General features: G+C 61.2%; 103 protein-coding genes and 1 other RNA gene (2 of these 104 running past the window's edge). 65 read left to right on the top strand and 39 right to left on the bottom strand.

What is annotated here, in order from left to right; all coding sequences use genetic code 11:
* A protein-coding gene (locus KUV45_RS01970; protein ID WP_308126690.1) for a peptidoglycan DD-metalloendopeptidase family protein crosses the window boundary here: on the top strand, positions 1 to 72 show its 3' end. Its footprint begins 1,155 nt before the window's first position; only the last 72 of its 1,227 coding nucleotides appear in the window; the start codon falls outside the window, past its left edge; its stop codon occupies positions 70 to 72.
* Positions 73 to 142: 70 nt separating this feature from the next.
* Complete coding sequence (locus tag KUV45_RS01965) at positions 143 to 1,453, top strand: S41 family peptidase (RefSeq protein ID WP_206942130.1); 1,311 nt, start codon at positions 143 to 145, stop codon at positions 1,451 to 1,453.
* A gap of 98 nt (positions 1,454 to 1,551) precedes the next feature.
* On the opposite strand, the gene KUV45_RS01960 is transcribed toward KUV45_RS01965, so the two are convergent.
* From KUV45_RS01960 to KUV45_RS01950, 3 genes are all read right to left on the bottom strand, one after another.
* On the bottom strand, positions 1,552 to 2,739 hold the full coding sequence (locus KUV45_RS01960; RefSeq protein ID WP_374107011.1) for a UbiH/UbiF/VisC/COQ6 family ubiquinone biosynthesis hydroxylase: 1,188 nt from the start codon (positions 2,737 to 2,739) through the stop codon (positions 1,552 to 1,554).
* A 298-nt stretch (positions 2,740 to 3,037) separates the two neighbouring features.
* Positions 3,038 to 4,294 (bottom strand): 2-octaprenyl-6-methoxyphenyl hydroxylase, encoded by a 1,257-nt coding sequence (gene ubiH, locus KUV45_RS01955; RefSeq protein ID WP_222162511.1) that lies wholly within the window; start codon positions 4,292 to 4,294, stop codon positions 3,038 to 3,040.
* A 902-nt stretch (positions 4,295 to 5,196) separates the two neighbouring features.
* Positions 5,197 to 5,781, bottom strand: a complete 585-nt coding sequence (locus KUV45_RS01950) for a UPF0149 family protein (protein WP_222162254.1) — start codon at positions 5,779 to 5,781, stop codon at positions 5,197 to 5,199.
* Between the two features lie 221 nt (positions 5,782 to 6,002).
* On the opposite strand from KUV45_RS01950, the gene KUV45_RS01945 reads away from it, so the two are divergent.
* From KUV45_RS01945 to KUV45_RS01935, 3 genes are all read left to right on the top strand, one after another.
* Positions 6,003 to 6,314 carry a cell division protein ZapA gene (locus KUV45_RS01945; RefSeq protein ID WP_206942127.1) on the top strand — a complete coding sequence of 104 codons (312 nt, stop codon included), beginning with the start codon at positions 6,003 to 6,005 and terminating at the stop codon, positions 6,312 to 6,314.
* A 127-nt stretch (positions 6,315 to 6,441) separates the two neighbouring features.
* Positions 6,442 to 6,626, top strand: a non-coding RNA gene (gene ssrS, locus KUV45_RS01940) — 6S RNA.
* Positions 6,627 to 6,632: 6 nt separating this feature from the next.
* Positions 6,633 to 7,286 carry a 5-formyltetrahydrofolate cyclo-ligase gene (locus tag KUV45_RS01935; protein ID WP_222162255.1) on the top strand — a complete coding sequence of 218 codons (654 nt, stop codon included), beginning with the start codon at positions 6,633 to 6,635 and terminating at the stop codon, positions 7,284 to 7,286.
* Between the two features lie 743 nt (positions 7,287 to 8,029).
* Here KUV45_RS01935 and ilvA read toward each other — a convergent pair.
* The gene (ilvA, locus tag KUV45_RS01930) at positions 8,030 to 9,544 is read right to left on the bottom strand and encodes a threonine ammonia-lyase, biosynthetic (protein WP_222162256.1); all 1,515 of its coding nucleotides are present in this window, start codon (positions 9,542 to 9,544) and stop codon (positions 8,030 to 8,032) included.
* Between the two features lie 155 nt (positions 9,545 to 9,699).
* Here ilvA and rpiA point away from each other — a divergent pair, with 155 nt between their 5' ends.
* Entirely contained in the window at positions 9,700 to 10,374 is a 675-nt protein-coding gene (rpiA, locus tag KUV45_RS01925; RefSeq protein WP_222162257.1) for a ribose-5-phosphate isomerase RpiA, read from the top strand.
* On the opposite strand, the gene waaA is transcribed toward rpiA, so the two are convergent.
* Genes waaA through KUV45_RS01910 form a run of 3 tightly spaced genes read right to left on the bottom strand, consistent with a single transcriptional unit; the run spans position 10,352 to position 14,215 of the window.
* Positions 10,352 to 11,683 (bottom strand): lipid IV(A) 3-deoxy-D-manno-octulosonic acid transferase, encoded by a 1,332-nt coding sequence (gene waaA / locus KUV45_RS01920; protein ID WP_222162258.1) that lies wholly within the window; start codon positions 11,681 to 11,683, stop codon positions 10,352 to 10,354. The genes rpiA and waaA overlap by 23 nt on opposite strands.
* Before the next feature lie 2 nt (positions 11,684 to 11,685).
* Positions 11,686 to 13,116: a bifunctional D-glycero-beta-D-manno-heptose-7-phosphate kinase/D-glycero-beta-D-manno-heptose 1-phosphate adenylyltransferase HldE gene (hldE, locus tag KUV45_RS01915; RefSeq protein ID WP_206942119.1), complete on the bottom strand. Its 1,431-nt coding sequence runs from the start codon at positions 13,114 to 13,116 to the stop codon at positions 11,686 to 11,688.
* Positions 13,106 to 14,215, bottom strand: coding sequence for a glycosyltransferase family 9 protein (locus tag KUV45_RS01910; RefSeq protein ID WP_222162259.1), 1,110 nt, complete (start codon positions 14,213 to 14,215; stop codon positions 13,106 to 13,108). The genes hldE and KUV45_RS01910 overlap by 11 nt, the downstream gene beginning before the upstream one ends.
* 94 nt (positions 14,216 to 14,309) lie before the next feature.
* Here KUV45_RS01910 and KUV45_RS01905 point away from each other — a divergent pair, with 94 nt between their 5' ends.
* A complete protein-coding gene (locus tag KUV45_RS01905; RefSeq protein ID WP_308126689.1) occupies positions 14,310 to 14,954 on the top strand; it encodes a 3-deoxy-D-manno-octulosonic acid kinase in 645 nt (214 codons plus the stop codon).
* Here the strand turns inward: KUV45_RS01905 and KUV45_RS01900 are convergent.
* Positions 14,951 to 16,084, bottom strand: a complete 1,134-nt coding sequence (locus KUV45_RS01900; protein WP_224851918.1) for a glycosyltransferase family 4 protein — start codon at positions 16,082 to 16,084, stop codon at positions 14,951 to 14,953. The two genes, KUV45_RS01905 and KUV45_RS01900, sit on opposite strands and share 4 nt — an antisense overlap.
* Positions 16,085 to 16,121: 37 nt before the next feature.
* Here KUV45_RS01900 and KUV45_RS01895 point away from each other — a divergent pair, with 37 nt between their 5' ends.
* The 3 genes from KUV45_RS01895 (at position 16,122) to KUV45_RS01885 (ending at position 19,980) form a co-directional block, all read left to right on the top strand.
* The gene (locus tag KUV45_RS01895; protein ID WP_222162261.1) at positions 16,122 to 17,219 is read left to right on the top strand and encodes a glycosyltransferase family 9 protein; all 1,098 of its coding nucleotides are present in this window, start codon (positions 16,122 to 16,124) and stop codon (positions 17,217 to 17,219) included.
* 214 nt (positions 17,220 to 17,433) lie between these two features.
* Positions 17,434 to 18,246 (top strand): glycosyltransferase family 2 protein, encoded by an 813-nt coding sequence (locus KUV45_RS01890; RefSeq protein ID WP_222162262.1) that lies wholly within the window; start codon positions 17,434 to 17,436, stop codon positions 18,244 to 18,246.
* Positions 18,247 to 18,345: 99 nt separating this feature from the next.
* The gene (locus tag KUV45_RS01885) at positions 18,346 to 19,980 is read left to right on the top strand and encodes a sulfatase-like hydrolase/transferase (protein ID WP_222162263.1); all 1,635 of its coding nucleotides are present in this window, start codon (positions 18,346 to 18,348) and stop codon (positions 19,978 to 19,980) included.
* Between the two features lie 20 nt (positions 19,981 to 20,000).
* Here the strand turns inward: KUV45_RS01885 and waaF are convergent, their stop codons facing one another.
* Together waaF and rfaD are read right to left on the bottom strand one after the other, a co-directional pair.
* Positions 20,001 to 21,089 carry a lipopolysaccharide heptosyltransferase II gene (gene waaF / locus KUV45_RS01880; RefSeq protein ID WP_206942107.1) on the bottom strand — a complete coding sequence of 363 codons (1,089 nt, stop codon included), beginning with the start codon at positions 21,087 to 21,089 and terminating at the stop codon, positions 20,001 to 20,003.
* Positions 21,082 to 22,038, bottom strand: a complete 957-nt coding sequence (gene rfaD / locus KUV45_RS01875; RefSeq protein ID WP_206942106.1) for an ADP-glyceromanno-heptose 6-epimerase — start codon at positions 22,036 to 22,038, stop codon at positions 21,082 to 21,084. Before rfaD ends, waaF begins: the two co-directional genes overlap by 8 nt.
* 92 nt (positions 22,039 to 22,130) lie before the next feature.
* On the opposite strand from rfaD, the gene glyQ reads away from it, so the two are divergent.
* Both glyQ and glyS read left to right on the top strand, forming a co-directional pair.
* The gene (glyQ, locus tag KUV45_RS01870; RefSeq protein ID WP_206942105.1) at positions 22,131 to 23,093 is read left to right on the top strand and encodes a glycine--tRNA ligase subunit alpha; all 963 of its coding nucleotides are present in this window, start codon (positions 22,131 to 22,133) and stop codon (positions 23,091 to 23,093) included.
* A 2-nt stretch (positions 23,094 to 23,095) separates the two neighbouring features.
* Positions 23,096 to 25,162: a glycine--tRNA ligase subunit beta gene (gene glyS, locus KUV45_RS01865; protein WP_222162264.1), complete on the top strand. Its 2,067-nt coding sequence runs from the start codon at positions 23,096 to 23,098 to the stop codon at positions 25,160 to 25,162.
* Positions 25,163 to 25,475: 313 nt separating this feature from the next.
* Here glyS and KUV45_RS01860 read toward each other — a convergent pair whose 3' ends face one another.
* A complete protein-coding gene (locus tag KUV45_RS01860; protein ID WP_222162265.1) occupies positions 25,476 to 26,453 on the bottom strand; it encodes a zinc-binding dehydrogenase in 978 nt (325 codons plus the stop codon).
* A gap of 272 nt (positions 26,454 to 26,725) precedes the next feature.
* Between KUV45_RS01860 and KUV45_RS01855 the strand changes: the two genes are divergently transcribed.
* Positions 26,726 to 27,652, top strand: coding sequence for a LysR family transcriptional regulator (locus tag KUV45_RS01855; protein WP_222162266.1), 927 nt, complete (start codon positions 26,726 to 26,728; stop codon positions 27,650 to 27,652).
* Positions 27,653 to 27,771: 119 nt separating this feature from the next.
* Positions 27,772 to 28,344, top strand: coding sequence for a D-glycero-beta-D-manno-heptose 1,7-bisphosphate 7-phosphatase (gene gmhB, locus KUV45_RS01850; protein WP_222162267.1), 573 nt, complete (start codon positions 27,772 to 27,774; stop codon positions 28,342 to 28,344).
* Between the two features lie 852 nt (positions 28,345 to 29,196).
* Here gmhB and gyrB read toward each other — a convergent pair.
* The 4 genes from gyrB to dnaA all read right to left on the bottom strand — a co-directional run bounded on the left by gyrB (position 29,197) and on the right by dnaA (position 35,542).
* Positions 29,197 to 31,617, bottom strand: coding sequence for a DNA topoisomerase (ATP-hydrolyzing) subunit B (gene gyrB / locus KUV45_RS01845; protein ID WP_206942100.1), 2,421 nt, complete (start codon positions 31,615 to 31,617; stop codon positions 29,197 to 29,199).
* 11 nt (positions 31,618 to 31,628) lie between these two features.
* Positions 31,629 to 32,744 (bottom strand): DNA replication/repair protein RecF, encoded by a 1,116-nt coding sequence (recF, locus tag KUV45_RS01840; protein ID WP_222162268.1) that lies wholly within the window; start codon positions 32,742 to 32,744, stop codon positions 31,629 to 31,631.
* Positions 32,745 to 32,772: 28 nt separating this feature from the next.
* Positions 32,773 to 33,876, bottom strand: a complete 1,104-nt coding sequence (gene dnaN / locus KUV45_RS01835; protein ID WP_206942097.1) for a DNA polymerase III subunit beta — start codon at positions 33,874 to 33,876, stop codon at positions 32,773 to 32,775.
* Between the two features lie 193 nt (positions 33,877 to 34,069).
* The gene (dnaA, locus tag KUV45_RS01830; RefSeq protein WP_222162269.1) at positions 34,070 to 35,542 is read right to left on the bottom strand and encodes a chromosomal replication initiator protein DnaA; all 1,473 of its coding nucleotides are present in this window, start codon (positions 35,540 to 35,542) and stop codon (positions 34,070 to 34,072) included.
* A gap of 547 nt (positions 35,543 to 36,089) precedes the next feature.
* Between dnaA and rpmH the strand changes: the two genes are divergently transcribed.
* The 5 genes from rpmH to KUV45_RS01805 all read left to right on the top strand — a co-directional run bounded on the left by rpmH (position 36,090) and on the right by KUV45_RS01805 (position 40,752).
* Entirely contained in the window at positions 36,090 to 36,224 is a 135-nt protein-coding gene (gene rpmH, locus KUV45_RS01825) for a 50S ribosomal protein L34 (RefSeq protein WP_008959105.1), read from the top strand.
* A gap of 11 nt (positions 36,225 to 36,235) precedes the next feature.
* Complete coding sequence (rnpA, locus tag KUV45_RS01820; protein ID WP_206942095.1) at positions 36,236 to 36,661, top strand: ribonuclease P protein component; 426 nt, start codon at positions 36,236 to 36,238, stop codon at positions 36,659 to 36,661.
* A 200-nt stretch (positions 36,662 to 36,861) separates the two neighbouring features.
* Entirely contained in the window at positions 36,862 to 38,538 is a 1,677-nt protein-coding gene (gene yidC, locus KUV45_RS01815) for a membrane protein insertase YidC (protein WP_206942094.1), read from the top strand.
* 142 nt (positions 38,539 to 38,680) lie between these two features.
* On the top strand, positions 38,681 to 40,051 hold the full coding sequence (gene mnmE, locus KUV45_RS01810) for a tRNA uridine-5-carboxymethylaminomethyl(34) synthesis GTPase MnmE (RefSeq protein ID WP_222162270.1): 1,371 nt from the start codon (positions 38,681 to 38,683) through the stop codon (positions 40,049 to 40,051).
* Positions 40,052 to 40,179: 128 nt separating this feature from the next.
* Entirely contained in the window at positions 40,180 to 40,752 is a 573-nt protein-coding gene (locus tag KUV45_RS01805; protein ID WP_222162271.1) for a DUF3046 domain-containing protein, read from the top strand.
* 82 nt (positions 40,753 to 40,834) lie between these two features.
* On the opposite strand, the gene KUV45_RS01800 is transcribed toward KUV45_RS01805, so the two are convergent.
* From KUV45_RS01800 to rdgB, 4 genes are all read right to left on the bottom strand, one after another.
* Positions 40,835 to 41,704, bottom strand: coding sequence for a 23S rRNA (adenine(2030)-N(6))-methyltransferase RlmJ (locus KUV45_RS01800; RefSeq protein ID WP_206942091.1), 870 nt, complete (start codon positions 41,702 to 41,704; stop codon positions 40,835 to 40,837).
* Between the two features lie 201 nt (positions 41,705 to 41,905).
* Positions 41,906 to 42,580, bottom strand: a complete 675-nt coding sequence (locus tag KUV45_RS01795) for an OmpA family protein (RefSeq protein ID WP_206942090.1) — start codon at positions 42,578 to 42,580, stop codon at positions 41,906 to 41,908.
* A 38-nt stretch (positions 42,581 to 42,618) separates the two neighbouring features.
* Complete coding sequence (gene hemW, locus KUV45_RS01790) at positions 42,619 to 43,785, bottom strand: radical SAM family heme chaperone HemW (RefSeq protein ID WP_222162513.1); 1,167 nt, start codon at positions 43,783 to 43,785, stop codon at positions 42,619 to 42,621.
* Positions 43,786 to 43,787: 2 nt separating this feature from the next.
* A complete protein-coding gene (gene rdgB / locus KUV45_RS01785) occupies positions 43,788 to 44,396 on the bottom strand; it encodes an RdgB/HAM1 family non-canonical purine NTP pyrophosphatase (protein WP_222162272.1) in 609 nt (202 codons plus the stop codon).
* A 329-nt stretch (positions 44,397 to 44,725) separates the two neighbouring features.
* Between rdgB and KUV45_RS01780 the strand changes: the two genes are divergently transcribed.
* On the top strand, positions 44,726 to 45,397 hold the full coding sequence (locus KUV45_RS01780) for a LuxR C-terminal-related transcriptional regulator (protein WP_206942087.1): 672 nt from the start codon (positions 44,726 to 44,728) through the stop codon (positions 45,395 to 45,397).
* A gap of 198 nt (positions 45,398 to 45,595) precedes the next feature.
* Here the strand turns inward: KUV45_RS01780 and KUV45_RS01775 are convergent, their stop codons facing one another.
* From KUV45_RS01775 to KUV45_RS01755, 5 genes are all read right to left on the bottom strand, one after another.
* A complete protein-coding gene (locus tag KUV45_RS01775) occupies positions 45,596 to 46,837 on the bottom strand; it encodes a bifunctional aminoglycoside phosphotransferase/ATP-binding protein (protein ID WP_206942086.1) in 1,242 nt (413 codons plus the stop codon).
* Between the two features lie 12 nt (positions 46,838 to 46,849).
* The gene (gene hemL / locus KUV45_RS01770; protein ID WP_206942084.1) at positions 46,850 to 48,142 is read right to left on the bottom strand and encodes a glutamate-1-semialdehyde 2,1-aminomutase; all 1,293 of its coding nucleotides are present in this window, start codon (positions 48,140 to 48,142) and stop codon (positions 46,850 to 46,852) included.
* A gap of 165 nt (positions 48,143 to 48,307) precedes the next feature.
* Positions 48,308 to 49,159: a hydroxymethylpyrimidine/phosphomethylpyrimidine kinase gene (locus KUV45_RS01765; RefSeq protein ID WP_224851922.1), complete on the bottom strand. Its 852-nt coding sequence runs from the start codon at positions 49,157 to 49,159 to the stop codon at positions 48,308 to 48,310.
* Positions 49,156 to 49,587: a protoporphyrinogen oxidase HemJ gene (gene hemJ / locus KUV45_RS01760; RefSeq protein WP_206942082.1), complete on the bottom strand. Its 432-nt coding sequence runs from the start codon at positions 49,585 to 49,587 to the stop codon at positions 49,156 to 49,158. The genes KUV45_RS01765 and hemJ overlap by 4 nt, the downstream gene beginning before the upstream one ends.
* Positions 49,588 to 49,596: 9 nt before the next feature.
* Positions 49,597 to 51,498: a chloride channel protein gene (locus KUV45_RS01755; protein WP_222162273.1), complete on the bottom strand. Its 1,902-nt coding sequence runs from the start codon at positions 51,496 to 51,498 to the stop codon at positions 49,597 to 49,599.
* Between the two features lie 256 nt (positions 51,499 to 51,754).
* Between KUV45_RS01755 and argC the strand changes: the two genes are divergently transcribed.
* From argC to KUV45_RS01625, 26 genes are all read left to right on the top strand, one after another.
* Complete coding sequence (gene argC, locus KUV45_RS01750; protein ID WP_222162274.1) at positions 51,755 to 52,789, top strand: N-acetyl-gamma-glutamyl-phosphate reductase; 1,035 nt, start codon at positions 51,755 to 51,757, stop codon at positions 52,787 to 52,789.
* A gap of 244 nt (positions 52,790 to 53,033) precedes the next feature.
* Positions 53,034 to 53,387 (top strand): iron-sulfur cluster insertion protein ErpA, encoded by a 354-nt coding sequence (gene erpA, locus KUV45_RS01745; protein ID WP_206942076.1) that lies wholly within the window; start codon positions 53,034 to 53,036, stop codon positions 53,385 to 53,387.
* 242 nt (positions 53,388 to 53,629) lie between these two features.
* Positions 53,630 to 54,385, top strand: coding sequence for a transporter substrate-binding domain-containing protein (locus tag KUV45_RS01740; protein ID WP_222162275.1), 756 nt, complete (start codon positions 53,630 to 53,632; stop codon positions 54,383 to 54,385).
* A gap of 224 nt (positions 54,386 to 54,609) precedes the next feature.
* Positions 54,610 to 55,281 carry an amino acid ABC transporter permease gene (locus KUV45_RS01735; protein WP_222162276.1) on the top strand — a complete coding sequence of 224 codons (672 nt, stop codon included), beginning with the start codon at positions 54,610 to 54,612 and terminating at the stop codon, positions 55,279 to 55,281.
* Positions 55,282 to 55,292: 11 nt separating this feature from the next.
* Complete coding sequence (locus KUV45_RS01730) at positions 55,293 to 56,093, top strand: amino acid ABC transporter ATP-binding protein (protein WP_261315769.1); 801 nt, start codon at positions 55,293 to 55,295, stop codon at positions 56,091 to 56,093.
* A gap of 528 nt (positions 56,094 to 56,621) precedes the next feature.
* Positions 56,622 to 58,517, top strand: a complete 1,896-nt coding sequence (gene mnmG, locus KUV45_RS01725; RefSeq protein WP_206942070.1) for a tRNA uridine-5-carboxymethylaminomethyl(34) synthesis enzyme MnmG — start codon at positions 56,622 to 56,624, stop codon at positions 58,515 to 58,517.
* Positions 58,514 to 59,182: a 16S rRNA (guanine(527)-N(7))-methyltransferase RsmG gene (gene rsmG, locus KUV45_RS01720; protein WP_206942069.1), complete on the top strand. Its 669-nt coding sequence runs from the start codon at positions 58,514 to 58,516 to the stop codon at positions 59,180 to 59,182. The genes mnmG and rsmG overlap by 4 nt, the downstream gene beginning before the upstream one ends.
* Before the next feature lie 76 nt (positions 59,183 to 59,258).
* Positions 59,259 to 60,029, top strand: coding sequence for a ParA family protein (locus KUV45_RS01715; RefSeq protein ID WP_206942068.1), 771 nt, complete (start codon positions 59,259 to 59,261; stop codon positions 60,027 to 60,029).
* 53 nt (positions 60,030 to 60,082) lie between these two features.
* Complete coding sequence (locus KUV45_RS01710; RefSeq protein ID WP_206942067.1) at positions 60,083 to 61,006, top strand: ParB/RepB/Spo0J family partition protein; 924 nt, start codon at positions 60,083 to 60,085, stop codon at positions 61,004 to 61,006.
* Between the two features lie 275 nt (positions 61,007 to 61,281).
* Positions 61,282 to 61,641 carry an ATP synthase subunit I gene (locus KUV45_RS01705; RefSeq protein ID WP_224851924.1) on the top strand — a complete coding sequence of 120 codons (360 nt, stop codon included), beginning with the start codon at positions 61,282 to 61,284 and terminating at the stop codon, positions 61,639 to 61,641.
* Positions 61,642 to 61,654: 13 nt separating this feature from the next.
* Complete coding sequence (atpB, locus tag KUV45_RS01700; RefSeq protein ID WP_206942065.1) at positions 61,655 to 62,518, top strand: F0F1 ATP synthase subunit A; 864 nt, start codon at positions 61,655 to 61,657, stop codon at positions 62,516 to 62,518.
* A gap of 78 nt (positions 62,519 to 62,596) precedes the next feature.
* Complete coding sequence (gene atpE, locus KUV45_RS01695) at positions 62,597 to 62,845, top strand: F0F1 ATP synthase subunit C (protein WP_045992712.1); 249 nt, start codon at positions 62,597 to 62,599, stop codon at positions 62,843 to 62,845.
* Between the two features lie 66 nt (positions 62,846 to 62,911).
* On the top strand, positions 62,912 to 63,382 hold the full coding sequence (locus tag KUV45_RS01690; protein ID WP_045992711.1) for a F0F1 ATP synthase subunit B: 471 nt from the start codon (positions 62,912 to 62,914) through the stop codon (positions 63,380 to 63,382).
* A gap of 11 nt (positions 63,383 to 63,393) precedes the next feature.
* Entirely contained in the window at positions 63,394 to 63,933 is a 540-nt protein-coding gene (locus KUV45_RS01685; RefSeq protein WP_206942064.1) for a F0F1 ATP synthase subunit delta, read from the top strand.
* A 16-nt stretch (positions 63,934 to 63,949) separates the two neighbouring features.
* On the top strand, positions 63,950 to 65,494 hold the full coding sequence (gene atpA / locus KUV45_RS01680) for a F0F1 ATP synthase subunit alpha (RefSeq protein ID WP_206942062.1): 1,545 nt from the start codon (positions 63,950 to 63,952) through the stop codon (positions 65,492 to 65,494).
* 77 nt (positions 65,495 to 65,571) lie between these two features.
* Complete coding sequence (atpG, locus tag KUV45_RS01675; RefSeq protein ID WP_206942061.1) at positions 65,572 to 66,453, top strand: F0F1 ATP synthase subunit gamma; 882 nt, start codon at positions 65,572 to 65,574, stop codon at positions 66,451 to 66,453.
* Between the two features lie 42 nt (positions 66,454 to 66,495).
* Complete coding sequence (gene atpD / locus KUV45_RS01670; protein ID WP_206942060.1) at positions 66,496 to 67,872, top strand: F0F1 ATP synthase subunit beta; 1,377 nt, start codon at positions 66,496 to 66,498, stop codon at positions 67,870 to 67,872.
* 24 nt (positions 67,873 to 67,896) lie between these two features.
* Complete coding sequence (locus tag KUV45_RS01665) at positions 67,897 to 68,322, top strand: F0F1 ATP synthase subunit epsilon (RefSeq protein WP_206942059.1); 426 nt, start codon at positions 67,897 to 67,899, stop codon at positions 68,320 to 68,322.
* Between the two features lie 452 nt (positions 68,323 to 68,774).
* Positions 68,775 to 70,148 carry a magnesium transporter gene (mgtE, locus tag KUV45_RS01660; RefSeq protein ID WP_222162277.1) on the top strand — a complete coding sequence of 458 codons (1,374 nt, stop codon included), beginning with the start codon at positions 68,775 to 68,777 and terminating at the stop codon, positions 70,146 to 70,148.
* A 210-nt stretch (positions 70,149 to 70,358) separates the two neighbouring features.
* Positions 70,359 to 71,156: an undecaprenyl-diphosphate phosphatase gene (locus tag KUV45_RS01655; RefSeq protein WP_222162278.1), complete on the top strand. Its 798-nt coding sequence runs from the start codon at positions 70,359 to 70,361 to the stop codon at positions 71,154 to 71,156.
* Between the two features lie 17 nt (positions 71,157 to 71,173).
* Positions 71,174 to 72,271, top strand: a complete 1,098-nt coding sequence (locus KUV45_RS01650; RefSeq protein WP_206942056.1) for an FAD:protein FMN transferase — start codon at positions 71,174 to 71,176, stop codon at positions 72,269 to 72,271.
* Positions 72,272 to 72,409: 138 nt separating this feature from the next.
* Positions 72,410 to 73,774: a bifunctional UDP-N-acetylglucosamine diphosphorylase/glucosamine-1-phosphate N-acetyltransferase GlmU gene (glmU, locus tag KUV45_RS01645; RefSeq protein ID WP_222162279.1), complete on the top strand. Its 1,365-nt coding sequence runs from the start codon at positions 72,410 to 72,412 to the stop codon at positions 73,772 to 73,774.
* A gap of 62 nt (positions 73,775 to 73,836) precedes the next feature.
* A complete protein-coding gene (gene glmS, locus KUV45_RS01640) occupies positions 73,837 to 75,675 on the top strand; it encodes a glutamine--fructose-6-phosphate transaminase (isomerizing) (protein ID WP_222162280.1) in 1,839 nt (612 codons plus the stop codon).
* A gap of 394 nt (positions 75,676 to 76,069) precedes the next feature.
* The gene (locus KUV45_RS01635; protein WP_222162281.1) at positions 76,070 to 77,419 is read left to right on the top strand and encodes a DcaP family trimeric outer membrane transporter; all 1,350 of its coding nucleotides are present in this window, start codon (positions 76,070 to 76,072) and stop codon (positions 77,417 to 77,419) included.
* A 406-nt stretch (positions 77,420 to 77,825) separates the two neighbouring features.
* On the top strand, positions 77,826 to 78,656 hold the full coding sequence (locus KUV45_RS01630) for a DUF72 domain-containing protein (RefSeq protein WP_222162516.1): 831 nt from the start codon (positions 77,826 to 77,828) through the stop codon (positions 78,654 to 78,656).
* A gap of 304 nt (positions 78,657 to 78,960) precedes the next feature.
* Complete coding sequence (locus KUV45_RS01625) at positions 78,961 to 80,301, top strand: sodium-dependent transporter (RefSeq protein ID WP_206942050.1); 1,341 nt, start codon at positions 78,961 to 78,963, stop codon at positions 80,299 to 80,301.
* A 372-nt stretch (positions 80,302 to 80,673) separates the two neighbouring features.
* Here KUV45_RS01625 and KUV45_RS01620 read toward each other — a convergent pair whose 3' ends face one another.
* Complete coding sequence (locus KUV45_RS01620; protein WP_206942048.1) at positions 80,674 to 80,886, bottom strand: PA3496 family putative envelope integrity protein; 213 nt, start codon at positions 80,884 to 80,886, stop codon at positions 80,674 to 80,676.
* A 336-nt stretch (positions 80,887 to 81,222) separates the two neighbouring features.
* Here KUV45_RS01620 and hexR point away from each other — a divergent pair, with 336 nt between their 5' ends.
* The 3 genes from hexR to KUV45_RS01605 all read left to right on the top strand — a co-directional run bounded on the left by hexR (position 81,223) and on the right by KUV45_RS01605 (position 85,664).
* Complete coding sequence (gene hexR / locus KUV45_RS01615; RefSeq protein ID WP_206942046.1) at positions 81,223 to 82,083, top strand: transcriptional regulator HexR; 861 nt, start codon at positions 81,223 to 81,225, stop codon at positions 82,081 to 82,083.
* Between the two features lie 115 nt (positions 82,084 to 82,198).
* Positions 82,199 to 84,403 (top strand): DNA helicase II, encoded by a 2,205-nt coding sequence (uvrD, locus tag KUV45_RS01610; protein ID WP_222162517.1) that lies wholly within the window; start codon positions 82,199 to 82,201, stop codon positions 84,401 to 84,403.
* 172 nt (positions 84,404 to 84,575) lie between these two features.
* Positions 84,576 to 85,664 carry a TRAP transporter substrate-binding protein gene (locus KUV45_RS01605; RefSeq protein WP_222162282.1) on the top strand — a complete coding sequence of 363 codons (1,089 nt, stop codon included), beginning with the start codon at positions 84,576 to 84,578 and terminating at the stop codon, positions 85,662 to 85,664.
* A gap of 58 nt (positions 85,665 to 85,722) precedes the next feature.
* Here KUV45_RS01605 and KUV45_RS01600 read toward each other — a convergent pair whose 3' ends face one another.
* Positions 85,723 to 86,121, bottom strand: coding sequence for an acyl-CoA thioesterase (locus KUV45_RS01600; RefSeq protein ID WP_206942570.1), 399 nt, complete (start codon positions 86,119 to 86,121; stop codon positions 85,723 to 85,725).
* Positions 86,122 to 86,419: 298 nt separating this feature from the next.
* Here KUV45_RS01600 and KUV45_RS01595 point away from each other — a divergent pair, with 298 nt between their 5' ends.
* From KUV45_RS01595 to KUV45_RS01565, 7 genes are all read left to right on the top strand, one after another.
* The gene (locus KUV45_RS01595) at positions 86,420 to 87,391 is read left to right on the top strand and encodes a phosphate ABC transporter substrate-binding protein (protein ID WP_224851929.1); all 972 of its coding nucleotides are present in this window, start codon (positions 86,420 to 86,422) and stop codon (positions 87,389 to 87,391) included.
* A gap of 73 nt (positions 87,392 to 87,464) precedes the next feature.
* On the top strand, positions 87,465 to 88,673 hold the full coding sequence (locus KUV45_RS01590) for an ABC transporter permease subunit (protein WP_222162283.1): 1,209 nt from the start codon (positions 87,465 to 87,467) through the stop codon (positions 88,671 to 88,673).
* Entirely contained in the window at positions 88,670 to 90,250 is a 1,581-nt protein-coding gene (gene pstA / locus KUV45_RS01585) for a phosphate ABC transporter permease PstA (RefSeq protein WP_222162284.1), read from the top strand. The genes KUV45_RS01590 and pstA overlap by 4 nt, the downstream gene beginning before the upstream one ends.
* A gap of 86 nt (positions 90,251 to 90,336) precedes the next feature.
* Positions 90,337 to 91,110: a phosphate ABC transporter ATP-binding protein PstB gene (pstB, locus tag KUV45_RS01580; protein WP_222162519.1), complete on the top strand. Its 774-nt coding sequence runs from the start codon at positions 90,337 to 90,339 to the stop codon at positions 91,108 to 91,110.
* A 32-nt stretch (positions 91,111 to 91,142) separates the two neighbouring features.
* Positions 91,143 to 91,877, top strand: a complete 735-nt coding sequence (gene phoU, locus KUV45_RS01575) for a phosphate signaling complex protein PhoU (RefSeq protein WP_206942038.1) — start codon at positions 91,143 to 91,145, stop codon at positions 91,875 to 91,877.
* 135 nt (positions 91,878 to 92,012) lie between these two features.
* Entirely contained in the window at positions 92,013 to 92,741 is a 729-nt protein-coding gene (gene cysZ / locus KUV45_RS01570; protein WP_206942036.1) for a sulfate transporter CysZ, read from the top strand.
* A 37-nt stretch (positions 92,742 to 92,778) separates the two neighbouring features.
* Entirely contained in the window at positions 92,779 to 93,114 is a 336-nt protein-coding gene (locus KUV45_RS01565) for a YnfA family protein (protein WP_206942033.1), read from the top strand.
* 58 nt (positions 93,115 to 93,172) lie between these two features.
* Here KUV45_RS01565 and phoR read toward each other — a convergent pair whose 3' ends face one another.
* From phoR to KUV45_RS01545, 4 genes are all read right to left on the bottom strand, one after another.
* The gene (gene phoR / locus KUV45_RS01560; RefSeq protein WP_206942032.1) at positions 93,173 to 94,486 is read right to left on the bottom strand and encodes a phosphate regulon sensor histidine kinase PhoR; all 1,314 of its coding nucleotides are present in this window, start codon (positions 94,484 to 94,486) and stop codon (positions 93,173 to 93,175) included.
* Between the two features lie 89 nt (positions 94,487 to 94,575).
* Positions 94,576 to 95,265 (bottom strand): phosphate regulon transcriptional regulator PhoB, encoded by a 690-nt coding sequence (gene phoB, locus KUV45_RS01555; protein WP_206942029.1) that lies wholly within the window; start codon positions 95,263 to 95,265, stop codon positions 94,576 to 94,578.
* Between the two features lie 111 nt (positions 95,266 to 95,376).
* A complete protein-coding gene (ubiA, locus tag KUV45_RS01550; protein WP_222162285.1) occupies positions 95,377 to 96,270 on the bottom strand; it encodes a 4-hydroxybenzoate octaprenyltransferase in 894 nt (297 codons plus the stop codon).
* A gap of 234 nt (positions 96,271 to 96,504) precedes the next feature.
* Complete coding sequence (locus KUV45_RS01545; RefSeq protein WP_222162286.1) at positions 96,505 to 97,089, bottom strand: chorismate lyase; 585 nt, start codon at positions 97,087 to 97,089, stop codon at positions 96,505 to 96,507.
* Between the two features lie 155 nt (positions 97,090 to 97,244).
* Between KUV45_RS01545 and KUV45_RS01540 the strand changes: the two genes are divergently transcribed.
* The 3 genes from KUV45_RS01540 (at position 97,245) to KUV45_RS01530 (ending at position 99,434) form a co-directional block, all read left to right on the top strand.
* The gene (locus tag KUV45_RS01540; protein WP_222162287.1) at positions 97,245 to 98,417 is read left to right on the top strand and encodes an FAD-dependent oxidoreductase; all 1,173 of its coding nucleotides are present in this window, start codon (positions 97,245 to 97,247) and stop codon (positions 98,415 to 98,417) included.
* Between the two features lie 292 nt (positions 98,418 to 98,709).
* A complete protein-coding gene (locus KUV45_RS01535; RefSeq protein WP_045991652.1) occupies positions 98,710 to 98,985 on the top strand; it encodes an HU family DNA-binding protein in 276 nt (91 codons plus the stop codon).
* Positions 98,986 to 99,077: 92 nt separating this feature from the next.
* The gene (locus KUV45_RS01530) at positions 99,078 to 99,434 is read left to right on the top strand and encodes a hypothetical protein (RefSeq protein WP_206942024.1); all 357 of its coding nucleotides are present in this window, start codon (positions 99,078 to 99,080) and stop codon (positions 99,432 to 99,434) included.
* A 206-nt stretch (positions 99,435 to 99,640) separates the two neighbouring features.
* Here the strand turns inward: KUV45_RS01530 and recG are convergent, their stop codons facing one another.
* Together recG and KUV45_RS01520 are read right to left on the bottom strand one after the other, a co-directional pair.
* Positions 99,641 to 101,722, bottom strand: coding sequence for an ATP-dependent DNA helicase RecG (gene recG / locus KUV45_RS01525; RefSeq protein WP_222162288.1), 2,082 nt, complete (start codon positions 101,720 to 101,722; stop codon positions 99,641 to 99,643).
* Entirely contained in the window at positions 101,719 to 102,636 is a 918-nt protein-coding gene (locus tag KUV45_RS01520) for a hydrogen peroxide-inducible genes activator (protein WP_222162289.1), read from the bottom strand. Before KUV45_RS01520 ends, recG begins: the two co-directional genes overlap by 4 nt.
* Positions 102,637 to 102,751: 115 nt before the next feature.
* Between KUV45_RS01520 and KUV45_RS01515 the strand changes: the two genes are divergently transcribed.
* Entirely contained in the window at positions 102,752 to 103,630 is an 879-nt protein-coding gene (locus KUV45_RS01515) for an SDR family oxidoreductase (RefSeq protein ID WP_222162290.1), read from the top strand.
* Positions 103,631 to 103,740: 110 nt separating this feature from the next.
* On the opposite strand, the gene KUV45_RS01510 is transcribed toward KUV45_RS01515, so the two are convergent.
* The 6 genes from KUV45_RS01510 to gmk all read right to left on the bottom strand — a co-directional run bounded on the left by KUV45_RS01510 (position 103,741) and on the right by gmk (position 108,834).
* Entirely contained in the window at positions 103,741 to 104,235 is a 495-nt protein-coding gene (locus tag KUV45_RS01510) for an acyloxyacyl hydrolase (RefSeq protein WP_222162291.1), read from the bottom strand.
* A gap of 237 nt (positions 104,236 to 104,472) precedes the next feature.
* The gene (gene thpR / locus KUV45_RS01505; protein ID WP_222162292.1) at positions 104,473 to 104,985 is read right to left on the bottom strand and encodes an RNA 2',3'-cyclic phosphodiesterase; all 513 of its coding nucleotides are present in this window, start codon (positions 104,983 to 104,985) and stop codon (positions 104,473 to 104,475) included.
* A gap of 72 nt (positions 104,986 to 105,057) precedes the next feature.
* A complete protein-coding gene (locus KUV45_RS01500; RefSeq protein ID WP_206942017.1) occupies positions 105,058 to 105,447 on the bottom strand; it encodes a RidA family protein in 390 nt (129 codons plus the stop codon).
* Between the two features lie 82 nt (positions 105,448 to 105,529).
* Complete coding sequence (locus KUV45_RS01495; RefSeq protein ID WP_206942015.1) at positions 105,530 to 107,662, bottom strand: bifunctional (p)ppGpp synthetase/guanosine-3',5'-bis(diphosphate) 3'-pyrophosphohydrolase; 2,133 nt, start codon at positions 107,660 to 107,662, stop codon at positions 105,530 to 105,532.
* Positions 107,663 to 107,725: 63 nt separating this feature from the next.
* Positions 107,726 to 107,986, bottom strand: a complete 261-nt coding sequence (gene rpoZ, locus KUV45_RS01490) for a DNA-directed RNA polymerase subunit omega (RefSeq protein WP_206942013.1) — start codon at positions 107,984 to 107,986, stop codon at positions 107,726 to 107,728.
* Positions 107,987 to 108,201: 215 nt separating this feature from the next.
* Positions 108,202 to 108,834: a guanylate kinase gene (gene gmk / locus KUV45_RS01485; RefSeq protein WP_206942011.1), complete on the bottom strand. Its 633-nt coding sequence runs from the start codon at positions 108,832 to 108,834 to the stop codon at positions 108,202 to 108,204.
* A gap of 150 nt (positions 108,835 to 108,984) precedes the next feature.
* On the opposite strand from gmk, the gene KUV45_RS01480 reads away from it, so the two are divergent.
* Positions 108,985 to 109,674 carry a 1-acyl-sn-glycerol-3-phosphate acyltransferase gene (locus KUV45_RS01480; protein WP_222162293.1) on the top strand — a complete coding sequence of 230 codons (690 nt, stop codon included), beginning with the start codon at positions 108,985 to 108,987 and terminating at the stop codon, positions 109,672 to 109,674.
* On the top strand, positions 109,667 to 110,623 hold the full coding sequence (locus KUV45_RS01475; RefSeq protein WP_222162294.1) for a phosphatidate cytidylyltransferase: 957 nt from the start codon (positions 109,667 to 109,669) through the stop codon (positions 110,621 to 110,623). The genes KUV45_RS01480 and KUV45_RS01475 overlap by 8 nt, the downstream gene beginning before the upstream one ends.
* Before the next feature lie 134 nt (positions 110,624 to 110,757).
* Here the strand turns inward: KUV45_RS01475 and KUV45_RS01470 are convergent, their stop codons facing one another.
* Positions 110,758 to 111,981, bottom strand: coding sequence for an MFS transporter (locus KUV45_RS01470; RefSeq protein WP_206942010.1), 1,224 nt, complete (start codon positions 111,979 to 111,981; stop codon positions 110,758 to 110,760).
* 593 nt (positions 111,982 to 112,574) lie between these two features.
* On the opposite strand from KUV45_RS01470, the gene KUV45_RS01465 reads away from it, so the two are divergent.
* The 3 genes from KUV45_RS01465 to KUV45_RS01455 form a co-directional block, all read left to right on the top strand.
* Entirely contained in the window at positions 112,575 to 114,086 is a 1,512-nt protein-coding gene (locus tag KUV45_RS01465) for a M28 family metallopeptidase (protein ID WP_222162295.1), read from the top strand.
* A gap of 41 nt (positions 114,087 to 114,127) precedes the next feature.
* The gene (locus KUV45_RS01460; protein ID WP_206942007.1) at positions 114,128 to 114,433 is read left to right on the top strand and encodes a hypothetical protein; all 306 of its coding nucleotides are present in this window, start codon (positions 114,128 to 114,130) and stop codon (positions 114,431 to 114,433) included.
* 124 nt (positions 114,434 to 114,557) lie between these two features.
* A protein-coding gene (locus tag KUV45_RS01455; RefSeq protein WP_222162296.1) for a zinc metalloprotease crosses the window boundary here: on the top strand, positions 114,558 to 114,703 show its 5' end (the start). The gene runs 1,468 nt beyond the window's last position; the window shows 146 of its 1,614 coding nt (coding positions 1-146); its start codon is at positions 114,558 to 114,560; its stop codon lies beyond the right edge, outside the window.

Genomic DNA, 114,703 nt, shown 5'->3' with positions numbered 1-114,703 from the left:
CCCGGACTGTACTTCGAGGTCCGCCGACGCGGCAGCCCGATTGACCCCAGCGGCTGGATCGCGCGGCGCTGATCCCTGCCATTTCCATACCACCTGCCTGGGGCTATGCTTGAACCTTTCCCCTACGTCGAGCGGAGACCGCATGTTCCAACACCGAGCCGCACATCGCCCCTCGCGCCCTGCGACCGTCACCGGGCTCGGCCTGGCGTGGTGCCTCACCGCCCTACTGGCCTGGCCCGGCACCAGTCTGGCCCAGACCAGCAGCGCCGACGATGCGCTGCCGATCAACGAAATACAGGCCTTCTCGGAGGTCTTCGAGCGGATCAAGCGTGGCTATGTCGAGGAAGTCGACGATGCCACCCTGCTCAAGAATGCCATGCGCGGCATGTTATCCGAGCTCGACCCGCATTCCAGTTATCTGGACGAGGACGCCTTCCGCAATCTGCGCGAGACCACCCAGGGCGAATTCGGCGGCATCGGCATCGAGGTCGGGCTCGACGACGGCCAGCTCACGGTCATCACACCGATCGATGATACGCCGGCCCAGCGGGCTGGCCTGGAGGCACGCGATGCCATCCTGCGCATTGATGACACCCCGACAGACCGCCTGACGCTGCAGGAAGCCGTGGACATGATGCGCGGTGACCCAGGTACCGACATCCGCCTCACCGTGGTGGGTGCCGGCGACGGAGCCCCAAGGGAAGTCACCCTGTCTCGCGAGATCATCCGCACCGACAGCGTGAAGAGCGACGTGCTGGAGCCCGGATATGGCTATCTGCGCATCAGCCAGTTCCAGTCGCGCACCGGTGAGCAGGTCGAAGATGCCCTGGCCGAGCTGCGGGACGAGGGCGCCCAGTCGGGTATCGTGCTGGACCTGCGCAATAACCCTGGAGGCGTACTGCAATCAGCGGTGGACGTGGCCGACGCCTTCCTCGACAGAGGCCTGATCGTCTATACCGAAGGGCGCTTGGCCGACAGCGACATGAGCTTCTCCGCCACTCGTCGCACCGTGGCGCCCGACGTGCCTCTGGTCATCCTGATCAACGGTGGCAGCGCATCCGCCGCCGAGATCGTGGCAGGCGCGCTGCAGGACCAGCGTCGCGGCGTGGTAATGGGCACCGAGAGCTTCGGCAAGGGATCGGTGCAGCAGATCCTGCCCCTCGGCAATGGAGAAGGGCTGAAGCTGACCACGGCGCTCTACTACACCCCCAACGGGCGCTCGATTCAGGCCCAGGGCATCGAGCCCGATGTGGAAGTCGTGCGGGGCCGACTCGAGGTCGCGGAAAGCAGCGGCTTGAGGATTCGTGAAGCCGACCTGCAAGGGCACCTGGGCGAGGATAGCCAGCGTGACAGGAGCGACCAGAGCGACAGACTGGCTGGAGACTATCAGCTCGGCGAGGCCCTGAACCTGCTCAAGGCGCTGAATGTCATCAGCCAGCGCACTCCTCAGTAAGACGCAGGTGGCCAGGTCATCCTGGCCACCGTCTCCTGGGCCATCTCACCAGGGCCATCACCTAGGCAATAACGCCTGCCGACCGGTGCGGACTGTCATCAGCGACACGACGCCGGCAGGCGCCCGCGCGACCCGGTTGCCTGCTGCATGATCAGTCGCTTGAGCAGTGACACTCGATCGACGCCAGACAAGCCCAGGTTGCGCAGCAGGGTAATACCGGGGTGGCGGCTTCCGAAGAGCCGTCTGAAGCCATCCATCATCACCAGCATCATGCTGTTGTCACCGCGCCTGCGGCGCTCGTAGCGCGCCAGCAGGCGAATGTTGCCCGGAGACACGCCTCGGCGGCGGCCCTCCAGCAACTCCTCGGCCAGCACTGCCGCATCCAGAAAGCCCAGATTGACCCCCTGACCGGCCAACGGGTGAATGCTATGGGCAGCATCACCGACCAGCGCCAGGCCTGGCTGGTGGTAGCGCTCAGCGTGACGCTGGCTCAGCGGAAAACGGATCGCCTGGTCGAGGACCTCGACCGCGCCGAGGCAGTGATCCACGGCAGCCCCCATGGCCTGTCCCAACGCCTCGGACGGCATCTCACACAGCTGCTGCGCATGCTCAGGCGAGGTCGACCAGACGATCGAGCAATAGTGGCTGTCGCCGTCGACCGTCAGCGGCAGAAAGGCCAAGGGTCCGCTGGGCAGAAACGCCTGGCGCGCTACCGCGCCATGCTGACGCTCGATCCTGACGGTGGTGACCACTGCCTGATGCCCTGTGTCATGTTGGCTGACCTCGATCCCCGCCAACTCGCGTAGTGGTGATCGCGCCCCATCCGCACCAACCACCAGTGGCGCCGACAGCGTTCTGCCATCCTCCAGGCCCACCTCACGCATATCATCACTACCGGCCAGACTGACGATTCGCTGGCCATAAAAGCGCCTGATCTGCGGCAGCGCGTCCAGGCAAGCTTCCAGTGAGGCCAGCACCAGGTCGTTCTCGACGATGTGGCCCAGTACCGAAACCCCGGCCTGGTCGGCGCGAAAACGAATCTCGCCGGAGCCCTCGGCATCCCACACCTGCATGCCGGTGTAGGGCGTTACGCGCCGTGATGTAATATCCGTCCACGCACCAATCCCCTGAAGCAGCCGCTGGGATACAGGCGTCAAGGCGCTTACCCGAGGGGCAGGCGACGCCAGCGGCAGCCTCTGCCGGTCAAGAGGGCCAGGGCGTGGGTCGACCATCGCTACCGACCAGCCGGCGCGTCCCAGCAGTACGGCTAGAACCGCACCGACCATGCCGATGCCCGACACCACGACATCATAGGCTTCTGGCGCCGTCGCACTGGCCGCGTGTTGATCTTGCTCGCTCACCTTAGCCCCCGCCTGTTGTCGAATGCTGAACCATTGCCTGACGCCATCGCGCTGGCAGGCACAGTGTACCGCCATGCCCCTGGCTTCGCTCGCCGCCTTGCTGTCTCATCCTCCTGATGGAGATGCCGCGCTTCCCTGAGGGAGCGCCAAATACATCAGCCGAGCGCCGCTAGGCACCCGCAGCGCAGCGAATCATTGGCGCAGGCAGTTATCCCGTGTTGCCCTAACGCTCTATCCCCATCGCTCGCCTGGTCAAGGTCCCGCGCAGCGGGCCACTCAGGTTGAGCCCGATCAGGCCCGCTGCACGAGCATGGGACAGCAGCGGCTGGTCGATGCCAAACAGTCGGATCAGTCCGTCACTGAAGCGCACCACATTACGCTGGTCCGCCTGGCGCCTCCGTTCGAAGGCCGACAAGGTGTCACTGCTTCCCGGGGCATGGCCATCTTCCAGCCCTTGGTCAATCGCCTCGACCAGGTCCATCACGCCTCGCAGGGCGAGATTGAAGCCCTGCCCCGCGACCGGGTGGAGGGCATGGGCGGCATTTCCCATCACCGCCAGGCCAGGCCGAGTCGTCTCACGTGCGGTCACCAGTGACAGCGGGTAGACGTGTCGCTTGCCCACCTTGACGAAGGCACCAGCGCGGTCGCCGAAAGCCCGCTGCAGCTCGTCGAGAAAACCCCGGTCAGACAGCGCCAGACGACGCTGCTCGCTTTCCCTGGCATGGGTCCACACCAGCTCCATCGACTGCCCGGGCAAAGGCAGCAGCGCCATCGGCCCTTCGCGGGTGAAGCGCTCATAGGCGACGCCTCCATGGGGCCGGGATACCGCCACATTGGCGATCAGCGCAACCTGCTCGTAGGGGGTGGCATCACTTTCGATGCCCAGCGCCTCTTTCAAGCCTGATCGACCGCCGTCAGCCATGACCGTAAGGCCTGCCTGCAAGGTACGACCTGATGACAGCACCAGTCGGTGTCCGCCAGCACAGGCAGAGATGTGCTCGACCGTTGCGGGACAGTGCCAGTCCAACGGCAGCTCAGCGAGGCGGTGATGCAACACCTGCCCCATCCACGCATTAGGGATCACATAGCCCAAGGCATCGACGCCCATTTCCTGCGCACGCAGCCGTGTCGCCCCCAATCGCCCTTTCTCACTGACATGAATCAATGAGATGGGGCTCGCCTGGGGGGCCATGGCCGACCACACACCCAAGGTCTCGAAGTGCGCAGCGGTCCCTGCCGCGATAGCGCTTGCCCGGGCATCGAAGCTGGGCTGCCAGTCACTGGCTGGGGCCGTCGCAGCGGCCATTGGCGAGGCTTCGATGACAGCTACCCGCAAGCCACGATCGTGGATCAACCGCGACAGTGCGACGCCCAGGCTGGCGCCGACCAGTCCGCCACCAATAATCGCGACATCAACCTGCTCAACGCCGGCCGACGCCTCCTCGCGTGCCACCCCCAAAGGCGCACTGGCGCTCGCCATTTGGCCGGGGGCATCACCTCCGGTATCCGCACCAGCCTGGGCATTGTCTTGCGCATCGGCAGCCGCTACCGCCTGTGGTGCCGCCTGATCCTGGGGACGACCTTCGGTCATACTGTAATCCTGTAAATATTTTACGTAACAAGCTTTCTGAACATGATGAGGCGATCAGAAAATAACCACATTGTGTAACAATAAAGCCAGCAGCAAGTAGCCAAAAAATCGCTCCTGGCATCGCTGAGTCCTCCTGCCGGACACAAGGTCCTGCCGGGTCACCTTGCCGGCCAAGCGCCCTCAGCGTCCTTTCCGGTCGATCTCGATCAACTGCCTTGGCCACCTGACGTGACCCTCTACGTTGGCTGCCAGCAATAAACAGCAGCATTGCCTGACCGTCACACCAGCAAATGGCGACAGTGACAGCATCGACCAGTGGCGTCTCGGTGCTGTCGACAGCAGCAGAGAGCGACCGCTGACGACGTCGTATGTCACGCGGGCGCGCTAGGACACGAGATCCAAGCTGTCGGCGGTTTTCTCTATTTTCGATACCGTTAGCACCACGATCACAACAAAATAACCAGCAATACGCAGCATAGCAGGCTCTGCGTCAGAGTGAAGGTTGCGTATCGAGAAGGGGCTCACTGGACGGCAGAGGGCATGACCAGGTAAGAGCGCAGCAGGGCAAGGCGCTCAACCAGGGAGCGGACGAGCAAGGCGACGTAAAGACAACGGCAACGACAACGAGCAAGGGGAGAGCGGAGAGATCTGGCCGCCGCGGCTATCGCTTGGGCGCTCAGGGCAAAGGCCGCGGCGAGGGGGGAAACGGACGGTGCAGGCGACACCCGCTGACACCTGGTCCGTGGCAGGGCGTGCCCAGGCAGCGGTAGAACGCCACCTGGGAGCGCGCCTCAATGGGTGGTCGGCGGCTCTTCGTCGACCTTTTCCACTTGCGGCGTGCCCGGATGCTGTTCGGTATAGAGCAACATCGCCGCCATGCGCGCATGCTCGGTCAAGGCGAACAGGTCGTTTTCGTTTTCCGCGCTGTCATCGATATCGGTGTCGATGGCCGCCAGGCCTGCCAGGTCGTCGATGGCTTCCGCCAGCGCCGCCGACCATGCCTTGCGCGGCTCTTCACCGGCATCCTCAACGACCTCAAGAAAACCGAGCGTCCACTCCTTCAGGCCCTGCGCGCGCTCGGCCAGGGAAAACAGCTCGTCAGGCAGCAGCGGCTCAAAATTCAGCTCGCTGCCTGACAGCGCATCCAGGGTCTGGCGGCGCCAACCCAGCAGACGTTCAGCGCTGGCTTCATCCTTGGGCTGGTCGACCCCCAGGGTTAAACAGACCTGCTGCAACCAGCCTTCCGCCGTCAGATCGTGGAGCCCCAGCTCGGCACACAGACGGCCATCCAGAAAGGCCGGCGACTGCATGCTGCCGTGCAGCAGGAAGGTATCGGCAATGGTGGAAAAATCCTGGCGTTCGTTAATCAGTGACATAGCAATTTCCGCTGAAAGAGACGGCATCGGGGAGGGGACTGGGAGGACCGCAGCAACGCCTGGCACCCCCACGCTATCGACGAAGGTCCCGCGGTCATGATGCCTCGCGTTGACCCCCCGCTGACGGCTCTCTTATAGTGACTCGCAATCGATACCCCTGATGGTAACGCATTCTGCCCCTTCGGCGCTGCGTTGACCGAGGCCCTTCCGGAGCCAGGCCCATGACAGATACCACGCGGCATACCACCGACATTACGCTGCTGGAGCGCCCCTATACCATTGCCTGCGCCCCAGAGGAGCAAGAGGGCCTTGAGCGCGCTGCGCGCTACCTGGACCAGGCTATGCAGGGTATTCACGCACGCGGCAAGATGGTGGATCGCGAGAAGATCGCGATCATGGCGGCACTCAACCTGGCCCATGAGCTACTTGGCTTGCGTGACGAGAAGCGCGCCAGTGAGGCCAGTCTCAGTGAGCTGAACACCCGACTGGAGCAGGCCTTGGCCACCGCCCCAGCCCGCGAATCACGTGACTGAGACGCCACGACGCACGTGACTCAGACACACTAAAGGACCACACCCGCCAGCGACGGTTTGCACTGGGCGCTTGTCCCTCATTGGCATCTTCGCTTTGGAGCAGCCTCGCTGTCTGTTAGCATGTAGCTGTTCCCTGGGGTGTGCGCCAGTCGTTATAGTCCCTCGAGCCTATGAGCAGTACCCAGGGGGCCAATAGCTAGCCGGGCCCGTGTGCATGTCCGTGCGACGGAAAGCCTGACGGCTCGGCTGCGGCCACCCACCTTGAACCTATGGGTTCAAGGGCCAGAACGACAGCGGCATTCTGGGGAACCTTGAACGATGAATCTGTGCTCCAACCACGAAGCTCAGACAGCGCTCGGGCACTTGTCACGCACCGAGCTGCGACGCGAGCTGCGTCGCCGACGCCGCGACTTGAGTCAGCAGCAGCAACAGACGGCGAGCCTGGCATTGGTCGCGACACTGCGTCGCCTGCCGGAGCTGTTGACCGCTCGACACGTGGCGCTCTACCTGCCCAACGACGGGGAAATCGATCCTCGGCCCCTCATTCGCTGGCTGCATCGCCGCCGTGCCCAGGCCTATCTCCCGGTACTGCGCCCCTTGGCGGCCAACTGCCTGTGGTTCGTTCGCTACGACGCCCGCACCCCCATGGTGACCAATCGCTTCGGCATATCCGAGCCGGACAGCCGTTTCGGGGCGCATCCGTCACACCGTATGCCTGCCTGGGCTCTCGATGCCATCCTGCTGCCTCTGGTCGGCTTTGACTCGGCAGGGCAGCGCATGGGCATGGGAGGGGGCTTCTACGACCGCACCCTGGCCTTTGCCCATCCTGCGCAATACAACGGCGGCCCCAGGCCTCGCCTGATTGGGCTCGCCCATGATGTACAGCGAGTGGACCACCTACCGATCGCCTCCTGGGATGTCCCCCTGGATGCCATCGTCAGCGATGCAGGCGTCATTCGTCCTGCGCACTGAAACAGCCGCGGCTCAGGGCCTGAAACGCATCCGGCCGCCCATGGTGGGCGGCCGGATCGCGATATCTGCCGATGTCGTGCTCAATGGCGCGGGAGATCTCTCCCTCTGGTCGGTTTCAGCCGCCGACCAGCGCCTGGGCATAGCCGGTGGCGACGACTCCCAGACCGAAAACCAGCACCAGTGACATGATCAGATCGGGCTTGCGTCTCATTCCTGACTCCGTATATACGGCCGCCTGCCGTATTGTCTTGATGTTATAGGTCGAAGCAACTAAGGAAACACTGCATAAATGCCTGTGCAGACGATTCGCCGCGTTGCGCGCTGCTCGAACTCCTCACCTATACCGCATAGGCTCCGGGTTCTGCGCTGCGGGCGCCTTGCGCCTCATTCCGCTCGGCTGATTTATTCAGCGCTTCCCAAGCTCAGACTATAGGCTGGGCACTTATGCATGGCAATTACCACTCTAGTGGCATGACGCACGTCTACAGACCAGCTCTGGCCCAGCAAGTAAGTCAGCGCTCGCGCGCAGGATACGCCGCTTGATCCCAACTGCCAAGATGTCTTGGCACGCTATTCACTGTCCTCCGTCATGACATGCGCGGATGACGGCATTCCCCTTCGACAAGGCCCTGCTGGCCACCGTTACTCATTCCGTGTCGGTGGCGCTGACAGGGCCGATACAGTGCTGTACTCGGGGCTCTTGGCGATGCCCTGAAGCGATGCCAAGAAGCCATGCCCCAACGCTATGCCATGAACAGTTGGTAGGCGGGATTGTCGCTTTCCTTCCAATAGCGATAGCCAATGGCATCGAAATGCTCTTCCACATGACTGCGATCGCCATTGGGAATCTGCATACCGACCAGCACTCGACCATAGGCCGCGCCATGATTGCGATAGTGGAACAGCGAAATGTTCCAGTCCTGGGGGAGGTGGGTCAGGAAATTCATCAGCGCCCCGGGACGTTCGGGGAACTCGAAGCGATAGGCTTCTTCAACAAACTCGGTGCGGGGTCGACCTCCGCCAAGATGGCGAATATGCAACTTCGCCAGCTCGTTGTCGGTGAGGTCCTCGACCGGATAACCCGCCTCGAACAGACGGCCGATCAACGCCTGGCGATCTTCGCCACCGGGCTTGACCTGCACACCGACAAAGATATGGGCCTGATCGGCATCAGCGTAGCGATAATTGAATTCGGTCACCATACGCTTGCCGATGGTACGGCAGAACTTCTTGAAGCTGCCTGGGCGCTCAGGAATCGTCACCGCCAGGATCGCCTCACGCTGCTCACCCAGCTCGGTCCGTTCGGCAATATGCTGTAGGCGGTCAAAGTTGGTGTTGGCGCCAGAGTTGATGCATACCAGCGTCTGATCCTGGGCGCCGCTCTCCTGGATATACTTCTTCAGTCCGGCCAGCGACAGCGCCCCCGAGGTCTCTGACACGGCACGGGTATCCTCGAAGATATCCTTGACCGCCGCACACATCTCATCGGTGTTGACGGTAATCACGTCATCGACCAGGTCACGCATCAGTGAAAAAGGCACCTTGCCGATCTGCGCTACGGCGACGCCCTCGGCGAATACCCCCACCTGGTCCAGCACCACCCGTTCACCCGCCTCAAGGGCAGCCTTGAGACAGGCACTGTCCTCGGACTCGACCCCGATGACCTTGATCTCAGGGCGCAGGTACTTGATGTAGGCCGCCATGCCGGCGATCAATCCGCCGCCGCCCACCGGAATGAAGACGGCGTCAATGGGGCCGCTATGCTGGCGCAGAATCTCCATGGCGACGGTCCCCTGACCGGCGACCACGTCGATGTCGTCAAACGGCGGGATGTAGGTATAGCCGTGCTGCTCCACCAACTCGTGAGCATGCTCTGCAGCAGCGGCGAAGGCATCGCCCTTGAGGATGACCTTGGCGCCCCAGCCTCGCACGGCGGCGACCTTGATTTCAGGGGTGATGCGCGGCATTACGATCACCGCCTTGACGCCCATCAACTTGGCGGCAAGCGCCAGTCCCTGAGCGTGATTTCCCGCAGAGGCCGCGATCACGCCCTTGGCCTTCTGCTCGTCGCTGAGGTGGGCCATACGGTTATAGGCGCCGCGAATCTTGAACGAGTGCACCGGCTGCAGATCTTCACGCTTGATCAGAATCTGGTTGTTGAACCGTCGAGACAGCATGGGAGCCGGGGAAATCGGCGTTTCACGGGCCGCTTCATAAACCCGGGCCTGGAGGATCTTCTTGACGGTAGCTTCGAGCATTCTGGTATCCAGCGTGAGGGGGCAAGCAAAGCCCCTATTGTTAGCATCGCGCTGCACCTGGCGTCCAGCGCCAGTCGCCTCGGCTGCTGTCTGTGCACGTTTACCCTATAATGATCGCCGCCCACCCATTTTGAAGACCCCTGCGCAGGTATCTCATGACCCAGGACGAACTCAAGGACGCTGTCGCGGCAGCCGCCATCGATGAAGTGCGCCCGATGCTTGGCAAAGACATCGTGATCGGCGTCGGCACCGGCTCGACCGCGAACTTCTTCATCGATCGACTCGCAGCGCTGCGCGGCGACTTCCGCGGTGCCGTCGCCAGTAGCGAGGCCAGCGCCAAGCGCTTGAAGGACCATGGCATCGATCTGTATGAACTGAACGAAGTTGGCACACTCCCAGTCTATGTGGACGGCGCAGACGAAGTGAATGCTCACTTGCATATGATCAAGGGCGGGGGTGCCGCACTGACCCGCGAGAAGATCGTGGCCGCCTGTTCGACCACCTTCATCTGTATCGCCGATGCGTCCAAGCGAGTGGCACGACTTGGCGACTTCCCGCTGCCGATCGAGGTGATCCCGATGGCCAGGTCCTACGTGGCGCGTGAAATGGTCAAGCTGGGTGCGGACCCGGTCTACCGCGAGGGCGTGGTGACTGACAACGGCAACCAGATCATCGATTGCTATGGTCTCGAGATCGACGATGCCGTCGCCCTCGAGCGCCAGATCAATGCCATCGTCGGCGTTGTCACCAATGGGCTGTTTGCGGCTCGTCCCGCCGACGTGCTGCTGCTCGGCAGTGCTGAAGGCGTCAGTCGTCAACTGCCGGCGTAAGCTCCCGTGCGCGCTCACTGCATCGTGCATCGATAAGCGCATCCAGCCCATCGAGGGTCGCGTCCAACGCACCTCGATGGGTATCAAGCACGTGCTGCCCAGCCTCACTGAGCCGCTGACGCTGTTCACCATCTTCCAGTAACGCCGCCACTCGCTCACTCAGTTCCTCGGCATCGGCAACCTCGACCAGCGCTGCGGCATCTCGCAACGCCTGGGCGACGTCCGCGAAGTTCTCCAGGTGAGGTCCGGTAACCACCGGCACCCCCATCATGGCGGGCTCCAGCAGGTTGTGTCCTCCGATCGGTACGAGGCTGCCCCCCACAAACGCAAGGTCGGCACACCCGTAGAGGGCCTGCAGCTCGCCCATGCTGTCACCGAGATACACATGGACCCGAGCGCTGGGCACACGTCCGCGGGAACGGCGGACGATGTCGAAACCGGCCTCACGGCACAGTTCGGCGACGTCATCAAAGCGCTGCGGATGCCTCGGTACCAGCACCAGCAACGCATCCGGGAAGCGCTCCAGCAGCCGTCGATGCACCTCCAGCAACTGCTCGTCTTCACCCGGATGGGTCGATCCTGCGACCCAGACCGGGCGATGACCAATGGCTGCGTGCAAGCGCTCACTCACCACCTGAGAGGCGGGATCCACCGTCATGTCGAACTTCATCGAGCCGACGACCTGAATATTCTGGGGCGCCATGCCTAGCGCGATGAAGCGCTCAGCGTCGTCTCTGGACTTGGCCGCCAGCCAATCGACACAGGACAGCGCCTGGGCCATCAGCGGGCGCAGCCGGCGATAGCCGCGAAAGGCGCGTGGCGACAGTCGTCCATTGACCACCGCAACGGGAATGCTCTGCTGGACACAGGCGTTGAGCAGGTTAGGCCACAGCTCGGTCTCGAAGAAGATGGCCTGCTGCGGTGCCAGGCGCTGGACGAAACGGCGCGCCGCGCCAGGAAAGTCCAGCGCCACGAAAACGTGGCTCAAGGGGGCCGCAGCCTCCGCCTCAGGCACGTCCTCGGCCAACGAGGCCACGCGCTCGGCGCCGGTGGCGGTCATGGTGCTGACCACCAGCCGATGATCAGGGTGCCGCAAGCGCAGCGCTCGAATCAGCGGGCGGGCGGCGACGACCTCTCCTACCGATGCGCAATGGAGCCAGAGCCTTGGACGCTCATCGGCGAAGGGCAGCAAACAGCCAAGGCGCTCTGCTCGAGGTCGTCCCACCAATTGTTCCCGCCACACTCGTCGCCAGATCACCGGCGAGAGCAGGCAAAGCGCGCCTGAATAGGCAAGCCGCGGCCAGCGCATGCTCAGCCCTCGCGGTCGAGGATGGTCGATATCATGGCGGTGGTGGAGACACCGTCCTCAAAGCCCAGCACCTTGACCTCGCCACCGGCAGCGCGGACCGCCTCGCCGCCCGCGATGTCCTCGGGCCGATAGTCACCACCCTTGACCAGTACATCCGGCAGCACGGCTTCGATCAGCCGTGCCGGAGTCTCTTCGGCGAAGGGCACCACCCAGTCGACGGCCCCCAGGCCCGCCAGCACTTGCATCCGACGGTGAAGCGGGTTGATCGGTCGCTTGGGTCCCTTGAGCCGACGGATAGACTCGTCATCGTTGACCGCCACGATCAGGCGATCACCCAGCTGTCGAGCGTGCTCCAGGTAGGCCACATGGCCTGCGTGCAGAATGTCGAAGCAGCCGTTGGTCATGACGACCCGTTCACCGCGCGCCTGAGCTGCGCGCACCGCAAGCACCAGCGGACATTCTTCGATGACGCCGAATTCGGCCAACTTATCGCCATGCAGAGCGGTATAAAGCTCGGCAATCGACAGGGTCGCGGTGCCGGGCTTGGCCACCACCAGGCCCGCCGCCAGGTTGGACAAGGTCATGGCCTCGGCAAAGCCATGCCCGGCGGCAAGAGCCAGCCCAAGCACGGCAATCACGGTATCGCCGGCGCCGGTCACATCGTAGACCTCACGTGCTCGGGTCGGCAGGTGCAAGGGATCCTGCCCTTCGCGAATCAGCGTCATGCCCTTTTCGCTGCGGGTGATCAGCAGCGCTTCCAGGTCCAGCTCCTGGCGCAGCGCTTCTCCCTTGCTGGCCAGGATGTCATCGCTCGGGCAAGGCCCGACCACCGCCTCGAACTCGGCCAGATTGGGGGTAATCACGCTGGCACCGCGGTAGCGGCGAAAATCGCTGCCCTTGGGATCCACCAGCACGCGCTTGCCGGCACGGCGCATCTCGGGAATGACCGCTTCGACATTGGCCAGGGTGCCCTTGCCATAGTCGGACAGGATCACCAGGTCGAAACTGTCGGTGGCCTCTACCAGTCGCGGGGCCAGTTCGCTGGTATCGATCTTGTCGAGCCCGTCCTCGAAATCCAGGCGGATCAGCTGCTGGTTGCGGCTCATTACCCTAAGCTTGGTAATCGTGGGTACACCAGGAGTACGGTGGAAGTGAGTACTTACTCCCACCTCCTCCAGGCGAGTCGTCAGGCGGTCGGCATTGTCATCGTCCCCGACCAACCCAGCCAGCGCCGCATGAGCGCCCAGCGAGGCAATGTTCAGCGCGACGTTGGCGGCGCCCCCGGGACGATCTTCGCACTCTTCCACCCGCACCACCGGCACCGGCGCCTCGGGCGAGATCCGCGAGGTTCCCCCATGCCAGTAGCGGTCCAGCATGACGTCGCCCACCACCAGTACGCGGGAGCGCTCAAGCGCGGTCAAATCAAGCTTCATCGGGGGACTCCCTATCGAGGTCGGAGCGGGAAGAGGCGGCAGTATCGGCCAGCAGTCGGTCTAACTGCGCAATGACGTCGTCAGCGCTGATCAGGGACATCGCGTCCGGGTGACGCACCCGCTGCCCCCAGGTGATAGTGTCAGCGTCCTCGTGCAGAAACTGGCGCACGGCGTCGGGGTAGCGATTGACCACATAGTCTCGCCACAGGTATGGGGCGGCACGATCCGGATTGGTCGTCGCAAACAGGCCCACCACCGGTGTGTTCAGGGCATTGGCCATATGCACGGGTCCTGAATCCGGAGCGATGACCGCACGGGCCCGATCGATCAGCGCCAGCAGGCCCTTGAGCGACGTGCCACCGATGGCGTCGATCACCGCATCACTCTGGCACAGGCCCTGGATGCGCGAGCCCATCTCTCTTTCCTGGGTGCTGCCACCACCGGTCATGACGGTCTTCAGGCCATATTGGGTCCAGGCATGCTCGACCACGGCGGCGTAGCCTTCTGCCGACCAGTTGCGGAAATTGCGCAGACGCGGGTTTGCACAGGGGCTGATCAACACGTAGCCCGCCTCCCCGGTCAGCTCACGGGCTTCCTGGTAAGCCGCCTCGGGTATCGGCAGGCGCCACTCCAGGCTGTCATCCTCGACGCCCATCAAGCGAGCAAAGTCCATGAAGGACTCGAGGACGTGAGCACGATCACGCGGGGCCAGCTGACGATGGGTAAACCAGTACTGACGATCCTTGGCGCGAGCCGGATCAAAACCCACCCGAACATCGGCCCTGAGTCCCAGTGACAGCACACTGGCCCGCAGCGCTTGCTGCATGTGCAGCAGCACATCAAACCGGGTATCGGCCAGTTCTCGCCACAGCGCGCGCATGCCCTTGAGGCCAGTGGACTTGTCGTAGACGATGAACTCGACCCCTGACAAGCCCGTCAGTAGACTGTGTTCGCCCTTGCCGATGATCCAGGTGATCCGCGCTTCGGGCCATTGGCGCTGCAGGGCTCGAACCGTGGGCACCAGGTTGCAGACATCTCCCAGGGCGGAGAGACGCAGCACGCCGATGTGGGCTGGACGAGCGGGCAGAGGATGCTTCATGCGGTTGGCAACGTATCAATCAGGAAAGGTGGGCATTTTATACGATGCCACTAGTTTATGTGACGCTGGTCTAACGCCACAAATCGGAGCGTCCTTGCTGGACCCGGAATACTGGCGAGACAGTGGTCATGTCGTCGGCCAGGCGCCTGGTCGAGGCCAGAGTCTGTTTCTCGATCTGGGCGAGCAGCAATGGGTGCTGAGACCCTATCGGCGTGGCGGTATGGTGGCACGCCTGTCTCGCAGTCACTACCTGTGGACCGGCATCGAACGCACCCGCGCCTTCCGCGAGGTAGAACTGACCGCTGCGCTGTTTGACGCCGGGCTGCCGGTGCCACGGCCGATCCTGGGGGGCGTCATACGTCAGGGGGCCACCTATCAGGCCGCGCTGATCACCCAGCGCCTGCCCCAGACTCGTGCTCTGGCCGAGGCACTGGCCAGCCACGAGGTCGATGCCGAGCTGCTGGCCGACGTCGGACGCGTGATCCGGCGGTGCCACGACCAGGGCCTGGATCATGTCGACCTCAACGCACGTAACCTGCTCATCGACACCACAAGGCAGGTCTGGCTGATCGACCTTGATCGCTGTCGCCTGCGCCGCCCCGGGCGCTGGCAGGACGCCAACCTGGCACGTCTGGGTCGCTCCCTTGAGCGCTTCTGTGCAACCTCAACAGCCGCCGCCCAGGCACTGGCAGAGATCCAGCGAGGCTACCGTTCTGAGGAAGGCTCTGGCTCCCACTAAACGTCGATGACGTCAGCGTAGACATCGATCAGTCCCTCGACGTGGCGTGACAGCAGGAAATGCTGTTTCACCCTGAGCCTTGCCTCGCTGCCCAGACGCGCTCGCAGCTCACTGTCGGCCGACAGCTCGGCCATCGCAGATGCCCATTCCTGGGGCGCCTGGGGATCTGCCAGGCGGCCACTGTGGCTATCGATAAGTTCAGGAATGGCACCACTGCGTGAGCCGATCACCGCCTTGCCTGCCGCCATCGCTTCGATCACTGTCAGTCCGAAGGCTTCATTGCGTGACGGCACGCACACCACGTCGAGCACTTCGAATAACCGCGCGAGATCCCGTCGAAACCCGGTGAAGGTCACCCTCGATGACAGTCCCAACTCCTCGACTCGCGCCTGGAGCTCCGCCACGTACTCCTCGCGGCTACCCTCTTCTGCTGCCAGACCGCCAACGATGACCCCGTGCACGTCGAGTGCCGGATGTTCGCGCAGCAGCAGAGCCAGCGCTTCGATGAACACCTGCTGTCCCTTGCCGGGTGTCAGCCGACCCGCCACCCCGATGGTCACCGCCTTGGCCGGCAGGCCCAGGCTACTTCGAAGGGCGCGCCGCTCACCCGCATCCAGGCGCGGTGCCAACGCCGCCGGATCGATCCCCAGATACAGCCGCTGGATACGTTCGGCGGGCAGTGGAAAGGCCTTGAGGTTACGACGACGGGTCGCGTCACTGATCGACAGCAATCGATCGACCTTGCCGTAGGCCCAGCGGTGGTAGAGGTCCTTCTTCGGCCGCGTGACGCCCATATGGTCGGTAAAGATCACGCCCAGACTCGGCCTCAGCGTCGCCAGCAGTGCAGCGAGTCGCAGATCGCTGGACTTGTGGCAATGCAGCAGACGAATGTCGTGCTCGCGCAGATACGCCAGCCAACGCCCCACGGCAAACAGCGCGGACGTGCGCGAGGCAGCGGTCAGAGGGACGACACCAGCGCCTTCGAGGCTTTGCGCTACCCGTGAGTCCGCCAGTGCCAGAGCGTGCGTCTCCCACCCACGGGCGGCCAGCTCCGGTATAATCCTCGCCGGATACATTTCCAGTCCGCCCCAGCCGTCCGACAGGCAGATATGCATGACCTTGTGACTCAAGGTGGTCTCCTTTCCGATGGCGGGCTCGGGAGCCCTGATGACATCAACGACGGCCACGGCCGACGCAAGCACCCCTCGACTGTTGGTGGTGCGCAACGACAAGCTTGGCGACTTCATGCTTGCCTGGCCAGCCCTGGCCACGCTGAAGGCAGCACGCCCGGCACCACATATTACCGCGCTGGTGCCATCCTACACGGCGCCCGTCGCCAGGCTATGCCCGTGGATCGACGAAGTGATCCTGGACCCAGGCGACGAGGCGCCGAAAGCGCAGCAGCGCCAGCTGCTCGCATCTCTGCGCCAGGGGCACTTCACCGCACTGCTGACGCTGTTTTCCACCACGCGGATCGGTTGGCTAGGGTTGCGTGCCGGGATTCCGCTGCGCATGGCCCCCGCGACCAAGTGGGCGCAGCTATTCTACAACCGCAGGATCACTCAGCGCAGATCCCGTTCTGACCGGCCCGAATACGTCTACAACCAGCAATTGGCAGAGGCGATGGTCGAGGCCTTGGCGCTGTCGCCGGGCGAAGCCGTCCGCCCACCCTTCTGGCCTCAACCCGAGGGAGACAGGGAGCAACGGCGCCTGGCGCTGGCCAGCCAACTTGGTCTTGCCTCCACCGGGAGCTGGATCTATCTGCATCCTGGCAGCGGGGGGTCAGCGGTCAACCTCAGCCCCGACGCCTACGCCCAGCTGGCACAGGACGTCGATCGCCGCATGCGGCAGCAGGGCGCCACTCAGCCCCACTGGATCGTCACCGCTGGGCCCGGGGAAGACGCGGTAGCGAATACTCTCGTCGCCCGCCTGAAAAGCGCTGGCCTAAGCGCCCGGCGTCTGCCCCCTGCCGCAGGGCTCGCTGACTTTGCCTGCAGTATCGCCGCCGCTGACGCCTTCGTTGCCGGCTCCACCGGCCCGCTGCATATCGCGGGCTGTCTCGACGTGATCACGGTAGGCTTCTATCCGTCCCACCGTTCAGCGACACCGCTGCGCTGGCAAACCTGCAATGCCCCTGAACATCGGCTGGCCTTTCACCCGCCCCCAGGGGACCAGGCTCGCGACATGTCCGCGGTAGACCTGGACGAGGCCGCAGCAGCCATCGCGGCGACACTGGTCGACGCCGACAGGCGAGCCACGTCATGAGTCGTGTCTTGCCAACCCAGTGTCGCTAGGCCTGATTTGCCAAGCCCGATTTGCCAAAACTGAATTGCCAAACCCACGACCAACGGCACCCATCGACTTTTGTTGTGCACACCCGCATAGTCCTGACACGCTGATGCACACTGGACACCGCGTCTACTGTCCGTCAGCGGGTCGTTCGCTTCATCTTTCGCATCACCACAGCAGGCATGTCGCCATGACTCCGATTACCGGCATCATCATTACCCTCAACGAACAGGACAATGTCGAAGGGGCCATCGCGTCGCTGCAACCCGTGTGCGATGAAATCATCGTGGTGGACTCCGGCAGCGACGATGACACCGTAGCGCTGGCCGAGGCGGCGGGTGCGAAGGTGATTCATCAACCCTATCTGGGTGATGGGCCGCAGAAAGCCTTTGCCGTCCCCCAGGCACGACATGACTGGATCCTGGCGCTGGATGCCGATGAACGGCTCGATGACGACGCTGTCGCCGCCATTCGCGAGCTGACCTTGGAAGACCCACAGACGGCCTATCGCTTTCGTCGACGCAACTTCGCAGGTCGACACTGGATACGTGCCGCGGGCTTCTATCCTGATCCGGTAACGCGGTTGTACAACCGCACGACCTCGGGCTATCTGCCCAAGAAGGCGCACTCATCCGTCAAGGCGCCAACGGTGGTCGATGTCGATGCTCACCTGAGCCATTTCACCTACCGTGACCTGTCACACTGGATGCAGCGGATCGATCAGCTGTCGACCCGGGATGCCTGGGCGATGAGGGAACGGGGTGTCACCCCCTCTGCGCTTCGCCCCAGCCTGCATGCGCTCACCGCCATGCTGCGCAAGCTGGTGCTGAAGGGAGGTCTGCTGCAGGGTCAGGATGGTATGACCGTCGCGATCACGACGGCATTCCATGCGTACATGAAGTATGCAAAGCTGAACGAACTGTACGAAAACGAGCGAGCCGAGCGCCAGGGAAGCCGTCCAACCGGGTCGTCAGGTAACGACGACTCGACGTCGACGCGCTAGTGCGTCAAGCGAAGGATTCGCACCTCCGCGGTCAGCACTGCTGATTCGCGACTCCCGGGCGACAATGGCTTCATGGATTGACCTTTGGGCGCCTCGAACATGCCTGTACCTTTCCCTATCACGTCTCCCTGGCTGCGCTGGGCCGTCCACCTGCTGCTGGGCCTGGCCATAGGTCATGCCGTGGTCATGGTCACGCGCCTGCCCGGTTGGTGCCTGCCGATACCGGCGATCATCTGGTGCCTGGTGGCTGGCTGGAAGCGCTGGGGCGATCCGCCACCGCCTCGCTTGCGTATCCGGGTCATCCCCTGGGCGTTGGTTCCACTGGCGTTCTGGGGGATCTATGTCTATCTGGCCAGCAGCTTCGGACAGGTGGATATGGGTGCTGTCTACTTTCACCTCCAGGCGGGCATCTCGCAGCATGGGGGCAGCGAGCGGACGATTGCCGCCATAATCTATACCTTGGCCATGGTGCTGATCCTTGCCGGCTATACCTGGCTGGTGCGGGCCGATTACCGCTGGCAACGCTGGGACCACTGGCTGGCCTTCGTGCTGCTGCTGGGCAATCCCATGTTCTACTCCATGGGCCAGCGCGGCGCCGCGGTGGTCACAGACCCAGGGACCTGGCTCGATCGTCGCTACGTGGATCCAGTCATTCTCAAGGCGCCCCAGCGCCCGCCCAACCTGCTGCTGATCTATCTTGAAAGCCTGGAGCGCACCTACTCGGACACGGCGCGCTTTGGCGACGCCTACGCCGACCTCGCGGCACTGGAGCCCCAGGCCGTCGTCTTTGATAACGTACGCCAGATCGATAATACGGGCTGGACCATGGCCGGCATGATTGCCAGCCAGTGTGGCACGCCGCTGATGCCAGCGGGGCTGCTGCATGACAGTCAGTTCGATCCCCTGCACCACGTGGTTCCTGGAGTCGACTGCCTGGGGGATTTGCTCGCACGCCTCGGCTACCGCCAGACCTTCATGGGCGGAGCCAGCACCGAGTTCGCCGGCAAGGGGTTGTTCTACACCGACCACGCCTACCAGCGCGTACTGGGCCGAGAACAGCTGGTGGAGCGCCTGGATGACAGCCGATACCTCAACAGCTGGGGGCTCTACGACGATAGCCTCTACGAGATGGCGGTGGACGAGATACGCCGCCTGGACCGCCAGCAGGGGCCATGGAACATGACGCTGCTGAACCTGTCCGCCCATGCCCCGGCGGGCTATCCGTCCCAGGCGTGCGAGGCCGAACGGGGTGTGCACGACGGTGTCGATATCCTGTACGCGGTGAAGTGCTCAGGCTGGCTCACCCGGCGTCTGCTTGAGCAGCTGGAAGACGAGCAACTGCTGGATAACACCCTGGTCGTCATTGCCAGTGACCACCTGACTATGCGCGTGTCCGCCTGGGACCAACTGATCCAGACCCCCAGGACCAACACCTTGATGATGATGGGCAACGCGTTGACACCTGCCCGTATCTCGACCCAAGCGACGACCATGGATACCCTGCCGACGCTGCTGGAAGCCATGGGTTTTACCATCGACTGGCACCGAGCAGGCCTTGGCGTCTCCCTGTTTTCAGGCGAGCCAACGCTGGCAGAGCAGGTAGGGCTGGAAGCCCTCAACGGCTATATGCGTGAAGAAACCGCGCTGCAGGAGCGTCTCTGGGAAGGCCTTGCGCCCGCCTATCGCACCAGCGGACAGCCGGATGCGCCTCCGGAAGCTCCGCACCAACCTTGATGGCGATCCCCGTACGGCGATCAGGCGTTGATACGAGACGGTGTATCGAGAAGCTGCTGATCCGCCGTGATCGCTTCCAGCAGGGTGTCAGGGGTAATCTGCTTGAGGCAGTTGGTGTGGCCCAACGGACACTGCCGTTCGAAGCAGGGCGAGCAGGACAGTGCCAGGTAGTGAATCCGCGCATTGCTGGTCAGGGGCGGCGTGTACGCGGGTGACGAGGATCCATAGATGGCCTGGATGCGAGTCCCTACCGCCGCGGCCACATGCATCAGCCCGGAGTCGTTGGTCACGACCTGACGACAGTCGCCCAGCAGGTCGACAGCATCTTCCAGGCGCGTCGCACCACACAGGTTGTGGGCGTGCTCGAGGCCGCTGACAATCTCTTCTCCTGCGGCGCGATCCTTGGGCCCACCCAGCACCCTGACCTCAAAGCCTTGCGTGATCAGCTCAGCGGCCAGCCGATGAAAGTAGGCCAGGGGCCACTGTTTGGCGGGGCCGTACTCTGCACCAGGCATCATGCCGATGGCCGGCCGCACGCCAAGGCCGTGTTCACGATGCAGGCGGGCCAGGTTGTCGGCGTCCTGCCGCAGTAACGGCCTGGGTATCTCAAAGTCACCCGCCGTGGCAGTGGCCGCCGGCAGACCCAGCGAGACAAAACGCTTGACGGTCTGGTCGAGAACGCGACGATTCAAGGTCCTGCGCTCGGTCAAAAGCCCGTAGCGATGTTCACCGGTGAACCCCACCCGCCTTGGCACCCGGGCCAGAAACGGCACCAGCGCTGACTTCCACGAGCGCGGCAACACCAGGGCCAGGTCGAAGCGGCCCTTCAGCGACTGTGCCAGACGATGGCGCGGCGCAAGGCCAAAGACGCCATGACCGACGCCCAGCTCCACCACTTCGTCAATCTCATCCATGCGCTCGAGGATGGGCCGGGACCAGGACGGCGCCACCACCGCCAGGCTGGCAGCCCCCTGCTGCTTGAGCGTCATGAACAGGCTCTGGGCCATGACCATATCGCCCACCCAGCTCGGACCAACGACCAACAGACGCTGACCGGACAGGCGCGTCCCTGCCCGGTGCAGTGGAGCAGCGTGGGCTGCATCAGCCATTCAGCCACTCCAGATAGCGTGTCACGCCTTGTGCCACCGTATGGAACTCCTTGTCATAGCCGACCTCGCGCAGACGAGAAATATCGGCGCGGGTGTAGCTCTGATAGCGTCCCTTGAGTTCATCCGGAAAGTCGATGTACTCGATCTTGCCCTTGCCGTAGAAGTCGATCACCGTCTCGCCGATGGCCTTGAATGGCTCCGCCCGGCCACTGCCGAGGTTGAAGATGCCAGACACCTCGGGGTTGTCCAGGAACCACAGGTTGACGTCGACCACATCCCCGACGTAGACGAAGTCGCGGCTCTGCATGCCCGCTTCATAGCCGTCCCATGCGCCAAACAAGCGCAGGTCTTCACCGGCACTGATCTGGGTGTGGTGATGGTACGCCACGCTGGACATCTTGCCCTTGTGCTGTTCGCGCGGGCCGTAGACGTTGAAGTAGCGGAAGCCGACTACCTGCGTCGTGAGGGTGTCCTGACGCGAGCGTACGTACTGGTCGAACAGCAGCTTGGAGTAGCCGTAGACGTTGAGCGGTTTTTCGTGTTCCGGCGACTCCACGAACACCTCGCTTCCACCGTAGGTGGCCGCCGAGGACGCGTAGAGGAACGGAATGCCTTCCTGCTCGCAGAAATGCAGCAGCTCCTTGGAGTAGGTAAAGTTATTTTCCAGCATGAAGCGGCCATCCCACTCGGTGGTATCCGAGCAAGCGCCCTCATGGAAGATCGCCTCGATGGGCGGCAGCTGATTCAGCTCTCCGCGCATGTGGGCCTGCACCCTGGCGAGAAACTCGTCCTTGTCCATGTAGTCGCCCAGCGTCAGGTCCGCCAGGTTGACGAACTTGGTGCCATCCCTCAGGTCATCGACCACCAGGATGTCTGTGCGTCCACGGTCATTGAATGCCTTGACCAGATTTGAGCCGATGAAGCCGGCTCCGCCTGTCACTACGATCATGGGGAAACCTCTGTTGGCGCTGTGCCTATAACCGAATTGCCTGTGATTGTATACTTGACGGCTCGTGAATTCATGGCCAACGGTGCTTCCCAATGACACAGTCGACGCCAGACGTGGCAACCTTCCAGGGCCTGATCCTTGCCCTGCAACAGTACTGGGCCGAACAGGGCTGCGTGATCATGCAGCCGCTGGACATGGAAGTCGGTGCGGGCACCTTTCACCCGGCGACCTTCCTGCGCTCCATCGGACCCGAAACCTGGAACTCCGCGTACGTTCAACCGTCACGCCGACCCACCGATGGCCGCTACGGCGAAAACCCCAATCGCCTGCAGCACTACTACCAGTTTCAGGTGGTCATGAAGCCGTCCCCGGCCAATCTTCAGGAGCTCTACCTGGGTTCGCTGGAGCGACTTGGCATCGACCCCCTGGTGCATGACATTCGCTTCGTCGAAGACAACTGGGAGTCCCCCACCCTGGGTGCCTGGGGCCTCGGCTGGGAAGTCTGGCTCAATGGCATGGAAGTGACCCAGTTCACCTACTTCCAACAGGCTGGTGGCATCGAGTGCTTCCCGGTTACCGGTGAGCTGACCTACGGTCTCGAACGTATCGCCATGTACCTGCAGGACGTGGACAGCGTCTACGACCTGGTATGGGCCATTGCCCCGGACGGCACACGCGTCAGCTATGGCGACGTCTATCTGCAGAACGAGCGCGAACAGTCGACCTACAATTTCGAGCACGCCGACGTGCCCGCCCTGTTCGGCAACTTCGACCATCAGGAAAGCGAGTGCCAGAAGCTGCTGGCAGCCAACCTTCCGCTGCCGGCCTACGAGCAAGTGCTGAAGGCCTCTCATACCTTCAACCTGCTCGACGCCCGTCACGCCATCTCGGTCACCGAACGCCAGCGCTATATCCTGCGCGTGCGCACCATGGCCCGTGACGTGGCCCACGCTTACTACGCCTCACGCAAGGCAGCCGGCTTCCCGCTGGCGCCGGAAGCACTACGGCGTGAACTTCTCGACGACGAACCCCTTGCCGCCCAGGGAGACGCATAAGCATGGCTGCCCATACCCTCCTGGTTGAACTCGGTGTGGAAGAACTTCCGCCCGGAGCCATCGACACCCTTTCCGATGCCTTCGCCGAAGGCATCCGCCGCGGCCTGGTCGATGCCGACGTCGACTTTCAGGCGATCGCCGCCTACGCCTCACCACGACGGCTGGCCGTGACGGTGGAAGCCCTGGCCGACAAGCAGCCCGACCGTGAGATCGAGAAGCGCGGCCCCGCTCTCGCTGCAGCGTTCAAGGACGGTGAGCCGACCAAGGCTGCTCAGGGCTTCGCACGTTCCTGTGGGGTCGAGGTGGACCAGCTGATTCATCTTGAAACCGACAAGGGCACCTGGCTCGGCTTTCGTGAACAGCAGCAGGGGGAAAGCACGGTTGCCCTGCTGCCCGCCATCATCGACAAGGCCGTGTCGGCGTTGCCGGTTCCCAAGAACATGCGCTGGGGCGCTTCTCGCGTAGAATTTTCCCGCCCGGTGCACTGGCTGGTGGCGCTGTACGGTGACGAGGTCGTACCGGCTACCGTACTTGGACTTGAAGCAGGTCGCGACACTCGTGGACACCGTTTTCATGCCCCGGAAGCCATCAGCCTGGGGCATGCTGACGACTATCTGCAGGCACTCGAGGATGCCTGGGTGCTCGCCGATCGGACCCGGCGCCGCGAACGCATCCGCGAACAGGTGCTGGCCGAAGCCGAGTTGCTCGAAGCCACCGCGGTGATTGACGAAGACCTGCTCGAAGAAGTCAGCGGCCTGGTGGAATGGCCAGTGGCGTTGACCGGCAGCTTCGATGAGCGCTTCCTCGACGTCCCTGCCGAGTGCCTGATTTCCTCCATGAAGGCCAACCAGAAGTACTTCCACCTGCTTGATGATGAAGGCAAGCTGAAGCCCGCCTTCATCACGGTGTCCAACATTGACAGCCGCGAGCCGGACAAGGTCATCGCGGGCAATGAGAAGGTCATTCGTCCGCGCCTGGCGGATGCCGCCTTCTTCTACGACACCGATCGCAAGCAGCCCCTGGCCAACCGGATCGATGGCCTGGCCAACGTGGTCTTCCAGAAGCAGCTGGGCACCCTGGCCGACAAGGCCGCCCGCAGCGCCGAGGTCGCCGCTCACATTGCCGGCCAGATTGGCGGCGATGCCTCACGTGCACGCCGAGCCACCACCCTTGCCAAGTGTGACCTGGTCACCGAGATGGTCCTCGAGTTTCCGGAGCTCCAGGGCATCATGGGCCGCTACTATGCGCAAAATGATGGGGAAGACCCGGAGGTCGCCCAGGCTCTTGAGGAGCAGTACCTGCCCCGCTTCGCATCGGATGCCATTCCTGCCACTCTGACCGGCAAGGCGCTGGCGATCGCTGATCGACTGGATACCATCACCGGCATCTTTGGCATTGGGCAGCGTCCCAGTGGCACCAAGGATCCTTTCGCGCTTCGCCGTGCCTCCATCGGCGTGCTGAACATCATGGTCAAGGGCGAGCTCAATCTTGATCTACGCGAGCTGCTGGAACTGGCGGTGGCACAGCACGCTTCGCTGCCCAAGGCCGAGGGTCTGGTAGAGGACGTGCTGGGCTATATGCTCGACCGTTTCCGTGCCTGGGCCCAGGACGAAGGCATTGGTGCAGAAGTGTACCTGGCCGTGCGTGCCCGCCCGGTGACTCGTCCCCTGGACTTTGCCCGCCGTCTGCGCGCCGTGGCGCATTTTGCCGGCCGTGACGAGGCCGCGGCACTGGCCGCAGCCAACAAGCGCGTCAGCAATATCCTGAGCAAGCAGCAGCACGATGGTAGCGTGTCAGTGGACGAGAGCCTTCTCAGCGAAGACGCAGAGAAGGCACTGCAGCGTGCTGTCAGTACCTGTGATAGTGAAGTCACCCCGCTGTTCCAGCAGGCGCGCTACAGCGATGCCCTTGATGTGCTGGCAAGCCTAAGAGCCCCGGTGGATGCCTTCTTTGATCAGGTGATGGTCATGGCCGACGACGAAGCCGTTCGCGCCAATCGCCTGGCTCTGCTTGCGAGCCTGCAGGCGCTGTTCCTGGAAGTTGCCGACATCGCGGAGCTTCAGCAATAGCAGGACGCTGTTCTCGCTTGATAGTTTCGGCAAAGGCCGACCCACCAAGGGTCGGCCTTTTTCATGTCCTTCACCAGCGGAAGGGTATCACTCTGGGGCTGGACAGGAACTGAACACAGGAGCTGAACAGGTGACATAAGGGCTGGCGATGTTTCACGTGAAACCTCATCGGCGAATTAACATGGGTGGTGTCAGCAGGATGTTTCACGTGAAACATTGCCCATGTGCCAGAGGTGGTGCCCCTGGGCAGAGGTCAGATGCTCACCGAGAAAGGTTGTCCTGGGCAACTCTGGCCGCCAAGCCAGAGGTTACTTCAGCACACGGTCCATGAGGCCAGCCCTTGATCGACGATCACCACGTGCTTGCCAAGCGATCCCCGAAAATCGGTACCATCGCTCCTCTCAGCCCCTCGAAACACCTCCGACCAGCGACTCCAAGGTGTACGTCGCCCAATTCTAGGACGCAAGTGATGGCGTTGCATGTGATCCAGTAGGCGCTCGAAATCCAACCGGCTACCCACACTGATGCCTTCAAACTGGAGCAGCTTTCGGATAGCAGGACCAACAACGTCACCGCGAACGTTGCTGCCCTCAAGGAAACCCAGCAAGGCAACGCGGCCATTGGTCGCCATCGATGGCAAGATAATGTCTACCAGAAACTGGCCGCCCACCGTATCCAACGCGACGTCCACACCCTGACCATCCGAGGCTGACAGGATACTCTCCACCAGATCGTCGCTGTCCTGGTGACGATGGATCACAGCAGCCGCTCCCATGGCCATAAGTTGTGGGGATAGCTCCGGTCTCGAGGTGACGACCAACGCTCGCGCCCCGCCGGACGCAGCAAGTTCAAGCGCCTGCAGTGAGACATTGCCAGTTCCGGGCAACAGTACATGCTGCCCTTCCAGCCCAACGAGCCCTCGTAACGCTCTCCAGGCAGTGACGCCAGAGATGGCCAGTGCCGCCGCCTGCTCCAGGCGCCACCCCACCGGTACGCGCAGCAGCGCGCGACGCGGCATCACCACTTCCTCCGCCAGCCAACCGTCACTTGGCCCACCCACCTTGGAGTCGTGAAAAGCGGGACGGAAGGACCCTGACTGCCAGTCCACCACATAGTGCCCAAGCACGGCATCGCCATCCTTCAAGTCATCGACCTCGGCTCCGGTCTCGATGACGACGCCCGCCCCTTCTGACAGAGGAATATAGGGGCGGCGCATATTTGGCAGGTAGTTCCCTGCCTGAAGCGCCACATCACGAAAGTTGACCCCTGCCGCAGCGACTCGAATTCGCACCTCATCCGGCCTCAGTACTGCACGAGCGTAATATTGCGCCTTTACCCCCTCGGGCCCCGTGCGTACTGAGCGAAGTGCTTTGACGGAAACTCCTGCTCCCCCACTCTCTGTCATGGTCATCACCTTACTCCCCTCATTCCTGGAAGCGTTAAGCATCAGGGACAACATTGACCAGCACCATCGAAGCATCCGCAAACGCGTGTTGCGCTACACTCAAGAATCAGAGAATACCTCGTCGGTCGACGAAGGCCCCCTGTCCCAGGAAGACTCCGATGCCGTCTCACCATGACACCCAACTGTCTGGCCTTATCGCACTTCTCGAGGTGGCACGGCATGGTTCGCTCAGAGCTGCAGGAGAGCACCTCAACCTCACCAGTGGAGCGATCAGCCGTCGACTAGATGCCTTGGAAGATCGCCTTGGTGTCCCGCTGCTGCTAAGGACAACTCGGCGCGTGACCCTGACCGACGCGGGCCATGCCTACCTGGAGCAGGCGGTACCGGCCCTCGGCATACTGGAAAACGCCGAACAGTCCCTCAAGGGCCAGCAAGATCATCCTGCGGGAACGCTGAGAGTCTCACTCCCCGTCAACTTCGGTCGCCTGCACATTGCGCCGATCCTTCCCGACTTTCTCATCAGATCCCCGGATATCCGTCTGGAAGCAGACTTCGATGATCGTTTTGTCGATATTCTGGAATCAGGTCATGACCTGGCCGTTCGGGTTGGATCTCTCGAGGATTCAAGACTCGTCGCCTTCCCCCTCGCCTCTGACGAACGGCTTCTGGTGGCATCGCCCCATTACCTGCAGCGCTATCGAACACCCTTGCATCCGCTTGATCTGCTCGAGCACAACTGCCTTCACTACACGCGGTTCCAGGGCATTCAGCGATGGCGCATGCGTAGGGGGGAGGACGTCCACAGCCTCCCTATTCGAGGAAGCTTCCGTTCCAACTATGGACATGCACTCGTTATCGCTGCCGAAGCTGGCCTCGGTATCCTGCACACGTCCAGAGCGATCGTTCAGAACCAGATGGAACAGGGACGCCTGACGAGGGTTCTTGCTGACTGGTCGCTACCGGATATCAGCGTGCATGCTCTCACGCCAAATCGTCATCCTCCCCTCCGTGCCCGCCTGTTCATTGAGTTCTTGCGCACGGCGCTGAATCACTCAACGTATCGTCCCCTGCAGCATGACAGCTAGTGAGAAGCCACCCGACGACAACGGCATTGCGGTGATTGTTTCACGTGAAACATCGCTCTACACTGCTGTGATCCTGCTCAGCACTCGCCATCCACACACTACTTCCAGCAGACTCCGATATGCCCCAGGGACTCGTCATTCTCGATCGTGACGGAGTGATCAACCGTGACTCCGACAACTACATCAAATCACTGGATGAGTGGGTGGCTTATCCAACGGCCATTTCGGCTATCGCACGTCTGACACAGGCGGGCTGGCAAGTTGCCGTTGCTACCAACCAGTCAGGCATCGGCAGAGGATATTATGATGTCGCGACTCTCGAGCTGATGCATGCGCGGATGACCTCTCTGGTTGAAGCTCAGGGCGGCAACATTGACCATATTGCCTACTGCCCCCACGTCGACACCGACCAGTGCGACTGCCGCAAGCCACTACCGGGTCTGCTCCTGCAAATCCAGTCGGCATTAGGCTTGGAAACCCTGAGAGGGTGCTGGATGGTAGGTGATAGCCTGCGTGATCTTCAGGCGGGTGACGCGGTGGGCTGTCGCCAGGCCTTGGTTCGCACCGGTAAGGGTGAGCGGACGCTTGCTAAGCACCCGGAGCTTCAGGCAGCGACGAGTCACGTTACGGTCTATGACGACCTCGCCCACTTCGTCGACGTGTTGCTATCTGCGACCCATCACGCCGACTGAGCCACAGAACATATAAAGGAGGCCGGACAGTTTGTGCATACTCTACACGGCTGCTCGGTTCTCGGCATGTGCGGTATCAGACTAGCTGGCATTCGATCATATCGATGTTTCACGTGAAACATGTCGGCGTAGAACGGACCCTGATGTCGCTCTGGTGCACCCTTCACATTCCTGCAAAAGTACGCGCAGTAGATTGGCGTCACCTTTGTGAATTCAATGAGTTATGAAACATCATCGTGGCAAAGCCAGCGCAGCCCACGTTACCTTTTAACGTTGCCAGGTCCATCTTCTCAGGGTTTTCACCCCATCTCTTCTGTTAGCGTAAACAGCTTGCTACTCCCCTTGGCGGCTTGCCATCAACGCGCTCCGCTATTCTTTTCTCCTCTCCTCTCCTCTCCTCTCCTCTCCTCTTCCCTTCCCTTCCCTTCCCTTCCCTTCCCTTCCCTTCCCTTCCCTTCCCTTGAAGAGGGTGCCACCGCCAAATCGGGACACAACCCACAGAAGGCATACGCTATCTAGAAATATTATTCACAGGCGCGTTCCGAAAAAGGCATCAACAGACGTTTTACGCGCAACGTTATCCACAGCTGGGATCCAGGAAACACTATGTATATCAATTGGCTTCAATCGCGCCTCCAGACGCTGTCCACAGGGAAATTGATCTGGGAGGCTTGATCTAAAATGTCCGGTCAAGGGTTCGTCATCCGGGCTCTTCACCGCGACGCTTCAACATGCATCCCGGCAAGTTTTATCCATCGCTCACGAAAAAGCCCGACCTGAGAACAGATCGGGCTCTTCCTGGGACGATGTTTCACGTGAAACATCGAAGCCACCATGCTCCAACTGGACTATCTACACGTCCAGGTTGGCCACCAGTGCATTGCGCTCGATGAAGTCACGGCGTGGCTCGACTTCATCGCCCATCAGGGTGTTGAACATCATGTCCGCCGCCACGGCATCCTCGATCGACACACGCAACATGCGGCGGGTGTTGGGATCCATCGTGGTTTCCCAAAGCTGTTCCGGGTTCATCTCCCCCAGACCCTTGTAGCGCTGAATAGAAAGGCCACGCTGGGATTCATGCATCAGCCAGTCCAGCGCCTCATAGAAGGTCTTCACGGGCTTCTTGCGCTCACCCCGTGCCACGTACGCCCCCTCTTCAAGCAGCCCTTCCAGAGTCTCACCCAGGCCTGCAATGGCCTTGTAGTCAGCGCTGGTGAAGAAGTCGAGTCCCCACACATAGTCGGTGGTTACACCGTGAGCGATCAGCGTCACGGCAGGCAGGAAGACTCCCCTTTCGTCATCTTCCTGGAGCGAGAAGGTATAACGCGGGCCACCTTCATAGGCGACCAGGTCATCCATTTCCTTCTGCAGGTGCTCGATCCAGTTCTGCATGGTAACTCTGTCACGCAGACTGTTTTCACCGTCGAGCTTGGCCGCGTGCACAATCTTGCGCAGCACCTCGCTGGGATAGACCCTGGACAGACGATCGATCCGCTTCATCACGTCACGATACTGATTCACCAGAGTTTCAAGTTGGGCGCCAGTAATGCCCGGGGCATCCTCGCTGACACACAGACGCGCACCATCCAGCGCTGTCGTGGTCAGGTAGTCAGTCATCGCCTGCTCATCCTTGAGGTAGAGCTCTTGCTTGCCGCGCTTGATCTTGTACAGCGGCGGCTGAGCAATAAAGACATGACCACGCTCGATCAGCTCGGCCATCTGCCGGAAGAAGAACGTCAACAGCAGCGTACGGATGTGCGATCCATCCACATCGGCGTCGGTCATGATGATGATCGAGTGATAACGCAGCTTATCTGGGTTGAACTCCTCACGCCCGATACCGCAGCCAAGCGCGGTGATCAGCGTACCCACCTCGGCGGAGGACAACATCTTGTCGAAACGTGCTTTCTCGACGTTAAGAATCTTGCCCTTCAGCGGCAGGATGGCCTGGGTGCGTCGATCACGCCCTTGCTTGGCGCTGCCACCGGCAGAGTCACCCTCTACCAGGTAGAGTTCAGACAGGCCGGGATCCTTCTCCTGGCAGTCTGCCAACTTGCCGGGTAGGCCAGCGATATCCAGCGCGCCCTTGCGGCGAGTCATATCGCGGGCCTTACGTGCAGCCTCTCGGGCCCGGGCAGCGTCAAGCATCTTGTTGACGATAGCCTTGGCCTCATTCGGCCGCTCTACCAGATATTCCGAGAATGATCTTCCAAGCTCCTGTTCCACCGCCGTTTTTACTTCGGAGGAAACCAGCTTGTCCTTTGTCTGGGAAGAGAACTTCGGGTCAGGTACCTTGACCGAGATGATCGCCGTCAAACCCTCCCGGGCATCATCGCCGGAAGTGCTGACCTTCATCTTCTTCAACAAGCCTTCAGACTCGATGTAATGATTAAGTGTGCGAGTCAAAGAAGCACGGAAGCCCGCTAGGTGCGTACCACCATCCCGCTGCGGGATGTTATTGGTATAGCAGAAGATATTCTCGGCAAAGGTGTCATTCCACTGCATCGCCACCTCGACCGCGACACCATCTTCCCGCTCCACATTGAAGTGGAAGACGGGATTCAGCACGGTCTTGTTCGTATTGAGGTGATCGACGAAAGCCTTGAGCCCGCCTTCGTAGTGAAACAGTTCTTCCTTGCCGCTCCGTTCATCAAGCAGGCGGATGGCAACCCCAGAGTTCAGGAAGGACAGCTCGCGCAGACGCTTGGCCAGGATATCGTAATGGAATTCGATATTACCGAATGTCTCAGGCGACGGGCGGAAGTGGACACGTGACCCGGTCTTCTCGGTCTGTCCCACGACGCTAAGCGGAGCATCAGGCACACCGTGACGATACACCTGCTCGTGCACCTGCCCAGCGCGCCAGATGGTGAGCTTGAGCTCTTCTGACAACGCGTTGACAACAGACACGCCTACGCCGTGAAGGCCGCCGGAGACCTTATAGGAGTTGTCATCGAACTTACCGCCAGCGTGCAGGACCGTCATAATGACCTCTGCAGCGGACACGCCTTCCTCTTCGTGGATATCCGTCGGAATGCCGCGGCCGTTATCGCTCACGGTGATGGATTCATCCGGATGGATGATCACCTTGATTTCGCTACAGTGTCCGGCCAGCGCCTCGTCGATGGAGTTGTCCACCAGCTCGAACACCATGTGATGCAGGCCAGTACCATCATCGGTATCGCCGATGTACATCCCGGGCCGCTTGCGTACGGCATCCAGGCCTTTCAGTACCTTGATGCTCGATGAGTCGTAAGCTTGTTCGCTCATTGACCACTCCGTCATGAAGTCTGTCTGTCTATGGCCTGCAGCTGGCCTCGTCCATCGGCGAGATGTTTCACGTGAAACATTGCCAAGGGTGTATCGGGCTGCCACAGGTCGGCCAGCACCTCGTGATCCACGCTGGTAATAAAGGCCTGGCACCGCATCCGCTCCAGCCACTGGCAAAAGACCTTGCGATGGTCATGGTCCAGTTCGGCGGGCAGATCGTCGATCAGGTAAAGACAGGTTCTCCCCGTCAACCTTTCCAGCATCCTTCCTTGTGCAAGCTTGAGTGCGCTCACGACGAGTTTCTGCTGTCCTCGTGAAAGCACTTCTACAGCCGGACGCTTGCCGAGCCTGATGGAGAGGTCAGCTCTCTGCGGACCCTGCTGGGTAAATCCCATCTGACGATCAGTGTCCCTGGCACCTTCCAATACCTCGGACAGCGAGCGCTGACGATCCCACCCACGGGTGTAGCGCAAACGTAATTCCGGCAGGCTAATCAAGCCTTCGAGGGTTTCGTGGAAGATGGGGGAAAAGGCATCGACCCACTCATCGCGCAGTGCGTCCATCCTCTCCCCTGAAACTGCCAGCTCATGCTCCCAGACTGCCAGCGTCTGGGCGTCCATTCTACCATGCCTGAGCAGGGCATTCCGATGTTTCAAGGCCCGTCTAAAGCGCTGCCAGGCTCCCAGGAAGTCATGTTTCACGTGAAACACTCCCCAATCGAGAAACTCGCGACGGCCGGCTGGAGGACCTTCCAACAAACGGAATGCATCCGGATTGATCAACTGGAGGGGGAGCGTTTCGACAAGCTGTGACAGGCGCTCGACGCGCTCACCGCCAATACGCAAGGTGAGCTCACTCTCATGACGGCACCGACGCAGTCCGATGGCCACCGGAGGATCTCCAGCCAGGCGCCCATGCAGGACGAGCGTATCAACCTCGTGATGCAGCACCTGGGCGAGCTTGCGGGCACGGAAGGAGCGCCCCATGCCCAGCAGGTGAATCCCTTCAAGCAGGCTGGTCTTGCCACTGCCATTCCGGCCAGTGATCAAGTTGATTCCTGGCGAAGGCAAAACATCAAGGGCCTGCAGATTACGCAGGCCCTGAAACACCAAACGGTCTAACGGCATGTATCAGCCTTGAGCACGGCACATGACATCAAAGGCGCATCGGCATCACGACGTAGAGCGCATCACCACCACCCGGCTCTTCCATCAATGCACTGCTGTTAGGGTCGCCCAAGGTCATCTGCACCCGGTCTTCACCGACAGCATTGAGAACATCGATCAGATAGCCGACGTTAAAGCCGATCTCCATGGCAGGTCCGCTGTACTCGATAGCAATGTTCTCTTCGGCTTCTTCCTGCTCAGGGTTGTTGGCCATCACCCTCAAGTTGCCTTCCTCAAGGTTCAGACGAACGCCACGATACTTCTCGTTGGAAAGAATCGCGGTGCGCGACAGGACCTGACGAAGCTCGGCTCGCTCGGCAATGAAGACCTTGTCACCGCCCTTCGGGACCACTCGCTCATAGTCCGGAAACTTCCCGTCTACCAGCTTGGAGGTGAAGGTAAAGTCACCGGTGTGGGCGCGAATATGGGTCGAGCCGAGGGTCAGACTGACGGGCTCTTCCGAGTCATCCAGTAGACGCACCAGTTCCAGGACGCCCTTGCGAGGCACGATCAGCTTCTGGGAAGCACTGACCTGGATGTCGGCGGGCCGAGAGCACACCGCCAGACGGTGGCCGTCGGTCGCGACGGAGCGAACCAGGTTAGGGGCGAACTCCAGCAGCAGACCATTCAAGTAATAGCGCACATCCTGCTGTGCCATGGCGAATGAGGTCGCATCGATAAGCTGCTTGAGCGTCCCCCGCGGAAGCGCCAACTCTACGCTGCTCTGGCCATCTTCGATATTCGGAAACTCAGCCACCGGAAGCGTCGACAAGGTAAATCTCGAACGCCCACTTCGCAGAACGGCACGACCATCCTCAATGGACAGCTCAAGTTCAGACTGATCCGGTAATGACTTGCAGATATCCATCAGCTTGCGCGCCGGAACTGTGATCGCGCCGGGCTCGTCGACCTGGCTAGCGACAGTGCGACCGACCAGCTCAACCTCTAGATCGGTACCGGTCAGCGCGACTTCGTCTTGCTCGACCTGGATCAGCACATTGGAAAGCACCGGCAAGGTCTGCCGACGCTCGACCACGCCGGCGACCAGCGTCAACGGCCGCAGTAGCGCTTCGCGGGAGATGGAAAATTTCATGTCGGCTCCACTTCTTGTCCGAGAGAGTGAGACGGGGTATCTGTCAGTGACATATGTACAGCGCCACAGGCGCTGCGTGTCTTGGTGGCATAGTATCGCCCAGGGTCAGACGTAATCGATACATCCATGGCCCCCGGCAACCCCTCTGGGGTGTGATGACACAGCATTGAATGCCGTGGTTGGCCACTCAGCCTCAGCTTGTCAGCAACCGCAGCAGGTTCTTGTAGTCTTCACGGATGTCGGCATTTTCTTCCTGCAGCGCCTGCACCTTTCGGCAAGCATGCAGCACGGTGGTGTGGTCACGGCCCCCAAAGGCATCCCCGATTTCGGGCAGGCTATGGTTCGTCAGCTCCTTGGCCAATGCCATGGCGACCTGGCGCGGGCGAGCCACTGAACGCGAACGTCGCTTCGACAGAAGGTCGGCCAGCTTGATCTTGTAATACTCAGCGACAGTGCGCTGAATATTGTCCACGCCTACCTGCTTGTCCTGGAGGGCCAGCAAATCCTTGAGCGACTCCCGAATAAAGTCCTGGGTAATCGGCTTGCCCATGAAGTGCGAGTCAGCGATGACTTTCTTCAGGGCACCTTCCAGCTCGCGCACATTCGAACGGATCTTCTGGGCAATGAAGAACGCCGCATCGTGGGGCAAGTCGACCTTTGCCTGATCTGCCTTCTTCATCAAGATCGCGACTCGCGTCTCGAGCTCGGGGGGCTCGATGGCAACCGTCAGGCCCCAGCCAAAGCGAGACTTGAGGCGTTCCTCGACCCCACTGATCTCCTTGGGATAGCGGTCAGACGTCAGAATCATCTGCTGACCGCCTTCAAGCAGCGCATTGAAGGTATGGAAAAATTCTTCCTGGGAGCGTTCCTTGCCGGCAAAGAACTGGATGTCATCGATCAACAGCGCATCGACACTACGATAGAAACGCTTGAAATCGTTGATGGCATTCAGCTGCAGCGCCTTGACCATATCGGCAACGAACCGCTCGGAATGGAGATACACCACTCTGGCGTTCTCACGGCGCCCAGCCAGCGCGTTACCGACCGCGTGCATCAAGTGTGTCTTACCAAGACCCACCCCACCGTACAGGAACAAGGGATTGTAGGCACCGCCGGGGTTTTCCGACACCTGGCGAGACGCGGCTCGAGCCAGCTGGTTTGACTTGCCCTCGACGAAGGTCTCGAAGGTGAAATTGGGGTTCAGGCCGCTGGAGTGCTTGAGGCTACCCTCTACCTGTACCTGACGCTCCCCTCCAGCGGAGCGCGCCACCGGGTCGTTGCCCTCGTCCCGCAGCCGATCGACTTCCCTTTCATCGCCGACATCGCCACGGGGTGGGGTCTGCACCGCTGGGGCACGTGGCGCGCTGGCGGAGACCGGATCACCCAGATCCCGCGTCTGGGGAGCGGGCGACGCTGCCCGTCGGCTACCCACAGTGAGCATCACTTTGGGCGGCTTTGCCGGCGCAAGCTCCCGCATCAACTCACTGATTCGCTTTGCATACTTGTCACTGACCCAATCGCGCACAAAGCGATTGGGTGCCAGCAGCCGAAGCTGATTGGACTCCCCTTCTTCCGCCTGCAATGGGCGAATCCAGGTGTTGAACTGCTGGGAACTCAGTTCATCCTGAAGGGTTTGTAGACACTGTTGCCAGAGAGCGAGCGACACGCGAGCTACCTTGGTTGAAGAACGACCGCATATTGTAGCTGCGTCTGAACGAGTTATCCACACGACTTGAGGACCTGAAAAACATTGTGGACAACACATGTTTGCTACCCATGATGAGTCGGGGACAAGCTGAACGCATCATCCGGGCTGTGGATAATTTCGCATCCTGTCCACCTTCCTTGCACCGGCTGCCCTCAACTGCTCAACGTCTTCTCCACATTCTTATTTGCAACGCAACATGATGATATGTTGATAGTTATATGGCTTATCCACAATCTTTATCCCCAGTAATAATCACAACATCAGTCAAGAACTTCCTTTAGTAATAGTGTTAAGGAAGCGCTGCTCCGTGAAGTCACAAGCCCCCACATCGCCAGCGACCAGCGCGCACTCCTCGATGTCGGGCGCTCAGTGAAAAGATTGCACCCGGGGCTTGAAATCACTAAAATGTCCGGTCTTGAGCCGAATACCCCCGGAGGCCCGAGCGGATTCCGGGCGCCTCTGGATGTCTATCCGTTCCAAAAAACCACTGTGGGATTAACGAGTTATGAAGCGCACATTCCAACCGAGCGTTCTCAAGCGCAAGCGCGCGCACGGCTTCCGTGCTCGCATGGCTACCAAGAACGGCCGCGCCGTTCTGGCACGTCGCCGTGCCAAAGGCCGCAAGCGCCTGAGCGCCTAAGCAGGTCCTGCGTGACCTGTCTGACCTTTCCCCGGCACTGCCGCTTGCTGACTGCCGGGGACTACCGCCGTGTGTTTGATGGGGCGGTGTACAAGGTTCACGGCAAAGGCCTGATGGCGCTGGCTGTTCCCAATGAACTGGGGCACCCGCGCCTTGGCCTTGTCTTCAGCAAGAAGAACGTACGCCGAGCGGTAGATCGCAACCGACTGAAGCGACTGGCTCGAGAGTCCGTTCGCCATGCCCAGCACCGACTTCCCTCTGTGGATATCGTCCTGCTGGCCAGACGTGGCATCAACGAGGCCGACAACGATACCGTGCAGCGACAATTGTTCGGTATGTGGCGTCGCCTTGAACGAGAGGCTGAAAAGTCACGACTCTCGAAAGATCCTCGCCAGGCCGGTGCTGCCCAGCCAGAGCCGCAGCGACGCCGCAGCTAGGTAGTGAGAGACTGTGCAATGCCGACCACACTCCGTCTGAGCATGAGCGAGTCCCTCTCCTGGCCCCTTGACGTCACCTCTCGCGACGCGGAACGTCTTCGTACGAATCTTGGCCTGCCTCTGGCAGGCTTTCGTGTATTTCACGCAGGCGTCTCGCGTGACGCCATCGGCATGTTCACTTCCCTTCGGGCAGACCCCTCATGGACGTAAAACGACTACTCCTGCTGATACCCCTGGCGGTGCTCGCCTATCTGATCATGGTGCAGTGGAACCAGGATTATGGTCAGCCGCCGAGCACTCCCGATGCTCCGGCTATCACCAGCAACGCAGCAGATGCCAGCGACGCTTCTTCTTCTCAAGGCCTCGCGGCACCCAGTTCCGCCAACGATGTTGGCAGTGAACTGCCGGGCAGCAGCGAGCCCGCCGCCAATAGTCGAGATCTCGTCGCGGTCATCACCGACGTGCTCGACGTACGCATTGATCCTCAAGGTGGCGATATCGTCTACGCCGCCTTGCCGCAGCACCTGATGAGCCAGGACGGAGATCGTCCTTACGTGCTGCTGTCCAACAACAGCACGCTGAGCTACGTCGCACGTTCAGGGCTTCAGCTTGATGGCAACAGCGGCCGCATCGCCTTTGCCCCGGAGAAGACCGAATATCGCATGGTCGATGGCCAGGACAGCCTGCAAGTCGACATGACCGCCACCGTCAACGGCATCGATATCATCAAGCGCTTTACCTTCAAGCGTGACGACTATGCGGTCAATGTGTCCTACCTGCTGGCCAATGGTGGCGAGTCCGCCGTCAGTGCACGCTTCATCGGGCAACTGGCACGGGACAACAACCCCGATCCTTCAACGGGTCCCAAGATGGGCATGCGTTCCTTCCTGGGTGCTGCCTATTCGTCACCGGACAACCGCTACGAAAAGATCGATTTCGAGGACATCCAGGCCGGGAACTTCCAGAATCGTGAAGTCGAGGGCGGCTGGGTCGCCATCATTCAGCACTACTTCACCTCTGCCTGGGTGCCGCCGCAGCAGCAGGACAATCTTTTCTACGCTGCCACCGATAGTCAGGACCGTAACGTCGCCGCCTTCGCTGGTCAGTCTCAGACGCTGGAACCGGGGGCAGAAGCCAGCCTTGGCGCGACCCTGTACATGGGCCCCAAGGTCCAGGAGCGCCTCGAGGCCGTTGCCCCCAACCTGGAGCTGACGGTCGATTTCGGCTGGCTGTGGTTTATCGCCAACCCGTTGTTCTGGCTGCTGGATCATATCCACAGCCTGATCGGCAACTGGGGCTGGTCCATCGTGATCCTGACCATCATGGTCAAGGCTGCCCTGTGGCCGCTGTCTGCCAAGGCCTACAAGTCCATGGCACGCATGCGCAAGCTGGGTCCGGAAATGCAGCGTCTCAAGGAGCGCTTCGGCGATGATCGCCAGAAGATGTCTCAGGAGATGATGAAGTTCTACCAGAAGGAAAAGATCAATCCTCTGGGTGGCTGTTTGCCGATCCTCATCCAGATGCCGGTGTTCATCGCGCTTTACTGGATGCTGCTGGAATCCGTCGAGCTGCGCCATGCACCGTTCATGCTGTGGATTCAGGATCTGTCGGTGAAGGACCCGTACTTTGTGCTGCCGATCCTGATGGGGGCATCAATGTTCGTGCAGCAGCTGCTCAACCCGACTCCTCCGGACCCGATGCAGGCGAAGATCATGAAGATGCTGCCGATCGTCTTCACCTTCTTCTTCCTGTGGTTCCCTGCAGGTCTGGTCATCTACTGGGTGTGCAACAACTGCATCTCGATCGTTCAGCAGTATGTGATCACCCGCAAGATCGAGGACGACCCCGAGGTCGGCAAGGGCTTGAAGACCAAGTAAGCCCCGTGTGATCAGCAAGTGAACCCCCGCCTCGGCGGGGGTTTGTCGTTTCAGGCCGGCGAGCCTGACAGGCGTGTCCCGCCAGGCTGGCAATGCGCTGTCAGGCACCCGACAATAGGCCCAATCCTTCAGGAGCTTGGATATGACCGCCCCGCTATATACCCAGGACAGCATTTGCGCACTTGCTACCCCGCCCGGGCGTGGAGGCGTCGGCATCATTCGCGTGTCAGGCCCTGCCTGTCGGGACATCGCCAAGGCGATGCTGGGCCATCAACCTGAGCCACGCCAAGCGTTCTATGGCCCTTTCAGGGGCGCTGACAGCATCATCGATGAGGGTATTGCGCTGTTCTTCCAGGGCCCCCACTCCTTCACCGGAGAAGACGTGCTGGAACTGCAGGGGCATGGCGGTCCGATGATCATGGATATGCTGCTGGAGCGCTGTGTCTCCCTCGGCGCCCGGCTGGCAAGGCCAGGCGAATTCTCTGAACGCGCCTTCCTCAACGACAAGCTTGACCTGGCCCAGGCAGAAGCCATCGCCGACCTGATCGACGCCAGCTCTCGGACAGCGGCAGAGAACGCTCTGCGCTCCCTGCAGGGTGAGTTTTCCAGCCGCGTCCAATCCCTGGTTCAGCGACTGATCGAGCTGCGCATGTACGTCGAGGCGGCCATCGACTTCCCTGAGGAGGAAATCGACTTTCTTGCCGATGGCCACGTCGCCGCCAAGCTTCAGCAATTGATGGACCAGCTGGCCGATGTGCGAGCCAGCGCCGGCCAAGGTGCCTTGATGCGCGAAGGCATGAGCGTGGTCATTGCCGGACGCCCCAATGCCGGCAAGTCGAGCCTGCTCAACGCGCTGACAGAGCAGGATACGGCGATCGTCACCGACATCGAAGGCACCACCAGAGACGTCCTGCGTGAGCATATCCACCTGGACGGGATGCCGCTGCATATCATCGATACGGCGGGCTTGCGGGACACCCCGGATGCGGTGGAGAAGATCGGGGTTGCACGGGCCTGGAGCGAAATAGAGAAGGCCGACCGCGTGCTGCTGCTGGTGGATGCCACGACCACCAGTGCCACCGACCCTATGCAGATATGGCCAGAGTTTGTCGAACGACTGCCAGACCCTGCTCGCCTCACCCTGGTACGCAACAAGGTTGACCAGAGTGGTGAAGCAGCAGGGCTCGATCTATCCACAACCCCACCTACCCTCCGGCTGTCAGCCCGCTCTGGCGAGGGTGTGGATAACCTGAAGTCCCATCTCAAGAGCATCATGGGCTTCCAAGCCACCACCGAAGGCCGGTTCTCCGCACGACGGCGACACCTGGATGCACTCGACAGGGCCAAGGAGGCCATGGATAACGGCAATGCCCAGCTCATGGGCCATGGTGCCGGCGAGCTGCTGGCCGAGGACCTGCGAGACGCGCAGCAAGCCCTGGGAGAGATCACGGGTGAATTCAGCGCCGATGACCTGCTGGGCGAGATCTTCGGCAGCTTCTGCATCGGGAAGTGACAGCGCTCATCAGACCGCATACGCCCTTCTCAAGCCGCTACGGCACAATGCCGGGGGTCGCTGCGTACAGAAGATAGTGAGCGACTCTCTACACTGGAGGGACATGCTGCCCCCTTCAGGAGTCGCTCATGAAAGCGCTAGTCATGTCAGCCGCCCTCGGACTTGCCTGCCTATCGGCCAACGCCTCGGCAGACTGGAACCTGATGGATGACGAATCACGCCTGTGGTTCGGTTCAGTGAAGAATGAAAGCGTCGGTGAAACGCATGTCCTTGGCTCGCTAACGGGCCATATCGACGACGACGGCAAGGTGGCTATCGAGGCCACCACCGCCTCTCTCGATAGCGGTATCGATATTCGCGATGAGCGCATGCAAGAGCACCTGTTCCCGACTCCTAGCCTGGCGATCAGCAGCAACCTGGACCCCACGCAGTTTGCGTCGCTGATGCCCGGCAACACGCTCTTGGCCCGGGTACCCGTTAGCGTCACTCTAGGCGCTGCTGGCAGCGACTATGACGCCACAGTGATGGTCGTTCGACTTTCCGAATCGCGCTGGCTGGTCGTCTCCGATCAGCCGATCTGGGTCGGCGCCTCCTCACTGGGGCTCGTCCAGGGTATCGCCACCCTTCAAGATATCGCCGGCCTGTCTTCCATCGCGCGGACGTCGCCGGTGGGTTTTCGGCTGCTGTTCGAATCGCCCTAGGCGCGGTTCGCATCCGTCCGGGAGCTGCTGGTGTGGCGCCAGGTAGCAACTCTATGGTGGCTCAGAACCTGGGCCTGGCGCCCTACTCTTCTACCCACCAGTGCTGTTCATGACGAGCCTGAGGTCCCAGCAATGGAAGCCAGGTGTCGATGGCAGCGCCCATGCGCTGGTCGACGCCCCAGGGAGGATTAGCGATCAACATGCCGCTGCCGTACATGCCGTGACGGGATTCGCCAGGAGGGGCCAGGCTGACCTCGCTGCGCCACAGTTTGCGCACACCGCTTGAGCGCAGCTCCTCCAGCATGTCCTGATGACGTCCAGCCGGCAGCAGTGGGTACCACAGCATGATCACGGCATGCCGAACCTTGCCGAGCACATGTACCAGGGTCCTGGCCACCTCCTGGTACTCGGACTTCTGCTCGAAGCTGGGATCCATCAACACACAAAGCCTTGGTGTTTTCACCGGCACCAGGGATTTCAATCCCGCCAGTCCATCACCATGGATGCGTTGGATAAGCGGCAGCGTGTCAGCATCCACCAGCGATTGCTGGGTCAAATGGCCGTGCTCACCCGGGTGCAGCTCAAACAAGCGAAGGCGGTCCTGCTTGCGCAGACGATGCCCCAGCCACCAGGGCGAACCAGGATAGTGGGACAATCCTGTCGACCCTGATTGCAACGAGGCGACAGCATCGAGCCAGGCACTCAACAGCTCCTGCTCTTTCACGTCGCCTTGGTGACGAGATACCCACAGCCGCTGAACACCGGTTTCGTACTCTTTGAGACGTGCCGTTTCAGCGGCAGCGAGAGGATAGCTACCTCGTCCCGCATGCGTATCTACAAACGTAATAGCACTATCTTTACGTAATAAGTGTTCGGTAACACTGTAAAGCCATAAATGCTTGTGAACATCGGCGAAATTGCCGGCATGGTAAGCGTGTTGATAAGAGAGCATGGCATTCCGCCTGGTGTGCATCGCGATGGGGAATCCGCGGTCATCCATCGCAGGATAAAGAGGACTATGATAGCGGGACAATCGCCCAGAGGTCGCGGAAGGCATCTGCCGAATGCCTGACCGCTCCAGCCAACACAAAGGCCCGCGTCCTTTCGGAGCGCGGGCCTTGATGTCGACGGGCCTGGAATCAGGCGTGTCGTCTTATCCCTGCTGGCCGGTCGGCGTCAGGGTGATCTCGACGCGACGGTTCTGCGCGCGACCTTCCTCGGTATTGTTGCTGGCCACCGGCTGGTTTTCACCATAGCCGCTGACATAAAGGCGGTTGGACGCCACGCCCTGGCCTTGCAGGTAACTGCCGACGGACTGCGCGCGTCGCTCGGACAGGCGCTGGTTGTAGCTGGCGTCACCGGTAGAGTCGGTGTGGCCAGCGATGTTGATGCGGGTTTCCGGATACTGGGTCAGGACATTCGCCACATCATTCAATGCGCTGGTGGCACTGCCGGTGAGATCGGCGGAATCGAAGCCGAAGGTCACGCTACTCGGCATATTGAGCACGATGTTGTCGCCTTGGCGCTCTACACCGATACCGGTGCCCTGCATGCTCTGGCGCAACTGCTCTTCCTGGCGGTCCATGTAAACGCCAATCCCGCCACCAACAGCAGCACCGGCGGCGGCACCGATCAGCGCACGGTCACGCTTGCTGGTGCTACCGTCACCACTGATGGCACCTGCCGCTGCGCCCACTGCGGCGCCCACGGCAGCGCCGATACCGGTGTTGTTACGATCGGTCTGGCCAGTGTAAGGGTCCGTTGTGGAGCAACCAGCCAGAATCACGGCGGCAGCCAGTGGGGCAATCAGTCGAATCTTGCGGCTCATAGCGTCAACGTCTCCTTCCATGTATTACATCGTCCCTTTCAGTCATCGCTGAACAGGGTCAAAAGGTCGTTCAAGAATAATAGACCTTGGGCAGAAGCTTGAACCCTGGCGGCATCTTGCACAATAAGTCCCTTTTCACGCGCCCTGTCGATCTTCGGCGACAGTTCATCAAACGGACGTCCTGTGCACGCCTGCCAGGTCTCAACCGGTACGCCCTCCACCAGACGCAGTGCGTTCATGGCGAATTCCAGCGCCACCTCATCATCTGTGACACGTCGATGTCCAGCAATGAAGCCCCGGGGATCGTTCAAGCGGCGCAGATACGCCTCTGGCTGGCGGGTCTTCCAGCGCCGCTCGATGGCGAACCCGGTCGCGCCGGGTTGGCTGATCTTGGCGTGAGCCCCGGCACCGATGCCGAGATAATCCCCAAAGCGCCAGTAGTTGAGGTTATGTCTCGCGCGTCTGCCTGACTGGGCATAGGCTGAAATTTCATAGCGTTGAAAGCCAGCGGCCTCCAGGCGCTCATGACCTTCATCCTGGATATCCCAGAGCACTTCTTCCTCGGGCAGCGTCGGCGGATGAGCATGAAACTCGGTGTTGGGTTCCAGCGTCAGCTGGTACCAGGAGAGATGCTCCGGCGCCAGGGCAATGGCCTGCTCGAGATCTGCCAGAGCCAGCTGCGGCGTCTGCCCGGGCAGACCATGCATCAGATCCAGATTGAGATTATCAAAGCCCGCCTCGCGCGCCTCGGTCACCGCGTGAAGCGCATCTTCACCGCTGTGGATGCGCCCCAAGGCCTTGAGCTGTTCCGGATGAAAGCTCTGGACCCCCAGCGAAAGACGATTGATACCCGCCTCTCGGTAGGCCGCGAAGCGCCCCCTCTCGAGGGTCCCTGGATTGGCCTCGAGGGTGATTTCAATGTCAGCGGCAAAGGGCAGCCGCTTGCGCGCTTCATCGAGCAGACGCTGATAAAAGTGGCCGGACATCAAGCTCGGCGTCCCTCCACCAATAAAGATACTGGTGAGCTCACGCCCCTGGGCCAGACCAGCGTCGTTGTCGAGATCGGCCAACAAGGCAGACAGGTACGCCTCTTCCGGCAACTCTGCCTGTCGGCCAACGCCGTGTGAGTTGAAATCACAGTACGGACATTTGCGCACGCACCAGGGTACGTGCACGTACATCGACAGTGGGGGCAGGGTAGCCATCGTCACTGCTTGGTCCGTTCGAGTTCGGCCAGCAGCTGAGACAAGGCACGACCGCGGTGGCTGAGCCGGTTCTTTTCGGCAGCGCTCAGCTCTGCCGCCGTTGCGCCCTGATCAGGAAGCCAGAACAGCGGATCATAGCCGAATCCGCCCTGCCCGCGCGGATGGGCAAGAATTTCGCCGCGCCAGTGAGACTGCACGATCAACGGCACGGGATCCTCGGGATGCTCGAGCAATACCAGTACGCACCAGTAGCTGGCACCACGGCTGCCTTCAGGCACGTCGGCCAGCGCCTCAAGCAATGTATCGTTGTTGCGGCCATCATCCTTGGGCTCGCCAGCAAAGCGCGCCGAATAGATCCCCGGACGCCCGGCCAGGGCATCCACTGCCAGTCCTGAATCGTCAGCCAGGGCTGGACGGCCACTCACTCGGCTGGCTTCTCGCGCCTTGAGCAAGGCGTTCTCGACAAACGTCAGCCCCGTCTCCTCGACCTCTTTCACGTCGAAATCCGATTGGGCCTGCACCTTGATACCCAAGGGGGCCAACATCTCGCCCAGCTCCCTTAGTTTGCCGGCATTGCCGCTTGCCAGCACGAGTTCTGTCAGGTGGCTCATGGTCTCGCTCATTGGTGGAAAGTATCTTGAAATCCCCGGCGATACGCCGGAATGTTTGCCTATACTCTAGCATGGGCAAGATGAGTTCCGATTCAGCACAAATACTGATACGTGAACCAGGAAAATGCCGCCATATCATGCCGTCAAAGGCGGATAGAGCCCCTCGTCCGGTCGTTGTTTTGTTCGCGGGAGCCGTTTTTTGGCAAACTTTACTGTGCAGGTGTTACAGAATCTTACAAAAGATATAAAATAGGCGCATAATGACCAACACGACTTAGTCATGCCCATCCGCCGAGGGCAGGCGGCAGCGGATGCACGGAGACACGACGATGAGCCACGCCACAGGACAGATAGTGCTGGTGACTGACCACAACCCTCAGTCGCTGCTCTTTATCAATTACATCAAGGATCAGTTCCACTGCCCTGTATCCATCGCTGCACCTGCCGACACCATTGATGTCGATGACTCCCAGCCGGTGCTGGTGTTGATGGATGCCGACCATGTGGACGACACCGCCATGCAGCACTGGCAGGATGTCAGCTCTCACCATCATGGGCTGTTGCTCACTGCCTTCAACCTGCGAGATGAAGAACATGCGCTGGAGGTGCTCTCCTTCATGCATCTACGTGGTGTCTTCTATCGTCAAGACAGCCTGGAGAGCATCTGCAAGGGGATCGCCAAGCTGTTCGAGTCCGACGACCTGTGGATGTCGCGGTCGCTGATGACCCGGCTCATCGAGTTTTCGCGACGCCAGCAGCTCAATGCCTATCGTCCTGCCTGTGGACTGACCCAGCGGGAAATGGAAATCATCGGCCTGCTGGGGTCGGGGGCATCCAACATGGAAATCGCCGAGCGTCTTTGCGTCAGCGAACACACGGTAAAGTCCCACCTCTATAACGTGTTCAAGAAGATTCGGGTCAGCAACCGCCTGCAAGCCGTCAACTGGGCTCGCCAGAACCTCGGCGCCCCGCCCCCCAGACGTAGCACTGCCATGCGCTGATCACTGCCCTGCGCTGATCAAAAGAAAAACGGACGCCGGCCATTGCCGGCGTCCGTGCTCTGCACTCATGCCATAGTCAATGATGTGATCGTCAAGCCTTGGGTAGACACTCACGGCCTCTGCTGGCTCGCTACCATCGTCGCGCCGACCACTCGCTACCATCAACGCGCCGACCACTCGCTACCACCATCGCGCCGACTAGAGGACGCGAATGTGCTCTTCAATCAGGCTTGCCAAGGTCTCTGCAGCGTTGTCTGCTGTACTATCGAGGCGCACCAGATGCAGCCTTTCCTCGTCAGTGAAGTCCTCGAACGCATCCTGCTGCGCTGCCAGCACGGCAAGACTCAGTGATTCGTCCCGTTCATTGCGAACCGCCCGCTTGCTGATACGACGTCGCAGGGTCTCGTCATCGGCTTCAAAGCTGACCAGCAGTACCGGCAGGCCTCTGGCTTCCGCCTGCCATCGCAACAGCTCACGCTGACCGCGCTCGAGGAAGGTCCCGTCGACGCACACCATATAGCCGGCATCCAGCAGGATACCCGCACAGGTCGCCAGCCGCTGATAGGTCTTGTCTGTTGCCTCTCGGGTGTAGATATCCACAGGCAGACCATCGCCCTCGGCCTGTGGACTAAAACCATGCAGCAACATGCGCTGCACGTCTGAACTCAGTCTTACCGCTCCGAGGCGACCCACCAGTGTCTTGGTGAAGCGGCTCTTGCCACTGCCGGAGACGCCTACACCGATCACCAACGGAGGGAACCGGAACTCGGCATGTCGCTCCGCCAACGTCAGATAGCGACGGAAGGCATTCATGGTCTCGGCCATCAGCGCGGGTCGCTCATGACCCGACGTGAAGCGACGTTGCAGCACACGACGCATGCCCGCCATTGCCTCGATGACCTGCAGCAGCGACAGAATCCGCGCCAGCTCGTAGTCGCCGCTGCGGCGCAGGTAACCGTCCAGAGCCTGATGCGACAGCGTCATCTCTCCGCGCAGCTCCAGCTCAACCCTGAGGCTTGCCAGATCATGGCCTGGGTCGGCCATCTCAGGATAGTCAAAGGGCTGCGGGTCCTGGGCAGCACTCTGGGCCACCACCAGGCGGCCGTTATCGCAAAGCCGTACATCGGAATATTCCATGTACCAGCGGCTCGGGCGCAAACGGTCCTGGCGAACTTCGATGATCGGGGCCAGTCGATCGAACTCCTGGTCCAGCCACACCTTGAGTGACGCCAGACGTTGCACGTCCTCGTCACCGGACAGCAGGGCCTTGCAGGCGCTGTGTTCTGCCTCGCTGCGTTGTTTCAGCACGCTTAGCGCATCGGGCAGTGCCACCTCGGGCGGCAACGGCTCGGCGTGAAACTCTGCCAGCACATCCAGCAGTTCTTCCAGGGTAAAGGGCTCCAGCGCGGTGTCCGGCGAAGCGGCGTCATTGCCAGTCATGGTCGGCTCCTTTCAGGCCTGGGTCGTCATCTGTGCAAAGGCGTGTTCTGCGGCGTCCAGAGTACGCTGAATATCTTCCGGCGTGTGAGCGCTGGACATGAAACCGGCCTCATAAGCGGAGGGCGCCAGATAGACCCCTTGATCCAGCATGGCGGCAAAGAAACGGCGGAAGGCATCCGCATCACAGGCAGTGGCCTGTGCAAAGTTCTCCACGCTGCTCTGGGCGGTGAAGAACAGGCCGAACATGCCCCCCGCACGCTGCGTGATGAGATCCACACCCGCCGCTCTTGCCCGGCTTTCCAAGCCGTTGCAGAGGGTCTCGACGCGCTGTGCCAGCGCATTATGGAAACCAGGCTCACGCAATTTCTTCAGCAGGGCCACCCCCGCTGCCATCGCCAAAGGGTTACCCGCGAGGGTGCCCGCCTGGTAAACCGGCCCTAACGGAGACAGTTCGCTCATGATCTCGCGGCTGCCGCCAAAGGCGCCTACCGGCATGCCCCCACCGACGATCTTGCCCAGGCAGGTCAGGTCAGGCGTCACCCCGTAGTGGGCCTGGGCGCCACCCAGGGCCACCCGGAACCCGGTCATCACCTCGTCAAAGATCAACACGCTCTGGTGGCGGTCGCACACCTGGCGCAGTGTCTTGAGGAAGTCCGCGTTGGGCGGAATGCAGTTCATGTTGCCGGCCACCGGCTCGACGATGATGCAGGCAATCTGGCTACCGATTTCCTCGAAGCAGCGTTCCACCTCGTCGCTGTCATTGTAGGACAAGGTAATAGTGTGCTCAGCCAACGCAGCGGGTACCCCAGGGGAACTCGGCTCGCCATGGGTCAAGGCGCCGGACCCTGCCTTCACCAGCAGCGAATCACTGTGACCGTGATAGTTACCCTCAAACTTCACGATCTTGTCACGCCCGGTGTAGCCGCGAGCCAGGCGAATCGCCGACATGGTCGCCTCGGTACCGGAATTGGTCATGCGCACCATCTCGATGCTCGGGATGATCTCGCAGATCAGGTCCGCCATGGTCGTTTCGACCGCGGTGGGGGTACCGAAGGACAGCCCCTTGTCCAGACGCTCACGCACGGCGCCAAGCACATCAGGATCGGCGTGACCGGTGATCATCGGGCCCCAGGAGCCGACATAGTCGACATAGCGCTTGCCTTCGACGTCAACGAGATAGGCGCCTTGCGCACTCTCCATGAACACTGGCGGACGATGCAGCCCCTTGAACGCGCGCACCGGTGAATTGACGCCACCGGGGATGTGCCGACAGGCCTGTTCGAAGAGCTCAGCGGATGTGGTCATGGAAACCTCTTTGCCCAAGTGTAAGTTCTGTCGTCGGTGCTAGGCACCGATACGGTGAATGAAGGCCTGTGGATAACCCTGTGGAGGGCATGGGATAACCCGGTGAATGTGGCCCAAATGTCTCGCAAGTTGCCCGATTCTGTGACATATGACGCAGGCTACCCATCATACCTTGACCTCGTCTGGCGAAAAGCGTGGCGTCGGCATTTTCCACAGCCTGCGAGGCAGCGACTGGCCGTGGCCGGGATCCCAGCCGTGGGCCAGCGCCTGCCAGGCGAAGACCTGGGCCTGTTCGCAAGCCTGTACCAGAGTTTCACCTGCCGCCAGCCGCGCTGCCAAGGCGGAAGCCAAGGTGCAGCCGGACCCATGATAGCTCGCGGGTAGTCGTGGCCACGTCCACTGACGATCGCTATCGGGCGTGTGCAAGGTGTGGGACACCGTGTCGCGCGCCTTGCCGGGTTCAGGGTCATCGGTGCCGGTCACCAGCACGGCCTGACACCCCTGGTGCATCAGGCTGACACAGCGTTCCGTGTCATCCTGATAGTCGGCTCCGGCCAGCCGTGCCAGTTCACCACGGTTCGGCGTCAGGATATCGATCATCGGGAGCAATTGCTGCCGATAGGCATCGATCAACTCCTGGGTCGCCAGGGATGCTCCGCCTCCCGCTCTCAACACAGGATCTGCCACCACGGGAATTCCCGGTCGCCGCTTGATCACGTCAACCACTGCATCGAGCCCTTCCAGATCCGCAATCAAGCCAATCTTGATCGCCGCAATCGGCAGCGAGGCCAGTGCCTTGGCCGCCTCTCTGATGCCAGACGCCGGCAGCGGATGCAGCGAGTGCACATCACGCAGATCCTGTACCGTCAGTGCGGTAGGAATGGTCATCGCCCAACCGCCGCAAGCCGCCACGCTCTCGGCATCAGCGACCAGCCCAGCACCTCCGGTAGGGTCATGGCCCGACAGCACCAGCACTATCGGCAGATGGGGTGAATATTCCGCGTTCAAGCTATTCAAAAGGGTTTCACCACAGCCAGGATGATGATCGCTACCAGCGCCAGCACCGGCAGCTCATTGAAGACACGGAAAAACGTGGCACTGCGTCGGCAGCGGTCTGCTGCCAGCTGCTTCAGGTAGATCAGGCAAACATGGTGATAGGCCACCAGCGCCACCACCAATGCCAGCTTGGCATGCAGCCAGCCCTGACTCATCCAGCCAGGGTTGAGCCATACCAGCAGGGCACCAAACAACAGCACAGCCACCATGGAGGGGGTCATGATGCCGCGATACAGCTTGCGCTCCATGACCATGAAGGTGTCCATGGTTGCGTACTCACCCTTGTCTCTGGCCTGGGCGTGGTACACGTACAGGCGGGGGAGATAGAACATCGCCGCAAACCAGGTCACGATGGACATCAGGTGAAAGGCTTTTATCCACAGGTACATGTCAACTCCTCAGGCTGTGGATGAATCAGACAGGCGGTAGTACCGCTCGATGGCGTCACGGGTGATGATACCGGAAATTCGTTTCTGCTTCGGTCGATAACCATGTTCTACATAGAGTCCATCGACCTTGCTTTCGTTCAGCACGTTCAATGCTTCCGTCAGTGTTGCCTGTAGGTGGATGGGCACCAGGTCGAGTCGCTGACCGGGTATTTCCAGCAGGTCGAGCAACGCCTGCTTGTCCTCGGCCTGCTCGGTTTCCGGTGGAGGCGAGCGCAGGGGGGAGCGATCCACGTTCTTGCCAGCAATGCTCTCCGCTGGCGATTCTGCCTCTATCAACGCTTCCATCATGCTGTCGTCCGGATCACTGACCTTATCCTTGGCCGCTGCCTCCCGCTCATCTTGCTCGATCAGGTAGCGCGCCAGATCCGCGGCCTTAAGGGCAAGGGTCGGTTTGTCATCCGTGGATCGCTCGATAATGATCCAGACAGGCTTGGCCTCCAGCAAGGCGCGAGCTTGCCCCTCGGAGACACGCCGCTTGGTTCTCACCAGGCTGCGTTCCATGACCGCTGGCACCGACACCCGGGACAGTGCTTGCATCAACGGTTGCTGGAGCGGATGCAGGCCGTGCAGCTTGACGCTGATAAAGAAGCCATCGCAACGACACAATTGCCGGGTGGTAAGGCCCGCAACGACCACTGCCAGCATGCCCGGTAGCAGGATGTGCGGAATATGGGTCAGTTCCAGCAGTGCCATCAACGCAGCGAGAGGCGCCTGCAGCACCGCTCCCATCATTGCCGCCATGCCAATCATGGCGAACAGACCGGGATCGGCCGCCTTCTCAGGCCACAGCCAGGTCCCGGCCAGACCGAACATGGCTCCCGCTGCTGCGCCAATCACCAGCACCGGGCCAATGATGCTGACCGGCACACCGCAACCTACCGCGAACGCCGTCAGCAGCAGCTTGCCAAGCACCAGGGCCAACAGAATGTCGAGTGCCAGCCGATTGAACAGGGCATCTGACAGGCTGTCATAGCCGATGCCTTGTACCTGGGGATAGCACCAGGCCAGTAACGCCGCCAGGGCACCGACCATCGTCAACCGCCACCACAGCGGCAGGCGTGCCAATCTCTCGGAACGGGACACGTGAATGAACAACCCCGCCAGCAATCCGATGCCAAAGGCCATGACGGCAATCCAATAAATATTGAATAGCGATCCCAGGGCCAGGTCGGGCACCGCGAAGGCGGGCTCGGCGCCATACACCAGCTGCGATACCAGAGCCCCCATGCAGGCCGCCAGGATCACCGGCATGAAGCCGACAATGGTGTACTCCATCATCACCACTTCCATGGCGAAGATCACCCCGGCGATAGGGGTATTGAAGGAAGCCGCGATACCGGCCGCGGTACCGCAGGCCACCAGCACACGCAGACTGTTGTGAGGAAGGCGCAGCAACTGACCAAGCCCACTGGAGGCCGCGGCGCCCAGGTGAATCGCGGGCCCCTCCCTCCCGGCAGAGAGACCGCCTACCACCGTCACCACCCCGACCCACCATTGATTCAGCCAGTTACGCAGCGGAAAGCGTCCCTGGTGATAGGTCAGGCGCTCGATGACATGGCTCACCCCAATCTTGCGGGCCGCCAACGGCTGACGCCACAACGCAAACCCGATGATGGTCACCGCCAGGATCGGGAGTACCATGCGCAGCCCGGTAGACAGCTGTTCGAAGGCCTCAGGGTCGTCATGGGGCATGACCAGCATCGCCCCCAGCATCAGAGCAAGGCGAAACACCACCATCAAACTACCGGTGATCAAGCCGGTCGCAATGCCCAGTACACACAGTTGCGGCAGGGCATCGACGCTCGCCAGCTGGCGGCGGAAGGCATCGAGACTGAGATCTGGCAGGCGCATGGCTTCCTTGTTTCCTTCCGTGAAGGCAGAGGGCGGGTCCCTGTCACACCCAAGTGGCCACGGCTCGAGTGAAGTGACTGTCTCTTGTGTATCATAGAACGGGACCCGGCACCCAGACGGCTGGCATGACTCGGCTCTGCCCCGGGGACCTCCCGAATGCGTCGGGGCCTTGGCGCCAGGCCGGTTATTGCGCCGGCAATGGGCTACTTATCGTTCAGGCAATGCGCTGATAGAGCAAAGTGCAAAGGAGCATCACGTGATCAAGGTTGGAATCGTCGGCGGTACCGGCTACACCGGTGTCGAACTGCTCAGACTGCTGGCTCGCCACCCTGGCGTCGAGGTGGATGCCATCACCTCACGCAGCGAAGCAGGTCTCGGCGTGGCCGAACTGTACCCCAACCTGCGCGGTCACTATGACGGACTGTGCTTTAGTGAACCTGACCCAGAGCGTCTCGCAGCCTGTGATGCGGTTTTCTTCGCCACGCCCCACGGCGTTGCTCATGCGCTGGCGGGGGATCTTCTCGAGCGCGGCACTCGCGTCATCGACCTGTCAGCAGATTTTCGCCTGCGCGACGCTGACGTGTGGGCCGAATGGTACGGCCAGCCTCATGGTGCTCCAGGACTGCTCGAAGAAGCCGTCTACGGCCTGCCGGAAGTCAATCGCGACCAGATCAAGCAAGCGCGGCTGATTGCCGTACCGGGTTGCTATCCTACCGCCGTACAGCTCGGCTTCCTGCCGCTGCTGGAAGCAGGGCTGATCGATCCTGAGCAGCTCATCGCCGACTGCAAGTCCGGGGTGACCGGTGCGGGCAGAGGCGCAAAGGTTCCCTCCCTGCTGGCCGAGGCGAGCGAATCCATGAAGGCCTACGGCGCTTCTGGTCATCGCCATTTACCTGAGATACGGCAGGGTCTTGGGGATGCCGCAGGCCAGGATGTTGCCCTGACCTTCGTGCCACACCTGACACCGATGATCCGTGGCATACATGCCACGCTCTACGGACAGCTCACCGGCGATCCTGGCGACCTTCAGCAGCGCTTCGAAGAGCGCTTCGCCAATGAACCCTTTGTCGATGTGATGCCCGCAGGCAGCCATCCGGAGACCCGCAGTGTCAAAGGCGCCAATCTCTGCCGTATCGCCGTCCATCGCCCTGGCAACGGCAATACGGTTGTCGTGCTCGCGGTCATCGATAACCTGGTCAAGGGGGCGTCGGGGCAGGCCATCCATGCGCTCAACCTGATGTTCGACTTTGATGAGACGGCGGGACTCGATGCCCCAGCCATCATGCCCTGACCGACGGAAATCCTGCCACGACGGTTTTCCGGGACAGACAGGTCACAACGGGAAGATGGCGCGATAGGTCGCGAGAGACATGAGAAGGAACACGCTGTCGTGCCGTCACGCTGGCGGCGCGGCGCTACCTCCTTGGAAAAGTTGACCCTTTTACTCTGGTTTAGGGATAATACCCGGTGTTGTTCGTCTTGGGCGCCTGACGCCTGGAATGACACTCCATGTGACCTGACCCCCGGAGCTCCTCATGAGCGGTGCCGAATCCTTTGTTCCTACTCCGTTGCTGCTGTCCGACAACGCACAGCGTCGTCTCAAGGCGCTGATGGCCGAGGACGGTGCCGAAAAGATCGCCCTGCGCGTGTATGTCACAGGTGGCGGCTGTTCGGGATTTCAATACGGCTTCGACGTCGCCGACAGCTTCAACGACGACGACACCGAAATCCCTTTCGGCAGCGTTTCGCTGGTGGTTGACCCGCTGTCCTACCAATACCTGGTGGGCTCGACCATTGACTACGAAGAGGGCCTGGCCGGGGCTCGCTTTCTGGTCCAGAACCCCAACGCCACCACGACCTGCGGCTGCGGTGCATCGTTCATGGTGTAACCCGCCGCAAGCCAGACATCTGACGCAGCCCAAGGGCTGCGTCATTCGTTGCAGGCAAGATATTCCCTAGAGTCTTCCCAAGACTCCCTTCAGACCCGGTTCCCTCGGCCTGGTCAATCCCCGGGCATGCCCCTGGCAACACGCCCAGCGTTGGCCCAGCGGATTCTTCCCCAGCTTGACCCCCTCGCCGCAACTCGCCATGGTAGTTACGGATTTCACAATAACGTCAACTGGGGAAAACCATGAAAACCGCCCTTACCTCTGCCGCACTGGCCTCTGCCCTGATGACCTTCGGTATCGTCGGTACCGCCCAGGCCGAGACCCTGAACGTGGCCACCGATCCCAGCTTCGTACCGTTCGAGATGATGGATCAGGAAACCGGCGAAATGGTCGGTTTCGATATGGATATCATCAAGGAACTGGCCGAGCGTGCCGGCTTCGACTACGAGCTGCGCACCATGGACTTCAACGGCATCATCCCAGCCGTCCAGACCGGCAATGTCGACATCGCAATTGCGGGCATCACCATCACCGATGAGCGCGCTGAAATCGTCGACTTTTCCGATGCCTACTATGATTCCGGTCTCAAGATTCTGGTCAGCTCCGACGAGGAAGGCGTGGCAGAGATTGGCGACCTCGCCGGAATGCGAATCGGCACCAAGATCGGCTCTACCAGCTACGACTTCCTGCAGGAAAACCTGGGCGAAGATGCCGAGATCACGCCGTATCCGGGCACTCCTGACATGTACATGGCCTTGCTGGGAGGTAGCGTCGATGCCGCCTTCTACGATGCGCCCAATGTCGGCTACTTCTCTCAGACTCGCGGCGAAGGCAAGGTCAAGGTCGTAGGCCCGCTCTATGAAGGCCAGCAATACGGCATTGTCTTCGTCAAGGGCAGCGAGTGGGTCGAGCCGGTCAACGAGGCGCTGGCAGCCATGAAGGAAGACGGCACCTACGACGAGATTCACACCAAGTGGTTCGGCGCTCCTAGCGAGTGACATAGACCCGCTTAACGCGGTGAAAGCACTGGCCAATTGCCCGCGACGGGGCTGCCCAGCGTCTAGGCAGTAACGTGATGGCGAGAGGACAGTGCTTTCCAGGGGCCGGAGCCATACCGGCCCTTTTCGATCCTGCCCGGACGTCACTTCGAGGCGCAGTCTCGACCCTCGCGTCAAGGCAAGCGGCCTTGTCCTGATCTCATAAGCATGACGGAGACCCACTCGTGGACGTCAATTTTCAATTCGACTGGTCGGCAGCCCTGTCCTCCATTCCTCAGCTGCTGACCGGCATCCCCTACACGCTGATGATCTCCTTCGGTGGTCTCGCCATCGGTTTTATCATCGGCATCATCTTTGGTCTGTTAAGAATCTCGCGACACGCATGGCTACGCATTCCTGCGGTGGCCTATATCGAGATTTTCCGTGGCACGCCCGTGCTGGTTCAGGTCCTGTTTATCTTTTACGGCCTGCCCAGCCTGCTGGGAGGCCCCATCGATGCCATTACCGCCGGTATTGCTGCCATCGCCGTCAACTCAGGCGCCTATATCTCGGAAATCGTGCGCGGAGGCGTTCAGTCCATCGAACGCGGCCAGGGCGAAGCGGGACTGTCTCTTGGCCTGTCACAGCGCCAGACCTTCCGCTACATCATCTGGCCACAGGCGTTCAAACGCATGATCCCTGCTCTCGGCAACCAGGCCATCATCAGCATCAAGGACACCTCTCTGTTCGCGGTCATCGGTGTCGGAGAACTGGTACGTCAGGGCCAGATCTATATCGCGACGACCTTCACCGCACTGGAGGTCTATTTGATGGTGGCGCTCATGTATCTCGCCATCACCCTATCCTTGTCGTTTGCCCTGCGCATGCTTGAGCGCAAGGGCCTGGTGGGTCAGTGAGGAGCCGTCATATGGAAAATCACCGTCAGTCCCAAGCTTCTCAGTCTTCTGCTTCGGCGCCCCAGGGCGAGCCCATCGTCCGCATTGGCAAGTTGAACAAGCACTTTGGCTCCCTGCACGTGCTCAAGAACATCGACCTTGAAGTGGCGCAGGGAGAAGTGGTCGTGATCATCGGCGCCAGTGGCTCCGGCAAGTCGACCTTGATTCGCTGCGTCAATGGCCTGGAAGAATTCCAGCAGGGCGAGCTGCGCGTCGATGGCAACGATCTCAAGCCCCATGGCAAGGCCAGTCGCGCCCTGCAGACGATCCGCACCGAAGTCGGCATGGTCTTCCAGCAATTCAATCTGTTTCCGCACTTGAGCGTCCGTGACAACGTCACTCTGGCGCCGATGAAAGTGCGCAACATGGCGCGAGATGCCGCTGAGGCGACGGCAGAGCGCTTGCTGGACAGGGTCGGGATCAAGGACCAGGCAAGCAAGTATCCGACACAGCTGTCAGGCGGCCAGCAACAGCGCGTCGCTCTGGCCCGAGCACTGGCCATGGAGCCGCGCCTGATGCTCTTCGACGAGCCCACCTCTGCACTCGATCCGGAGATGATCGGTGAGGTCCTGGACGCCATGCGTGAGCTCGCCAAGGAGGGCATGACCATGATGATCGTGACCCATGAGATGGGCTTCGCTCGCGAGGTCGCCGATCGGGTCATCTACATCCACAAGGGTGAAATCGTGGAGCAAGGCAAGCCTGAAGATATCTTCGACAACCCTCAAAATGAGCGTACCCAGAGCTTCCTGTCACGGGTACTCAAGCACTGACAACGCTTCCTGAAGCACTGAAAACGCCCTGTCGATATCTCGACAGGGCGTTTTTTTTGGCTGTGGACAACTTTTTTGCGCATTCGCCGCTAACCCAGTCGTGGCGCCGACTACGAGGTATCCGCTGAAATGTTCACCGTCACGAGGACAACGCTGCCTGAGCACGGTGGATAACACGTGGACCCTCACGCTTGTGGGCAACCTCGGCTTTCATCCACAGCCTAAGAACATGGCGTCAAGAGCTGGTACGCCTCTTGTCCAACAATCGATCAACATTTCAAGCTATTGTAAAAATTAGAGTTTTATAGGTTTTCCACAAATTTTGTCCACACCAGTAGTTACTACCACTACAGAACTTCCTTTCTTATTCTTCTTATTTTTTTATAGGAGAAAAACCAAGTGAGGATCTGGTCGACGAGGGTGTGGAAAACCCTGACGTTTACCCACAGGAGGGTTTATACTGGCGGGCTAATTTTTGCATGACCCATCATTTCCGACGCTGGCGCGCTGCGCCGAACGAGGTGAACCTTGGAGTATCCCGACCGCTTTGACGTCATCGTCATCGGCGGTGGCCATGCTGGAACGGAAGCTGCCCTGGCCTCTGCCCGCATGGGTTGCCAGACCCTGCTGTTGACACACAACATCGAGACCCTTGGTCAAATGTCCTGCAATCCCGCTATTGGTGGGATCGGCAAGAGTCATTTGGTCAAGGAAATCGACGCTCTCGGCGGCGCCATGGGCTTGGCGACGGACCTGGGCGGTATCCAGTTCCGTGTGCTGAATGCACGCAAGGGACCCGCGGTGCGCGCCACTCGTGCTCAGGCCGATCGCGTGCGCTACAAGGCTGCGATTCGCGGAATGCTGGAAAATCAGCCGAATCTGACGCTGTTTCAGCAGGCTGCCGGCGATCTGATCGTCGAACAGGACACGGTACGTGGCGTGGTTACCGAAACCGGGCTGCGTTTCCTGTCAGACACCGTCGTGCTGTGCACCGGAACCTTCCTCGGAGGGGTCATTCACATCGGCTTGGACAACAGCCGCGGTGGCCGCGCTGGCGACCCGCCCTCCAACGCATTGGCCGAGCGTCTTCGCGCTCTGCCCTTCCGGGTTGACCGACTCAAGACAGGGACACCACCGCGTATTGATGCCAAGAGCGTTGATTTCGCTCGACTCGAGGAACAGCCGGGAGATGCCCCAACGCCGGTGATGTCCTATCTCGGTTCGCGTGAGATGCATCCTCGTCAGGTCAGTTGCCACATTGCGCACACCAATGAGCGGACCCACGAGATCATCTTCAACAATCTCGATCGCTCGCCGATGTTTTCGGGAGTGATCGAGGGCGTCGGTCCTCGCTACTGCCCATCCATTGAAGACAAGGTCCACCGTTTCGCTGACAAGAACAGCCACCAGGTCTTCATTGAACCCGAAGGACTGGATACGCACGAGCTATACCCAAATGGTATTTCTACCTCGCTGCCCTTCGACGTCCAGCTCCAGGTGGTCCGTTCCATCGAGGGCCTCGAGCGTGCGCACATCACACGCCCGGGCTATGCCATCGAGTATGACTTCTTCGATCCGCGGGATCTGAAGCACTCGCTGGAAACCAAATTTATCCACAACCTGTTTTTTGCCGGCCAGATCAATGGCACCACCGGCTACGAAGAAGCCGGCGCCCAGGGGCTACTGGCAGGCTTGAACGCGGCCCGTCGGGCGAAATCCCTGGAAGCCTGGTGCCCGAGACGCGATGAAGCGTATCTGGGGGTACTGGTGGATGACCTGATCACCATGGGCACCAAGGAGCCCTATCGCATGTTCACCTCCCGCGCCGAATACCGGCTGCTGCTGCGGGAAGACAATGCCGATATGCGATTGACGGAACACGGCCGTGAATTGGGACTGGTCGACGACGAGCGCTGGTCCCGTTTCAGCGAGAAGCGCGAGGCGGTAGAGCGGGAAAGTGCACGCTTGAAAGCCACTTGGGTTCAGCCTGGCAGCGATGCGGCGAAGTCGATCGAAAGCGTCACCGGCAAACCCCTTGGTCGCGAATACAGCCTGATGGATCTGCTCAAGCGTCCCGAGCTTGGATATGCCGATGTGGCGGGTGCCAAGGGAGATCCTGTCAGTGACGACACCGTGGCCGAACAGGTTCAGATTCAGGCCAAGTATCAAGGCTATATCGATCGTCAGCAGGACGAGATCGACAAGCTCAAGCGCCACGAATCCATGGCACTGCCGGCAGATCTCGATTACGCCCGCGTCGAAGGGTTGTCCCACGAGATTCGCCAGAAGCTGGCGGAAGCGCGGCCCGAGACCCTGGCTCAGGCCGGACGCATCAGTGGGGTGACCCCTGCTGCGGTGTCGATCCTGCTGATCCATCTCAAGAAGCGTCGGCTGCTGGATGATCAGAAAGTGGTGACAGGATGACAGCGTCCATCGATAGCGCGCTGGAGGGGCGTCTGCGCGCCCGCTTGGTCGAGGGTCTCAAGACCCTCGAGATTGCCGTCAGCCCCGGCCAGGTCGATCATCTGGTCGCCCTGGTCGTCTTGTTGCACAAGTGGAATCGGGCCTATAACCTCACCGCGGTGCGAGACCCCCTGGAGATGGTGTCCCGCCATCTGCTGGACAGCGCTGCCGTGCTGCCCTGGGTCGAGGGGCCGCGGATCCTGGATGTCGGCGCTGGGCCCGGTCTTCCGGGGCTGGTACTGGCAATACTCAGACCTGATCTGGACATCAGTCTGCTCGACAGCAACGGCAAGAAGGTTCGCTTTCAGCGCCAGGCAGTGATGGAGCTGGGGTTGACCCGGGTGACCCCGATCCAGGCCCGAGTGGAGTCCTTTGCGCCGCCAGCGGGCGGTTACGACCAATTGATCTCCCGTGCCTTCGCCAGTCTCGAGGATTTCATCGGCATGACACGCAGCCTGCTGGCGCCTGGCGGCCAGTGGCTGGCCATGAAAGGACCGGCAGTAGATGGCGAGCTTGAGCGGCTGGATGATGATATTCGCGTGCTGTCACGTCATCCGTTGAGAGTGCCGTTCGCCGATGGGGGACGAGAACTGGTTATGCTGGAACCCGACGCCGGGGATCGCTAGGCTCAACCTTGGAACGACCTGTCAGGCCCAATTTGGCTGGCCTGCCACCCGAGAATTTCCACGCAAGGATGACGTCGTGACGAAAATCATCGCCTTGACCAACCAGAAGGGTGGGGTCGGCAAGACCACCTCTGCCGTCAATCTGGCCGCCAGCCTGGCGGCGCTCGACCGCCGGGTGCTGCTGGTCGATCTTGATCCCCAGGGGCACGCCACCATGGGCAGTGGCGTTGATAAGCATAGCCTCGAAGGCAGCGTGCTGGACGTCATCCTGGGCGACAAGCGCCCCGTGGAAGTCATCCTTGACTGCCCAGAGGCGGGCTATGCGCTGCTTCCGGGCAATGGTGATCTGACCGCTGCCGAGGTTGAGCTGCTGGACCGTGGAGAAGGGCGCGAGCGTGCCCTGGGCAAGGCATTGTCCGAGGTGGCAGGCGAGTATGACGTGGTCATGATCGACTGCCCGCCGTCATTGAACATGCTGACCGTCAATGCGTTGACGGCAGCGGACGGGGTACTGATTCCGCTGCAGTGTGAGTTCTATGCTCTCGAAGGGCTGTCGGCGCTGCTGGACACGGTTGAACAGATCAAGGACAGCGTGAATCCGGGGCTCGAAATCTATGGCATCCTGCGAACCATGTTCGACGCCCGCAATAGCTTGACGCGAGACGTCAGCAAGCAGCTGCGTGACTACTTCGGTGATGCCCTGCTGAAGACGACGATACCGCGTAACGTGCGGGTTGCCGAAGCGCCCAGTCATGGCCTGCCTGTCACCAAGTATGCGCGCTTTTCAAGGGGTAGCCAGGCCCACCGGGTACTTGCCAAGGAATTGATTCGCCGGTTGTCACTGTAGCCGCGCGGCGGGACGGTCGACTTTTCAAAGCGTGCTGTGATGAGGATGAATCGATGACACGCAAACGCGCCCTGGGACGGGGTTTGGACGCGCTGATCGGGGCGGGCGCCAGACGCCGTGAAAGCCTGGATCTTCCCGAGGTCGACGCTGAATTGATGGAAGCCGAGGATGGCGGCGCCGATGCTGTGGCCCCGGCCATGGCGGAAGAACGACTTGAACGCCTGCCGCTGGGACAGCTCAGCCGAGGAAAGTATCAGCCCAGGCGCGACATTCAGCCTGAGGCGTTGGAGGAGCTGGCCGACTCGATCCGCGCCCAGGGCGTGATGCAGCCTATTGTCGTTCGCCCTATTGGCACCGATCGCTACGAGATCATTGCCGGTGAACGCCGCTGGCGTGCCTCGCAGTTGGCTGAGCTGGATGTGATTCCTGCGGTCATCCGCGACGTCTCCGACGAGGTGGCGCTGGCGCTGGCGCTGATCGAGAACATCCAGCGCGAGAACCTCAACCCGGTCGAAGAAGCGTTGGCGCTCAAGCGCCTGCTCGATGAATTCGAGTTGACCCAGCAGCAGGTGGCCGACGCCGTGGGGCGCTCCCGCGCCCAGGTCACCAACCTGTTGCGCCTGCTGACCCTGGATGGCGAAGTCCAGACCCTGCTTGAGCGCGGTGATCTTGATATGGGGCATGCCCGTGCGCTGCTGTCGCTGCCTGCGGCCAAACAACGCAAGGCGGCTCACGAAGTGGTCAACAAGGATCTGACCGTGCGTGCCACCGAAGCACTGGTAAAGCAACTGGCCAGCGGCAAGCCAAAGGCGGCCAAGGCAGCTCCACAGCAGGACGTGTCGCGGCTGGAGACGCGCCTGGCGGACCTGCTCGGTGCACCGGTCAAGATCAGTCACGGCAAGGCGGGCAAGGGCAAGGTGACGATCCAGTACTCCAGCCTGGATGAGCTGGATGGCATCCTCGAGCATATTCGCTGAAGAGAGCGGATAGGCGCAGCATAGGTGTGTGCGATTTCGCGCAGTAAACCACTTAGGTCGCTAACAACTTTAGCGACCAGTTCTCCGCATTTGGTCGTAAGCCAGCGCGAAGTGACGACAAATCGTTGCGTCTTTGGTTGAAGCCCCAAGGGGGCTTCCCTATAATCGCGCCGGAGTCTGTCGGTGGTCTGTCGCCGACAACACGATGAATATTGAATGCGCGCGATGCGGCGCGTCGGGAGAATCACTTGGCGGCCAGGATTCAACGACCCCAGGTGCAGCGTCTGCTGATGGTGCAGCTTGCCACCGTTGCGCTGATCAGCGCGGTTGCCGCTGTGACCAGCGGTGTGCCGGGGACATCCTCTGCGGCGCTGGGTGGGCTTGTGGCCTTCCTGCCCAACGTGTTCTTTGCCTGGTGTGTGTTCCGCACGCAAGGGGCGCGTCATTCAAAGATCATCGTCAACAATTTCTATCGTGCGGAAGCCGGCAAGTTCGGTTTGACGGCGGCGCTGTTCACTCTAGTGTTCATCGCAGTGCCTCCCTCAAACCCGACTTTTTTCTTTGGCGCTTATGTGGTGACGCTGTTCGTTCATTGGCTGGGGCCCTGGCTAGTGAAACGACCGTCGCACACCTGACAACGAGGCAGACATGGCAGGCACGAATCCGACCCCTACGGAATATATCCAGCACCACCTGCAGAACCTGACCTTCGGGCTGCATCCCGACAATGGCTGGTCCATCGCGCATTCCGCTCAGGAAGCGTCCGACATGGGCTTCTGGGCCGTTCACCTGGACACGCTGGGCTGGTCCGTGGGCCTGGGCCTGATCTTCCTGTGGCTGTTCAAGAAGGCCGCCAACACGGCGACCACCGGTGTGCCTGGCGCGCTGCAGAACTTTGTCGAGCTGATGGTCGAGTTCGTCGACAACTCGGTCAAGGACACCTTCCACGGCAAGAGCAAGCTGATCGCGCCGCTGGCGCTGACGATCTTCTGCTGGGTGTTCCTGATGAACCTCATGGACCTGGTGCCGGTAGACTTCCTGCCGATGCTGGCGGCCAAGATTGGCGCCATGTTCGGAGCCGATCCTGCCCACGTCTACTTCAAGGTGGTGCCGACCACTGACGTCAATGCCACCCTGGGCATGGCGCTGTCGGTGTTTGGCCTGATCATCTTCTACACCATTCGCACCAAGGGCTTCTCCGGCTTCATTGGCGAGCTGACCCTGCACCCGTTCAACTCACCGAACAAGCTGGTTCAGGCGCTGTTCATCCCGGTCAACTTCCTGCTGGAGTTCGTGACCCTGCTGGCCAAGCCGATTTCCCTGGCCCTGCGACTGTTCGGCAACCTCTACGCCGGTGAGCTGATCTTCATCCTGATCGCCATGATTGGCCTGTGGCAGCTGCCGCTGCACTTCACCTGGGCGGTGTTCCACATTCTGGTCATCACCCTGCAGGCCTTCATCTTCATGATGCTGACCATCGTCTACATGAGCATGGCGGTGGAAAAGCACTGACGGTTTCGCATTACCCCTAACCCTTAACCCTAACCCACTGATAAACCTTAGTTTCAACTAAAAACTGGAGAGACCACCATGGAAGCACAAGTTCTGGGTATGACCGCCATCGCCGTGTCCCTGCTGATCGGCCTGGGTGCCCTCGGTACCGCTATCGGCTTCGGTATCCTCGGCGGCAAGTTCCTGGAAGGCGCTGCACGTCAGCCGGAAATGGTTCCGATGCTGCAGGTCAAGATGTTCATCGTCGCCGGCCTGCTGGACGCCGTGACCATGATCGGTGTGGGTATCGCGCTGTTCTTCACCTTCGCTAACCCGTTTGTCGGTTAATGTCCGACCGCTCGTCATGAGCCGTCGAACCCTTAACCCCAAACCCGTAACGCGAGAGGTGCTGGCGTGAACCTGAACCTTACCCTAGTCGGCCAGGCTATCGCCTTTGCGTTCTTCGTCTGGTTCTGCATGAAGTTTATTTGGCCGCCGGTCATGCAAGCTCTGCAGGAACGCCAGAAGAAGATCGCCGATGGCCTGGATGCTGCCAGCCGTGCGGCGCGGGATCTCGAAGTGGCCGAGAAAGAGGCCGACGAGACTCTGCGCAAGAGCAAGCAAGAGGCGGCCGAGATCCTGGAACAGGCCCAGAAACAGGCCAACCAGAAGCTCGAACAGGCACGCGAAGACGCCCGCCTCGAAGGCGAGCGCATGATTGCCAAGGCCAAGTCTGAAATCGAGCAGGAAGTGGCACGCGCGAAAGAAGATCTGCGCGCACAAGTGTCACGCCTGGCGGTGCTGGGCGCTGAGCGAATTCTGGAGTCCTCCATCGACGAGAAGCAGCACGCTGCCATCGTCGACAAACTCGCCAAAGAGCTCTGAGGAGGTGCCCCATGGCGGAAACGTCAACTATCGCTCGCCCATACGCCAAGGCTGCCTTTGAGCACGCCGTGGCCAAGGACGCGCTCGAGGACTGGTCCGGCATGCTGGCCCGCGTCGCGCAGGTCGTCAGCGATGACGACATGCGCGGCCGAGTGCTCGGCAACCCCAAGCTGTCCAGCGCACAGAAGGCTGATGTTGTCGTCGACGTCTGTGGCGACGCCGTCAATGACGACCTCAAGAACTTCGTTCGTCTGGTCGGCCAAAAGGGTCGCCTGACGGCGCTCGGCGCCATCGCCGAGCAGTTCGAGGTGCTCAAGGCCCAGCAGGAAAAGCGGGTCGAGGTGGAGATTGTCTCTGCCTTTCCGCTGGCCGAAGCCCAGGAACAATCGCTCGCGAGTGCACTGGCCAAGCGTCTGAACCGCGAAATCTCCATTACCACTCAGGTGGACAAGACGCTCCTGGGCGGCGTGATCCTGCGTGCCGGCGACACCGTCATTGACGGTTCGGTACGCGGTCGATTGAACCGCCTCCAGGAAGCCCTTTCCGCCTGAGTCTGAGGGACATGGCATGCAGCAACTGAATCCTTCCGAGATCAGCGACATCATCAAGCAGCGCATTGAGAAGCTTGACGTCGCATCCGAAGCCCGTAATCAGGGTACGATCGTCAGCGTGTCTGACGGTATCGTGCAGATTCACGGCCTCGCCGACGCAATGTTCGGTGAGATGATCGAATTCCCCGGCGGCATCTTCGGGATGACCCTGAACCTCGAGCGCGACAATGTCGGTGCCGTGGTCCTGGGTGATTACCTGCAGCTGGAAGAGGGCATGACTGCCCAGTGCACCGGCCGCATCCTCGAGGTGCCGGTGGGCCCCGAGCTGCGTGGTCGCGTGGTCGACGCCCTCGGTAACCCCATCGACGGCAAGGGCGACCTGGGCACCAAGGAAACCGACGCGGTCGAGAAGGTCGCGCCTGGCGTCATCACTCGTCAGTCCGTTGACGAGCCGATCCAGACCGGTTTCAAGTCCATCGACGCCATGGTGCCGATCGGCCGTGGTCAGCGTGAGCTGATCATCGGTGACCGTCAGATCGGTAAGTCGGCGATCGCCATCGATGCCATCATCAACCAGAAAGGCACTGGTGTTACCTGTGTCTACGTGGCTATCGGTCAGAAGCAGTCGACCATCGCCAACGTGGTGCGCAAGCTCGAAGAGCACGGCGCCATGGAGCACACCATCGTGGTTGCTGCCGGCGCCGCCGACCCGGCCCCGATGCAGTTCCTGGCCGCCTACTCCGGCTGCACCATGGGTGAGTACTTCCGTGACCGCGGCGAAGATGCCCTGATCGTCTATGATGACCTGTCCAAGCAGGCCGTGGCGTACCGCCAGGTGTCTCTGCTGCTGCGTCGTCCGCCGGGCCGTGAAGCCTTCCCTGGTGACGTCTTCTACCTCCACTCTCGCCTGCTCGAGCGTGCCGCTCGCGTGAACGCCGACTATGTCGAGAAGTTCACCAATGGTGAAGTGAAGGGCAAGACGGGCTCGCTGACCGCTCTGCCGATCATCGAGACCCAGGCCGGTGACGTGTCTGCGTTCGTTCCGACCAACGTGATCTCCATCACCGACGGTCAGATCTTCCTCGAGACTGACCTGTTCAACTCGGGTATCCGTCCGGCCATCAACGCTGGTCTGTCGGTATCTCGTGTGGGTGGTTCTGCTCAGACCAAGATCATCAAGAAGCTCGGCGGCAGCGTCCGTCTGGCGTTGGCCCAGTACCGCGAGCTCGCGGCCTTCTCCCAGTTCGCCTCCGACCTGGACGAAGCGACCCGCAAGCAGCTCGAGCACGGTCAGCGCGTTACCGAGCTGATGAAGCAGAAGCAGTACTCGCCGATGTCGGTTGCCGAGATGGCCATCTCTCTGTTTGCCGCCAACGAAGGCTTCCTCGATGACGTCGACGTCAACAAGGTGCTGGACTTCGAGCATGCGCTGCATGAGTACATGAAGTCCGAGCATGGCGCCTTGATCGACAAGATCAACGAGTCCGGCGACTACAACGACGAGATCAAGGACGGCCTGAAGCAAGGTCTCCAGAAGTTCAAGTCTTCTCAGAGCTGGTAAGCGCCCTCTGGCCCGCCTGACGGCGGGCCAGCTGGTCGAACAGGATTCTGAGGGTCACCGAACAAGGGTAGATCGCCATGGCAGTCGGAAAAGAGATTCGCACGCAGATTGCGAGCATCAAGAACACGCAGAAGATCACCAATGCGATGCAGATGGTGGCGGCGTCGAAGATGCGCAAGACCCAGGAACGGATGTCGGCAAGCAAGCCTTATGCCGAACAGATCCGTTACGTGGTGGGTCATCTCGCCCAGGCCAACCCGGAGTACAAGCATCCGTGGATGGAAGAGCGTGAGGCCAAGCGCGTCGGTTACATCGTCGTCTCCAGCGATCGCGGTCTCTGCGGCGGCTTGAACGTCAACCTGTTCAAGGCGACGGTCAAGGATGCCCAGGCATGGCACGAGAAGGGCGCTGAGCTCGACTTCTGTGCCCTTGGCAGCAAGGCCAGCAGCTTCTTCCGCAAGTACGGTGGAAGTCTGGTCGCGGCCAAGAGCGGCCTCGGCGAGTCGCCGAGTCTTGATGATCTGATCGGTAGCGTGAAGGTGATGCTGGATGCCTACGATGCAGGCAATCTGGATCGTCTTTACGTCGTGCACAACGAATTCGTCAACACCATGACCCAGAAGCCGGTCGTCCGTCAGCTGCTTCCGCTGACCGAGGACACCGCCAAGGTCGAGGATGACGACGAGAACAAACGTCCCAACAGTTGGGACTACCTGTATGAGCCGGATGCCAAGGCGCTGCTCGACAGCCTGCTCGTGCGCTACGTTGAAGCGCAGGTGTATCAGGCAGTGGTCGAGAACACAGCGTGCGAGCAGGCGGCACGCATGGTTGCCATGAAGAGCGCGACCGACAACGCGGGCAACCTCATCGATGATCTGGAGCTGGTGTACAACAAGGCCCGTCAGGCGGCCATTACCCAGGAAATCTCCGAGATCGTTGGCGGTGCCGCCGCTGTTTAAAGGTATGCAGGTTTCATTTGCAGGTTTTAGAGAGGAACCAAGATGAGCGGACGTATCGTACAAATCATCGGCGCGGTGATTGACGTAGAGTTTCCGCGGGACGACGTGCCCAAGGTCTACGACGCGCTGAAGGTCTCCGACAAGGAAACCATCCTCGAAGTCCAGCAGCAGCTGGGTGACGGCGTGGTGCGCTGCATCGCCATGGGCTCTACCGAAGGGCTCAAGCGCGGCATGAACACCGAGAACACCGGTGCGGCTATTTCTGTTCCGGTGGGCCAGGAAACTCTGGGCCGGATCATGAACGTGCTGGGCGAGCCGATCGATGAAGCGGGTGACATCGGCGAGCAGGAACGTATGCCGATCCACCGCGGAGCTCCGGGCTATGCGGACCAGGCAGCGACCAACGAACTGCTCGAGACGGGCATCAAGGTCATCGACCTGGTGTGTCCGTTTGCCAAGGGCGGTAAGGTCGGTCTGTTCGGCGGTGCCGGTGTCGGCAAGACCGTCAACATGATGGAACTGATTCGTAACATCGCCACCGAGCACAGCGGTTACTCCGTGTTTGCCGGTGTTGGTGAGCGTACTCGTGAAGGTAATGACTTCTATCACGAGATGCAGGAATCCAACGTTCTCGACAAGGTGGCACTGGTCTATGGCCAGATGAACGAGCCGCCCGGCAACCGTCTGCGCGTCGCGCTGACCGGTCTGACCATCGCCGAGAAGTTCCGTGACGAAGGTCGTGACGTTCTGCTGTTCGTCGACAACATCTATCGTTACACCCTGGCCGGTACTGAAGTATCCGCACTGCTCGGCCGTATGCCGTCTGCGGTGGGTTACCAGCCGACGCTGGCCGAGGAGATGGGCGTTCTGCAGGAGCGTATCACCTCCACCAAGACGGGCTCCATCACCTCCGTCCAGGCCGTCTACGTGCCTGCGGATGACTTGACCGATCCGTCTCCGGCCACCACCTTCTCGCACCTGGATGCCACGGTCGTACTGGCGCGCTCCATCGCCGAGCTGGGTATCTACCCGGCCATCGACCCGCTGGACTCCACCTCTCGCCAGCTCGATCCGCTGGTCGTGGGCGACGAGCACTACAACGTGGCTCGCGGTGTGCAGGGCGTGCTCCAGCGTTACAAGGAGCTCAAGGACATCATCGCCATCCTGGGGATGGACGAGCTGTCCGACGAAGACAAGCAGATCGTGGCACGGGCGCGTAAGATTCAGCGCTTCCTGTCGCAGCCGTTCTTCGTTGCTGAGGTCTTCACCGGCTCCCCGGGCAAGTACGTGTCCCTGAAGGAAACCATTCGTGGCTTCCAGGGCATCCTTGACGGCGAGTACGACGAGCTGCCCGAGCAGGCCTTCTACATGGTCGGCACCATCGACGAGGCCGTCGAGAAAGCCAACCAGATGAAGTAATCCCTCTAACCGGGAGACGTCATCATGACGAAAACCATCCAATGCGAGATCGTCAGTGCCGAAGGCTCGGTCTACTCCGGTAGCGCCGAGCAGGTGGTGGCGGCTGGCATCCTGGGGGATCTTGGTATCCTGGCCGGCCACACGCCGCTGCTGACCGAGTTGGCACCTGGTCCCGTGCGCGTGCTCAACGAAGGCCGCGAGGAGAACTACTACGTCTCCGGCGGTTTTATCGAAGTGCAGCCCGAGAAGGTGATCGTGCTGGCCGATACAGCGGTTCGCGCATCCGATCTGGATGAGGCGTCCGCCGAGGAGGCGCGCAAGCAGGCCCTGAAGGCCATGGAAGACAAGTCTGCGGAAATGGATTACACCCGTGCCGCAGCGGAGCTTTCCGAGGCCATGGCTCAGCTGCGTACCATCCAGCAGCTGCGTCGCAAGGCTGGCAAGAGCTAACCGCTCGCGCCCCGGCAAGCAAGCCCCCGCCCCCCGAGTGGTCTCCACTCGGGGGGCGTTTTTTTGCTGGGTAAGGTGGTCGCCGCCAGGATGACTGACGGAGCGGCTGCCGGAGCAGGGCACGAAGGGCGACGAGACGGCTTATGCGTGGTCCTTGCTCTTGATCAGTGCCGGTCGATCTGCGTTGCTGGAGCGCTTTTGTCACGAGAGCGTGGCATCATATCGACTTTCGTTTAATGCTCTGGGGCAGCATGCCTCCCGGCAGGAGCTGACAGCATGGCGAGTCCTCCAAGACGGCCGTGTCGCCGATCATGTCACGGCTCATGCCACTGCCCTTGCCACCGAGCACGCTGGTTGAAGCATGTTGCCACGCCCCTGGTCTGCGCATAGGCCGCACGGCACGTCGCAGCGCCACATTAAGGCCTCTTTCTGTCACGCCCAAGGAGACGCCCATGACATTGACTGCTCCTTTGATGCAGCACCAGCAGGCCCTGTTGGCGGCCCTGGCGCAAGGTGACAGTGAGGCGCTGGACGCGCGCTTGCCTCAGATACGGTCGGCTGATCTGGCGGATATCCTCGAGCAGATGCTGGAAGATGATGCCCAGGTGGATAGCGCCTTGGCGCTGCTCAAGAGCCTGCCCATGGAGCGCCAGGCCAGCGTCTTTGGACACCTGCCGAACGATGCCCAGGATGAAATGGCGGGGCGGGTAGAGGATGCCTGGCTGTCGCGCATCCTCGACAAGATGGGGTCCGATGAGCGAGCCGATCTGTTCAAGGTGCTGGGAGACGACCGCAAGGAGGCGCTGCTGCGCCGCATGGCCAGGCGTGAGCGGGAAGCGTTGAAGCGCCTTGCGAGCTACGAAGAAGGCACCGCTGGTGCGCTGATGACCGCGGATTACGTGGCGATCCCGATGGGTCTCACGGTCTCTAGAGCCATGATGAGGGTGCGCCAGACCGCCCCCGACGCGGAAACCGTGTATCAGCTGTACGTAGTGGATGAACAGGGGCGTCTGGCAGGCACCATGTCGTTGCGTCAGCTGATGGTGGCACGGCCCCAGGCGACCATCGATGAACTGATGATACGTGACGTCATCAGCATCAATGTGGATGCCGAGCAGGAGGAGGTCGCGCGGGTGGTGGCACGCTACGACCTGCTGGCCCTGCCAGTGATTGATGGCGACGCGCGGCTGGTGGGTATCGTGACCCACGACGACGCGCTGGATGTGGTCGAGTCCGAGGCCACCGAGGATATCCACAAGGGGATGTCCATCGGCCAGCTGGAGGGTGGGGTTTCGCGAGTGCCGTTGTGGAGCCTCTATCGCAAGCGGGTCACCTGGCTGGTGCTGTTGGTGTTCGGTAACCTGTTTTCTGGCGCTGGTATCGCCCATTTCGAGGACACCATCGCGGCTCAGGTGACCCTGGTGTTTTTTCTGCCGCTGCTGATTGGCAGTGGCGGGAATGCCGGTGCCCAGGCCGCCACCTTGATGGTACGTGGCATGGCGACCGGCGATGTGGGGATCAAGGACTGGGGCAAGCTGCTGGGGCGAGAGTTGCTGGTCGCGGGATCGCTCGGTCTGACCATGGCGCTGGCGGTGGCCCCCATCGGCGTGATGCGGGGCGGTGAGGCGGTTGCCATGGTGGTCGCCATCAGCATGATCTGCATCGTGCTGTTTGGCAGCCTACTGGGCATGTGCCTGCCGTTTGTGCTGGACCGCCTGGGCTGGGATCCAGCGACGGCCTCTGCTCCGCTGGTGACCACCTTGATCGATGCCTCCGGTGTGGTCATCTACTTCTCGATTGCCGCCCTGATACTGACAGGCTCTTGATGGCCCTCTTGCCGGGAGCTCTGCCTCATCTTCCAGCGTGTGAACGGTGGTGACGCGCCAACAGCACGGTAGGTTGTCGGTGGTTGACCCAGGTGGGGAAAACGCTGCCCGTGGGCTCCGCTTCAAGGCTCTGGGCGGACATCCGGCGCGGCGGCGTGTATGCTCTTGCACGCGTTTGCCTGTCACCCTTTCATGCTTACGGGTTATCCGATGGATTGGCTACAGATAGTTGTACTTTCCCTGGTTCAGGGAATTTCAGAGTTCCTCCCCGTCTCCAGCTCCGCTCACTTGATTCTGGTTCCGGTGTTCAGCGATTGGCCCGATCAAGGACTGGCCTTTGATGTCGCTCTGCATCTGGGGAGTCTGGCGGCCGTGCTCATCTACTTTCGTGATGACATCCAGCGCATGATCTTGAGCTGGTGCAGAAGTGTCGCTGGCCGTGGCACCGATCAGGACGGCAAGCTCGCCTGGTGGGTCATCGTTGCCACGATTCCCGTCGGCGTGGCAGGCCTCCTGTTCAAGGACATCATTGAACAGTACGCGCGCTCCCCCATGGTGCTGGCATTCGGCTTGATCGCCTTTGGTCTGTTGCTGGGTCTGGCTGACTGGCGCTTCCGTGGGTCCCGCAGTGAATATCAGCTGAGCTGGCAAGACGCCCTGTGGATTGGCATTGGCCAGGCGCTGGCGCTGATCCCGGGTACCTCGCGTTCCGGCATTACCATTACCGTCGCGCTGTTGCTTGGCATGGGCAGAGAGGCCGCGGCACGCTTTTCCTTTTTGCTGTCGATTCCGGTCATCATCCTGGCTGGCGGGCTGGAAGCCTGTGAGCTGCTGCAGTCCGGTATCGATGTGCACTGGGGAGATCTGGCGATAGGCACCTTGCTGTCCGGCGTCAGCGCCTATCTGTGCATCCACTTCTTTTTGTCATTCATCAAGCGTATCGGCATGCAGCCTTTCGTCGTCTATCGCGTGCTGCTGGGCATCGCGCTGATCTGGCTGTTTGGTTGATGCTCAAGGAGGCCCCCATGATCAGCGCCAAGACTGTGCGACGTTGCTGGCTTTTGCCTGTGCTTGCATCACTGTTGATCGGTTGCAGCGATGAGCCCGACACCACCACGTCGGCGGTGACCCTGGAAGGCGACATCTTTGGCACCTTTTACCAGATCACCGTGGCGGATCCGCTGACCGAACAGCAGCTGGAAGAGATCGAGCAGGGCGTGCTCGACGAAATGCACGATGTCGATGCTTCCATGTCGACCTGGCGGGATGACTCCGAGCTCAGTGCCTTCAATCAGGCCCCGTTGGCTCAGTGGCAGCCGATCTCCGACGAGTTCATGGAGGTCCTGGCCATCAGCCAGTCGGTCAGCCAGCAAAGTCACGGTGCGTTCGATGTGACCGTCGGCAGTCTGGTCAATTTGTGGAGCTTCGGTCCTGAAGCCGAACCCGAACAGATTCCCGATGAGGCGGTGCTGCAGCAGCGCCTGGCCGAAGTTGGCATGGATGCCCTCGAGATTGATACCGACACTGCCCAGGCCAGACGCCTGCGCGACGTCTATGTGGACCTTTCCGGCGTCGCCAAGGGATTTGCCACGGATGAAGTGGCGGCGTTTCTCGACCGCCAGGGCATTGCCAACTACCTGGTCAACCTGGGCGGCGAGGTCAAGGTGAAAGGCCACCGTGACGGCGGTGATGGCCTATGGCGCATCGGTATCGAGGTACCCGAGAACGGCACTCCCAAGGCACAGCATGTGGTCGGTCTGGACGATATCTCGGTAGCCACCTCAGGCGACTATCGCCATTACTTCGAGGTGGATGGCAAGCGCTATTCCCACACCATCGATCCGCGCACTGGACGTCCGATCACCCATCGCCTGGCGTCGGTCAGCGTGGTGCATCCCTCCAACGCCTGGGCAGATGCCTGGGCCACCGCCATCAGCGTGATGGGCGAGCGCGAGGGCATGCAGGCGGCGATTGCCGCGGAGCTGCCGGTCGTCATGCTGGTACGTCAAGGCGAGGGATGGGAGAGCTGGGTCAGTCCTGCCTTCGTCGAGCGGTTTGGCAGTGATGTCGTCGACAAGCTTGGTCTCAAGGTAGTGTCCCAGGACGACATCCCGCTAGAATAGAAACACTGTTCGCAAGAAGGCGCGACCAGGCGCTGACCAGACTATGCTGTCTCAAGGGCAGCGGTCCCTGCTGGTCAAGGTCATGGCGTTCTGGTCAGCCCGGATCTTTTTCTCTCCTCTACACGACAAGGAGTCACAATGAGCCTCGATGTGGTGATTCTGGCCGCCGGACAAGGCACCCGCATGCGCTCCAGCCTGCCCAAGGTACTGCATACCCTGGCTGGAAAGCCGATGGTGCGTCACGTGGTGGACACTGCGTCGGGACTTGGCGCACAGCGTACCCACGTGGTCATCGGACACGGCGGTGAGCGGGTGCGCGAGGCGCTGGCCGATACAGGAGTGGGATTCGCCCATCAGGCGGAACAGAAAGGGACCGGGCATGCCGTGGCCCAGGCGCTGGGACAACTGGGAGATGGCAAGGTCCTGGTGCTGTATGGCGATGTGCCGCTGATTCGTCGCGATACGCTGACGTCGTTGCTCACCCAGGTGAATGATCACAGCATGGGCCTTTTGACGGTCACTCTGGAAGATCCCAGCGGCTACGGACGCATCGTGCGCGATGAGCAGGACAATGTCGTGGCCATCGTCGAGCAGAAGGATGCCAACGACGAGCAACTTGCGATCCGCGAGTGCAACACCGGCATCATGGCCATGACCAGTGCGCAGTTGAAGCGCTGGCTGCCCGAGCTGTCCTCCGACAATGCACAGGGTGAGTACTACCTCACCGATGTGATTGCCATGGCGGCTGCCGAGGGTGTCCGCGTTGCTACCGCTCAGCCGTCGCGTCCGATCGAGGTGGAAGGCGTCAACAACCGGTCTCAGATGGCCCGGCTCGAGCGTGCCCACCAGCACAGCATCGCCGAGTCATTGATGGCCAGTGGTGTGGCCCTGGCCGACCCTGCACGACTCGATGTGCGTGGGCGTCTGAGCTGCGGTCACGATGTCTTTATCGACGTAGGCTGCGTGTTCGAAGGCGAGGTTGAGCTGGGCGAAGGCGTGCGGATTGGACCCTACACGGTGATTCGTAACAGTCACATTGGTGCCGAAAGCGTGATTGAGGCGCATAGCATCATTGATGGCGCCGTATTGGCGGGACTCAATCAGGTCGGCCCCTTCGCCCGGCTGCGCCCTGGCTCGCGACTGGCGGTCAAGGCCAAGGTGGGCAACTTCGTCGAGACCAAGAATGCCGAGGTCGGAGAAGGCAGCAAGATCAACCACTTGAGTTATGTGGGCGACGCTCGCCTGGGCCGTGAGGTGAATATCGGTGCAGGTACCATTACCTGCAACTATGACGGTGCCAACAAGCATCGTACCGAGATCGGCGATGCGGCCTTTATTGGTTCCAATTCAGCGCTGGTGGCGCCGGTCAGTGTCGGTGAGGGGGCGACGGTAGGCGCTGGCTCGACCATCAGCCGAGACGTGGCCGATCACAGCCTGGCGGTGACCAGGGCACGTCAGATTGCCAAGGCCAACTGGCCGCGGCCGTCCAAGGACGATGAGTGAGGGTGTCCGTGCCCTGATGCGTAGCTGCTGTAAATCATGATGTTTTTCAAGGAGTGACCCCTATGTGTGGCATCGTCGCCGCGGTTGCCCAGCGCAACGTACAGAATATCTTGCTCGAGGGACTCAAGCGCCTCGAGTATCGCGGCTACGATAGCGCCGGAATGGCGGTGCGAAGCCCCATGGGTAGCCTCGATCGTCAACGTGCCGTGGGCAAGGTAGCGGCCCTGGAAGAACGCCTGCAGGCGACGGGCTTGCCCGGTCACAGTGGTATCGCCCACACCCGCTGGGCGACCCACGGCCGTCCCAGCGAGCCCAACGCACATCCTCACCAGTCCCGGGACCGCCTGGCGGTGGTGCATAACGGCATCATCGAGAACCATGAGTCGCTGCGCCAAGAGCTCAGCGATCAGGGCTATCAGTTCGAATCCGAGACTGACACTGAAGTCATCGCCCATCTGCTGGAGCGCGAGTCGCGCCGCGACGGCAATCTCTTGAGTGCGTTTCAGCGGGTTGTCGCCGGGCTGGATGGTGCTTACGCGCTGGCGGTCATGGCGGTGGATGAGCCGGGGGTCGTGGTGGGAGCGCGCAAGGGCAGCCCTCTGGTGGTGGGGGTCGGTATCGACGAGGCGTTCCTGGCCTCTGATCCGCTGGCGCTGTTGCCCGTCACCGATCGCTTCATCTACCTGCTCGAGGGAGATGTGGTCAGGCTGTCGGGTGACGGTCAGATTGAGCTGTTTGATGCCGACGGCGTTGCGGTTCAGCGTGAGATCCACACCTTCGAGCACGGTGATGGAGCGGCCAGCAAGGGCGCCTACCGTCACTTCATGCTCAAGGAGATTCACGAGCAGCCGGAGGTGATCGCCGCCGCTCTGGAAGGGCGTCTGGGGGATCGCAGCGTGCTGGTGGAAAGCTTCGGTCCCGATGCCGAGCGCCTGTTCAAGGACGTTCGCCAGATTCACATCGTGGCCTGTGGTACCAGCTACCATGCGGGAATGGTGGCGCGGTACTGGCTGGAGCGCTACACCAATGTGCCCGTGCAGGTGGAGGTGGCGTCCGAGTATCGCTACCGTCAGGTCGTGGTTCCTCAAGGTACCCTGTTCGTGACGCTCTCCCAGTCGGGTGAGACGGCGGATACCCTGGCCGCAATGCGCTTTGCCATGCAGCAGCAGAACTACCTGGGTAGCCTGGGGATCTGTAACGTGCCGGGGAGTTCGCTGGTACGCGAGGCCGACCTGACCCTGATGACCCAGGCGGGTCCCGAGATCGGAGTGGCCTCTACCAAGGCCTTCACCACCCAGCTGACGGCGCTGATGCTGTTTGCGCTGGCGCTGGGACGGGTGCGTGGCATGGACGAGGGTGAGCAGGCCGAGATCGTCGATGCCCTGCGTTCGCTGCCCACCCTGTGCAGCCTGGTACTGGGTCTCGACCGGGACATCGAGGCCATGTCCATGGCCTTTGCCGAAAAGCACCATGCGCTCTTCCTGGGCCGTGGTGCCCACTTTCCCATCGCCCAGGAAGGTGCGCTCAAGCTCAAGGAAATCTCCTACATTCACGCCGAGGCCTATCCGGCGGGCGAGCTCAAGCATGGCCCGTTGGCACTGGTGGACAGCGACATGCCGGTGATCTCGGTAGCCCCCAACGACGAGCTGCTCGACAAGCTCAAGTCCAACTTGCAGGAAGTCAGGGCGAGGGGCGGAGAGCTGTATGTCTTCGCTGACGAGAACGTGGGTCTGCATGAAAGTGACGGTATCCGCGTCCTGCATCTGCCCCATGTGCATGATGCCTTGGCGCCGATCCTCTACACCCTGCCACTGCAGCTGCTTTCCTACCACGTGGCGGTACTCAAGGGCACCGATGTGGATCAGCCCCGCAACCTGGCCAAGTCCGTGACCGTGGAATAGCCACGGGGCCTGCGGTAAGCCACAAGAGTGGTTCTCTACCATAGACAAGCGACGGCGCCGAACACTCAGTGTTCGGCGCCGTCGCTTCGAGAGGCCGTTAACGTTTCGCATCCACTGCACAACACTCTTCGATATGTGTGCAATGGCGTGCATTGCGAACTGCTGCAGTGCAGAAAATGTGTCTTTGACGTAAGGCTAGTTCCCTGAAAATAGGGATAAAATCCTCTCTAGTGTGCCAATAGATGCCATTATGTGCTTAGCCTTATTGAGCACATAATCAAACACCATGGATGCATCTTCGTTCCTATAGTCGCTTATCAAGCGCTTGTGATGTTGGCCGGTAGCGGTGAAGCCAATCTCCTGAGCCTATAACGATAACGACCGAGGACTGGCGATGATCAGACGATGCTCCAGCGGCCCCTTACGCTCCCCTGTCATGCTCTCTCCTGTGGTGCTCTCGGCTGCCATGCTGACCGGCGTTCCTGTGCTCGCCATGGTGCCTATGAAGGCCGTTGCCCAGACCACCATGCAGGAACTCAACGAGCTAAAGGCCCAGATCGAACTGCTGAAACAGCAGCAACAGGCGGCGATGGCGCTGGTCGAGCAGCAGCAGGCCCAGATCGACAGCCTGATCAGCCAACAGACCCATATGCAGCATGAGGTGGCCGAGGTCAGCGACAGCGTGGTCAGGCGCACCGACGACGGCGACTTTCTGGTGGGCGAGACGACGGTGGCCATCGGTGGTTATATCAAGGCCCAGGCGGCCTTCTCCGACAACGGTCTGAGCGACGGCAAGGCCAACGAGACGGTGACGGCGGGGCTGTTGCGTGCCACCGATGATGACAAGGACAATCGGGTCAGCCTCAGTGCACGTGAAACGCGCTTCAATATCGGCACCTCCACGCCGGTGGGGGGCGATACCATGAACACCTTCATCGAGATGGACTTCTACGGTGCCGACGATGAAGCCAACGAATTTGTGTCCAACTCCTACGCCCCCAGGTTGCGGCACGCTTACTTGAGCTGGGGAAACTGGCTGGCCGGCCAGACCTGGTCGACCTTCATGGACGTGAAGGGACTCGGGGAGCTGGACGCCTTCAGTACCCATACGGGCTCCATCTTTGTGCGACAGCCTCAGCTCCGTTACACCTATCCGCTGGACTGGGGCAATCTGCAGTTCGCGGTGGAGAACCCTGAGGATGGCGACGACGACCAGGACACCCCGGATATGGTGGCCCGAGTCAACGTGGATCAGGACTGGGGACATGTCTCTGCTGCCACCGTCGTCCGACGCTTCAGCCTGGACGATGCCGAGGATGACGACAGTCGCTGGGGGGCCGGTTATAGCCTGACCGGGCGTTTCCCGGTGTTCGAAAAAGATGACCTTATGCTCCAGGCCAACTACGGCAACCTGGGGCGTTACATGGCCCTGGGTGCCTATCCCAACGCCAAGGTCAAGGATGGACAGCTCAAGATGGTCGAGTCCTGGGGGGCGTCCGCCATCTATCGGCACTACTGGACCGACACCTTGCGCTCAAGCGTTGCCTACTCGGCCACGGAACTCAACAGCCATGGCAGCGGCAATGATACGGACAGCTACGACAGCGTTTTTCTCAACCTGATGTGGTCTCCCTTCGCCAATACCACTCTGTCAGCGGAGTACCAGCGCTACGACCTGGATGAGGTCGACGGGGACACCTTCGATCTAGACCGCGTGCAGCTCTCTGCCAAGTACGACTTCTAGGCAAGGTTCCACCCTCGATGGCGCACCACGATGTACCCAACGGAGACCAGGGGGGGCATGCAACCGTGAGAAAGGTGTCATGAAGAGCCGTCATCGCGGATGGCGTCCGGTCTCGGTAGATAAGGCTTTGTCCGAAAAGTCGACGAGCGAAGGTTAGACAAGGCAAAAATCGGTGAGAAAGCGCAGTTTACGAGGTGTAAATGAGCATTTTGACCGGGCTGGCGTACCAGCTGATTTTTAACGCCGTATCGCCAAGCGCAGGCACTTTTCGTGCAAGCCCTAGGGAGCTCGCGCTGTCGCCGGACGATAATAGGTTGGGGTGGTATCCTGTCGCCCCTGATGGCTCGGCGAGAGCAAGACCTTGTGTGAATCTCCACCTGAACGCCCGCTGCATATCGGCTTGCCCATGTGGGCGAATCCCGACTGGCGAGGCGGGCTTTACGCCCCTCATGCTGGTCGCGACGGATGGTTGTCAGACTACGCCGAAGTATTCAACGCGGTGGAGGGCAACACGACCTTCTACAGCGGTGCGCCTAGACCTGACACCGTAGATGCCTGGTCGCGACAGGCGCCTGCGGGCTTTCGTTTCTGCTTCAAGTTGCCCCAGCAACTGACCCACGGCAAGCGACTCAGGCTGGTGGGGCAAGAGGTGGAGGCATTCCTGGAGGCGCTGGCGCCTCTTCGGGACAGGCTTGGGCCCGTCATGATCCAGCTACCGCGAGACTTCGGTCCGGACGAAATCCCGGCACTGGCGCAGACGCTCGAGGACTGGCCGTCCGACTACCCCTGCGCGGTGGAGCTGCGACACAGTGAGTTTTTCCACAAGGGGACCGCTGAACGGGATATCAACGCGCTGTTGATAAGTCATGATGTCGATCGCGTCATGCTCGACGTGCGGCCGCTGTTTTCAGGCCCACCGATGGACCATCCCGGGCTGATCCAGGCAAGGCGCGAAAAGCCAAGACGCCCACTACATGTGCTCTCCACAGCAAATTTTCCTGTCATTCGTTACATCGGGCATCTTGACAAGGACGTAAATGAGCACTATTTCGCGCCCTGGGTACGGCAGCTATGCCTGTGGATAAAACAGGGGAAAACCCCTTTCCTGTTTGTGCATACCGCTGACAATCGTCAGGCCCCAGAACTGGCTAGAGTGCTCTACGCCAGAATCGCAAGGGAAATGGGGTGGCCAGAACTCTGCGCTTTCCCCGGAGATCGACAGAATCTGCTGCTTTGACCAATGTTGGCTGGCGTTTGTTGGTGTCATACGCTAGTTTGGTCGGCTGTTCGTCACTTGCCATGGGCCAGGGCGGCCGTCGCCTTACCTCGGACGACGACCCACCTGAACCCAACGGTCTCGACCAGCGCCCAACCGGCGTTGGGGAAGAGTGTTGTGCCGGCAGTGATCCTGCTGACATCCGTCAGACCCCTTGATTATCGGTAGTACCGTGACCCGGGCTATCGAGGACGTGGCGACTACAAACACAACGCCGTCATTGCATCCGATCGATCAATGACGACACGTATCCTCAGGGTGATTTATGTCCAAGACTACACATGCGCAGTGGTCATCGCGCCTGTCCTTCATTCTTGCTGCTACCGGCTCGGCCGTTGGTCTCGGTAACATCTGGAAGTTTCCTTACATGGTGGGCGAGAGTGGCGGTGCCGCCTTCGTTCTTGTCTACCTTCTGTGTATTGGCCTGATTGGCCTGCCTATTCTGGTGACCGAGTGGATGATCGGTCGGCGTGGGCAAAGCAACCCGGTCAATGCCATGGCCAGCGTGGCCAAGCAGGCCGGTCAGCCCAAGATCTGGGCGTTGGTGGGTATCTCCGGTGTGATCGGTGCCTTCCTTATCCTGTCGTTCTACAGCGTGATCGGCGGTTGGTCCCTGTACTACACCCTGGGTAGCGTCACTGGCGACTTCAGCGGTCAGGATGCCGACGGCATCGGCGCCCTGTTCGGTGGCATGCTGGCGAGTCCTGGTCTGCTGCTGCTGTGGCACTCCATCTTCATGTTGCTGGTGATCGGCATCGTGGCGCGGGGCGTCACCAAGGGCCTGGAAGGTGCGGTCAATGTACTGATGCCCGCGCTGGCGCTGCTGCTGGTCGTGCTGGTGGGTTATGGCATGACCACTGGCCACTTTGGCGAAGCGCTCAACTACCTGTTCAATCCAGATTGGTCAGCGCTGAACGGCGAAGTGGTGCTGGCAGCTCTGGGACATGCCTTCTTCACGCTGTCTCTGGGCATGGGCATCATGATTGCCTATGGCTCTTACCTGGGCGAAAAGGTGGATCTGATCAAGACCGCTCGCACCGTCGTTATCATGGATACCGTGATCGCACTGGGCGCTGGCCTGGCCATTTTCCCCATCGTGTTCGCCAATGAGCTTGACCTTGCCTCTGGTCCCAGCCTGATCTTCGTTACCTTGCCTCTGGCCTTCGGTAACATGGGTGGCGGCTTGATTCTTGGCCTGATGTTCTTCCTGCTGTTGACCTTTGCTGCCCTGACATCGGCCATTTCGCTGCTGGAGCCGGTGGTGGAATTCGTGGAAGAGCGTACGCCCCTGTCGCGTTCGGCCTCGACCGTCGTTGCCGGTATCGGTGCCTGGGCGCTGGGCATTGCTGCGCTGTTGTCGTTCAACCTGTGGAGCGAGCCGGTACTGTTTGGCCTTGGCGTTTTCGATCTGCTCGATAAGCTGACCAGCAAGTTCATGCTGCCGTTGACCGGTCTTGGCGCCATTGTGTTCGCTGGCTGGTTCCTCAGCCGCGAGGGTGTCGCAGAAGATCTGGGCCTGTCCGGCGGCAAGGAAATGGTGTGGGTGGCTCTCACCCGTGTTGTCGCGCCCATCGGCGTTATCGTGGTGTTTATCTCGAGCCTGTAAGCCGCTCGTCAGATCGGCGTCGCTGTGGCGTCGATCGACTCTGTGCTTTCAAGACCCGGCCTTGTGCCGGGTCTTGGCGTTTTCGCCGATCTCTTTCGATGGCCTGCCGTGCATTGTGGGGCTGAAGACACATCGCAAGCGCATCGAGCCGCGTTTAGCTAGGGCTGGTTAATCTGGGCTCGAGCTGGGCGGGGTTCGTCGTAAGTAGGGGGGAGAGGCTGCCACGCCCATTTTTTAGGGCGGAGCCGATCACCTGCCCTCGTGGAGGGGCAAGATGGGGAATGGCATGTCCAGAGAGGACGTTGCCATTCATTGTCGTCAGGCAGGAACGTCGGTGGTGGCAGGCCTGCCTGATCTGATGGGGCTGTCTAGCTAGTGCATTTCGTCTTCGTTGCCGTCTTCCGGCAATTCGGCGATGTCTTCAGAAAGGCGCTTGAATTCTCGATGCAGCTCGATGCCGCGGCGGGCCCTGAGGTTACGCTGGGCCGCGCTACGGGAGCGCTTCTCGTGTTCGGCGACTTCCATGCTCATGAAGATGTCGAGGAGTTCACTCTTTACGGAGGTTAACCGTTCGACATTACGCATGATCGACTCTCCTATGCAGTGAATGTGCCGGCATCCAGGACGCTGCGCGACACTGCCCTTTTACTATACCCCAGTTGACAAAAAGATGACGGTGTGGGTGTCAATTCTGTAACGCTCTGCCAACGCTTGAGAAAAAAGTGCCTTTGTTCAAACCATTGGCCTCTATCAGGGGGATGTCGATTGGTTGGGCAATCCTCGTCGGCATCGGGCATACTGGAATGCAACACCGGCCCGACAGCCATGGAGCTGTATGTCATGCTGCCATGCACGATGTCGGGCGGGACAAGGCTCAAGGCCTGCTACCTCGGGGCCTCCCGTCAGTCAAAGGAGTAAAGGGTGAGTCGCGCGCTGTTTGATGAAATGCGACGTCGCATGGAACACTTCCGGCGGTCAGAGCAGAAGGTGGCACGCTTCGTTCTGCGTAACCCCGATGAAGTTATCCACATGCGTATCGTCGATCTTGCCACTGAGGCAAAGGTCAGCGAGCCCACGGTCGTGCGCTTCTGTCGCGCACTTGGCTGTGACGGGTTTCAGGATTTCAAGCTGAAGCTAGCGCAGATGCTGGCATCAGGTAGCCAGTTCGCTCAATTCTCGATGAATGACAGCGACTCCGTGGCCGAATTCTCCCACAGCATCTTCGACTCGACGGTGGGCACCCTGCTGTCGATTCGAGATCGCCTGGACAATGATGCGTTGAACAGGACCATCAACGCGCTGGCCATGGCCAATCGTGTCGAGTTCTATGGTTTCGGCGCGTCTGGTGCAGTGGCCTTCGATGCGCAGCACAAGTTTTTCCGGCTGCAGATTTCTACCGCTGCCTATGCCGACCCCCATATGCAGAACATGTCGGCGGTGACGCTCAAGGAAGGCGACGTGGTGGTGGCCATTTCCCAGACCGGGCGTACCCGCGCCCTGGTCGCCAGCGTCAAGCTGGCACGGGAGGCGGGAGCCACCGTGGTCGGCCTTTGCCCGAGCGGATCGCCGCTGGCGGATGAGGTAGACCTGCCGCTGTTTATCGATGTGCTCGAAGACACAGAAATTTATACGCCGATGAGCTCGCGAATTGCGCACCTGGTGCTGATCGACGTGTTGGCGGTAGGTGTCGCCAAGACCCGAGGTCCCAAGTTGGCCGAACAGCTCAAGGCGGTAAAGCGTAGCCTGAACCCGTTGCGTTATCCCGAATCCGACTCATCTTGACGCGCACAAGCGGAGACTGACGACCCGCGCCTTGGGGTCGATGGTCTGCTGTCCTTTTATCCAGCATCGCTATGGTAGACTGGGCGCCCACTTTCTCTCCAGCGGTGCCTTCTCCATGGACGACGTCACGGCGATCATTGACGGCCTCAATTCGGCGCAGCACGAGGCGGTATGCGCTCCTCAGGGCAACATGCTGGTGCTCGCCGGCGCGGGCTCCGGCAAGACCCGCGTGCTGGTGCATCGTATCGCCTGGCTGATGCAGGCCGAGGGGCTGTCACCCTACGCCGTACTGGCGGTGACCTTCACCAACAAGGCCGCCAGGGAGATGCGCACGCGTCTTGAGGCCCTTCTGGGACTCTCGCTGAGGCATGTCTGGGTGGGCACCTTCCACTCGATTGCCCATCGCTTGCTGCGTACTCACTGGCAGGATGCTCGTCTGCCCCAGCACTTCCAGATCATCGATTCCGATGATCAACTGCGTCTGATCAAACGCCTGTTGAAAGATAACCAGGTCGACGACGAGCGTTTCCCGCCGCGCCAAGTGCAATCCTTCATCGGTGGTTGCAAGGAAGAAGGGCTTCGGCCACACCAGGTACGTACCAACGGCGACGCCTATGTCGAGCAGATGGTATCGCTGTACGACATCTATCAGTTGACCTGTGAACGTGGTGGCCTGGTCGATTTTGGTGAGCTGTTGCTGCGCAGCCTGGAGCTCTTGCGCGACAATCCTGCATTGCTGGCCCATTACCAGGAACGCTTTGCCCATGTGCTGGTGGATGAGTTCCAGGACACCAACACCTTGCAGTACGCCTGGTTGAAGCTTCTTACTGGGCAGCGTACGCCAATGACGGTGGTAGGTGATGACGATCAGTCGATCTACGGTTGGCGTGGGGCCAAGGTGGAGAACATTCGTCGCTTCGAGCAAGAGTTTGCGGATACCAAGACCGTCCGACTCGAACAGAACTATCGCTCTACCAGCGCCATCCTTGATGCGGCCAACGCGCTGATCAAGCAGAACTCTGATCGCATGGGCAAGGAGCTGTGGACGGCTGGCAGTCGCGGCGAACCCATTTCCGTGTATGCCGGTTTCAATGATATGGAAGAGGCACGCTTTATCGTCGATACCATCAAGGAAAAGGTCGATGAAGGGTACCAGCGCCAGGAAGTGGCCATTCTGTATCGCTCCAATGCTCAGTCTCGAGTGATCGAGGAGACCTTGATTCGCCAGGGCATGCCGTATCGCATCTACGGGGGGCAGCGGTTCTACGAGCGCCTTGAGATCAAGAACGCCTTGGCATATCTGCGCCTTTTGCTGAACCGTGACGATGACGCGTCCCTGGAACGCGTCATCAATGTGCCCGCTAGAGGTATCGGTACGCGCACGGTAGAGGGTTTGCGCGATCGTGCGCGCCGCGCGCAGGTATCGCTGTGGCAGTCCATCCATGACACCCTGGCCGACGGCTCTCTAAAGGGGCGTGCCGCCAACGCCGTGACGGCATTTGCCGACCTGATCGAAGGTCTCGACAATGACACCTCGGGGATGGCGCTTCACGAGATCATCGCCCACGTTAACCAGCGCACGGGACTGATTGATCACCACCTCAGCGAAAAGGGCGAGAAGGGCCAGGCTCGAGTCGAGAACCTGGAAGAACTGATCAATGCCGCGCGGGCGTTCTCCCAGGGCGAGACATTGGATACCGTGGAGGCTGGCGAGGGCATGGTGGCGCTCGAGGCCTTTCTGGCCGAGGCGGCGCTCAACGCTGGCGAGCACGAGGCCGACGAATTCGAAGACAGCGTGCAGCTGATGACGTTGCACTCCGCCAAGGGGTTGGAGTTCCCGGTGGTATTCATTGCGGGAGTCGAAGAGGGGCTGTTTCCCCACCGCATGTCCCTGGAAGAGCCCGGCCGCCTCGAGGAAGAGCGCCGACTCTGCTACGTCGGGGTGACCCGGGCGATGAAGAAGCTGTATCTGACCCATGCCGAGATTCGCCGCATGCATGGCAAGGAAACCTTTCAGCGGCCGTCTCGTTTTCTGCGCGAGTTGCCCGAGTCGCTGCTGGAGGAAGTGCGTCTTCGCGGCCAGGTATCGCGTCCCGTCAGCGCGCGGCCGACGCCGCCACGCTTTGCCCAGTCCGGTGTCGAGGCTAGCGGTGACCTGCCTGCACTGTCATTGGGGCAGCGGGTTCGCCACCCGGTATTTGGTGAGGGAGTCATCCTCAATGCAGAAGGTGAGGGGGAGCGTGCCCGGGTGCAGGTCAGCTTCGAAGGCCACGGGGATAAATGGCTGGTACTCGGGTTTGCCAAGCTCGAGGCGCTGTAGCCCACTGCCGTCTTTGCCAGCTGCGCTCTTGAGCGCAGCGTCTCAGGCCTGGCTTGCAGGCTAATTTCTCTTTCCCGCATACTTCCCGGCGGACACCACGCCGGGGAGAGCAGCCTTCGACCCTGCTGCTTTGATGCCGGCGTCGACATAACACGCTTCAGGAGCTCGCCCCATGGAACGCCGTTCCTTTCTCAAGACCGCCGGCCTCGGCGCTGCAGGCGTCGCCGCCGCCCCCTTTGTCAGCACCGCCAGTGCCCAGGAAACCATTACCTGGAACATGGTCACCTCCTGGCCCAAGAACTTCCCCGCATTGGGAACCGGTGCCAATGACCTGGCCGAGCGGATTGAGCGGATGTCCGGCGGGCGCATGAAAGTTAGGGTTCACGGTGCAGGCGAGATGGTGCCGGCCATGGAAGTCTTTGACGCAGTGTCTCAGGGCACCGCCGAAATGGGACATTCCGCTTCCTATTACTGGCGCGGCAAGGTGGCGGCATCCCAGTTCTTTACCGCCGTGCCATTCGGCATGACCACCACCGAGACCAACGCCTGGCTCTACAATGGCGGTGGTCAGGAATTGTGGGACGAGCTGTATGCCGGGCATAACCTCAAGCCATTTGCGGTGGGCAATACCGGGACCCAGATGGCAGGCTGGTTCAAGAAGGAGATCAACTCACTGGAAGATATGCAGGGGCTCAAGCTGCGTCTGCCCGGTCTTGCCGGTGAAGCCATGTCAGGCATCGGGGTCACCACGCTGACGATTCCCGGCAGCGAGATTTTCACTTCGCTGCAGACCGGAGTGCTCGATGCTGCAGACTGGGTCGGACCGTACAACGACTTGGCCTTTGGTCTGCACCAGGTCGCGGATTTCTACTATACCTCTGCCTGGAACGAGCCGAGTGCCATCCTTGAGGGGACGGTCAATCTGGATGCCTGGAACGCGCTTCCCGACGACCTCAAGGCCATCGTGACCGAGGCGGCGAGAGCCTCCAACCTGGCGATGATCAGTGAATTTGCCTTCCGCAATGCCGAAGCCCTGGACGCGTTGGTCAATGAGCACGGCGTGCAGCTGCGTGCCTTCCCTGACGACGTGATCACGGCGTTGCACGAATCGTCGGAGCAGGTATTGCAGAAGCAGGTGGACAGTGACGAGGCGTCTGCGCGCATCTACGAGTCATACCGCAACTTCCAGGCCCAGGTGCGCAAGTTCTCGGATGTGGGCGAGTTTGCCTATCTCAAGGCGCGGGACAACGTGCTGTCTTGATGTCTGAACACCCGGGCAACGGTGGACGAGTGCCGTTGCCCGGTGGCAGGCCGCCGGATCAAGCATGCACGCCTCGGATGCGGCCATTGTCGTCCAGTGCCACCAGCACGTGGCGTGCTTCGGTGACCTTGTGGAGGTCGTCCTCGCTGTCGTGAGCTGTACGAACCCATACCTCCACATCAATCTTGATCGAACTGTGGCCAATGTCACCGACCTGGGTGTAGACGCAGACCAGAGACCCCACACGCACCGGGCAGAGAAAGTCCATTCCCTCGATCGCCACGGTGGCGGTTCGTCCTCGTGCCTCTTGGCTGGCGGTCCACTCTGCGGCCTGGTCCATCAGGCGGGCTAACCAACCAGCGGGAATGTCACCGTGCGCGTTGGTGTCCTGGCGAGTCGCCGCGAGCTTCAAGGTCAGTTGACCCTTTGGCACAGGAACGTCATCGACTTCGGTCATCATGATGAGTGGCATCCGGCGTGAGTTGTTGTCATCGCTGACGTTCGCAAGCAAACGCCATCGTCGCTGACGTCATGAAACCACCCCGGAGCGATATACTCCACCGTTCGTGCGTTACCCTGCAGGGACGTCGCGCCGAGGACCACCACGGCCAGAAGCTTTGTTAGACGTTCTGGCAGAAGCTCTGGGTGGTTGCCTTGGCAAGCGTGTGGCACGGATGATGTGAACACTCAGGAAGATAGCCGAGCGAAGGCGTCATTCTGTCTGACGTGATGCTGAGCTAATGCCGGGAGGCCAGATGTCCAGCGTGTCCCATTTTGCTGCCACCAGCAGGCGCATCGTGATGCTCCTGTGGCTGGGCTGGGTGGCATGGTTACCCTTGCCGGCGACGGCACACGATGTCGCGGGGGCATTGAACGCAGTAGGTTCGGACACCATGGCCGAGCTGATGCTGCGCTGGGGGGAACAGTTCGAAGAGCAGCGTCCAGGCGTTCGTCTGCAGCTGCAAGTGGCAGGATCCGCCAGTGCTCCACCCGCGTTGATTGCCGGCACTACGCTGTTGGGCCCCATGTCGCGGCCCATGCAGGATGATGAGAAGGCAGCATTTGCGGCACGTCACGGCTATGCCGTCACTCCCGTGGTCGTGGGCAAGGATGCCCTGGTCGTGGTGGTCAATCGGCATAACCCCCTCGAGCGTCTGAACCGCCAGCAGCTCGACGCCATCTTCTCCGATACGCTGGCCTGTGGTGCGGAAGAAAGCATCCACCACTGGCAGCAGCTGGGGCTGGATGATCCCCAGGGCAGCATCCATCTGTACGGTCGTAATGCGGTCTCCGGTACTCACGGTCTGTTTCGGCGTCGTGCGCTGTGTGATGGTGAGTTCAAGGTATCCGTCACCGTCTCGGCGGGATCGGCAGCGGTGGTCGCCGCTGTCGGTGACGACCCGCGAGGCATCGGGTATGTCGGTTTGAATCATTTGAACGCTGACGTGCGTGAGGTGGCCATTGCCGATGGCCAGCGTGACGTGAGACCTGAGCGTCAGGCGCTGCGGGATGGGGACTATCCGTTGGTTCGCGACTTGCTCATTTACGTCAACCGGCCCCCGGAAACACCGCTGCCGGAGGTAGAGCGTGCCTTCCTGGACATGGTGCTGTCGCCGTCGGGTCAGCGCGTGGTGAAGGAACTGGGCTTCGTGGCGCTGTCACCCTCGGCATTGATGGCACAGCGACGAGCGCTGGGGCTACCGGCGTTGGCACGAGAGGAACGTTGATCAAGCCGTCTTCTGTCATCCAGATGTCATGAAGATGTCGTAATCTTCCGCTATGCAACAATGGCTGGCCTAGATGTCTGATCCTACCTCCACCAATCCTCTCTATCGGTCCCGCCAGCGGCGAGATCGACTGGCCACCCTGCTGATCACGGCAGGGGGGATCGGTGTGCTGTTGACGGTCATTGCCATCGCGGTATTTCTGCTGGTGGAGGTGGTGCCCCTGTTCTGGCCCGGGGCAGACGGAATGTCTCTGAGTGCGCTGTGGTCGGCCCCCGGCACCAGTGGCGAAGCTGAGTTTCGCTGGCTGCCTCATCGCCTCGAAGAGGGGGTGGTTGCCCAGGCCAGTCTGGCGCCGTTGCTGTGGGGGACGCTTGAGGCCGCTATATGGGCGCTGATAGTGGCCATACCGTTGGCACTAGGCGCGGCGGCCCACTCGAGTCTGTATATGTCGCCGGGACTGCGTGCGCGCATGAAGCCGACCCTGGAGCTGATGGAAGCCATGCCCAGCGTCGTACTGGGTTTCATTGCCGGGCTGGTGCTGGGCCCCTGGGTGGAACGCCATCTGGCCGAGGCAGTGTCCGTCGTGCTGCTGCTGCCCCTCGCGATGATCACGCTGGCGCTGGGCCATCGTCGGCTACCGGTCCCCGTGCAGCGGTACCTGTCGCTGAATTCGGCCGCCTTGTGGTTATTGCCCTGCCTGTTGTTGCTGGTACTCGCCGCGGTGCAGCTTGCCCCGCTGTGGGAGAGCTGGTGGTTCGCTGGCGACCTGCGCGAATGGGTCGAGCAGCGCTGGGGTCTCGATGTTCAGGCACGCAATGCCATGATCGTGGGGCTGGCGATGGGGTTTGCCGTGATCCCCGGCATTTATGCGCTGGCCGAGGATGCGCTCAGTGATGTGCCGCGAAACCTGGCGGAAGGCGCCCAGGCCATGGGAGCCACGCGCTGGCAGACCCTGACCCGCGTCATGCTGCCGATTGCCCTCCCGGGGATCTTCTCCGCCATCATGATCGGGGCCGGTCGAGCGGTGGGAGAAACCATGATCGTGTTGATGGCCAGCGGTAACAGCGCCCTGATGACGGCGACGCCGTTGGATGGCCTCAGGTCGCTGGCCTCGAGCATTGCGATTGAACTGCCCGAAGCGGCACCAGGCGGCACCCACTACCGCTTGCTGCTATTGGCGGCCCTGGCGCTGTTTCTGTTTACCTTTCTGATGAACACCCTGGCCGAGCTGGTGCGTGCAAGACTCAGGCAGCGCTTCCGGCGTTCGCGGGGTGATACATGAAGATTCCCGGCCATACGGCGGTCGGCAGCAAGACGCTTAGACGTCCGCATGAGGGGCCCTGGGCGTGGTTGGCTGCGGCCTCGGTAGCGCTGTCGGTATTGATGCTAGGCGCCTTGATTGTTCTGCTCAGCGTGAAGGGGTTGGCCAACTTCTGGCCGTCGACCCTGCACGAGGTCACCCTTGATGACGGCGACACGGTCATAGGCGTGCCTTTTGAGCAGCGCACGCTGCCCGGTGGAGAAGGCGTCGAGCGGCGCTACTGGATAGCCAATCGTGATGATGGCGGTGGCATCTGGCGCTGGTTGAGCGTCCCGCGGCTGGCGAGTGACCAGACGCCTGATGACCTGGTCGTGCTCGAGCGACGTCACTGGGGCACCTTCTTCGGTCGCCTGGTGGCAGTGAGGCTGGAGGGTGAACGGCTGACGGGAGAGGCCGCGTGGCTGGCCATGGAGCAGCGGCTCAAGGAGCTTGATGCCCTGCGCCAGGCCCGACAGCAGTTGACCCGTGATGAGATACTGCCGTTGATCCGACATATGGAGCGCGAGCCGTCGTCGAGCGAGACACAGCACCGCCTGGATGACCGGCAACTGGAAGCGTTACAGGCGCGGGCGACGGAGCTTCGTCGGTTGCAGCAGGGCGGGGTACTGGTGCTGGAGAACAGCCAGGGCCAGCGTCAAGAGCAGCCCTTGGAGGAAGTGCTGGATGCCTGGCGCCCCAACGCCATGGCCTGGTACGAAAAACTGGGCCACTGGGGAGGAGAACTGTGGCAATTCCTGTCCGAGGGGCCCAGGGATGCCAACACGGCCGGCGGCGTGTGGCCTGCGATCTTCGGCACTATCTTGATGGTGTTGCTGATGTCGGTGCTGGTCACGCCCTTCGGTGTGCTGGCTGCCGTCTATCTCAATGAAGTGGCCCATCAAGGTCGCTTGACTCGGCTAGTGAGGATTGGCGTGCGCAATCTGGCCGGTGTGCCCTCCATCGTGTACGGCGTGTTTGGCCTCGGGGTCTTCGTCTATGGTGTCGGTGGCAGCATTGACCGGTGGTTCTTCGACTCTTCTCTGCCATCGCCGACCTTTGGTACCGGTGGATTGCTGTGGGCATCGTTGACCCTGGCGCTGTTGACCCTGCCGGTGGTGATCGTGGCCACGGAAGAAGGCCTGTCACGGATTCCCCTGCACCAGCGCGAGGGGGCACTGGCACTGGGAGCAACACGCTTCGAGACCTTGACTCGGGTGGTGCTGCCGATGGCAATGCCGGCCATGCTGACAGGACTGATTCTGGCGGTGGCCCGGGCCGCGGGAGAAGTGGCGCCGCTGATGCTGGTCGGCGTGGCAAAGCTTGCACCACAGGTTCCAGTGGACGGTGAGTTTCCTTTCCTCCACCTTGAAAGAAAGTTCATGCACCTTGGCTATCACATCTACGATGCCGCCTTTCATTCCAGCGATGTTCAGGCCGCCATGCCGCTGGTCTATGCCACGGCTCTGTTATTGGTAGTGGTTATTTTGGTGCTTAACCTGACTGCAATATTCATGCGGCATTATCTGCGCAAGCGTCATGGTGCGCCGGTGCGTCGATGATGCAGGGAGAGTCAATGTCCATCGATGGAAGGCTGCCCCAACGCCAGCTCAGCCAGGCCTCCCTGGGAAGTCGGCGCGGGGCGGTCATGGCGTTTTCGGAAGCCGATACGTGCCTGGATATCCAGGGGCTAAGTCTGGCCTATGCGGGCAAGTCCGCATTGAAGGATCTGACGCTGCGCATCCCGCGGCACCGAGTGACGGCCTTCATCGGGCCGTCGGGCTGCGGCAAGTCGACGTTGCTGCGGGCACTTAACCGGCTGCATGACCTCAACGAGGACGTCAGCCGGCGCGGCAGTATCTATCTCGATGGGCACGACATCCATGATTCGCGAGTGGCCGTGTCGGAGTTGAGGCGACGGGTAGGCATGGTCTTTCAGGCACCCAATCCTTTTCCCATGTCGATCTACGACAATGTCGCCTTTGGTTTGCGACTGCAGGGGGGACTCAGCAAGCGGCGCATCGATGATGTGGTCGAGTGGGCGCTGAAGTCAGCCGCACTGTGGGAAGAAGTGAAGGGGCGCCTGCGTGCGTCAGCCTGGTCACTGTCAGGTGGTCAACAGCAGCGACTGGTGATTGCGCGGACCCTGGCGGTAGAGCCCGAGGTGCTGCTGCTGGATGAACCCGCCTCCGCTCTCGACCCGATCTCGACGCTCAAGATCGAGGAATTGATTCGCACGCTGAAGCCACATCTGACCCTGGTACTGGTCACTCATAACATGCAGCAGGCGGCACGTGTGTCCGACTATACGGCGTTCCTGCATAACGGTGAGCTGGTGGAGTACGGACCGACCGACACCCTGTTCACGCACCCGCGCCTGAGGCGCACCGAAAACTACATCACCGGACGCATGGTGGGCTGATCGCCCCCTGCACCTCCCTTCAGGAGACCTCCATGGATATCACCAGCGATACCCACAGTCAGCATATCTCGCGCCAGTTCAATCACGAGCTTGAAGAGCTCAAGACCCACCTGATGGCCATGGGTGGCCTGGTCGAGAAGCAGGTGCAGGATGCTGTCAGCGCACTGCTCGACTCCGACTCGGCGTTGGCCTCCCGGGTGGTCGACAATGACCGCGCGGTCAACGATATGCAGATCAAGATTGATGACGAGTGCACCCGCGTGCTGGCCCGCCGCCAGCCGGCCGCCTCGGACCTGCGCCTGGTGCTGGCGGTGATCCGCGCCGCATCCGATCTCGAGCGTATCGGTGATGAAGCCAGCAAGATCGCCCGTAACGCCATCGAACTGGTGGACGGCAACAATGGCACTCGCGGGTTCGTCGAGGTGCGCAATATCAGCGAGCACGTTCGCCACATGATGCGCGATGCACTGACCTCCTTTGCCCGCTTCGATACTGAGCTTGCGATGCAGGTGGTGCAGGAAGACGAGCGCGTCGACAGCGAGTATCAAAGCGCCATGCGATCGCTGATGACCTTCATGATGGAAGATGCGCGGTCTATCTCGCCAGTGCTCGCCATCATGTGGATTCTGCGAGCCCTAGAGCGCGTGGGTGACCACGCCAACAACCTGGCCGAGTACGTCATTTACCTGGTCAAGGGCCTGGATATCCGTCACGTCTCGCCGGACAAGATTGACCCGGATCTGCTGGACGACGACGCCTCGTCTTGACCTGAACGCCGCAAGCGGCGTCAATAGGCCGGCCCTGTCAGGGTCGTTGCCGGTACCCTGAACTGCGGGCCATCGTCGAGACGATGGCCCGCAGTCGTTATGGCCTTGTTGATGTCGTTGCCAAGGATAGAAGTCATGCTGAATGCTATTGAGGCGGTTCGTCGCGGTACGCGGCTGGTCTATAGCCGTGGACTGCGCCGCTACGTCTTTCTTCCCATTCTGGTCAATCTGCTGGTCTATGCCGGCATGCTCAGCTATGTGCTGGGTGAGTTTGGTGGCTGGCTCGACAGCTGGATGGCCATGGTCCCAAGCTGGCTGGAGTGGCTCGACTGGCTGATCTGGCCCCTGTTCGTGGTCAGCCTGATCGTGATCGTGTTCTTTTCGTTCACCCTGGTGACCCACCTGATTGCTGCCCCCTTCTACGGCTTTCTGGCAGCGCGTGCCGAGGTCGAGCTGACGGGGCAGGAGCCCAGCGACGACCGCGGTTGGCTCAAGACCGGTGTTGATGCACTCGGGCGTGAACTGCTCAAGCTGGCGTATATTCTGCCGCGCATGATCGGCCTGTTCATCCTCAGCTGGATACCCGTGGTGAATCTGGTGGCACCGCTGCTCTGGGCGGCCTTCAGCGCCTGGACCATGGCGATTACCTATCTCGACTATCCGATGGACAATAACAAGGTCAGTTTTCCCGATATGCGCAAGCGACTGTCGGCGCGCTGGTGGCCGAGTATCAGCTTTGGCGGCCTGGTGACGCTGATCACCTGGATACCACTGGCCAATCTGTTTCTGATTCCCGGCGCAGTGGCCGGGGCTGTGCTGATGTGGGATCAGCACTATCGCCAACTGCCGGTGGTGCGTCGCTGATGGCGACCTGTCACCTGGCCGGTGCAAGGCGCTGCCGATGTTGACAGGGTTGCCTGGGCTGGCCATCTACCTGTTGGCGGCGGTGGCCGAGATCGCCGGCTGCTTCGCGGTATGGCGCTGGTGGAGGGCGGATGGTGCGGCCTGGTGGCTGTTGCCCGGTCTGTTCAGCCTGGCGCTGTTTGCCTGGCTGCTCAGCCAGGTAGACGCTGACTATGCTGGACGCGCCTTTGCCGCGTACGGCGGCGTGTATATCGCGGCATCGTTGGGCTGGATGTGGTGGGTGGAGCAGCGCCCCCCCGATCGCTGGGACATGATGGGGGCGGCGCTTTGCCTGGCGGGCGCTGCGGTTATCTTGCTGGGTCCCAGGAGCTGAAAAGACACAGTGATGCCAGCCTGGCTTAAAGCGGGGCTGGTGTGTCCCTGGGTCGGGGTCAGGGCGAGGCGGCCGTCTGGCGGTTTTCCTGCACTCGGCTCGAGGGGAAGATACAGCGGAAGGTGGCGCCTTCACCCGGATGTGAGTCGATGTCGAGGCGCGCATCGTGGCGCAGCAGCACGTGCTTGACGATGGCGAGGCCTAGTCCGGTGCCACCGGTTGCCGTGCTGCGTCCCTTGTCTACCCGATAGAAGCGCTCGGTGAGGCGCGGAAGGTGCATCGGGTCGATGCCGTCGCCGTCGTCCTCCACCTCAAGACAGGCGCCATCACCGTAGGCCCGCCAGCGTAGCTGGATACGTGCGCCATCGCCGGCATAGCGCACGGCATTGAAGGCCAGGTTGGAAATGGCACTGTGAATTTCCTTCTCACTGCCCTTGAGCCCACGCGGATCGTCGATGGACACCTCGATCTGCTGGCGCCCACCAGACAGCGCCTGTGCATCTCGCTTGACGGTCTGCAACAGAGTGGTGGGGTCGAGCCGCGTGTGGTCATCGCCGCCCTGATCGTTTTCCAGTCGCGACAGCAGCAGCAGATCATTGACCAGGTTCTGCATCCGACGGGTCTGGTTCTGCATCTGCGCCACCCCCTTGCCGAGCCGTTCGGGCAGCATGTCGGCCATGTCGCCGTAGGTCTCGAGATAGCCGGTCAGTACCGTCAGTGGCGTGCGCAGCTCATGGGAGACGTTGGCCACAAAGTCTCGGCGCATCTGTTCCAGGCGATGCAGGCGTGTGATATCGCGCGCCATGACCAGGCGTTCATCGTCACCGTACAGGGTGATCTGGAACTGCAGGATCATGTTCTCGTCGATGGGCGATGGCAGGCTCAGCGGCTCACGATAGTCCCGCTCGTTGAAATAGCCGACGAAGCGCGGATCACGCAGCAGGTTGGTGATATGTTGACCACGGTCCAGCGCCGGCTTCAGGCCTAGCATGCGCTCGGCAGAGCTGTTCCACCATTCGAGATCGCCATGGCGATCCAGCATGACCACACTGTCGCGCATCGCTTCAGAGGACTCCTGGATACGCTGAAGCGTTGAGCGCAGGCGTCGTTGGGTAATGCGCTGGCCCTTCTGGTAGCGATAGAGTCGATCAAACAGCTCGCCCCACAGACCGCTGGCGGTAGGAGGTTCCTGCTGGGGACGATGGGTCAGCCAGTCGTGCATGGCGTGCAGGTTGCGCAGATGATAGGCGAGACCAAGCGTCAGGCCCGCTCCGACGCCGACACTCGTCAAGGAAAAGGGCCAGCCCAGCAGGGCGCCGATGCCGACCAGCAGGGTCAAGCGCCAGACTTCTCGTCTCCACAGTCGACCCACGTCAGCTCCTGGCTCCGTTCACCTATGTCCTCCTGTCTGCCGCCAGCCGTACAGGCGCTATCAAGCCTGCGTGGAAGGGAGGCAAGACGTCACATCTTGGCCGAAAAACGGTAGCCGGTGCCGCGCACGGTCTGGATCAGCTGCTGATGTGGCTCGCCAAGGGCCTTTCGCAGGCGGCGAATGTGCACGTCGACGGTGCGTTCCTCGACGTAGACGTTGCCACCCCAGACCTGATCAAGCAACTGGCCGCGGGTGTAGGCGCGTTCCTGGTGGGTCATGAAAAACTGCAGCAGGCGGTATTCGGTGGGCCCCATGTCGAGCGACTTGCCGTCGACGCTGACGCGGTGGCTGACAGGATCGAGCTTGAGCCCGTCGACTTCCACCGGGTCTTCAACGCCGCGGGGAGTGGCACGACGCAGCACCGCTTTTAGACGGGCGACCAGTTCCCGGGGAGAGAACGGCTTGGTGATGTAGTCGTCTGCACCTGCTTCAAGCCCCTGAATCTTGTTGTCCTCCTCACCCTTGGCGGTGAGCAGGATGATCGGCAGCTCGGCGGTGGTTTCTTCCCGCTTGAGGCGGCGTGCCAGCTCGATGCCACTGGTTCCGGGCATCATCCAGTCCAGCAGCAGCAGGTCTGGCTGATCGTCCACGATAATCGCGTGAGCCGCCTGGGCATTGTCGGCCTCGAGGACCCGGTAGTCGGCCATTTCCAGAGCCACCGCGATCATTTCGCGGATGGGCGCTTCGTCGTCGACGATCAATACGGTCTTGGCTGTCATCCCGGGCCTCTTGTTCAGGGTCTTCCTATCAACGGTGACAGATGACACCACGTCAATGTGACATTTAGATGACATTGGCCGACCTGTCGAGCCCTCGTCAGCTCGACAGGGTCATCCCAGGTCGGGATAGAGACTCAGCGCCAGGCCGGCAAACAGCAGCAGGCCCGACCAGTGATTGTTGAGAAAGGCCTGGAAGCAGCGATCGCGATCACGCTCCTTGATGAGTTTCTGCTGGTGGATAAAGGTAGCCGCCATGGCCAGCCATCCCAGCCAATAGAAACCGCCGATATTCAGTAGAGCGCCCGCCCAGGCCAGCAGGCCCAGCGTTGCCAGCTGCAGCAGCGCGATGATGCGAGTGTCCCAGCGACCAAACAGCACTGCGGTCGACTTGATGCCGATCTTGAGATCATCGTCACGGTCCACCATGGCGTATTCGGTGTCATAAGCCACCGTCCACAGTACATTGGCGGTGAACAGGATCCAGCCGACCGTGGGTACCTCGCCCAGCACGGCACCGAATGCCATGGGAATCGCCCAGGAAAAGGCCGCCCCCAGCACCACCTGGGGAAAGTGGGTGTAGCGCTTCATGAAGGGATAGCTGGCGGCCAGCACGGCGCCGATCAGCGACAGCCATACGGTAAAGCCGTTGGTCAGCCAGACCAGCACGAAGGCCGCTGTCAGCAGACCGACGAACAGGACCTTGGCTTCCTGCTCGCTGATACGCCCAGTCGCCAGAGGGCGGTGTTTGGTACGTTTGACGTGACCGTCGAAATGGCGGTCCGCATAGTCGTTGACGACACAGCCTGCTGCTCGCATCAGGTAGACGCCAGCGACAAAGATCAGCAGCGTGTCGCGGGCGGGAATGCCGTCCGCCGCTACCCACAGCGCCCACAGTGTTGGCCACATCAGCAGCCAGGTGCCGATGGGGCGATCCAGACGCATCAGCGCCAGGAAGTCGGGAATTCGGGCGAGGCGTCCGGGGGGACGCAGCAGGGAGCGGTCCATCGTGGTCTCTCGAGGGCTAGTGGAAAGTCGCTGTCACAGGCATCGTGGCGGGCACGCTTCTGTCGTGTCCGCATCCGCTGGTGTGGCGTTGAGCGTCGAAACAAGACGAGACAGTTCATCCATGGGTGTCGCCGGGAGCGACCATTTACTGCCAGGTCTGGTCAGCGCTTGTCGACATGACGGACCAAGCCTAGCGCGGGGAGACGGGCGTGACCAGTACAGCGCGGTCGCTGTCTAGCCTGGGGACGGGTCCAGAGACAGCGCCTCGGCCATGGCGGGCAGAAAGCTCTCTTGCACCAGCATCACCCAGCCCCCGTGGCAAAACAGAGAGCGCCGTTGCCAGATACCGCGGTATCCGTGGATAGGACGAGATATCCGGCTGATCTCGATCGGGCTGCGGCGAAGATCCGGCTGCTGAAACAGCCAACTGCCCAGCGAGTTTTCGCCAAGGCCAGCAAAGGGCGCCTGTTGATCGCTCACCCATGGTGCCGCTGAGCGTGCCACCACCCAAGGGTCCTCGTCGACGCACAGCGCGACCTCGCGCAACCAGGCCTGCTGGCCGGCCGCCAGTCCCAATGCCTCGGCCTCGTCCGGCCAAGGCTGTCCCAGGTACTGGTCGAGCAGACGCACGTGAAAGCGTCCCTCGCCAGCGGCCGCCATCAGTCTCTCCGTCAGTGAGTCGCGGGAAGCCAGCCACTCCAGCCAGCGCTCAGAGATGGTATGCGACGATGCGGGGATGTCGCGCCACTCGGGAGTCGATCGCGGGCACTCGGGCTCGACATGGCAACGGGACGGGGTGACATGAGGATGCTGTGACATGGGGCCTTGAGGTCCTTGCTGCACCGGACGTCGTGCTCCGGTAGATGGGCGCATAGTGTACCATGGTGCACAGGAGTCACTCGCTGGAGCCCCCGCTGGGCACTCCGGTTTCTTGAATGACCGCAGGGCGGTCGTCGGCAGAGTCGAAGTACGTGATGCAAGCACCCTTGACCATCATCGGCACTGGCATGGCAGGCATTGGCCTGGTGCGCCAGGTGCGCGCACTGGACGCCCGGCGTCCGATCACCCTGATCACGGCCGATAGCGGCGATGACTACTCCAAACCCTTGTTATCCACGGGCTTTGCCAAGGGCTTGGCGGCGGATCGGCTGGCGGCCCGTTCGGCCCTGGAGCTGGCCGATCAGCTGAATGTGGTGGTGCGCCCCCATACCTGGGTAGACCGCATCGACACAGCGTCCTCGTGCCTGTGGATTGGCCAGGAACGGCTGCCCTGGTCGGACCTGGTGCTGGCTACCGGTGCCAGCCCTGTCGCTCCCTTCGCCATTCCGGCGGAGCTCAGCGGCCGCGTGTTCTCGATCAATGATCTCGATGACTACCGCCGCTTCTCGGCCATTCTTGACGGCCTGGAGCGTCCGGCGCGAGTGGCGGTGATCGGGTTGGGCCTGGTGGGCTGCGAGTTCGCCAACGACCTCCAGGCGGGCGGACACCAGGTCGTCATGGTTGGCCCGGAGCCCACCTTGCTGCCGAGGCTGCTACCCCAGCAGCCGGGCCAGGCGCTGGGCAATGCGTTTCGTGACGCTGGCATCGAGATCAGAAGCGGGCGCCTGGTCGACAGCGTAGCGCGTCAGGCTGCGGGCGATGAACAGGAGATCGTCCTTCGGCTCGATGACGGCCAGACGCTGAGCGCTGATCTCGTGCTGGTCGCTACGGGGCTCAGGCCCCGCAGCCAGTTGGCCGAAGCGGCGGGCATCCGTACCGGCCCCGACGGCATCCAGGTGGATCGCTATCTATCGACGTCCTGTCCGCGTATACACGCACTGGGAGACGTGGCATCGGTGGACGGCGTCAACGCGATGTATGTGCAGCCGTTGCAGGCATCGGCCAAGGCCCTGGCCGCTACCCTGTGCGGCAGCCCGACCCCGGTGAGCTACGGCCCATGGCCCGTGCTGGTCAAGACACCGCTGCTGCCGGTGGTGGCGTTGCCGCCGGCAAGTGAGCGAGTGCAATGGCGGATCGAGGCCGATGGCGATGACATCAGCGCCCTTGCCGAGGACGAACAGGGGCAGCTCAAGGGGTTTGCGTTGACGGGAAAATGCGTTCGTCGGAAAGTCGAACTGGCGCGGGCGGCACCGCCGTTGCTAGGCTAGGTTCGTTGATGGTGGCTGGGCCACCGTCGTTGAAGGTGCCATCGTTGCAGTGTGTGATACTGATTCTGATTCGTGTAACACGAATGGACGGTGTCACGTCGATGGATTTCGAGTGTCATCTCACCACAACAAGGATGCACTGATCGATCCGTGACGTTCATTGCCGGCATCGTATGGGAGCGTTGGCATGGCAGGACCTGGAAGGGTCCAGGTGGACACACGGACAGTGTTTCCATAACAATGATCCCGGTGCCATGGCACCGGGTAGTCAAGCCAAAATTAGGAGGGCTGTATGCGCAAGCCAGAACTCGCCGCGGCAATTGCCGAGCGCGCTGATCTATCCAAGGACAAGGCCAGCCAGGTGCTGAACGTGATTCTCGACGAGATCACCGGCAGTGTTTCCTCGGGCCAGGATGTGTCTTTGATCGGCTTCGGCACCTTTACCGTGCGCGAGCGTGCCGCGCGGACCGGCAAGAATCCCCAGACGGGTCAGCCGTTGAAGATTCCCGCCAGCAAGACAGTCGCCTTCAAGCCCGGCAAGGGCCTCAAGGACGCCGTCGCCCGCTGAGGCGACGCTTGCCATTGTCAGAAATGGCAGCGAATGGCTGATATCGCGGCTCGCTTGGCGGGCCGCGCCTTCCTATTCCAGCGTGAGGCAACATGACTCTGAGACTGATGTTGTGGCTGCTGGGTGTCATGCTGAAGCGGGCACTCAAGCGCAAGGCGCGCTTTCGTGAGCGGCTGGAAGAAAAAGGTGGGCTCGACTGGGGTATCGCGACAGAGGACCTGTCGATCGCTCGTTATTACCGCATGCGGCCCAGCGGTATCGAGACCCAGCGAGGACTCCCTGTCGACCTGGACCTCGAGCTGCGCTTCCAGGATAGCCAGACAGCGGTGAAGGTGTTGCGTCGGCCCACCCAGCAAGTGTTTTTCGACGCCATGATGTCGGGACAGTTGCGCCTGGTAGGGGACGCTCAGGATATGGACAGATTGCAGCGTCTGCTCAAGCATCTGTAGGGGATGACGGCAACCATTGTGTGGCTCGTGATCGCGCGGAGCTGGCCCACCGCCAGCGAGTGAATCTTGGCACCCTCATCCACCACACCTTGATCGTGTTACAGAACTTGATAGTGCTGCAGGCATTGAGGACATCCCGTTTCAGGGGGCATCAGCCACCGTCTTCCTGCACGCTTCCCACGACATGCCTTATGGCTCTGCGCGGTCTACACCTGCCCGTAGCGCCCAGCTTCTTCTCCCAGCCAGCGCCGGATCAGCGGGCGACTGGCCCCGGGATCACGTGCCAGTAATGCGTCCGCCAGTGGGGTGATCTGTGGCAGCAGGTCGGCGTCGCGTTCCAGATCGGCAATCTTCATCTGGGCCAGGCCTGTCTGGCGGGTGCCCAGCACCTCGCCTGGACCACGAATTTCCAGATCCCGCTCGGCAATGCGAAAGCCATCGGTAGTTTCTCGCATCACCGCCAGGCGCTGCTTCGAGGTGTTCGACAGCGGCGGGTGATAGAGCAGCACGCAGTAGCTTTCGGTGCTGCCTCGACCGACGCGTCCACGCAGCTGGTGAAGCTGGGAGAGCCCGAGACGTTCAGGGTTCTCGATGATCATCAGGCTGGCGTTGGGCACGTCGACACCGACTTCAATGACGGTAGTCGCTACCAGCAGGTCCAGCTCACCGCCCTTGAAGGCAGCCATGGTAGCGGCCTTGTCGGCGGCTTTCATGCGACCGTGTACCAGCCCTATGGACAGCTCAGGCAGGGCCTCTGTCAGCTCCTGATGGGTCACCTCGGCTGCCTGACAGGTCAGCGCCTCGGATTCCTCGATCAAGGTACACACCCAGTACGCCTGCCTTCCTTCGGCACAGGCGTTACGAATTCGTGCAATGACGTCGGGCCGACGCTCATCCGGCACCACGGCAGTGGTCACCGGAGTTCGGCCGGGCGGTAGTTCATCAATCACCGACACATCAAGATCGGCATAGGCGCTCATCGCCAGGGTGCGTGGGATCGGCGTCGCAGTCATGACCAGCTGATGGGGCGTCAGACCACCTTGCTCGCCTTTCTCGCGCAGTGCCAGGCGTTGGTGGACGCCGAAGCGATGCTGCTCGTCGATGATGGCCAGGCCAAGTCGGTCAAAAGAGACGTCATCCTGAAAGATGGCATGGGTGCCGACAATCATCCGCGCCCGACCATCGGCGATAGCCGCCTTGGTATCCAGTCGTGCCTTGCCCTTGAGCTTGCCCGACAGCCAGGCGACGTCGATGTCCAGAGCGCTGAACCAGTCGCGAAACGCCCGATAGTGCTGTTCTGCCAACAGTTCCGTCGGCGCCATGATGGCGGCCTGGCAGCCTCCGGCAATGGCGGTCAGGGCGGCCATGGCAGCGACCACGGTCTTGCCTGAACCCACGTCACCCTGGACCAGCCGCAGCATGGGAGCAGGCTTGGCCAGATCGACGCCAATCTCGTCGAGCACACGCCGCTGGGCGCCGGTCAGAGAAAAGGGCAACTGCGCCAGAAAACGCGTCTTCAGACTGCGTCCGCTGGGCAAACAAGGGGCGCCGTCGGACTGAATGCGCAGGCGCACTTCGCGCAGGCTCAGTTGATGGGCCAGCAGCTCTTCCGTGGCCAGGCGTCTGCTGGCCGGATGGCGGCCGTCGCTCAGGGCGTCGACATCGCTGTCCGGGGGTGGGTGGTGCAGGGTCTTCAGGCTGTCCTGCAGTCCAACCAGGGAAAACTGTTGGCGAATGTCGTCCGGCACATAGTCGGGCAAGGCTGCTGGGTCGGCCTCGAGCATGGCCATGGCTTGGTCGATCAAGGCGCGCAGCCTGGCCTGATGGAGACCCTCGGTGGTGGGATAGATGGGGGTCAGATGATCTTCCACGGGTGGCTCGTCACCCCCGATCAGGCGGTACTCGGGGTGGTAGATCTCCAGCCCCGTGGCACCGGCGCGGGCTTCACCGAAGGCGCGCACCCGTGTGCCTGGACGGAATTGCTGCTGCTGGGCAGGAGAAAAGTGAAAGAAGCGCAGGCTGAGAATGCCGCTGCCATCCTTCAGTCGCACCAGCAGACTGCGGCGCCGACCGCGGATGACGTCAGCGGCACTGACATCTCCCTCGACGACCGCTTCATGGCCCCCGCGCAGGGTCGCGATGGGGGTGATCCGCGTGCGGTCCTGGTAGCGCAGCGGCAGATGAAAGAGCAGATCCTCGACGGTCTCCACTTTCAGCCGCGCGAGCTTCAGTGCCAGCGCCTCGCCCACACCCTTCAGTGATGTGACGGCTTCGTTCAGGCGACTCACGCCGTCTCCTGGTCGGCGGCGCGGCAGCGGGCGATGGCTTCAGTGACCGCATCGATCGCCTTGGGCCGCGGAAAGCTGGCGCGCCAGGCGATCGCCACCGTGCGCCCCGGGGGCTCGCTGAACGGTCGGCTGATCAACATGCCGCTCTCATAGTGGCTGGTACCAATGGCGGAGCGTGGCAATACCGTGATGCCAAGACCCGATGCGACCATGTGGCGAATGGTCTCCAGGGACCCACCTTCTGCGGTCAGCGTGTTGTTGGGACTGTTGAGCTTCTGGCTGATGGCCGGGCAGGCTTCCAGGATCTGGTCACGGAAGCAGTGACCTTCACCCAGCAGCAGCAGGCGTTCTTCCAGCAAGTCTTCCTTGGCGATGCTCTTGCGCTTGGCCCAGCGATGATCTGACGGTAGCAGAACCTCGAAGTCTTCTTCATACAGCGGCTTGGTGACCACGTCGGTCTCGGTAAACGGCAGGGCGACGATGATGGCATCCAGCTCGCCGTTCCTCAGCTTGCGCCGCAGCCCACCGGTGAAGCCTTCCTCGATATAAAGAGGCATCTGGGGGGCGCCTCGGGTCAGCTCCGGAATCAGATGCGGGAACAGGTAGGGCCCGATGGTGTAGATCGCACCAATGCGCAGGGGACTGGCCAGCTGGTCACGTCCGGCCGTCGCCAGTTCCTTGATGGCGCTGCTTTGTTCCAGCACGCGCTGAGCCTGCTCGACGATCTTTTCGCCGAGGGGTGTGACCTGTACCGTGGACTTGGATCGCTCGAACAGGGCGACCTCCAGCTCCTCTTCCAGCTTTTTCACCGCCACCGAGAGTGTCGGCTGGGAGACAAAGCAGCGCTCTGCGGCACGCCCGAAATGGCGCTCCTGGGCCAAGGTTACGATATAGCGGAGTTCTGTTAGAGTCATATGGTGCCGATCGGCATCCTCTGTTCGGGGTATTGATCAAGGCGCCAGACGCTGGATGCGCGGGTCTCCGGACCGGAGCCTCATAGGGATTTTATATCAGGGGGACGCGGTAAAGGTGAAGACGACGACGTTGATTGTTGGTTGTGGCGACATTGGCATAGCGCTGGGCCGTGAACTTCTGGCCAAGGAACATCGGGTCATTGGTGCTCGGCGCCACCCCGAACGGCTGGCCGAAACGGGCATCGAGGGAGTGACGGTGGATCTCGCCGATCCTGAATCCGTGACCGCTCTACCGGATGCTGACATCGTGGTATACGTGGTCAGCGCCGACCGCTTCGAGGAAGATGCGTATCGTGCGGCATATCCGCAGGGGCTGAAAGCGGTCCTGGGCACCCTGTCAGAACGTGATGTTCCGCCCCGCCATGTGTTCTTCGTATCCTCCACCAGCGTGTACGCCCAGCGCGACGGAGAAACGGTCGATGAACAGAGCCCTACCGAGCCATCCGGCTTTTCCGGCGTGTTGATGCGGGAAGCCGAACAGGCGTTGATCGATCACTCGCTACCGGGAACCGTGGTGCGCTTTTCCGGCATCTATGGGCCTGGCCGCGACCGTCTGATTCGGCAGGTCAGTGAAGGACGGATTGCGCCCGCCACGCCCCCCATGTACTCCAATCGCATTCATCGCGACGATTGCGCCGGGGTGCTGGTGCACCTTATCGACAAGGCGTTGCAGGACGACGCCCTGGCCCCGCTCTATCTGGCCAGTGACAGCGAACCCGCCCCGCTCAATGAAGTGATGACGTGGTTGGCCAAGCAGTTGAAGGTCGAGTGCACCGAGACCATTCAGTCCCCGCTGCGGCGCAGGGCCAGCAAGCGTTGCGATTCTCGTCTGCTGATCGAGAGCGGCTACCGTTTTCGTTACCCCAGCTTTCGCGACGGCTACGCTCAGGTCCTCAAGGAAGGGGGCTTCCTGCAGGTGGATCCCGTCGACTGAGATTGCCTGGAAAGGTCAGGGCCCGCGACATCTGTCACGGGCCCGGTTGCTAGGACAGCTCGACAAGGCGCTGATGGCACAGCGAGTCATCACGGTGCCTATGGGCTTGGCTAGTAGGCCAGACGCCAATTCAACCCATACAGCTCGAAGCCATCATTGGGTTCCTTGATACTGGCGTTGGAGTAGTGGGTGATGCTGACTGACAGGTCACCGTAGACCCCCATTCTTACGCCCAGAGCCAAACGATCTTCGAACTGAAAGGCGCTGCCCAGGTCTCGGTCCTCGATGTGGGTATCGACAAATCCTGACGCGCCAATACCTCCCTCGACGAAGACGTGTTCCCAGCTGTAGCGAAGTGCCGGACGAACATAAAACGCCTGGTTATCGCTGCGTTCATCCCCCTCGAAAAGAATGAATCCTGTGCCCAGGCGAAGATCCAGTGCCGGATGATAGTGGCTGAGGTCAAAGGTCCAGTCGTAGCCCAGGTCCAGGGCTCCTGTCCCTTCACTGGTGGAGCCGAGACCAAGCGTCGGACCAGCCATGGCTGGAGTGGCAAGGCTGGCAAGCAGGCAGACGGCCAGCGGACGAGCAAGTATGTTTGGCATGAGTGTTCCCTGGTTCTTTTCATCCCTTGTTATTGGCCTGCGATGTCCCTGCAAGCCTTCACCCGAGACAGGGTGAACCTGTCTGTCACGCATGTGCGGTCGGTGCGGACCGCGGGGGGCTGGCAGCACGTTGGGCAAAGGTGCTGGCAACTCTGTGTATGATCGATGCCATAAAGATGCGTCAGTTTGTGCCAATAGAGCCACCAACTGACGGTGATTCACCCTGATGATTCGCCTTCATGCCTTGCTGGAGGCCAAGAGCGTGTAGTGGCTTCCCTCATGGCTTAAAGATGACTGTATTAGGTGAATAGAAGTATAGGACCAGCAGAATTTGTCCACGGATAAAGCTTGTGCCGCAGGCGCCATTGCTCTACGCCGTAGCGATACATGGGGACGAAAATGAGAAGGCCGGTGAGCCAGTCCCATGTCAGCGAGCTGACGAGACAGCGCTGCCTGTTGCAGCAGCAGGTTCTGAGGTGGTTGCCCGGGGCCGATCCAGACAATGCCGGGAGCCGTAAAAACACCGAGGGTATCGAGGACGAGCCGGCCGTTCACGGGCGGGTAGTGTTCAATAAACTGGCGAAGGCGTGCGCTTGTCGTCGCATCCTGTTCACCCAGGAAGGCCAGGGTCAGGTGAATATTGGCATCGGCAATGCGGCGGCCGCCACAGTCAGCCTCCAGCGCTTCGGAGAGGGCACCCAGGCGCTTGCGCAGGGCGTCGTCAGGGAGCAGGGCGATGAACAGTCGCATGATGGGCTGGGCCAGCGAGGAGCCATGCCGGTACCTTGATGACGCCACAGGCACCGGCAGGCGTGAGGGTCATCAGTCGCCGATGACCATGACCGCTTCTGCTTCGAACTGGCTGCCCTTGGGCAGTGCCTTGACGCCTACCGCCGCACGAGCCGGGTATGGCTTGGTGAAGATCTCTTCCATCACCTTGTTGACCGTGGCGAAGTTGTCCAGGTCCACCAGATACAGGTTGAGCTTGACGATGTCCTGCAGTGAGCCAGCGGCTTCTTCGCAGACGGCTTTCATGTTGGTGAACACCTGGCGCGCCTGGGCCTCGAAGTCATCCGACACCAGCTCCATGGTGGTCGGGTCGAGGGGGATCTGGCCTGACAGGTAGACCGTGTTGCCGGCCTTGATCGCCTGGGAGTAAGGACCGATGGCGGAGGGGGCTTGATCGGTGTTGATAACAGCCTTGTTGCTCATTATTGACTCCTGATGTCATGTCGATGGCGACAGCCACGTGGCGAACGGCCATGGGATTCATGGCCTGTTGGCGCCACCCAGGTCAGTTGCCGAGACGAGAAATCTTGCCGATATGGGAGAGATTACGCAGTCGCTTGATGATGCGCGCCAAGTGAATGCGATCCCGCACAGAAAGCGTCAGATTGACGATGGAGAGACGAGCGTCTCTCTCTTCGATACCGATGCGCTCGATGTTGGCGTCGGCATCGGTGACCAGTCCGGCCAGTTCTGCCACCAGGCCGCGACGACTCTCGACCTCCAGGCGCAGTGCCACCTGGAAATCTTCATCAATGGTGTCCGACCAGTTCAGGGTGAACAGCTTTTCCGGATCGCTCTTCAGCTCCTGCAGATTGCGACACTCGGAGCGATGTACCACGATGCCCTTGCCCACCGATAGGTGGCCGATGATCGGATCGCCCGGTAGCGGATAACAGCAGCGCGCAAACTTGATCACCATGCCTTCCACGCCACTGATAGTGACGTTGGAGCTGTCGCTGCTGTCGCGATTCTGCGTGATCCGCTCGCCCCGCTGCAGCTCCACCAGGCGCCGCGCGATGACGTGGGTCATGCGGTTGCCAAGCCCGATGGCTTCCAGCAGATCGGACTCGTTCTGGATCTCCATTTCCTTGAGCAGGCGGGCCATGACGTCGTCACCCAGATCTTCCAGGTGTACCTCGAACTCCATCAACGCCCGGGTCAGCAGGCGGCGACCAAGCTGCACGGCTTCGGTGTGCTGTTGGTGCTTCAAGGCGTGACGAATGGCCGAGCGGGCCTTGGCCGTGACCACGAAATTGAGCCAGGCAAGGTTAGGCTTGCCGCCAGGAGAGGTGATGATCTCCAGCGTCTGGCCGCTTTCGAGGCGGGTCGACAGCGGCGCCAGGTGACGATCGATGCGACAGGCGATGCAGGTGTTGCCGATCTCGGTGTGTACCGCATAGGCAAAGTCGATCACGGTAGCGCCCTGGGGCAGCTCCATGATGTCGCCCTTGGGGGTGAACACGTAGATATCGTCCGGGAACAGGTCGTTCTTGACGTGCTCGATGAACTCCAGAGAGTCGCCGGCATGGCGCTGCATCTCCAGCAGGCCCTTGACCCATTCGCGGGCCCTGGCACGGCTGCCCTCGGCAATCGGATGCGAGGTCTGGCCTGCCTTGTAGAGCCAGTGGGCAGCGATGCCGTTGTTGGCCATGGCTTCCATTTCACGAGTGCGGATCTGCACTTCGATGGGCATGCCGTTGGTGCCGAACAAGGTCGTGTGCAGGCTCTGGTAGCCGTTGGCCTTGGGGATCGCGATGTAGTCCTTGAAGCGTCCGGGTACCGGCTTGTAAAGGTTGTGCACCATGCCCAGGATGCGATAACAGCTGTCGACATCGTCGGCGATGATGCGAAAGCCGAACACGTCCATGATCTCGGCGAAGGACTTTCGCTGGTCGCGCATCTTGCGGTAGATCGACAGCAGATGCTTCTGGCGACCGATGACGGTGCCCTTGAGCTCGTGCTCGTCGAGCCGAGTCTGCAAGGCGTTCTGCACCTGGCGAATGGCGGAGCGACGATTGCCACGGGCGCTGGCCACGGCACGCTTGATTCGCTCGGCCCGCATCGGGTGGATAGCCTGAAAGGACAGGTCCTCGAGCTCGACGCGAATGGTGTTGATGCCAAGGCGGCTGGCAACGCGAGCATAGATTTCCAGGGTTTCCCTGGCGATGCGACGCTTCTTGTCAGGCCTGAGCGCACCGAGGGTGCGCATATTGTGCAGACGGTCGGCCAGTTTGACGATGATGACCCGGATGTCCTGAGACATCGCCAGCACCATCTTCTGGAAGTTCTCCGCCTGGGCGACGGCCTTGTCCTCGAAGGTGATCTGGGTCAGCTTGGATACACCGTCGACCAGGTCGGCCACGGGCTCGCCGAACTGTCTGGCCAGGGCCTCCTTGGGGACGCCGGTATCCTCGATGACATCGTGCAGCATGGCCGCCATCAGACTCTGATGGTCCATGTGCATGTTGGCGAGGATATTGGCCACCGCCAAGGGATGAGTCACATAGGGTTCACCGGAACGCCTGCGCTGGCCGTCATGGGCCTGTTCAGCGTAGTAAAAGGCACGCCTGACCTGCTGGATTTCCTCGGCGGGCAGATAGCCTCCGAGTCGGTCAGACAGATCGTCGATGGTGAACATGTGGCGTGCCCCGACTGCGTGATGAGGACCCCGTGGGATGGCCAACGGCCATCCCCGGCGCGATCATTCCTCGGAGGGCGAGGCGTGAGAGTACTCGGGACGGAAGCGGCTGGGAGCCTCGACCGGCTCGTCCAGTACGCTGTCATCGATCAGGCCGTCGGCGATTTCACGCAGGGCCATGACCGTGGGCTTGTCGTTTTCCCAGGGCAGCAGGGCATCGCGGGAGCCGCGGGCCAGCTGACGGGAGCGCTGGGTGGAAATCATCACCAGCTTGAAACGGTTCTCGACATGTTCCAGACAATCTTCGACGGTAACTCGCGCCATTGGGCCCTTCCTGATCTGACAGACAGTGTGTCGGGCAGGTGCTGGCCTTTCGCGGTCGGCGAGACGGACTATGCCCCCGCCGACGATTGCGCCCGGGGGTTGCACCTGCGAAGTGACAGGCTAGATTACTCGAGTCACGCCGCTTCTGACAAGACGCTGGACGGTCGTTGCAGTGCCGAACCGCTTGCCCACCGGCGTGGTGGTGAGGAGGTACCTCAATTGTGTGGCTGCGTATCGGTCAACAGCGCTTCGAGCAGGGCAGCATGACGCTGATTCTGGCGCGGGGTCGCCAGGCGCTGGGCGACGACCAGTGCACGCAGTTCGTCCAGCGCCGTGGTGAAGTCGTCATTGATCACCAGGAAGTCGTATTCGTCATGGTGAGACATTTCACTGACGGCTTCACGCATGCGCGCGCTGACCACCTGGTGGTCATCCGTACCACGGCTCGACAGGCGACGCTCGAGCTCTTCCCGGGAGGGCGGAAGAATGAACACCGAGACCGCGTCCGGCATCTGCGCCCTGACCTGACGAGCGCCCTGCCAATCGATCTCGAGGATGACGTCCTGACCTGCGGCCAACAGGGTTTCCACGGCGCTTCGCGAGGTGCCGTAGCAGTTGTCGAAGACCCGTGCGTGCTCGAAGAAGTCGCCCTTGTCGATCATGGCGTCGAAGGTCGGCATGTCGACGAAATGGTAGTTCACGCCATCTACCTCGCCCGGTCGCTTGGCTCGGGTCGTATGCGAGACCGATACCTGAATGCCGTCGAGGCCCTCGATCAATTCTCGCACCAGGCTGGTCTTGCCGGCGCCGGAAGGGGCGGAAATGATGAATAGCGTACCTTGGGACATGGGCGGGGTCTTCACCTGAGGGATTCGGAACAGAGAGTGCAATATGAGGGCAACCGAGGGCCCGAAGTATGGCACAGTTGCCGTCCGGGCTGCACCCGTCGACGCCGGAGAGGGAGATCTCGCACGCGGTGCCTGATACAGGGAATGAACATGAAGAAACCCTCTTGGAGGGCGTCATTGACGGGCATGCTGATTCGCCTGTTCGCACGCCTGGTGACATCGCCACGGCCAATCTGGTCGGGAATCGCGCCGATAGCGCGCCAGCGGCTGTATTACGCCAATCACTCCAGTCATGGCGACTTTGTCCTGATCTGGACCACCTTGCCGCCGCGCCTGCGAGCGCAAACTCGCCCGGTGGCGGGGGCCGACTATTGGCTGGCGTCGCCGCTGCGCCGCTTTTTGATTCATGAGGTGTTTCAGGGTGTGCTCATCGCGCGTCAGCGCAACACAGACCAGACGGCGACGCAGCCACAGGGAGACCCCCTCGAAGACATGGGCGCTGCACTGGCAGCAGGCGACTCCTTGATCCTGTTCCCTGAGGGCACGCGTAACACCCGTGAGGATGGCATGCTGCCGTTCCGTTCCGGGCTTTATCACCTGGCCCAGCGCCATCCCGAGGTCGAACTGGTACCGGTATGGATCGATAACCTCAACCGGGTGCTGCCCAAGGGCGAGGTGGTTCCCCTGCCCCTGCTGTGCACCCTGACCTACGGGGCACCCCTGCCGCGTATTGATCACGAGAGCCGCACAGACTTCCTGGCGCGTGCCCAGGAGTCGCTGATGGCGTTGGCGCCGAACGCGCAAGAAGCATCGCTCCAGGGAGGCGCGTCGCATGAATGACATGGTGATCCCCGCAGGCCTGGGAACGCTGCTGGCGGCGATTGCCGGCATCCTGGTGGTCGCGAGTACCATCGGTTTCGTGTTGGCGAGGCGTTACTCCCCTGGTGGGGAGAACGAGGTGATCGAGAACCTCAACCAGCGTATTCGTTCCTGGTGGCTGATGGCGATACTGATGGGCATCGCCCTGCTGGGCGGACGAACAGGCGTGGTGCTGCTGTTCGCCTTTGCCTCCTTCTCCGCGCTGCGCGAATTTCTCAGCCTGATTCCTTCTCGACGCGCCGATCACTGGGCGTTGGCGCTGGTGTTCTTCGTGGTGCTGCCCGTGCAGTACGTGTTTATCTGGCAGCAGTACTACGGCATGTATTCGATCTTCATTCCGGTGTATGCCTTCTTGCTGCTGCCGGTTGTCGCCGCGATCAGGGGCGATAGCCATGGCTTTCTCGACCGAGTCAGCGAGGTGCAGTGGGCCTTGATGGTGTGCGTGTTCTGCGTATCGCACGTGCCCGCATTGCTGACGCTGGATATTCCCGGTTTTGAAGGGCGCAATGTCCTGCTGATTGCCTTTCTTATCGTCGTCGTCCAGCTCAGTGACGTGCTGCAGTACGTGTGGGGCAAGCTGATAGGTCGGCGCAAGATCGCCCCACGCTTGTCCCCATCGAAGACACTTGAAGGGTTTGTCGGAGGGGTGGCGAGTGCCACCCTGGTCGGTGCCGGACTGGCCTGGATGACCCCGTTTACCTTGCTCCAGGCGGCCTTGCTGGCACTGATGATCGCGTTGCTGGGCTTCGTTGGAGGGCTGGTGATGTCAGCGATCAAGCGTGATCGCGGGATCAAGGATTGGGGACACCTGATTGAAGGGCATGGTGGCTTTATCGATCGCCTGGATTCAGTGATCTTTTCCGCGCCCATCTTCTTTCATGTGGTGCGCTACTTCTGGTCTGTCGCCTGAGCTGACTCGCTACCTCTGCCTTGTGGGCGTCATGACGACAGCGCCGGTCCTCAGGGGACCGGCGCTGTCGTATGAACCACCCGGCGGAGCGGGTCGGGAGTGTGCCCGGCCGAGATCGTCGGTCGGTCGCCGCCTCAGGCGTTGTTGTCGGCCGCCTGCGCCCGTGCGGCACGACGGGCGTCGCTGCGTTTTTCTGCCCGCAGCCCCAGCATGAACACCACCAGGCCGCCAAACGCCAGCCCTGCACCCACCAGGCCACTGGATGACCAGGGAGCGCCCGCCTTGATGGCCACACCACCGAGATAGGCACCCAAGGCATTGGCACAGTTGAACGCAGCGTGGTTCATCGAGGCCGCCATGGTCTGAGCGTCGCCGGCGACGTCCATCAGGCGGGTCTGCAGGGCAGGCCCCAGCGCCATGCTGGTGCCGACCAGGCCGACAAACAGTATGCCAGTGTAAAGGTTGTTGGCGGCAAAGTAGAAGGCGGCCTGGACGACCAGACACCACAGCAGGATTCTGGGCACCGCCTTCATCAAGTGGCGATCGGCGGCGCGTGCACCCACCAGGTTGCCGATGATGCCACCGATGCCGAAGATCGCCAGGACCCAGGGTCCGATGGACTCGGGCATGTCGGCCTGGGCGCGCAAGGTGGGGACCACGTAGCTGAAGACCGAGAACATGCCGCCAAAGCCGATGCTGGCAACGCCCAGAGTGTAAAGCACGCGTTGTTTCACCAGGGCTGTCAGCTCGCGCTTGGGACTGGCCTTGACGTCATGGGGCTGGCGCGGCACGAACAGCCGGATCATGCCCATGGTGAGGAAGGCGATGACACCGACCGCATGAAAGGCAAACTGCCAGCCCATCCACTGACCGGCCCAGGTCGCCAGGGGGGCGCCGATCACGATGGCGCTGGTCAGACCCAGCATGACACGACTGATGGCCCGCGCTCGCTCCTCGACCGGGACCGCGGCGGCGGCGACCAGAGCGGCGACGCCGAAATAGGCGCCGTGGGGCAAGCCCGCAATGAAGCGCAGCCCGACGAAGGGCCAGAAGCTGGTGGCCAGGGCGCTGGCGATATTGCCGATGGCGAAGACCAGCATCAGGCAGATCAGCAGTGTACGCCTGGGCACCCGTGCCGCCAGCGCCGAGATCAATGGAGCGCCGACAACCACGCCGAGGGCATAGGCGGAAATCGCGTAGCCCACGTCAGCGGAACTGACCGACAGGTCCTGAGCGACCCGCTCCATCAACCCCATGATCACGAATTCGCTGGTACCGATGCCGAAGCCACCAAGGGCAAGGGCGAGCTCCGCCAGGCGAGGATGCCGTGCACGAAGATTGGTGATGGAGATTGCCATGGGACCTCCCGACAAACGAAAACGATCCCGACGGGATGTCGAGATCGTAAATTTACGACGAAAGTATAAAGCAACTAACAGGCGTGTTCTACCGTCTGTATGGTCCTTTCTCGGCGACAATGATGACAATATTCTCGAATATGCCGACCTTTTGTCGCCAGTACGCCGGTGGTAGAAGACCTGCGCAGAGCGCACGGCTGGCGATTTCATCGCTGATCAGATTCGGAGCTTTACTACATGAACGGCACGACCTGGCCTGGACGAGACCTTCACTCAGCTTGGTGTGTCCTTAGGTGAAAAAGTTTCATCTCTCGCCAGCCCACTGATTTTCTGTGCACTTTTTTCTCAGGGAACTGACACCACCCGGTGTGGATGATCCGTTCACTCAGATGATTCGATGATGATCAAAGAGTTACGGATAGGTGCCTGAGGTTTCTGAAGCCAGGGCAGCCACAGACGGTTGGCCGTGAAACAACTACCTTGATAATCCATTACGCTGCGGCTAATTCCGCTGAAGAGGGTTCTGCCGGTGAGCGGGACCGTCTCGTTCTGGCGCATCGTCCCTGCTGCTGATGGCAGCAAAGGGTGACTCCATGAAGGTGATACTGAGGCAAACGATAACGTCTTCTTCCGCTCGCGCCAAACCGCTGACAGTAGCGGGAGTCTGGCGGGTGCAGGCGGGAGGTCAGCAGCTGTTGGTCGCGCCCAATGCGCGCTGGCCGGCGCTGCGTGCGACGCTTGATGACAGTGCTGGCGATAGTGCTGGCGATAGTACTGGCGATAGTACTGGCAATAGTACTGGCAATAGCGCCGACGTGCAGGCGGTGGATGTTGCCCGAGGGAGCCTGCACGGTGTCTGCCAGAAGGGCCGGCTGTTTCAGCAGCAGTATCCCGACGTGCCGGTACTGCTGGATGCGGGCCGCTATCTGGTGGTCGACCTGGACCGAGCCACGGCGCGTCAGATCAACGCTGGGCTCGATGACCATCAGGAACCGTGTTTTCGCCTGTTTCCGCTGAACAAGGACACTGTTCTGTTCCATCAGGCCAAGCCCACCGAGGGTCCTGAGACTCGCGCCACGTCGCTGACAGCCCTGGTGAGTTCGGCCTCACGTTCACGCTATGACCAGTTGATCAGACAGCTGGTGTCCTGGCCCACTCGGCATTCTACCAGCGCCAGCTATGGCGGGGCCGCAGATTGGGCGGAAGGCCAATTTGCTGCTGCGGGTTTGTCCTGTTCACGTCAGACCGTATCGATCCCGACAGGGGGCACCAGTAGCAATGTGGCAGCCGCGCTGGCAGGGGTTGGCGCCCATCCTCGGCATTGGCTGGTCGTGGCGCACCTGGACAGCGTCAATCATCAGGGAGGACCGTCGGCGCCAGCTCCGGGCGCCGACGACAACGCCAGCGGATCTGCGGCGCTAGTGCTGATGGCCGAGGTGCTGGCTCAGCACTCGTTCGACGACGACATCAGCTTTGTTCTGTTCGGTGGGGAAGAGCAGGGACTGCATGGTAGCCGTCAGTGGGTCGCGGGACTGTCGAGTAGCGAGCGGCAACGGATCGCGGGCGTGCTCAATATGGACATGATTGGTTCGGTCAATGCGACGCCTCAAGCCGTCCTGCTGGAAGGCGCGCCGCTCAGCCAGGACATGATCGATGGACTCAGCACAGCGGGAGCGCAGTTTACCGATCTTGAGCTGCAGGTCTCGCTGAATCCCTTCGCGAGTGACCATGTGCCCTTTATTGATGCGGGCATTCCGGCGGTATTGACCATTGAAGGTGCCGATGGAGCCAACGCCAATATCCATGGGCCTGGTGACGTGCTGGCCACGGTCGATATCGACTATGCGATGAAGATCATCAGCATGAACCTGGCCTTTGTGGCCGAACGCGCCGGGCTACGGTCGTCGATGCAGCCCCCCGCGCCGCTGCCGCTATGTGTTTGCCGCGGCGACGAGCGCCATCATCGTGGGGACCCGTGGCGTCACTTCGAGGCCCAACGGCAGGCGCTGCTGGCGCAGTACCGTCGTCTGCAGGCGTCTGCACAATGGCATCCGTCCCTCGACGCCGGGTGGCAATGGGCCTTGGCGACGAAGGTCTCTGCATGACCGCGCTGGAGCGTAGAACAACACCTCATAAGGAGGCAGCCATGACGATGCCGCTGTGCGGAGACTGGGTGGAAGTGAAGGAGGAGGGAGTGAACGGCTGCATGATTCTGCGCCATCCCGATTCACCGGCGATCGCCCCGTCGCGCATGCCTCGTCGGCGGCTTTGCCTCCACCCTGATGGCTCTGCCGAGTGCTACGGCGGCAGCGCATCCGACCGGCCCTGTCGTGATGCCACGGGACATTGGCAGCAGCAAGGACAAAAGCTGCAGCTGACGTTGCCCGGATGGGAAGGCGATTACGACATTGATGCAGTGGAAGAGGACATTCTGATCATCACCAAGCGATAGGCTCCTGGCGCAACCCGCCCGAGGCGAATGGGAAGAGCGTTGTGGGGCCGCAGGAGGCCAGCCTGCCGCTGGCCAATGAGTCCGTACTCACAACGCTGGCCTCCTGGCTGGCGGGGAGCAAGTCATGTCTGAAGAAATGAACCATCCAAGAGGATGTCGCTGCTGTGGCACCATGGCGCTGCACCGGCGCCTGCTTGACGAAGACCCAGGGTACGCCCGTCGCCGGGCGCGCATCGAGGAGCACGCCTTTCGCGCCATGCGTGGCACCAT

It is taken from the genome of Halomonas sp. DP3Y7-2, from assembly GCF_019800795.1.
GTDB lineage: Bacteria > Pseudomonadota > Gammaproteobacteria > Pseudomonadales > Halomonadaceae > Halomonas > Halomonas litopenaei_A.
This window is presented reverse-complemented; position numbering and strand designations above follow the sequence as displayed.

What these genes read in the sequence shown, in the direction of transcription:
- KUV45_RS01965 (WP_206942130.1), top strand. Translation starts at nt 143, where the DNA reads ATGTTCCAACACCGAGCCGCACATCGCCCCTCGCGCCCTGCGACCGTC.
- KUV45_RS01960 (WP_374107011.1), bottom strand. Translation starts at nt 2,739, where the DNA reads ATGGTCGGTGCGGTTCTAGCCGTACTGCTGGGACGCGCCGGCTGGTCG.
- ubiH (WP_222162511.1), bottom strand. Translation starts at nt 4,294, where the DNA reads ATGGCGAGCGCCAGTGCGCCTTTGGGGGTGGCACGCGAGGAGGCGTCG.
- KUV45_RS01950 (WP_222162254.1), bottom strand. Translation starts at nt 5,781, where the DNA reads ATGTCACTGATTAACGAACGCCAGGATTTTTCCACCATTGCCGATACC.
- KUV45_RS01945 (WP_206942127.1), top strand. Translation starts at nt 6,003, where the DNA reads ATGACAGATACCACGCGGCATACCACCGACATTACGCTGCTGGAGCGC.
- KUV45_RS01935 (WP_222162255.1), top strand. Translation starts at nt 6,633, where the DNA reads ATGAATCTGTGCTCCAACCACGAAGCTCAGACAGCGCTCGGGCACTTG.
- ilvA (WP_222162256.1), bottom strand. Translation starts at nt 9,544, where the DNA reads ATGCTCGAAGCTACCGTCAAGAAGATCCTCCAGGCCCGGGTTTATGAA.
- rpiA (WP_222162257.1), top strand. Translation starts at nt 9,700, where the DNA reads ATGACCCAGGACGAACTCAAGGACGCTGTCGCGGCAGCCGCCATCGAT.
- waaA (WP_222162258.1), bottom strand. Translation starts at nt 11,683, where the DNA reads ATGCGCTGGCCGCGGCTTGCCTATTCAGGCGCGCTTTGCCTGCTCTCG.
- hldE (WP_206942119.1), bottom strand. Translation starts at nt 13,116, where the DNA reads ATGAAGCTTGATTTGACCGCGCTTGAGCGCTCCCGCGTACTGGTGGTG.
- KUV45_RS01910 (WP_222162259.1), bottom strand. Translation starts at nt 14,215, where the DNA reads ATGAAGCATCCTCTGCCCGCTCGTCCAGCCCACATCGGCGTGCTGCGT.
- KUV45_RS01895 (WP_222162261.1), top strand. Translation starts at nt 16,122, where the DNA reads ATGACATCAACGACGGCCACGGCCGACGCAAGCACCCCTCGACTGTTG.
- KUV45_RS01890 (WP_222162262.1), top strand. Translation starts at nt 17,434, where the DNA reads ATGACTCCGATTACCGGCATCATCATTACCCTCAACGAACAGGACAAT.
- KUV45_RS01885 (WP_222162263.1), top strand. Translation starts at nt 18,346, where the DNA reads ATGCCTGTACCTTTCCCTATCACGTCTCCCTGGCTGCGCTGGGCCGTC.
- waaF (WP_206942107.1), bottom strand. Translation starts at nt 21,089, where the DNA reads ATGGCTGATGCAGCCCACGCTGCTCCACTGCACCGGGCAGGGACGCGC.
- rfaD (WP_206942106.1), bottom strand. Translation starts at nt 22,038, where the DNA reads ATGATCGTAGTGACAGGCGGAGCCGGCTTCATCGGCTCAAATCTGGTC.
- glyQ (WP_206942105.1), top strand. Translation starts at nt 22,131, where the DNA reads ATGACACAGTCGACGCCAGACGTGGCAACCTTCCAGGGCCTGATCCTT.
- glyS (WP_222162264.1), top strand. Translation starts at nt 23,096, where the DNA reads ATGGCTGCCCATACCCTCCTGGTTGAACTCGGTGTGGAAGAACTTCCG.
- KUV45_RS01855 (WP_222162266.1), top strand. Translation starts at nt 26,726, where the DNA reads ATGCCGTCTCACCATGACACCCAACTGTCTGGCCTTATCGCACTTCTC.
- gmhB (WP_222162267.1), top strand. Translation starts at nt 27,772, where the DNA reads ATGCCCCAGGGACTCGTCATTCTCGATCGTGACGGAGTGATCAACCGT.
- gyrB (WP_206942100.1), bottom strand. Translation starts at nt 31,617, where the DNA reads ATGAGCGAACAAGCTTACGACTCATCGAGCATCAAGGTACTGAAAGGC.
- recF (WP_222162268.1), bottom strand. Translation starts at nt 32,744, where the DNA reads ATGCCGTTAGACCGTTTGGTGTTTCAGGGCCTGCGTAATCTGCAGGCC.
- dnaN (WP_206942097.1), bottom strand. Translation starts at nt 33,876, where the DNA reads ATGAAATTTTCCATCTCCCGCGAAGCGCTACTGCGGCCGTTGACGCTG.
- rpmH (WP_008959105.1), top strand. Translation starts at nt 36,090, where the DNA reads ATGAAGCGCACATTCCAACCGAGCGTTCTCAAGCGCAAGCGCGCGCAC.
- yidC (WP_206942094.1), top strand. Translation starts at nt 36,862, where the DNA reads ATGGACGTAAAACGACTACTCCTGCTGATACCCCTGGCGGTGCTCGCC.
- mnmE (WP_222162270.1), top strand. Translation starts at nt 38,681, where the DNA reads ATGACCGCCCCGCTATATACCCAGGACAGCATTTGCGCACTTGCTACC.
- KUV45_RS01805 (WP_222162271.1), top strand. Translation starts at nt 40,180, where the DNA reads ATGAAAGCGCTAGTCATGTCAGCCGCCCTCGGACTTGCCTGCCTATCG.
- KUV45_RS01800 (WP_206942091.1), bottom strand. Translation starts at nt 41,704, where the DNA reads ATGCTCTCTTATCAACACGCTTACCATGCCGGCAATTTCGCCGATGTT.
- KUV45_RS01795 (WP_206942090.1), bottom strand. Translation starts at nt 42,580, where the DNA reads ATGAGCCGCAAGATTCGACTGATTGCCCCACTGGCTGCCGCCGTGATT.
- hemW (WP_222162513.1), bottom strand. Translation starts at nt 43,785, where the DNA reads ATGGCTACCCTGCCCCCACTGTCGATGTACGTGCACGTACCCTGGTGC.
- rdgB (WP_222162272.1), bottom strand. Translation starts at nt 44,396, where the DNA reads ATGAGCCACCTGACAGAACTCGTGCTGGCAAGCGGCAATGCCGGCAAA.
- KUV45_RS01780 (WP_206942087.1), top strand. Translation starts at nt 44,726, where the DNA reads ATGAGCCACGCCACAGGACAGATAGTGCTGGTGACTGACCACAACCCT.
- KUV45_RS01775 (WP_206942086.1), bottom strand. Translation starts at nt 46,837, where the DNA reads ATGACTGGCAATGACGCCGCTTCGCCGGACACCGCGCTGGAGCCCTTT.
- hemL (WP_206942084.1), bottom strand. Translation starts at nt 48,142, where the DNA reads ATGACCACATCCGCTGAGCTCTTCGAACAGGCCTGTCGGCACATCCCC.
- hemJ (WP_206942082.1), bottom strand. Translation starts at nt 49,587, where the DNA reads ATGTACCTGTGGATAAAAGCCTTTCACCTGATGTCCATCGTGACCTGG.
- KUV45_RS01755 (WP_222162273.1), bottom strand. Translation starts at nt 51,498, where the DNA reads ATGCGCCTGCCAGATCTCAGTCTCGATGCCTTCCGCCGCCAGCTGGCG.
- erpA (WP_206942076.1), top strand. Translation starts at nt 53,034, where the DNA reads ATGAGCGGTGCCGAATCCTTTGTTCCTACTCCGTTGCTGCTGTCCGAC.
- KUV45_RS01740 (WP_222162275.1), top strand. Translation starts at nt 53,630, where the DNA reads ATGAAAACCGCCCTTACCTCTGCCGCACTGGCCTCTGCCCTGATGACC.
- KUV45_RS01730 (WP_261315769.1), top strand. Translation starts at nt 55,293, where the DNA reads ATGGAAAATCACCGTCAGTCCCAAGCTTCTCAGTCTTCTGCTTCGGCG.
- rsmG (WP_206942069.1), top strand. Translation starts at nt 58,514, where the DNA reads ATGACAGCGTCCATCGATAGCGCGCTGGAGGGGCGTCTGCGCGCCCGC.
- KUV45_RS01710 (WP_206942067.1), top strand. Translation starts at nt 60,083, where the DNA reads ATGACACGCAAACGCGCCCTGGGACGGGGTTTGGACGCGCTGATCGGG.
- atpB (WP_206942065.1), top strand. Translation starts at nt 61,655, where the DNA reads ATGGCAGGCACGAATCCGACCCCTACGGAATATATCCAGCACCACCTG.
- atpE (WP_045992712.1), top strand. Translation starts at nt 62,597, where the DNA reads ATGGAAGCACAAGTTCTGGGTATGACCGCCATCGCCGTGTCCCTGCTG.
- KUV45_RS01685 (WP_206942064.1), top strand. Translation starts at nt 63,394, where the DNA reads ATGGCGGAAACGTCAACTATCGCTCGCCCATACGCCAAGGCTGCCTTT.
- atpA (WP_206942062.1), top strand. Translation starts at nt 63,950, where the DNA reads ATGCAGCAACTGAATCCTTCCGAGATCAGCGACATCATCAAGCAGCGC.
- atpG (WP_206942061.1), top strand. Translation starts at nt 65,572, where the DNA reads ATGGCAGTCGGAAAAGAGATTCGCACGCAGATTGCGAGCATCAAGAAC.
- atpD (WP_206942060.1), top strand. Translation starts at nt 66,496, where the DNA reads ATGAGCGGACGTATCGTACAAATCATCGGCGCGGTGATTGACGTAGAG.
- KUV45_RS01665 (WP_206942059.1), top strand. Translation starts at nt 67,897, where the DNA reads ATGACGAAAACCATCCAATGCGAGATCGTCAGTGCCGAAGGCTCGGTC.
- mgtE (WP_222162277.1), top strand. Translation starts at nt 68,775, where the DNA reads ATGACATTGACTGCTCCTTTGATGCAGCACCAGCAGGCCCTGTTGGCG.
- KUV45_RS01655 (WP_222162278.1), top strand. Translation starts at nt 70,359, where the DNA reads ATGGATTGGCTACAGATAGTTGTACTTTCCCTGGTTCAGGGAATTTCA.
- KUV45_RS01650 (WP_206942056.1), top strand. Translation starts at nt 71,174, where the DNA reads ATGATCAGCGCCAAGACTGTGCGACGTTGCTGGCTTTTGCCTGTGCTT.
- glmU (WP_222162279.1), top strand. Translation starts at nt 72,410, where the DNA reads ATGAGCCTCGATGTGGTGATTCTGGCCGCCGGACAAGGCACCCGCATG.
- glmS (WP_222162280.1), top strand. Translation starts at nt 73,837, where the DNA reads ATGTGTGGCATCGTCGCCGCGGTTGCCCAGCGCAACGTACAGAATATC.
- KUV45_RS01635 (WP_222162281.1), top strand. Translation starts at nt 76,070, where the DNA reads ATGATCAGACGATGCTCCAGCGGCCCCTTACGCTCCCCTGTCATGCTC.
- KUV45_RS01630 (WP_222162516.1), top strand. Translation starts at nt 77,826, where the DNA reads ATGTGGGCGAATCCCGACTGGCGAGGCGGGCTTTACGCCCCTCATGCT.
- KUV45_RS01625 (WP_206942050.1), top strand. Translation starts at nt 78,961, where the DNA reads ATGTCCAAGACTACACATGCGCAGTGGTCATCGCGCCTGTCCTTCATT.
- KUV45_RS01620 (WP_206942048.1), bottom strand. Translation starts at nt 80,886, where the DNA reads ATGCGTAATGTCGAACGGTTAACCTCCGTAAAGAGTGAACTCCTCGAC.
- uvrD (WP_222162517.1), top strand. Translation starts at nt 82,199, where the DNA reads ATGGACGACGTCACGGCGATCATTGACGGCCTCAATTCGGCGCAGCAC.
- KUV45_RS01605 (WP_222162282.1), top strand. Translation starts at nt 84,576, where the DNA reads ATGGAACGCCGTTCCTTTCTCAAGACCGCCGGCCTCGGCGCTGCAGGC.
- KUV45_RS01600 (WP_206942570.1), bottom strand. Translation starts at nt 86,121, where the DNA reads ATGACCGAAGTCGATGACGTTCCTGTGCCAAAGGGTCAACTGACCTTG.
- KUV45_RS01595 (WP_224851929.1), top strand. Translation starts at nt 86,420, where the DNA reads ATGTCCAGCGTGTCCCATTTTGCTGCCACCAGCAGGCGCATCGTGATG.
- KUV45_RS01590 (WP_222162283.1), top strand. Translation starts at nt 87,465, where the DNA reads ATGTCTGATCCTACCTCCACCAATCCTCTCTATCGGTCCCGCCAGCGG.
- pstA (WP_222162284.1), top strand. Translation starts at nt 88,670, where the DNA reads ATGAAGATTCCCGGCCATACGGCGGTCGGCAGCAAGACGCTTAGACGT.
- pstB (WP_222162519.1), top strand. Translation starts at nt 90,337, where the DNA reads ATGGCGTTTTCGGAAGCCGATACGTGCCTGGATATCCAGGGGCTAAGT.
- phoU (WP_206942038.1), top strand. Translation starts at nt 91,143, where the DNA reads ATGGATATCACCAGCGATACCCACAGTCAGCATATCTCGCGCCAGTTC.
- cysZ (WP_206942036.1), top strand. Translation starts at nt 92,013, where the DNA reads ATGCTGAATGCTATTGAGGCGGTTCGTCGCGGTACGCGGCTGGTCTAT.
- KUV45_RS01565 (WP_206942033.1), top strand. Translation starts at nt 92,779, where the DNA reads ATGTTGACAGGGTTGCCTGGGCTGGCCATCTACCTGTTGGCGGCGGTG.
- phoB (WP_206942029.1), bottom strand. Translation starts at nt 95,265, where the DNA reads ATGACAGCCAAGACCGTATTGATCGTCGACGACGAAGCGCCCATCCGC.
- ubiA (WP_222162285.1), bottom strand. Translation starts at nt 96,270, where the DNA reads ATGGACCGCTCCCTGCTGCGTCCCCCCGGACGCCTCGCCCGAATTCCC.
- KUV45_RS01545 (WP_222162286.1), bottom strand. Translation starts at nt 97,089, where the DNA reads ATGTCACAGCATCCTCATGTCACCCCGTCCCGTTGCCATGTCGAGCCC.
- KUV45_RS01540 (WP_222162287.1), top strand. Translation starts at nt 97,245, where the DNA reads ATGCAAGCACCCTTGACCATCATCGGCACTGGCATGGCAGGCATTGGC.
- KUV45_RS01535 (WP_045991652.1), top strand. Translation starts at nt 98,710, where the DNA reads ATGCGCAAGCCAGAACTCGCCGCGGCAATTGCCGAGCGCGCTGATCTA.
- KUV45_RS01530 (WP_206942024.1), top strand. Translation starts at nt 99,078, where the DNA reads ATGACTCTGAGACTGATGTTGTGGCTGCTGGGTGTCATGCTGAAGCGG.
- KUV45_RS01520 (WP_222162289.1), bottom strand. Translation starts at nt 102,636, where the DNA reads ATGACTCTAACAGAACTCCGCTATATCGTAACCTTGGCCCAGGAGCGC.
- KUV45_RS01510 (WP_222162291.1), bottom strand. Translation starts at nt 104,235, where the DNA reads ATGCCAAACATACTTGCTCGTCCGCTGGCCGTCTGCCTGCTTGCCAGC.
- thpR (WP_222162292.1), bottom strand. Translation starts at nt 104,985, where the DNA reads ATGCGACTGTTCATCGCCCTGCTCCCTGACGACGCCCTGCGCAAGCGC.
- KUV45_RS01500 (WP_206942017.1), bottom strand. Translation starts at nt 105,447, where the DNA reads ATGAGCAACAAGGCTGTTATCAACACCGATCAAGCCCCCTCCGCCATC.
- KUV45_RS01495 (WP_206942015.1), bottom strand. Translation starts at nt 107,662, where the DNA reads ATGTTCACCATCGACGATCTGTCTGACCGACTCGGAGGCTATCTGCCC.
- rpoZ (WP_206942013.1), bottom strand. Translation starts at nt 107,986, where the DNA reads ATGGCGCGAGTTACCGTCGAAGATTGTCTGGAACATGTCGAGAACCGT.
- gmk (WP_206942011.1), bottom strand. Translation starts at nt 108,834, where the DNA reads ATGTCCCAAGGTACGCTATTCATCATTTCCGCCCCTTCCGGCGCCGGC.
- KUV45_RS01480 (WP_222162293.1), top strand. Translation starts at nt 108,985, where the DNA reads ATGAAGAAACCCTCTTGGAGGGCGTCATTGACGGGCATGCTGATTCGC.
- KUV45_RS01475 (WP_222162294.1), top strand. Translation starts at nt 109,667, where the DNA reads ATGAATGACATGGTGATCCCCGCAGGCCTGGGAACGCTGCTGGCGGCG.
- KUV45_RS01470 (WP_206942010.1), bottom strand. Translation starts at nt 111,981, where the DNA reads ATGGCAATCTCCATCACCAATCTTCGTGCACGGCATCCTCGCCTGGCG.
- KUV45_RS01465 (WP_222162295.1), top strand. Translation starts at nt 112,575, where the DNA reads ATGAAGGTGATACTGAGGCAAACGATAACGTCTTCTTCCGCTCGCGCC.
- KUV45_RS01460 (WP_206942007.1), top strand. Translation starts at nt 114,128, where the DNA reads ATGACGATGCCGCTGTGCGGAGACTGGGTGGAAGTGAAGGAGGAGGGA.